Raw genomic sequence first — 109,325 nt, forward strand, 5'->3', positions numbered from 1 at the left:
GGAAGGTGCGCGCAGCGGCACGAGCCGCCTCCATGCGCGGGACGAGCTCCTCAAGCGAGAGGGATGGATCCCACGAGAGGAGCGCGGCAATTCCTTCGGCGGCATTGCGGGTCGGAATGACCACGACATTCGCTGCTGAGAGGTCGGCTGCTTGGCGTGCCGCCAACACGATGTTGCTGTTGTTCGGTAGAACGACAACGAACTCGGTGCCGGCATGGGCGATCGCCGACGCGATCTCCGCCGCAGAGGGATTCTCTGTCTGGCCGCCGTGAACGATCTGCGATGCGCCAGCCGAGCGCAAGATATCGCCGAGACCTGCTCCGGCGGCGACGGCAACGATGGAGGTTCCACGGCCGAGCGACGCGGCTGCAGGGCGTCGGTAGGCGGTAAGCGGACCATCGGCCAACTGATTGAACGCCGCATGCCCAGTCGCCCGTTCGGCGCTCTGCTGGTCGAGGTTCTCAATCGTAACGGCGCGAACATCGCCGAGGCTGATCCCATACGCCAAGACCTCATCCGGTCGAAGGTTGTGCACGTGCACCTTGCAGGTCACCTCGTCGCCTGCAACCAACACGCTCTCCCCGATCGTCTCCAGGTGCGCGCGAATCGCGGCGAGGTCCAGCGGTGTAGTTGGCGAGCTCAGGATGAAGACGGTCTCGTAGCCGAACTCTGTTGGAGCGGCATCGACTGGCGCGACTGGCGTTGCAGCGGTGGCGGGTTTAGAAGATGCGAGTGTGGAACTCCGACGCTCCGCCTCGACGGTACCCCGTGACGGAGCAACCGAGGGCACATTGGCGATCCCTTCAAGGATGAGTTGCAGCCCTGCGCCGCCAGAGTCGACGACGCCAGCTTCGCGGAGGACGGCCAGCAGGGTCGGTGTCTTCTCTACCGAGATGCGAGCGGCGGCGGCGATGTGCTCGAGGAATGGGCGCAGCTCTGATGCCCCCTCCGACTCCTTCATCGCTGCAGCGGCGACCTCACGTGCCACGGTGAGGATCGTCCCCTCTGTGGGTGTTGCCACCGCCGAGTAGGCGTGCAGCACGCCGAGTGAGAGCGACTGCGCGATCTCGGTTGCCCGGGCGCGCTGGCGGCCACGGACCGCCTGCGGGAGTCCACGGAGGATCTGCGAGAGGAGGACGCCGGAGTTGCCGCGCGCACCAAGGAGGGCGCCACGTGCCACCGCTGCACTCACCTCGTCGATCGCCGTCACCCCGGTCGCGAGCGAGGCGTCGCCTTCAGCGATGGCGGCCTTCAGGGTTGCCAGCATGTTGGTCCCCGTGTCGCCATCGGGTACAGGGAAGACGTTGAGGGCATTGACCTCCTCGACGCGGCTCTCCAGGCGGTCGAGGCCGGATCGGAGGGCGGCCATCAACTCAACGCCGTCCCAGCTCTTGCGGCTCATCTCAGGGTGACCCCTGCCGCCGCTTGGATCTGCTCAGTACGACTCATGCGGGCTCCCTCCCTTGGCCGAGCCTGGGCAAGGCTTCGGACGTACCTGCTACGATACGGCACGTACGACGGGCGTGTCCCACTGGGAGCCCGACCACGTAAGGAGATTAGACATGGCTCGCTTCTGCACCCTCTGCGGCAAGGATTCGATCGCGGGCTTCAACCCCCAGTCGGTCGGGATGAACCGCGTTCGGGCTCACCGCCGCTTCCGCGCCAACCTGCAGCCAACGGTGATTGCCGTTGGAACGACCACGAAGCGCGTCCTGGTCTGCACCCGCTGCCGTCGCACGGCCAGCAAGGGCGCCTAAGCCAAGCGCGGCCCTAGCGGGTCGCCGACTCCCGGATCGCACGAACCGCTCCACCCATACCGTTGGCGTCCTGCGCCGAGAAGAGCGCGCTGCCGACGACCAGTAGGTCTGCCCCATCTCGCACAGCGCCTCCCGCCGTTGTCGCGCTGATGCCGCCGTCCACATGAAGTGGCAGCGGGTGGCCATCGCGCTCACCGACAAGTGCCCGGATCGCAGCCATGCGTGCTGCCGCCTCGGGCCGATACGACTGACCGCCAAATCCTGACTTCACCGTCATGACAAGGGCGAAGTCCAGCTGCTCGCGAAATGAGACCAGCGACTCGATCGGCGTCTCGGGGTCGAGTGCGAGCCCGGCGCGACCGCCGCTGTCACGAATCGCATCGAGGGTCACTCGGTGTTGGTCTGGCGCCTCGACGTGGATCGCGACCGATTCGCAGCCCGCATCAACGTAGCGCGTTGCCCAGAGCCCGGGTGAGAGGATCATGAGGTGCGCATCAAACGGAAGTTTGGTTGCGGAGCGCAGCGCCTCAACCGTTGCGAGGCCAAACGTAAGGTTTGGCACGAAGTGGCCATCCATGATGTCGAGATGGATCCGGTCAACACCCGCCGCCTCTGCCGCCTGCACCGCCTCGCGGAGCGCACCAAGATCGGCATTCAAGATGCTCGCGGCAATTTCGATGCGTGCGCCGCTCATGCATCACCGCCCAGCGGTCCGGATGGGGCAATCGGCTGTGCGGTGCGCTGTCCTTGCAGGGCGGCGGCGCTCGCCGCTACGAGCAACTCGCGTCGGCGGGCTACTGCCACGGGGGTTGGTGCGCCAGCCTTCTCAGCGGCGAGCTGCCCACATGCGGCGCCCGCCTCGCGACCACGATTGCGGCGCACGGTGACGGTGAGTCCCGCGGCCCGAAGCTGATTGGCGATCTGCTCGATGCGCTCAGGCTTGGACTCTTGCCATGGGGTATGCGCAACGGCGTTCATGGGGATCAAGTTCACATGCGCGCCGCTCCCGCGCAGCAGTGAGGCGAGCGCCGCTGAATCCTCCGCTCGGTCATTGATGCCGTCAATCATCGTGACCTCGTAGGTGGTGCGGCGCCCCGTCGCACGCGAATGTCCGTCGGCAGCGGCGATGACCGCCTCCACTGGCCACTTGCGATTGAGCGGTACAAGGAGATCGCGCAGCGGGTTGCGTGCCGCATGAAGAGAGACGGCGAGGGTGATCTGCGGGCGCTGCTTCGCGAGTCGCTCAATCCCGGGCACGACGCCGCTGGTGGAGACGGTGATGCGGCGCTGCCCAATCCCACCTCGCGCCGGATCGGTGAGGCCATCAATGGACGCAAAGACGGCATCAATGTTCTGCAGCGGCTCCCCCATTCCCATGTAGACAACGTTGGTGAGCTCGCGCTCCTCGGTACGAAGGATTTGACGTGCAATGCGCACCTGATCTTGGATCTCGCCGGCGCTGAGATTACGGGTGAAGCCGAGTTCACCCGTGGCGCAGAATGGGCAGCCGACCGCGCATCCCGCCTGACTGGAGACACAGACGGTGGCACGTGGCCCTGACCCTCGGCGCGGGTCAGCGGGAGAACGCATTAACACCGCTTCAACCTTCGCTCCATCAGAGAGAGTTAGGAGCAACTTCGTGGTGGCGCCATCTTCAGCCTCTTGTCGCTCAATCTCATCGAAGGCACTGAAGCGGATCTCGCCCGCCAAACGCTCTTGGAGCGGCTTTCCGAGTGTTGTCACCTCGCTCCAGGAGGTAGCCACGGAGCGCCACGCACCATCGAGAACCTGTGTGACCCGATACGACTCAGCGCCGAGGTCGCTCACCCGCGCGGCGAGCTGGTTCACGTTGAGGTCAGAGAGGCTGAGGGGCCGCTGCGATCCTCCTGCTGCCACTGTCTCTTTCATTCTGCGATTCTCCCATGCGCAGCGAGTTCCCCTTGACGCCCTCGCGCGAACTCCCCTCCCGTCATGCTCTTGCCGCCAGCGGGGGTCACGCGGTCAAGGCGCAGCGTTCCACCCGCAAGGCCGAGGAGCAGCGTGCCGTCGTGCAGCTCGAGCCCACCAAGGGCGACTGGAGCACCTCCCTCTGCCGGGCTGACGCTCGACAGGATCAGCCGTTCGACCAGGCCAGGGATCTCAACCCAGACGCCTGGCCATGGCTGATACGCCCGCCACATCCGCAACGCCGACTCGGAGGTCGCTCCTGCGCCAATCCGGCCATCGGCTCGGGCGAGGCGCGTCGTCTGTGTCGCACCATCGACGTCCTGGGGGCGTGCCGCCTCACTCCCCTGCAGCCATGTTGCAAGGGTGTCGGCGACGCCCACGGCGGCGAGTTCGGCGAGTTCCATCTCAAGCTCGGCGGCCGTGACAGCTGGACGCGGTCGCAGATGCTGCACGGTAATGATTGGCCCTGTGTCGACCCCTTGATCCATGACAATGGTGGAGACCCCCGTCTCGCGATCGCCAGCGAGGATCGTTGCGGGAATCGGGCTTGCGCCGCGATGTCGCGGCAGAAGTGACGGATGCAGGTTGACGATGCCGCGCGGGTAGTGATCCAGGAGCGCCGCAGGAATGATCTGACCGAAATCCGCAAGCAGCGCCGCCTCTGCACCGATTGATTTGATCATTTCAATCTGCGCGGCGTCGCGAACCTTGGCGACGTGTTCAACCCGTAGTCCAGCGTCGCATGCCCAGGTGTCGACAGGGGTCGGCGAGAGTGCACCGCTTCGGCCGGCGGCGCGTGGCGGCGCCGTCACCACAGCGGCGATTTCAAAACGGGGGTCCGAAGCAACGGCGCGGAACGACGGGACGGCGAATCCGCCACTGCCAAATAGGATCAGACGACTACTTGTGACTATGCCCTCGCAGCGCCTTGCGGCGCCGTGCAACCACGGCGGCCTCAGGTGAATCGCCTGGCTCCTCGTCGTCGTCCTCATCGACGGCGATGAGCTGATCCATGGAGTCGAGGTAATCGATGTAGAGGGTGCCGGCGAGGTGGTCGAGTTCATGCTGCACTGCGCGCGACAAGAACCCCTGCTCGCTGAACTTGTACGGGCGGCCGTTGCGATCCTGCGCCTCAACCCAGACGCGCTCTCTTCGCGTGATCTCAGCGACGTATCCAGGAATCGAGAGGCAGCCCTCAAGGTCGGTCTGGTCGCCGGTGTCGCGCACGATGCGTGGGTTTACCAACTCATAGGTCTTCCCCTTCGCCTCCACAACGGCAACGCTCAGCGGCTCACCCAGTTGTGGAGCGGCGAGTCCGACCCCTGGCGCGGCGCGCATCGTGTGGGCAAGATCATCGAGAAGGGAGTGCAGCAGCTTGCCAAAACTCTCCACGGGCGCGCCAGGGAGGCGGAGCCGTGGGTCACCGAGGAGCAGGATCGGTCGAACACTCATGGCGAGATTCTAGCAAGCGCTACAGGAGCGTCTCTGGGTCCACATCGACCGTGAGGTCGCGTCCACGGATCAGCGGTAGATACGGCTCAATGCTCGCGGCACGAAGGATCAAGTTCTCCCGCCAGCGCCCAGCCCGCCGCGGTACCCATGCGGGGATCGGCCCGAGAATGCGCGCCTGATCGTCGCCTCCCGCTGCCGCAGCGGTGCGGAGGGTGGCTGCCAACCCCTCGATGCTGCGCCGTGCCGCGGCCGCGGTTGCCGCCGCCGAACTGACCTTGATCGTGCGCAAGAATGGCGCGCCTCCGGCCGCCTTCCGCAAACCGATCTCGCGGGCACGCCAGGCGTCGACACTCCCCCCGCGGGCGATCTCCACGGCCGCCGTGATCGCGGGGTCTTCGGAGCGGTAGCTTTGAATGACCGCCACACCGGCCTCTGTACCGCGTCCGAGTCGCCCTACCGCTTGAACGACCAGCGCGACTGCGCGCTCCGCCGCCCGCTCGTCGGGGAGGAGGAGGCCCGTGTCAGCCGAGACGATGCCGACCAGCGCCAGCGCCGGCAGGTCAAGCGCCTTGGCGGCGAGGGCGGTGCCGACGAGGATCTGCGTTCGACCACTACGGAACGCATCAAGAATGCGGTCGCCAGAGCCGATCGCCGATGCCGCGTCTGCATCGAGGCGATCAACAACCACGTCGGGGAGCGCCGCGCGCACCTCAGCCTCGAGGCGTTCGGTGCCACCACCCAACGCGCGAATACGTGCCCCGCTACACGAAGGGCAGCGAGTGAGTGGCTCCGCTGCAATGCCGCAGCCGTGGCAGCGCAGCAGCGATCCGGCGCTATGGAGCACCAGTGGCCGCTCGCATGAGGGGCACGATTGCGCGGCACCACAGTCGCGGCAGAGGAGCGCCGAGGCTAAGCCGCGGCGGTTAATGATCAGGAGCGCCTGTGATCCCCCACTCCAATCGAGCGCAGTGAGGCGCTCGAGCAGCGAGCGGCTCATCATGCCGCGCCACCCATCGGCGAGCTCTTGCCGCAGATCGATCACCTCAACGAGCGGGGCTGGGGTACGTCGTGTCAACGTGAAGCGGCGCCAGCCCTCGATCTCGGCGCGCGCCAGCGACTCAACTGCAGGGGTAGCGCTCAGAAGAAGGGTCGCGGCGCCAGCAAGGCGTGCCAGCTCACGCGCCGCTTCACGCGCATGGAGTCGCGGTGTGCGATCAGATTTATAGGCACCCTCATGCTCTTCGTCCACAACAACGAGACCAACCTCGTCACGCAAGGCACCGAGGGCGACGCGCGTGCCGACGACGAGATGCGGTCCCGGCTCAAGGAGTCGGTCGTGTGCATCGAGGCGCTCACCAGCACTGAGGCCTGAGTGGATCGGCTCGGGCGCGCCGCCAGCAGCGGCGAGCATGTCCGCAGCGATCGCCACCTGCGCCGCCTCTGGCACCAGCCAGAGCACCGATCGACCAGCGGCGATCATCCGCACCGCAGCATCGGCGGCCGCGCAACTCTTGCCAGAGCCAGGTGGGCCATCGACGAGCAGCGTCTCTCCCGCCGCACTGCGCGCACAGACGGCATCAGCAATCTCACGCTGCACACTAGTCAGGGTGATCTCGGACCCCGCGCCATCAACTGGCGCGCTCCGCCGATCGGCATGCCGTCGCTGGATGCGCCGAACCTCAAGTTGCACAGCGCCAGCATCGGCGAGTCGGCGCGCCGTTGGGAGGCCTCCGGGGAGTGCACTCGCCGCGATCCAAGGATCATCACTGCGTGCCGCTGCGGTGAGCTGCTCCACTGCGGCAACCTGTCGGCTACCAAGTCGCATCGCCTCCAGGATCGCAGGGGCAACATCCGTGATCAACGAGGCGAAGGTCGTGTCGAGGCTCTGCGCACCGCCACGTACCAGTGACCAGCGACGCTCCGCCTCGCCAAGTAGCTCGAGTTGGCGGAGGCTCTTCAGCGTTGCTGCGCGTGTTTTACCGCGAGCCCCTGTGAGACGTTCCACAGCCACCCACTCCTCACCAAGCCCGATGCGCGCAGAGGTTTCGCTCGCCTCTCCTACCCTGCGCGACTCCAGCACGACGGCATCCAACATTCCAGCAGGGAGGAGCGATCGCACGGTGGTGGCGATCGGCGCGGCCCAACGCGCTGCAATGGTCTCCGCAAGCGACATGAGCAGAGGGGTAACGAGCGGCGCACTGCCGAGTCGGCCCTCAATCGGTTTGAGGGTGATTCCCGCTGGTGGCAGATCTGTTGGATCGAGTGCCACCACAATGCCAATTGCCCGCCGTCCGCCAAACGGCACGATCACGCCATCGCCAACGGTGGCGTGGGTCACGCCGCCGGCAAGGTAGTCGTAGAGCCGCTCGCCAGGAGCTCCTGGCACATCGACGGCGACGCGGACGACCGTCATCGGAGGGGCCACGTGAGGCTCGGCGCCCCCGGTCACACCGAAATCCGACGCTCCGGGTGCTTCGCACGCTCGGCGAGGACAATCTTCTCGACCTGAGCCGCGGCCTCCTCGGGATAACCAGTCTCGTTCAACACCAGATAGTCATACTCCCGCGCGCGTTCCATCTCCGTAATCGCGTTCCGCGCGCGCGTCACCAGCTCATCGGCCGTCTCGGTGCCACGACCGGCAAGGCGCTCCGCGAGCGCCTCTGGGGATGGGGGTGCCACGAAGATCAGAATCGCCTCAGGGATCACCTTGCGCAGGCTCCGCGCACCCTGCACATCGATCTTGCAGAGCGCATCTTGCCCGCGCGCTAGGGCGCCGCGCACCTCGTCGCGGGGTGTTCCGTACGAGCGTTCGTGCACGGTGGCCGCCTCAAGGAGTTCGCCTGCGGCGTTCAGGGCATCAAACGATTCGCGGCTCTGGAAGTGGTAGTGGACACCGTTCATCTCGCCCGAGCGGGGTGGTCGGGTCGTGCAGGTGACGACGTAGTGGAAGGTTTGGCCCACTGGGCGGCGGCGCAGCTCGTTGATGATGGTGTCTTTGCCCACGCCGCTCGGCCCGGAGATCACGATCACCTGAGCGCCTGGTGCCCCTGCTCGTCGCTGTGGCTCCATCACCCCTCCCCTCTGCTGGAGTGCAACCGTAGCGCATCAAGGGGCGCCTGCAGGTCGGCGGGGAGCTCGGCCTCGAGGCGCATCAGACGCCCATCCCGCGGGTGAGCAAAGACGATCTTCCAGGCGTGAAGGAAGAGGCGCGTTGTTGCATCGGGACCGCGTCGACTGGTGCCGTTCCCATAGGTTGGGTCTCCAGCGATGGGGTGCCCAATCTCCGTCAGGTGCACACGAATCTGATGGGTGCGGCCGGTGATGAGGTCCACCTCGAGCAGTGTCCAGCCCGGGAATCGCTCGCGCACTCGGTACCCCGTCGTCGCCTCGCGACCACCTGCGACCACCGCCATACGCTTGCGCTCATTCGGATCTCGGCCGATCGGTGCCTCGATGCGCCCCAGCTCGGCGGCTACCGAACCTTGCACAAGGGCGAGGTAGGTCTTCTTGATGCGCCGCGCCTTCAACTGCGCCATCAGGCTCAACTGCGCCACGTCACCCTTCGCAACGATCAAGAGTCCGCTGGTGTCTTTGTCGAGCCGATGCACGAGTCCGGGACGCGCGACGCCGGCAATCCCAGGCAGCTCTGCCACATGGTGCAGCAGCGCATTGACGAGAGTGCCTGTTGCATGGCCTGGCGCGGGATGCACCACGAGACCGGCAGGCTTATTTACCACCACGATGTCCTCGTCTTCATAGACCACGGTGAGCGGAATATCTTCGGCGAGGAGCGTTGTCTCACTCACCGGCGGAATCACGAGGTGGAGCGTCTGCCCTGCAACGAGCGTGGAGCTGGCGCGCACGATGAGGCCCCCCATGGTCAGATGGCCCTCAGAGATGAGTCGCTGCACAAACGAGCGAGAGAGCCCACTCCTATCTGCGACAAACCGGTCAGCACGCTGCCGGGCCGCCTCTGGCGGGATCGGCAGATCTAGTTCACGCGCCTCACTCATCTGCGAACCGTACTACGAGAACGCCACAAGGTATCCACGAGCAAGATCACGATGCCGAAGCTGATTCCTGCATCGGCGATGTTGAAGGTCCAGAATCGCAGGCTTCCCACGCCGACATCAATGAAATCAAGCACATAGCCAAATGACAAGCGGTCAATAAGGTTGCCAATCGCGCCACCAATGAGCAGCCCGACCCCAACCGTCAGAGGGGTAACGCGAGGAAGTCGCTCACGCTCGTGGAAGATCACAAGGGCAAGGATGACGCCGATGCTGAGGGCGGCAAGGAGCGGGGCACTCCCCTGCACAATGCCGAAGAGGCCGCCACTATTCTCGCCACGGATGATTTGCAGGAGCGAACCGATCAGCTGATGCGGGACCGCAAGATCCATGCCATCTACCAGCATCTTTGATCCTCGATCCGCTGCGATGAGTGCGAGCGCAATGAGTGCGAGTGTGGCCCGCCTCATCCGGCAGACCGGCAGAACGAGAAGGCGGTGTCACCGAAGGAGAGCTCAATCTGATCCGCAACGTCACCGGCGGTGGCACCAAACTCAATCGAGCGCGCGCCAACACTCTGCGTAAGCTGCTCTGTGTATGGGGCAAGCGACCGCGCCGATTCGGGCAGATAGAGGCTGATCGGATCGCCGATCTGCAGCCCAGCACGCTTGCGCAGGTCCTGCACCGCACGGGAGAGCTCGCGGACGTCACCCTCTGCGATGAGTTCTGGTGTCAGGGCCGTCTCAAGCTCAACAACCAGTCCGCCCCCTTCAGCAACGAAGCCGCCATCACGTGGGATCGCTTGGATCTCAATCTCATCTAGCGCGAATTCAAGGCCCACAATACGTACCGCGCCGCCTGCGAGGAACTCCACATCACCAGAGCGCGCTGCGGCGAGTACCGCCTGCAGCTTGTCGCCGAGTCGCTTTCCAACCTTCGGCAAGAGCACCTTCACCTTGCGCTCGAAGAGGCCGGAGGCATCGGTGACCGACTCAACTCGCTTGACATTCAGTTCGTCCGCAAGGATCTCGAGTAGTTCGGCGTGTGGGGTTTCGCCGCCAAAGACGACGCGCGCCAGTGCGAGCGGTTGACGTGTGCGGATGGCGGCGGCGCTGCGCACGGAGCGCCCCAGTTCGGCGGCGCGAATCACTCGGCTCATTGAATCTTCAAGGGCCTGGTCACGCCAGCCCTGCACGCGTGCCTTCGGCCACGGCTGCAAGTGGATGCTCCCCGTCGCGCCGTCGGCAACCAGGTTGGTGTAGATCGCGTCGGTCAACATCGGTGCGATCGGTGCCGCCACCTGCAGCAGCGTCAGCAGCGCCTCATGAAGGGTGGCGAAGGCATCGTTCCGATCCGCCTCACTGGTGGAGAGGTCAAAACGATCGCGTGAGCGACGGAGGTACCAGGTAGAGAGCTCGTCGATCGCCGCCTCAAGACGTGTGACGGCCGACTGGGCGTCGTAGCCCCGGAGCGCCCCCTCCACGGTCGAGACGAGGTCGGCGGTGCGGCTCAGGATCCAGCGATCCATCGCGCCCCTCTCGGCAACTGGGCTCGCAGCGCCGCCAGGGCGCCAGCCAGCGCTGTTCGCGTAGCCGATGTGGAAGGCGTAGACGTTCCAGAGCACGAGAAGTTTACGGCGTGCCTCATCCGCCCCGCTCCAGCCGAAATGCACGTTCTCTTCGGGGCGCGAGCCGGCGAAGAGCCAACGCATCACATCAGCGCCCATGCGATCGGCCGCCTCATCAAATTCAATGGAGTTGCCCCAGCTCTTGTGCATCTGGCGACCATCTTCCGCAAAGACGAGTCCGTAGCCGAACACGGTCTTCGTTGGCTCGCTCCCGACCATGACCGTCGACATAGCGAGCAACGAGTAGAACCAGTTGCGGAACTGACCAGGGAAGCTCTCCGTAATCAGATCAGCGGGGAACCAGCGCTTCCAGTACTCGGGATCGCTGCGATAGCGCATCGTTGAGAGCGAGACGATCCCCGCATCGAGCCACGGATTGCCAACGTCGGGGACGCGCTGCACCTCGCCACCGCACTTTGAACAGGCGATACGAACCTCATCAATGTATGGCCGGTGGGGGCTATGCCCCGCCAGGGCGTCAAGCCCGGCAACGGCGCGCCCCTCAAGCTCGGCTCGCGACCCAAGCACCTCTACAGCGCCGCATCCTTCGCACTCGTAAATTGGCAGCGCGAGTCCCCAATAGCGCTTTTTGGAGATCATCCAGTCGCTCATGTTGCGGAGCCAGTCAAGCTCGCGATCGTGTCCGAACGATGGGAGCCACGAGATGTTGTCGACAACATCCATGATCTGATAGCGCAGGCTCCCCGCCTTCTCTGCGGCGCTGAGCTGCTCGCGTGGCTTCTCGTAGGTGGCGCCCATGCTGATAAACCACTCATCCACGAGTCGGAAGGCGAGCGGCGTTGCACAGCGCCAACAGTGCGGATACCGGTGCGTGATCTTCTCTCGACGCAAGAGGCTCCCACTCTGCTCAAGGGCAGCAAAGACGAGATCGGCAACAGCGAGCCAGTCTTTCCCGCTCAGATCATTGAACCCCTCAAGGTAGATACCGCTCTCATCAATCGGCGCAATCATCGGCAGGCCTTCGGTGATGCAGAGGGCGTGGTCCTCGCTACCGCAGGCAGGGGCGATGTGCACGATGCTCGTCCCCTCTTCGGCGCCAACGTCGCTCCACGAGATCACACGGTGTGCGGCACCATCTGGGCCGAGGGCTGCGGCTACGGCTGGTGCGGCATCAAACGTGGTGCGGTAGCGCCACCCCAACAGCTCGCTCCCCTGCTTGGTGTCAAGTACCTTCGCGCGAGGTGCACCACCGCCGAGTGCGGCGACGCGACGCGTTGCGCCGATCCACATCTTGCGACCGTCAAACTCCACCAGTTCATAGGAGAGGGTTGGGCTCACCGCAGCGGCGACGTTGGCTGGAATGGTCCACGGCGTTGTCGTCCAGGCCAGAAGCTCTTCGCCAGGGCGATCAACGAGAGGGAAACCGAAGTAGGCGGATGGGTCATCGCGATCGGCGTACCCCTCCGTCATCTCGTGCTGACTGATACCCGTGCCGCAACGTGTGCACCACGGCATGCTGTCGCTCCCCTTGTAGAGCCAGCCGCGGCGGTTGCATTCAGCCAGGAAGCTCCAGATCAGATCGTTGTTCTCATCCGAGAAGGTGAAGTACGAGCCGCCAACCTCGGGCGAACCGAGTTGTCCGATGAGCCCCTCTGGCGTTCCGCGAACCTCTCTAGTGGCGCCAGCGATCGCCATCTCACGTTCCGGCGCGTCGCTGAGTGCGTCACGCAGGCGCAGGAGATCCGCTGGGTCGTTCCAATCCATCCACATGCCCAGTCGAATCGACTGCTCGGTCTGTCGCGCGGCGTAGGTGAGCACACGCTGCTTACAGAGTTGAATGAACTCCGCCAGGCCGCGCTCCTCGATCTGTCGCTTGGAGGTGAGCCCGAGCTCTTTCTCAACGTTTACTTCGACCCAGAGGCCTTGGCAGTCAAACCCTTGCTGCCAACGTAGCTCGTGTCCGAGCGACGCACGGAAGCGCTGGAAGAGATCTTTATAGGTGCGACCCCAGGCGTGATGGACGCCCATCGGATTGTTGGCGGTGATTGGGCCATCGAGGAAAGACCAAGGCTCACCGCCGGCAGTCTGCGCGCGGAGGCGCTCAAATGTTCCCTCGGCACGCCAACGCGCCAGCATCTGGTGCTCCAGGCTGATCAGGTCAGGCTTCGAATCAACAGGGTTGAACATTGAGAGGAGCGTGCCACGCCACCCCCGACATGGCAAACGGGGGGCACCCCCCTTCTCCGCAAGGCGGTATGGTTCCCGTTATGAGCCAACCGACTGAGACTCCACGACGCTCAGCCTTCGCGGCGGCTGTCTTTTCGCTGGTGGTCCCAGGGTTCGGGCACCTCTATGAGCGACGCTGGCGAGCGGCACTCCTCTTCCTCGCACCGCCCATCCTCCTCCTGGCACTGGTAGGTGGCATCGTCGCAGCGGATGGCCTGCCAGGCCTCGTCGGACTCCTAATCACCCCCTTCGGGCTGAGTGCGGCTGGCATCCTCAACATTCTCCTTGCGGCCTGGCGTGGGGTCGCAGCCGCTGACGCGTGGCGCGGAGCCTTACAGCGGGAGAGTGGACTTCGCGGAAATGGCACCTCGTTCGCCGGCCTCGCCCTCTCGCTCGTGGCCGCCCTCTCGCTCCACCTCATCCTGGGCGGCTACGTCACGACGGCATCAGAGCTCGTCGGCGGCATCTTCTCTTCTGGCACCGAAACGCCTGGCGCGACCCCTGCACCACGCTGGGATGGGAAGGAGCGCCTAAACGTACTCCTCGTCGGGATCGACCAGCGTGGCGACAGCACCTCCTTCAACACCGACACCCTGATCGTTGCCAGCGTTGATCCGGTCAATGGAACCGTCACGATGTTCAGCATTCCACGCGACACCGTTGATTTCCCGGTGCCCGCTAACGCCCAGCGACTGTACGGGGCAACGTATGGCAACAAGATCAACTCCTACTACGCCTCAGCAAGTCGAAATGCGACCGTCTTCCCAGACGGCCCCATGCCCGCCCTGCGTGAAATGCTCGGCAACTTCTACGGCATGACGATCGATTACTCGCTGATGGTGAATTTCGCTGGCTTCCAGGAGATTGTGGATGCCCTTGATGGTGTGCGCATCACGGCGAAAAATCCGGTGACGGATGACTCGTATCCCCTTGGTGGTGGCAAATACGCACGCATCCATGTTCTGGCTGGCGTGCACGCGATGGATGGCGCAGAGGCGCTGATCTTTGCCCGATCACGACACGGCAGCTCTGACTTTGATCGCGCCGCGCGGCAGCAGCAGGTGATCACCGCAATCCGTGCCCAAAGCGATATGGCGGCGATCACGCGAAACCTCCCCTCACTCGCAGCGGCGCTTAAGGATTCTCTCAAGAGCGACTTCCCACAGCAGGATCTCCCGCTCCTCTTAGATCTCATCGCCCAAATTGACTCGGGAAGCATTCGCAGCCTCGTCTTCACGCCGCCGACCTATCAAACTGTCGGATCCGATAGCCGTGGGTACATCATCACGCCAGATGTGGTCAAGATTCGCGCCGCTGTGGTGCAAGCGTTCAGCGCGCAGCCAACCAAGGAGGAGCGTGAAGCCGACGCCATTGCGAGGGAGGCGGCGCGCATCTGGGTGCTGAACGGCACCGGTCGAAAGGGCGAAGCGAGAGTGCTAGCGACGGCGCTCAGCCGCGCCGGTCTTGATGCGTCAGCGCCAACTGCCATCACGCCCGGCGAGATCGGCCTGCTCAAGACGCGATTCATCGTCTACAACGGGGCCGAACAGCGAATGCCCGTCTCCCTCGCGTTACTTGAGCAACTCCTCGGCATGAAGGCGACGTTGATCGATGACCAGACCGTTACGGTTGATGTGGAGATTATTACTGGCGCCGACGTGCCGACCGTCACCCCGTAGGGGCGCCACCCGGTTTAGTAGATCGGCGTGAGCCAGTGCTTGTAGGCGGGCGCCTTACCGCGCACGGCATCAAAGTAGCGGCTCTGAATTCGCTTCGTTAGCTCGCCAATCTTCCCAGTACCGACGGAACGGTGATCAACCTCAATCACAGGCGATACCTGCGCACCAGTCCCTACGAGGAAGATCTCGTCGGCGATGTAGAGCTCGCTCCGGTCGATCTGACGCTCAACCACCGGGATGCCGAGCTCTGCAGCAATCTCGATGATGGCCGCTCGAGTGATCCCTTCCAGGATGTCATCGTTCACCCCAGGGGTAACGAGCTTCCCGCCACGCACCATGAAGAGGTTTTCGGCCGAGCCCTCTGAGACCTTCCCCGCCTCGGTGAGCACGATCGCCTCGTCAAAGCCGTTCAGCCCCGCCTCGCTCTTAGAGAAGGCGCTGTTCACGTAGTTCCCAGCGATCTTGGCTCGCGCTGGGATGGCTAGATCAGAGGTGCGGCGCGTAGCCACGGTTGCACAACGGATCCCCGTCGCGGTGTCAATGTAGTCACCGAACGGGACGGAGATTACGTAGAGATCATTCTCTAGGCCGTGCAGCTTCACCCCGATCGCCTTGGTGCTCTTGTAGACGCTTGGCCGAACGTACACGTCCTCTTTGAACGCATTGCGCTTGAGTAGCTCAACCACGATTCCCTTAAGCGCCTGCACATCCGGGAGTGGATTCATGAGCATGATCTTGCAGGAGGAGCGCAGCCGCTCCAAGTGCTCGGTCACCTTCAGCGCGTAGAGCTGCTGCTCGTCCGCGTTCCAGTAGGCGCGAATCCCTTCAAAGGTGGCCGTGCCGTACAGGAACGCGTGCGTCATCACGCTGACTTTGGCATCGGCCAACGGTCGGAAATCGCCCTCTAGATAGGCGATCATCCCGTCGTACTCGTGGCCTGCGCTCTCTGCCATGAAGCCCTCCCTTACCCGATCCTAGCCCTGGTGCTGCGGTGCGTACGGCAAGAGCGCCATCTGCCGAGCGCGCTTGAGCGCCGCGGTGACTTCACGCTGATGCTGCGCGCAGGTGCCCGTCTTGCGACGTGGCTCGATCTTGGCGCGGTCCGAAAGGTAGCGGCGGAGACGATTGATCTCCTTGTAGTCAATGTACCCCTGCTTGTCGCTGCAGAACGAGCAGACGCGGCGACGCCGCCCTGCGCCGAACTTGTCATCACGCTTCTTGAATCGCTTTGGTGCCTCAGGCATGGTGTGCTCCTTTCAATTCGATGTGGTTGGGATTAGAACGGAAGGTCGTCAAGATCGCTTGGCGCCGACTGGCTGCTCTCTTCTGGAGAGCCCTGGCTCGGTGCAGCAGATCGAGGCGCGCGTGGCGCGTTCGGATCAGCGTCAGGATTGCGATCGACGATAACGACTTCGCTCGCGAGGATGTCCAGCGCAACGCGCTTCTCTCCCTCTTTCGAGTCGTACATATCCACCTGAAGCCTACCCTCGGCGTACACCTTGCGCCCCTTACGGAGCCACTCAGCCAGCTTCACCGATCGCTCACCAAACATGATGACGCGATACCAGGTGGTCTTATCTTCCCAGTCGCCGCCAGCAGCCTTGCGGCGCTCATTGGTGGCAACGCGCATCTCGAGGCGCGGCTTGCCATCGGCGGTGTACTTGAGCTCTGGGTCGGCACCAAGGTTTCCGATGATGCTGATCTTCGCGAACGACATGGACTACTCTCCGCCAATTGCAGCGGCTGCTGCAGCTGCGGCGGCGATTTCGCCCTCGGTGTCATCGGCGTCGAGCTCGAGTCGCGCCGGCGTACCACCATCAAGATTGAAGTCGCGAAGTGCGGCGGCACCCTTGCGCTCGTCGCGGATCACCAGGTGACGGAGCACCTCTTCGGTGATCAGGAGCACGCGCTCAATCTCGGCGATTGCCGATGCGGCAACTTCGAACACATAGATCTGGTAGACGCCGTCCTTGGCGTGATCGATCTCGTAGGCCATGCGGCGGCGGCCCCAGGCGACGTCCCTAAGAATTGTTCCGCCCTGCTCGGTGATGGAGCGGGTGGTGCGCTCGAAGATCGCCTTCGTGCGCTCTTCCGTCACATCGGGACGGAGAATCAACATGAGCTCATAGCGGCGCATCGGCCACTCCTTCCTATGGATTCGCCCCGGTGCGCCCTACGCGACTTGCGTAGTGGGCCGGAGCCGAAAGGCAGCCGTGAGTGTAGCAGGGGGTGCGGGGAGCTTCAACGGTGGGGAGTTGGAGGCGACGGCCGGATTCGAACCGGCGAATAGGGGTTTTGCAGACCCCCCCCTTAGACCACTTGGGTACGTCGCCCTGTGTGTGCTGGCTGCCCCTCGAGGATTCGAACCTCGGTTCACGGATCCAAAGTCCGCTGTCCTACCACTAGACGAAGGGGCAACGACCCCTCGAGTTCCCAAATGAGGGAGTGGAGCGGAAGACGGGACTCGAACCCGCGACCTTCACATTGGCAATGTGATGCTCTACCAACTGAGCCACTTCCGCACCGGTCAACCTTTAGTGGTGCCGAGAGCCAGATTCGAACTGGCGACACCGCGCTCTTCAGGCGCGTGCTCTACCAACTGAGCTATCTCGGCCCGACGCCCGCAGCCACGCGAACGTACGCACCAACGGCGGCAAGGATACCCTCCCCCGCCGAGGGGCGCAACGAGGCCCTGCGGGGAGGCTAAAGGGGGTGCTGGTGGGCGGTGAGGGGCTCGAACCCCCGACCCCCTCGGTGTAAACGAGGTGCTCTACCAACTGAGCTAACCGCCCGGGTGCGGCTGCGGCCCTTGGCCGTCAGCGTAAGAGATGTGGTGCCCAGACCGGGACTTGAACCCGGATGACTTGCGTCATACGCCCCTCAAACGTACGCGTATACCAATTCCGCCACCTGGGCACAGGTGCTGGTATCGAGGAAGGGACTTGAACCCATACGTCCTTGCGGACACTGGCTCCTGAAGCCAGCGCGTCTGCCAATTCCGCCACCTCGACCCGTTCGAACCCCCTAATAGCTTAGGGAGTCGCGAGGCGGAAGAATAGCACAGCCCGCAGGTAGCTCTCTGGCTCATCCACGAGCATTGGGGCCACCTGGGTGACGCGGCTTGAGCTCAAGAGTTCGACCGAACGGAAGCGGATTGGCAAGATGTAATTCGTCTCCGCAAGCCATTTCTGCAGGGCCACCAAGGAGGCCGTACGTGCAGCCCGGTCGCCTGGCTGGCGAGCGCGATTGAGCAGCTGGTCGAGATCCTTAAGCTGGATTCCCGCGACGTTGCCGCCAGTCAGGACTGCCCCCGACCCGAGCAGTGGATAGAGATCAACATCGATGCCGACATCAACGTTCAGAACGGCAAGTTGAAACGCTCCAGATGCTAGGCGGCTGGTGAGGTCGATAGGAGAGAGCTCTGTCACCTGAGTTGGGATACCGAAGGCCGTCCACGCCGCCGCCGCCTGCGCCGCGACCGCGGCGTCAGCAGGGTGCGCCAGCGCCGGCAAGGTGAGAATCTCAAGGCTCGCGGCCACGCCACTTGGCAGCGACCACCCCGTGGCCCCCTGCTTCCACTTGACGGACTTGAACAGGCTCGTCGCATAGTCAGCGCCACTCGTTGCGTCAGGGGGTGCACTCCAGCCCCACGAGAGCGGCGACACGGGTGTCCGTGCAACGGAGCCGCCGAATACGTTGGTGATCGCAACAGGGTCGAGGAGCGCTGCTAGGCCCGCTCGCAGCCGCGGATCGCGAAGCACGCTCCCTGGTCGCAGGTTCGTGGCAATCCCCGAGAAGACCGTTGAGCCGAGCTCAATCGTTCTCCCTCGCGCAGCGGTGCCGCGACGTGCATCGGCAATATCGAGCCCCACAAGCTGATCGAGCGAACTTGTGCTCCAGCCGCGCAGTGCCGATGCGGCGTCAGGGAAGAAGTAGAGCGCGATCTTCTCTGCTGATGTGCCAGCCGCCGCAAGGGCTGCCTGGTCAGAGGCGAGCAGATCGGTTCGTCGAACCAGGCCAGCGCCCCCAGAGGAGATGCTCGTAATGCGATACGGGCCGCTCCCCTGCGGCACCTTCGCCGCATCAGAGTCTGGGATCTGTGCCGCGCTGAGCCCGGCAAACTGTGTCGCAGAGAGGAGTGGCAGCGAGCTGAGCATCGTTGGGAGGTTTGCCAGCGCCCGTGAGGCGCTCATTCGCACCGTGCCAGCATCATCGCCCTCTTCCGCAGTGATCGACTGCCAATACCCACCCGCGGTGCCGAGCTCTGACGCAATCGCGATCGTCGTGAGCACATCAGCCGCGGTCACCGTGGATCCATCCTGCCAGTGCGCAGCCGGCTCCAGGGTGATCGTCCACGAGAGTCCGTCGGCGGCGACACTCCATGCCGAGGCCACGTCCGGTCCTGGCCACCCGCTGGCATCAAGGCGCGTCAGGCTTCGATAGGTCAGTGATACAACGGCACGATCGGCGGCGGTCTCAGCGAAGAGCGGAAGTGGCGTTGAGGCGATCCCCACAACGCCAACGGTCAGCACCCCTTCGCCCGATGGCAACTCCCCGCCTGGCGCGCCAACTCCTGGGACTTGAGCGCTGGTCAGGCCGAGTTGGGCAGCCCCGGCAAAGAGTGCGGCGGCGGCGAAGATCACCGCGGCGATTTTGCGGGTGATCCCCTGTCGAGCGCCGTATTGCCTGCTCACCACGGCGGTCCGACTTAGTTCGTCTGGAGGTAGCCGAGCACCGAGAAGCCGACGAAGAGGATGATCAACGCGACCGTAAAGCGGAGCAGTTGGCGCTCAACCCCGCGGCGGGAACGATACACGCTGGAGTCCCCACCGAAGGCAGAGCTGAGGCCGATTCCTCGGGACTGCATCAGGATGGCAATGATCAAAAAGATGCTGACGACGATCTGTCCGAGTGCAAGTATTGGATTCATAGGTCCTCCTACTGGACTATCTCTTCTTGCGTTCACTCTACCACCCGACCCACGCAGGAGGCGCCTGGAGGCTAGGGTCGCAGGAGCGACTCCCCCGTCATTGCCGGGTCAGGGCGCAGGCCCAAGAGGGCGCAGGCGGTAGGGGCGATATCTCGGAGGTCCCCCTCTGCCAGCGTTGCCCCTGAGCCCTCGCCGTACGCGACAAGGAGCGGCACTCGCTGCAGGGTGTGGCTCGTGAGCGGCGAGCCGTCAACGGCACACATCTCCTCAGCATTGCCATGGTCGCCCGTAATCATCAGGGCCACGCCAGCCGCTGCAGCCGCTGCTGCGATCGCGCCAATGGCGCGGTCTGTGGCTTCACAGGCACGCACCGTGGCGGCAAAGTCGCCCGTATGTCCGACCATATCGGGGTTGGCGATGTTGGCCACAATCAGCCCCTCGTCTCCATGCTCGAGTGCGGCGACAACCGCCGCCGCGATCGCCGCTGACTGCATCTCGGGTGCCAGGTCGTAGGTGGCGACGCGGTCACTGGGTACCAGCATGCGCCGCTCACCTGAGAACGCCTCTTCGATTCCGCCATTCAGGAAGTAGGTCACATGCGCGTACTTCTCTGTCTCTGCAACGTGCAGCTGACGCATGCCGGCGGCTGCCACGAGTCCGGCGAGGGATGGCACAACAGAGGGCCCAAAGATTGGCTGCACGAGCGCGAGCCCCTCTCCCTCTCCGTAGGAGGTCATCCCCCAGCAACGCACTGGAAGAGTGGCGGGACGAGCAAGTTCAGACAACTCTGGTGCGGCTAGGGCACGAACGAGTTGTCGTGCTCGGTCGGCGCGGAAATTTGCATGGATCACCACGTCGGAGGGGGCGAATCGAATCGCTGCTGCGTCGCGCAGCGCCACCCTCGTCGGTAGGACGAACTCATCGCTCTCACCGCGCGCGTACGCCTCCTCGAGGGCGAGCTCTGCGCTGGCCGCAAGGCGATCGCCGTCAAGAACGATGGCCTCGAGTGCGGCGGTCGTACGCTCCCAACGCGCGTCACGATCCATGCCGTAGTAGCGCCCCCCAATGGTCGCAATCTGCGCTGATGGCGCCGCCTGGCTCATGCGCTGCTGGAACGAGGTGAGGGCTGCCGCGGCCGAACGGGGTGGCGTATCGCGGCCATCGAGGAGCAGGTGCACGAGAATTCGCGGGACGCCGGCCTCGTGAGCGGCGCGCAGCACCTTGATTGCATGGCGATCGTTGGCATGCACGCCGCCGCCGCCAAGGAGCGTAATCAGATGCAGGCCGCTCTCTTGCGCTGCGCTCAGTGCGCTGCGCAGGCCGGCCATCTGTGCAAATGAGCCGTCGGCAATCGTCGCATCGATGCGCGGAAGGTCTTGCGGTACGCGCTGCCCGCTCCCGATGTTCAGGTGGCCGACCTCGCTGTTCCCCATCTGGCCAGCCGGAAGTCCAACCGCCTCGCCGCTCGCGCCGAGTGTCGTATGCGGGTGCTGTGCGCAGAGCGCACGCCAGTTCGGCATGGATGCGGCAGAGATGGCGTCACATGCGCCGCCGTCGCCGACGCCAAACCCGTCAACGATGATCAGTGCAAGACGACGCGTGGTGCCCGGCATCACGCAGGTTCCGTCGCGGCCAGCGCGGCACGCACGATGGCAACGAAGCGATCGGCGTGAAGGGAGGCTCCGCCCACGAGGAGGCCATCGAGAGCGGTGCGCCGTGTCGGCGTACCGAACCATGTTGGCGCTGAAGCGGCGTCGACGGAGCCTCCATAAAGCACGGGGAGCTCCTCGCGATGCAGCGCGCTCCGTAGGCCACTGGCGATCGCCTCAGCAATCTCCACCGAGGCTGGGTTGCCAGTGCCAATCGCCCAGACGGGCTCATAGGCAGCGACTAGGCCCGCGGCGAAGAGTTGGCCTGCGCTGCACCCGGCGCGCTCCGCGGCAGCAAAGGCCGCCGCACATTGGGCCTCCACATAGGCAACGCGTGTTGCGATCTCGGCCTCAGGGAGGTCGTCACCGAGGCAGAGGACGGGTGCCAGCCCCGCAGCCACAACGCGTGCGAGCTTCCCGCCAACGACCTCGTCGCTCTCGCCGTGATCCCGACGGCGCTCCGAGTGGCCCACGATAACGGCAGGGGCGATCCCGACGAGATGAACTGTGGGGATCTCGCCCGTGAATGCCCCGGCGCTGCTGAGCGAGGAGTCCTGTGCGGCGACCTCTATTCCGGCCTGGGGGTACTCTCGTCGGAGCAACGAGGCGACAGGGACGAGTCCGAGCGCACTCGGTGCAAGAAGTACTCGCAAGCTCGAGGGGCTCCCCCCGGCCTGCAGTGCGCCTCCCACCCCCTCGGCAATCTCCTTGGCGAGCGCGACCTCTTCGCTCGGCGGAAGGTTCGCCTTCCAGTTCGCAATGATCGTGATCTGCCGGCTGCTCATGTGTGAATCATCGCAGAGGTTGCCCCGCTGAGTGGTAACCTACCTGCGCCGCACTGACACGACGCTCAATCTCGGCGAGTGCGCGCTGCACCGTGGAGCGCGCCAGCTCAAGTTCGACGGCAAGCTCGGCAAGGGTTGCGTCGGGGGCTGCCGATCGAGCGCGGGCGACCCGTGCGTGCAGACCGTCAGCCTGCAGAAGATCCTCCTCTAACGCCACGGTGCAGGCTCGCGCCTGCCGTATCCCAGCATGCACCGCACGCGTGAGGTTTGCGGTCTCAGCATTCACGCTGCGATTCAAGCTTCCACGAACTTCTCGGCCGATGCTGCGGGCCTCCATCTCGGCCACTGCGGCAGTTGCACCGAGTCGCCGCAACAGATCAATGAGCACATCGCGACCCTTCCATACGAGCAGTCCCTTGCCACGTCGCTCGCGCCGATGTCCGCCAAGCTGATCTAGCTCTGTCAGTCGAGCAAGGTGCGTCGCCTCTGCTGAGGAGACGTTGATCTCAAGGTGCACACTCCCGGAAGCGAGCGAGAGGGATCCCCTCGCAAGGAGCCGACCGCGCAGCAATGCGAGTCGACAGTGCTGCGCCGATCGCGCAGAGCCCAAGTCGGCGGCGCAGCCTTCGGCCTGGCTCCGTGGCGATCCTACCCAGGCTCTCGCCGCTCCACGCTGAGAGAGCTCCGTGCCGAGCTCGTGCACCGCTCGTGCCAGGGAGACGTCAACGCGACGGCCTGAATCGCCAAGTGCGGCGAGCTCCGCCTGAATGCAGCAGGTGCGGGCCGGTCGGATTGCCGCGAGCTCATGACGGATTGAGGCGACGAGGTCCGCCTCTCCCCGACTCATCGTGTGCGTCGAGGCTCGCGCAGTGGGAGGCGCAAGAGCGCGCGAGAGAGGAGGTTCGGCTCATGCAGGTGCGGCGTTCGTCGGGAGGCAATATCGCGAACGAAGAGTGGTGGACGCTTACGACCCTCCGCATCGGTGGTGTGGTGCAGCGTTGGCGCGATTGGCACGCCGCCGACCGCTCCAGCGCGGCGCGAGCTTGCAGAGGTGGCGAGGATGCCGTCAATGAGGCCCGACGCTCCGTGCGCCTCGAGTGCTGCAAGATGGGCATCAAGATCCATCCCCTCGGTCTCCCCCTCTTGCTCGTCAACGTTCGCGACCCACACCAGCGGCGCGCGCCGTGCCTGTAGCGCTGCAAGAATTTCTGGAACGAGCAGATGTGGGATCACGCTGGTGTAGAGAGAGCCTGGGCCGAGCACGATCAGGTCAGCCTGCTGGATCGCAGTAATCGCTGACGGAGTTGCACGCGCCCCTTCAGGTGTAATGCGCATGCGGTCAATGTGGCGTGTGCGTGCCAGTTGGGCCTGACCGCGCACGGTTGCGCCGTCCGTCGTGGTGCCGATTAGCTCCAGCGCAACAGTTGTTCCGGGGATCACCTCTCCCCGAACATTAAGAATGCGATGCACGCGCGCAACGCCACGCTCAAGGTCTCCCCCCTCTTGGTGGATCGCAGCGGCGAGCAAGAGATTGCCAATGGCGTGCCCGCGTGCTGCGCCAGGCTCGGCTGGGAGTCGAAAGCGCAGAAGATCGGCCGCTGTCGACTCCGAGTCCGAGAGGGCGACGAGGCAGTTCCGCAGGTCGCCCACGGGCGGAATCCCGAGTTGCTCCCTCAGCATCCCTGACGAACCGCCGTCATCCCCCATCGAAACGATCGCGGTGAGATGCGCGGTCTCAAGCTTCAGGCCACGAAGAGCAGTCCCTAGCCCCGTTCCGCCACCGAGCACCACCACGCGACGTCCACGCGCCAGCCGACGACGGCGCTCAAGGAGCTCAAGGAGCGAGACCCCCGGTCGATCTGTGCGGTACGGCAGGATCGCCGCCCGTGCCAGCCCACCCAGCCCAACCCCCACCAGAAGCAGCCCGAAGCCGGCAGCAACGGCGGCGCGAACCATCGGATCGAGATCGCGCAGGGCGACCGCTTCAGCGATTTGGACGAGTGGATCTGGGAGCTGCGCCCCTGTGGCGAGTGCGCGGATCCCGCTCAGGGCACCGAGGGCAATCGTCCCCGCACCGAGAAAGGCCAAGAGCAGCCAGCGCTTTACCCCGAGACCAGGCTTCAGCCAGCCGACTCGACTCACCGCTTAGGTGCACTCCACATCGCGGTGGTGAACATGGACCGTGTGCGCTCCAGCCTGCGCCCGCAGTTTCGTAGCCAACGACTCGCTGATCGCCACTGAACGGTGGCGGCCGCCCGTGCAGCCGATCGCGATGCTCAGACGACCACGACCATCGCCAAGGTAGGTCTTGAGGGTGGCAACGGCGAACGCCGCGATTGCCGCCTCAATTGAAGCCCCGACCGGATCGTTCAGCACGTACGCGGCGACCTCGCCGTCACGACCATCCTTCGGCCGCAACTCTGGGACCCAGTGCGGATTCGCCGCCGATCGCACGTCGAAGAGCAGATCTGAATCGAGAGGGATCCCGTGCTTGTAGCCGAAACTGGTGAGGTGAATAGAGATCGAGGCGTCGCCACCTAAGGCCTCTTGCACCAGCCGATCGCGCAACTCGCGGGCCGAGAGGTCGCTCGTATCAATCACGGCATCGGAAATCTCGCGTGAAGCGCTGAGCAGGTCCCTCTCTGCTCGGATGGCTCCAGCAACGTTGCTCGGCGCATCAATTGGCCCACCGAGTGGATGACGGTGCCGCGTCTCACTGAATCGACGAATGAGCACATCGTCGCGTGAATCGAGGTAGATCACACGACTCTCGAGTCCAATTGCTGCGCTCGCACTTCGGACCGCATCAATAGTGGAACGCGGATCACCATCGCGGGCATCAATCACGAGGCAGAGGCGCGCGAACCGCTCGGGCTGGAGTCGAATCTTCTCCAGAAGCGCGGGGATCAAATCGTTCGGCATGTTGTCAATCGTGCGGAATCCGACATCTTCTAGAGACTTCGTTGCGGTGCTCTTCCCCGCACCCGACAGCCCCGTAAGCAACACGATCTTGTGCGGCACGGCAGCGGTCACCACTAGCGCCCTCCTACCCGAACGAGCCAGATTGAGAGTTCGTAGAGGAGGTAGAGCACAACACCAAGCACGATCGGGCTGATCAGATCTGTTCCCGGCGTGGCAAACGCGCCGACAATTACGGCGAGGACCAGTGCGTTTCGTCGCCAACGCCGGAGCTTGGCTGACGTGACGACCCCAACGCGCGAGAGGAAGACGAGAAGGATCGGATACTCCGTCGCGAGCCCGAACACCAGCATGAGTGAGCCGACAAATCCGAAGTAGCGGTCAGCGGCAATGAGTGGAGTGAGATCGTCGGTAGCAAAGGAGAGGAGGAAGCTCACCGCAAACGGCAAAACAACCCAGGCGACGGTAACGCCAACGACAAAGAGGAGGAGCGCGAGCGGAATCCAGGGTCGCGCGGCACGACGCTCAGAATCAGTAAGGCCTGGACGAATGAACGCCCATGCCTGCCAGAGCCAGATCGGCATCGCCAGCGCCACGCCCCCGATGAGGCTGAGTTGCATGCGAATTCCGAACGCGTCGCCGACGCCCACAAAATAAAGGGGGGTGTCGTTGAGGGGCGCTCGAAGGAGCGCGATGAGCGGGTCACACCAGGCGAAGGTGATGATGCCACCAGCCACGACGGCCGCAAGGGCGATGCCGACACGTCGGCGTAGCTCCTTAAGGTGATGGACGAGCGGCGCTGGTGCGTCGCTGATCTCTCGGGCCCGAGGCATGATCGGCTCGAACCGACGTTACGCCTTTCGCTTCGAGCGCGACGCTGTGGCGCGCTTTGTCGCCTTCTTGTCACGTGGCTTGGCCGGTGCCGAAGAGGTACCTGAGGTTGCATCCTTAAACTCGCGGAACGAGTTGCCGACAGCCTTCCCAATCTCTGGAAGCTTCCCTGGCCCGAAGACCAAGAGCACGACGGCGAGGATCAGGATCAGTTCAAATGGTCCGACGTTTGGCATTGAAAACCTCCTCGTAGTGGGCTGGCGCCCTTAGGAGGCGAGTATAGCGAGGCGCCGCCCCCACTCCGCCGCTGCAGCGCCCAGCGCGACTGCCACCCGCTCGTCGGTCGCTCCAGCGTCGCTGATCCCGCGCCCCACATTCATGAGCAGCCCCCTCCCGACCACCCCGCTCCCAGGGGCGGCCGTAGCGCCGCCATCGGCGATCACTGCACTAGCCGCACCCCCCTGCGCCCCTACCCCAGGGACGAGAAAGGGGAGACCAGGGGCCGCCGCTCGGACCTGGCGGAGCGCCGCGGCATCGGTAGCACCGACGACTAGGCCGACGCGTCCAGCCAGCCCCTCTGCACGACGCCCCGCAAGTCGCGCGACTCGCTCAGCAAGCGTCTCCTCTGGCTCCTCAGCGCTGGCACCAACCCGGAGGTTCTGCAGCTCACCCGATTCGGGATTCGATGTGCGACAGAGGAGATAAGTGAACCTGTCTGTGCGATCGAGAAGGGGGGCCAGGGCACCGATGCCCAAATACGGATTCGCCGTCACCGCATCAGCACCAAGCACGTCGAAGAGAGCAACACCTTGGGCGGTTACCGTCGCCCCAATGTCACCACGCTTTGCATCGACGATAAGTGGAATCTCCGCTGGAATCTGCCGTCGCACGTGTTCGGCCAGTCGCATCCCCTCGCTGCCGAGCGCCTCAAAATAGGCAAGGTTCATCTTGAATGCGGCGGCATGCGGGGCGGTCGCAGCAATGAGCGTGTCAATCCACCGCTCGATACCGGCATGCGATTCGCGAAATGTCACGGGGAGTGCCGAGGGGACCGGATCGATGCCGACGCAGAGGAGCGAGCCCACTCGAGCCGTGGATGCGCCGAGTAGGTCGAGATATCGACTCATGGCGCTGGGCTCTCCGTTACTGGCGCCGTATTCAAGCTCCCCCACGCCGGCCGCACATTTGGATCAACTGGGTCGCGGAGGGGGCTCAGGATCACTGGTGGATTGGGAATACCAGATGGTGCAACGCTAAATGAGGCGAGGTTAAGACTCGCTAGGCTACCGTTCGCAGAAAGGTAGGCGAGCTGCGCGCCCGTCGGTGACCAGGCTGGGGCCCACGACTTACCGGTGCGCGTGATCTCAAGCACGACCTCACCAGTGGCTGCGTTCATGATCACCACATCCGTGCCGCGAGTTGAAATGCGCGTTGCGGCGATCCATCGGCCATCGGGACTGATCGCTGGCTGCACCAGCCCCTTCTCACCGATTCGCGTCGTGCTCTTCTTGGCAATGTTGTAGCGAATGATTCGCGACGACGAAGTGCCTTCCGAGAGACCGTTCTGCACGTAGTAGATGGCGCTGCCATCGGGACTCCAGACGGGGTCCTGGTGGCCGAATGATGCGATGTGCGGCAGTGGCGGCGTTGCGATGGCGGAACCGTCACTGCTCAGAATACGAACGACGACATCCGTGCCGACGCTACTGCCACGGTAATCCGTTGCAACGGCGATGCGACCATCGCTGGCAAGGGCTGGACCGTACATGAAGCCGGACCAGTTGAGCGCAGGTCGCGATCCGAGGATCAGACCATCAAAGATCACCTCTTCACCGCCGCCATATGCCGAGAGGCGGAGAAGGGTGGGAACGCTCATCTCATATTTCTGCACGCTGCCGCTTCCGAGAAGGCGGCCGCCAGTCTCTGTGCGGTGTCGGACGGCATAGAGCCAGACGCCGTCGGTGCTCCAGGCGAGGTCGGAATCGGTGGTCGCGGTGGTCAGCTGACGTAGTCCAGCTCCGCTCACGCTCCAGATCGAGCCGCCACGACCGAAGGCAATCGTTCCAGCAACGGTGACGCCCTCTGTCACCTCAGGCCCGCTATTGGGATTACCTGAGGGGGCGGGGGTACTCAGCGATAGGCCGACGAGGCTCCCCGCTGCGAGCAGCACGAGCAGGAGGGCCGCAATGATCGGGGCTGGACTGAACGATCGACGCTGGGCACCATCTCTGCTCATCAGGTCGCGATTCGTTGGAGGCTTTGCGCCATGGAATGGCTGCGGTGCAGCTCGGCCTGTGCGCGGCAGTGGTCGAAGCGATCGTTTCTCACTCATGCGCTCTCCCCCAGCACGGCGGGCCGAAAATCTACAACGTGCACCTCAATCCGTGCCGAACCACGATAGGTCCGTTGGGCTGTTCGTACGACAAGATCGATAGAGCTCCCCGCAAGCTGGTCGGCATCAGGCCGACCGAATGCCATCGCCTCGACTGCAAGGCCGTCCAGCGAGAGCGTCAGCCGTGCGTGGCGGCCATCCCCCACCAGGCGCACCGCGGTGAGTGGAATGTCACGCAGGAGGAAGGTGGGCTCCGGGTTCCCCATCCCTGTTGGCGCGAGGTGATCCGCGAGCGCGGCAAGGTCGATGGGGGTGCGACTGCCGATAGGCGCTGCGAGGTCAACGGCCAGCTCTGGCGTGCGCGCCTTCGCCTGCCCTGCGCAGGTGGCACTGAGCCGAGGGAGCAGGCTCCCCCATACGTCGGCCACAAACGAGCAGCCGCCGGCACCATCGTGCCCACCGTGACGAATCAGGGCGTCGCTCGCCTCTTGCAGTGCCGCGGCAACAGCGAAGCCCTTCGGCGCGCGCACCGAGGCACGCAGCGGTGCCCCACTCCCATCATCGTGCGCCACAAGTGCTGGCCGCCCCGTCCCTTCGCTGAGACGACCAGCGATCAAACCGATAAGCCCAACCGACCATGGGCCACGCACCGCGACGAGCCCATCTCCGAGAAAGGCACGAGCCTCATCGCGTTCCGATCCTGGTACGAGTCCGAGGAGTGCTCGCGCCTCGTCAATCGCAACCTTCGTCAACTCTTTTCGTTCGAGGTTAATCCCTTCTAGGAGCGCCGCTAGTTCAGCAGCCTCGGCGGGATCATCAGTCGTGAGTAGCGCCAGAGCTGGAGCGGCGTCGCCGATGCGCCCGGCGGCATTGATGCGTGGCGAAATCGTAAAGCCGGAAACCTCTGCGCGATAGGGTGGCTCTGCGCCGGCCGCACGAAGGAGCGCTGCGATCCCGACAGGCATCGTGCCAGCACCATTCATCACCTTCAACGCGGAGCGCACAATAACTCTGAACTCATTGGCCACCGGAACCATGTCCGCGATGCCGCCAACCATGGCGAGCACGGAGAGCTCTGCCAAGAGCTCACGGCGTTGTGGGTGATCGGCAAGTACTCCTTGGGCAATCTTGAAGGCGAGCCCACTCCCCGCCAAATGTGGGAACGGATAGATTGAATCAGGTCGATTTGGATTCACCAACCAGGCCGCCTGTGCCGGCTCAGGCGGCACAGCGTGGTGATCGATGATGCCAACGAGAATCCCTGCCTCCAACGCCTTGGCCACGCGTGCACGATCGGCGGTGCCGCAGTCAACTGCGAGGATCAGTTCAACGCCGTCTTCGAGTGCGGCGGCGATCGCCCCCTCAGGGATGCCGTGGCCATCGCCGTCACGTTGCGGGATGTAGCCCTCGGCGATTGCACCAATAGCGCGAAGTGCTCGAATTATGATCGCCGCCCCAGTGATTCCGTCAGCATCAAAGTCGCCAACTACAAGAACGGGCTCCCCCTCTGCGCCGGCGGCACGAAGGCGCGCGATGAGGCCGGTCGCATCAGGGAGGAGGCGCGGATCGTGCAGGGTGCGATCGTTGCGGTCGAGGAATTGGCGCGCGCGGTTCGGATCAGCCAAGCCGCGACTATGAAGGAGTGTCGCAAGCGAGAGGTGCAGGTTCTTGGGGATCAGCAGGTCTGCGAAGAGTTGCAGGAGCTCTGCGCTCGCCTGGAGTTCGCCGTCGGCGGCAGGATGAAGGGTCGCGACCGGCTCAAGGCGCCAGGCCCGCGCTGGCACCCTACGCCGTGCGGGTTCGAGCCGCTGCCGCCTTGCGCGCCTGAGCGCGCTCCTCCCACCAAACTAGAAGTGGGCTGGCGAAAAAGATCGAAGAGTACGTTCCCGACAGGATGCCGACGAAAAGGATGAGCACAAACGTACGAATCGAACCGCCGGCGAAGACGAGCAGGGTGAGCAGCGTAATCAACACGGTAGCCGTGGTGTTGAACGACCGACCCAGCGTCTGCACGATCGAGTGGTTGACGATATCGCCGAATGGGGCACCTGCGTGGCGCACCAGGTTCTCACGGATACGGTCAAACACCACAATCGTGTCGTGCACCGAGAAGCCGATGATCGTGAGCATGGCGGTCACAAAGAGGGCATCGATCTCAATCCCCGCAACGGTGCCGGCGATCGCGAAGAAACCCACCGTGACGATGACGTCATGGAGGAGCGCCGCGAGAGCTGCCATGCCGAACCGAAGGTTGCGGAAGCGGTAGGTCATCCAGAGCACGATGCCAATCGAGCCGAGCACAACGAGAAGGAGCGCCTGCTGTGTCAGGTCTTGGCTGATCACGGGGCCAACCGTCGAGACAGAGCCCTCCTCGGCAATCGGTCCAACAGCCGCAATGACCGCCTCGCGAATGGCCTGGAGTTCAGCGCCCGCGTTATCAATCTGATCTTGTCCAGCCTGCAGGTCGAGCGGCTTCGTGCGCACAATCAGGAAGCCGGTTCCAGCTTCGGTGACCGTCGCCTCTTCGTGGCCGGCGCTGGCGACTGCCGCCTGCACTACCAGCGGATCGGCTGGGCTCTCTGGCCGGAACTCCCAGATGGTGCCGCCCGTGTAGTCAATGGAGAACTTCAGCCCAATCGAGCCGCCCGAGAAGGGGGTCGCCAGCGTAAATAGCAGGCCAGGGATAGTGATAAGAATTGAGAAGACGAAGAACCAGCGCTTGCGCGCAATGATCTTATCCATTGATCGCCCCCCGATCGAGTGCGTCGAGGTCACCCTTCGCCACTCCGTAGAGGTACGGCGAGGAGAAGCGCTTACGCGCGATTACGGCGCGCAGGATCAGGCGCGTCACGGTTACGGCGGTAAACAGTGAGCAGAGCACGCCGATGATGAGCACCAGCGCGAAGCCCTTAATCGTTGACGAGCCGAAGTAGAAGAGGATGAACGCGGTGATCAAGCTTGAAACGTTCGAATCAAGGATGGAGTTCCAGGCTCGGCTGAATCCAGCCTCCACTGCAGGGACGATCCCCTTCCCAATACGCAACTCCTCTTTCGTGCGCTCAAAGATCAGGATGTTCGCATCCACCGCCATGCCGATGGAGAGGACAAAGCCAGCGATGCCAGCGAGAGTCAGCGTGACGGGGACGAGTCGGAAGATCGCCAAGACGATGATCACGTAGAAGATCAAGGCGACGTTAGCGACGGCACCAGCTACGCGGTAGTGCAAGAGCATGAAGAGGAAGACGAGCAAGATCCCGACGGCGCCGGCGAAGAGCGCTTGGCCGAGGAAGGACGCGCCGAGGGTCGCCTTCACGTCGGTGACACCAATCTCTGCGATCGGGAATGGAAGGGAGCCGAATTTTAGGATCGTGACAAGATTCGTCGCCTCGTCTACTGCGAAGCCGGCCGCGCCAGGACCCGAGATCTGCGCCTCGCCGCCAGTGATCGCGCTCTGAATGTATGGGGCCGACTTCACGGCACCGTCGAGAACGATCGCAAAGTAGGAGCCGATGTTCGCCTTTGTCCAGGTGGCGAAGAGCTCTGAGCCCTCCGACTTCAGCTTGAACGAGACAACGCGCCGTCCGGTCTCATCAATCTGTACGGCCGAAGACTCAATCTGGTCACCAGAGAAGAGCGCCTTCAGGGTTGTGTCGCTGAGCGTCTCACCCTCGCCGGGTACCGGCTTTACGCCGTCGGTAGGCTGGCCCGTCGCCGTGTTAAAGAAGCCGTAGACCTCGCGCGGAAGTGGCACAAGGTCGAGGCGACCGGTTGTGCCAAGCAGGGCGCGGATGGAGTCAGGATTGGTGACACCAGGCAGCTCGACCACGATGCGGTCGCTCCCCTGCGTCTGCACGAGCGGCTCTGAGACACCGGTGCTGTTGACGCGACGCTCAATGATGTCGCGGATGGTGGCGAGATCAGCAGCGGTAGCGCTGATGCCGTCAACTGGCTGCACCTGATACTCAACGCGTAGCCCACCGCGCAGGTCGAGGCCAAGCTTGGTCTCAATTGGACGCGTGCCACCGGCTGTTCCGCTGGCGGGGAGACTCAGATTTGGAAGTAGGTCAATAGCCAGCGCCAGAAGGGCTGTGGCCAGGATCAGGTACGGGGTGAACTTACGCATTGCCGAGAATCCTAGCAGGGGCGCCCGTCAGCCCCTTTCAGCCACGATCCGCGCCGAGGGCCGATAGGATCCGTGCGGCAAGGGCATCATCTACCCCTGCGACCTCGGTGAGAGCCTCAACGGGGGCGGCGGCGATCCCCGCCGCTGATCCGAACCGACGCAGGAGCGCCTTTCGCTTCGTTGGGCCGAGCCCACGGATGCCGTCGAGCCGGCTCGCCGTCGCCGCTCGACTGCGCAGCGTGCGGTGATAGCCGATCGCAAACCGATGTGCCTCATCGCGAAGCCGTTGCAGAAGGCGCAGCCCAGGATCGGTGGCGGGGAGAAGAATCGGCGCGGAGGCGTCGCGCGGCCAGAGCTCTTCGCGCTCCTTGGCAAGACCGACGAGAGGGATTGTTAAACCTGCAGCATCCAGAACGGCGGCGGCGGCAGAGACCTGCCCGCGACCACCATCGATGACAAGAAGGTCGGGCAGGCTCCAAGCGCGTAACTCAGCCTCACCACTCCGTTGGGTCCCATCCGCCACGGATCGGGCGAAGCGACGCGTGAGCGCTTCCGCGTGTGCCGCGAAGTCATCCTGCCCAGTCACCCCCTTAATACGGAAGCGGCGGTACTCCTTCGGCGCAAGCTGACCCTCTTGTGCCACGGTTAGCGACGAGACGGTGAATGCTCCCTGAATAGTGCTCACATCGACGCACTCAATGCGCGCCGGCGATGCATCGAGGTTGAGCGCGACGGCGAGCGCTGAGAGCGCCGCGTCGGCACGCTCACGATCGGCGTCCTCTTCGGCCTCGCGACGAATGAGCCACTCCTCTGCGTTGCGTTCGGCCAGCCGCAGGATCCGCGCCCGATCACCACGCTGCGGCACGCGCATCTCAACGCGACCCTCGCGACGCGCCGAGAGGAACTCAAGGATCTCCGGGTCACTCCGCTCTGCAGCAGTCGCAATTGAGGGTGGGATCTCGCCTGCACGTGCGTAGTAGCTTGCAGCAAAGCCTGCGAGGAGCTCTGAGTCACCTGAATCCCCAGCCTCCACTCGATGCACATCGCGTCCCACCAGTGCTGAGTCACGAATCTGGAAACAGGCGATGGCAATGTGGCGTCCGTGGCGAGCGATCCCCAGCACATCCTCGTCAGGTCGCCCTGAGGTCGGCACCTTCTGTTCGTCAAACGTTGTCTCTAGGGAGAGCACCGCATCGCGGATACGCGCGGCGTCTTCAAACGCTTCGCGCTCGGCGGCAGACTCCATGCGTGTGGTGAGCATGGTGATGGCGGCGCGGGAGCGACCACCGAGGAAGAGTTGCACCCCGTCAATCTCACGCTGGTAGTCGGCCACCGGGATGTTGCCGAGGCAGGGGCCCTGGCAGCGCTTCAAGTCATAGAGGAGACAGGGGCGCTCTAGTGCGCGCTCCATCGGCTTGATTGAGATCTCGCAGGTGCGAAATTGAAAGAGGCGCTTGATCGCCTCCATGGCAGCATTCACCGAACCGGGTGTGGTGTATGGGCCGAAGTAGCGTGAGCCATCGCGCACGAGTCGCCGAGTGCGCTCCACACGTGGATACGGATCTGCCGTGACGCGAATGTAGGGGTAGCTGCGATCGTCACGAAGACGGATGTTGTACTTGGGGAGATGCCGCCGCACGAGTGTGGCCTCGAGGAGGAGCGCCTCCTTCGTGGAGTCGGTGACCGTCCAGTCAAGTGTGGCAACCTCTGCAATCGCATCGCGAATGCGGTGTGCGCCTGGCTCCCCACCCGCCTGCCAGTAGCTGCGAACGCGTTTGGTGAGGTGCGTCGCCTTGCCGACGTAGATGATCTTTCCTGCACTATCCGAGAAGAGGTAGACACCGGGCGCGTCAGGGAGAACCTTGAGCGCCGCCGCGATTGCGTCGGGGACGCTTGGCGCCGGGAGCCGCTCAGGCGCCATCACGCGCCCCAGTACGACCACGGAGTGCCTCGCGGCGATTCAGGATGCGCAGGATCTCGTCGAGCGCCTCGCGGAGCTCGATCACCGCCTCACCAGAGGCGATATCGGCAAGGCCATTCCCTGGCCCAAGGGCGGCGCGGACGGCCACAACACCCTTGCGCAGCGCTGCTCCGTGGGCGTCGCGGAGCTGCGTCGTCCAGGCGCGGTACGGCAGGAATCTGGCTCGGGCGCGTTCGTCACTCAGCTCATCAAGGATTCGCTCAAGGAGTTGCGCCGCGCGCAGTCCGGCTTGGTCGAGTGCTGGATCGGCATGTCGAGGGAGGTGCGCCTCAGCCATCGCTACTCCAGCGAGTGGATCGGCTCGCCCTTCAGCGCAAGGGCGAGATAGCGACCGGTATGGCTGCGCTTCACCTTTACAACCTGCTCAGGCGTCCCCTCTGCGATGAGTTCGCCACCGCGGCTTCCGCCGTCGGGTCCAAGATCGATCACCCAGTCTGCGGTCTTGATCACATCAAGGTTGTGCTCGATCACGATGACGCTGTTGCCGCCATCAACAAGTCGATGCAGAACATGCAGCAGGCGATCGACATCGGCGAAGTGCAGCCCCGTGGTTGGCTCGTCGAGGATGTACATCGTGCGGCCGGTTGAGCGACGGGCTAACTCTGTGGCGAGCTTGACCCGCTGCGCCTCGCCGCCCGAGAGCGTCGTTGCCGACTGCCCGAGGCGGAGATAGCCGAGGCCCACCTCGCTCAGCGTCTTGAGGCGATTACGAATCGCGGGCACTGCGAAGAAGCGCTCGAGCGCATCCTCCACCTGCAGCTCCAGCACATCGGCAATCGTCATCCCCTTCCAGGTCACCTCGAGCGCCTCGCGGTTGTAGCGCTTCCCCTGGCACGTTTCGCAGGGCACGTACACGTCGGGGAGGAACTGCATCTCAATCTGCAAGATGCCGTCGCCAGAACAGGTCTCGCAGCGGCCACCCTTGACGTTGAAGGAGAAGCGGCCGGCCGCATAGCCGCGGAGGCGTGCCTCTTGCGTGGCGGCGAAGAGCTCGCGGATCGGCGTGAAGAGACCGACGTAGGTGGCAGGATTCGAGCGCGGCGTACGGCCGATTGGGCTCTGGTCAATCTCAATCACCTTGTCGATCTCGTCGAGGCCCGTGATCCTATCGTGCGCCCCTGGTCGCTCTTTCGCGCCGTGCAACCTGCGCGCGAGCGCCTTCTGCAGGATGTCGGTGACGAGGGTGCTCTTGCCGCTCCCCGAGACGCCCGTCACGGCAACGAATTCGCCGAGCGGGAAGGCGACGTCGATCTCGCGCAGGTTGTGCTCCCGCGCCCCCTTGACCGTGATCGCCTTGCCACTCCCCTTGCGGCGCGTCTTCGGCACCACCACCGAGCGGTCACCACGAAGGTAGGCGCCAGTAATGGAGTCCTTCGCTTCAAGGAGCTCCTTGAATGTGCCGTTGGAAATCAAGCGACCGCCATGTTCGCCTGCGCCGGGTCCAATATCTACGACCCAGTCGGCCGTACGAATCGTCTCTTCGTCATGCTCAACCACCAGCACCGTATTGCCGAGGTCGCGCAGCCGAATCAGCGTGGCGATCAGGCGAGCGTTATCACGCTGGTGCAGGCCGATCGATGGCTCATCAAGGATGTAGAGGACGCCGACCAACCGTGACCCGATCTGCGTTGCCAGGCGAATGCGCTGTGCCTCGCCGCCCGAGAGCGTGGTAGCAGAGCGATCAACGGTGAGATAGTCGAGGCCAACGTCAACGAGGAAGCCGGCGCGCTCACTGATCTCCTTAATCACCGCCTTGGCGATCGTGCGTTCGCGCTCACCGAGCGCTTTGGAGAGGGTGTTGATCCACGGCACCAGCTCGCCGATCGGCATGGAGGCTACTTCAGCAATATTGCGCCCGTCCACGCGTACGGCGAGGATCTCAGGCTTCAGGCGGCGACCCTTGCAGTCGGGGCAGGGCCTACTCACCATGTAGCGCTCAATCTCTACGCGCACCAACTCTGATTCCGTCTCTTTGTGTCGGCGCTCAAGGTTCGCGATGATCCCCTCAAAGGCAGCCTTATAGGTATTGCTGTAACTCGAGTTCTCGTAGGTCACCGTGTAGCGATCCTCACGCTCGGCGTGCAGCAGGTAGTCGAGTGCACCCTTCGGGAGATCGCCCAGCGGCGTCTTGGGATTCCACTTGTTCGCCTTCATCGCTGCAGTGACCACTTTCAAGTACCAGCTCCCCTCTGGTGAGCGGGACCACGGGATCAAGCCGCCGGTGAGCACCGACTTCTCTGGATCAATCACGCGCTCCTCGTCGACCTCAAGGCGGAAGCCGAGCCCGGTGCAGGTTTCGCAGGCGCCGTGCGGGGAGTTAAAGCTGAACGAACGCGGCTGCAGGTCGTCGATCACCGTACCGTCGTAGGCGCAGCCGAGCTTCTCGCTGAAGAGTCGCTCTTCAAAGGCTGGCTTCTCTTTCTCGGCTGGGGCGGGGGCAACAATGGCGAGTCCCTCTCCCAGTTTGATCGCCGTCTCTACAGAGTCGGCGAGTCGGCTGCGATCAGGGATCGGCAGAGGCTTCCCCTTCTCATCCACGGGATGCTGGACAACAAAGCGATCGACGATGACTTCAATGGAGTGGCGCTTCTTCTTGTCGAGCTTCGGCAGATCATCGGCACTGAGATCGTACTGGACGCCATCAACGCGCACGCGGCTGAATCCGGACTTTCGCGCCGCCTCATACATGCGCTCCCCCTCGCTCTTGCGATCGCGAAGGAGTGGGCCAAGCACGAGGATGCGTGTGCCGTCAGGGAGCTTGAGGATCTCTTCAACGATCTGGTCGAGCGAGACGCGACTGATCGGACGGTCGCACTTTGGGCAGTGCGGGGTTCCGGCACGCGCGTAGAGGAGTCGAAAGTGGTCCCAGATCTCGGTGATCGTGCCGACGGTCGAACGCGGATTGCGCGACGACCCCTTCTGGTCAATAGAGATGGCTGGCGAGAGGCCATCAATGGAATCGACGTCGGGCTTCTCCATCTGCCCAAGGAACTGGCGTGCGTAGGCGGAGAGGCTCTCGACGTAGCGGCGCTGACCTTCGGCGTAGATCGTGTCGAAGGCGAGGCTCGACTTACCCGAGCCAGAGATGCCGGTGACAACGACGAGCTGGTCCCGTGGAATGTCGAGGTCGATTCCCTTGAGGTTGTGCTCGCGGGCGCCGCGAACGGAGATCTTGTTCTGTCCCACCACTACCCCCTTCGCTTCGGCCGCTCGCCGCGGCGCTTGATCACATTCGGCGTCACGCTTGGATCCCAGGTGCGGCGACGTACGGGCGCCTCCGTCACTGGGGCCGAGCCCGCATCGGGGATCGTACCCGTCTCCTCCTCATGCTCGTCACGGAGCCCTGGGAGCCAGTCGGCGGCTGTATCGAGCGCCGGGGCGAGGAGTGTGCGGGCGGCGGCGCCGATCCCCTGCGCGGCTGTCTTTGCGGGACCAGTTCGGCGGCCTCCACCCTGTGCTTCGCGAGCCGCACGCTCTGCTGCGCGCTCAATCGCCGTCGCCGCATCCTCCTCGAGCACCGAGGTTCGGAGCATACGGATCTCATCGCGAATGGCCGCCGCGCGCTCAAACTCGAGTGCCTTGGAGGCGATCTGCATCTGCGCCTCGAGTTGCTTCACGAGCTTCTCGATCTCGCTGCGTCCAACCTCACTCAAGGCACCGCCGCGCTTCCCGCCGGCATAGGTGTCCGCCTTTTCGGCAACGCTCTTGAGCCGATCGTTTAGGTCACGGATCGGCTTCGAGATGGTGGTGGCGGTGATGCCGTGATCGATATTCCACTGCTCCTGGATCGCGCGTCGTCGATCCGTCTCAGAGATCGCCACCTTCATGGACTCGGTCATCTTGTCGGCGTAGAAGACGACCTCGCCCCCCGTATTGCGCGCCGCGCGTCCAACCGTTTGGATGAGTGCCCACGCTGAACGCAGGAAGCCCTCCTTGTCGGCATCGAGAATCGCCACCAGCGTCACCTCAGGAAGGTCGATCCCCTCGCGGAGCAGGTTGATCCCCACGATCACGTCGAAGACGCCGAGGCGCAGGTCGCGCAGGATCTCGATGCGCTCGAGCGTGTCGATCTCGCTATGGAGGTAGCGCACACGGATCCCCGCCTCTTCAAGGTACGACGAGAGCTCTTCGGCCATACGCTTCGTGAGTGTCGTAACGATCACGCGCTCCTTCTTCTTCACGCGACCTTGGATGCGCTCGAGGAGATCGTCAATCTGCCCCTTCGTCGGGAGCACGGTGATGTGAGGGTCGACCACCCCTGTTGGGCGGATCAGCTGTTGCACCACCTTGTCTGCTCGTTCTCGTTCATAGCTGCCAGGCGTTGCCGACACATAGATTGCCTGTCGCACGCTCGTCTCGAACTCCTCAAAGGTGAGTGGTCGATTGTCGAGCGCACTCGGCAGTCGGAAGCCGAAGTCGACGAGGATCTCTTTTCGCGAGCGGTCGTTCTTGTACATGCCCACGACCTGCGGGATGCTCATGTGGCTCTCATCAACGACGAGGAGCCAATCGGCTGGGAAGTAGTCGAGCAGCGTCCATGGTCGGGAGCCGGGCTCACGGCGCGAGAGGTGGCGCGAATAGTTCTCGATCCCTGAACAGAAGCCAACCTCGCGCATCATCTCCAAGTCGAAGGTGGTGCGCTGGCGCAGGCGTGCAGCCTCGAGGACCTTCCCGGTCGCCTCTAGCTCGCGACAACGCCCCTCCATCTCCACCTCAATGTCGCGAATTGCCTCGGAGAGCTTCGCCGCTGGCGTCACATAGTGAGTAGCCGGATAGATCGTCATCTCGTTCCGCTCTGCAAGGATCTCCCCCGTCAGCGGATCCACTTCGGCGATTCGTTCTACCTCGTCACCGAAGAACTCCACACGCAGGATTGTCTCCTCGCCAGCGGGCTGCACCTCGAGCGTGTCGCCGCGCACACGGAACTTGGCGCGGCCGAGGGTGGCATCGTTGCGCTGGTACTGCAGGTCGACGAGGTGGCGCAGGATGGCATCGCGGCGATACTTCCCCGACTTGCGCACCTTGAGCACGGTTGCGCCGTAGTCGACCGGCGCGCCAAGACCGTAGATGCAGGAGACCGACGCCACGATGATCGTGTCGCGACGCTCAAAGAGCGCCTTAGTAGCGGCGTGTCGCAGCTGGTCAATCTCATCATTGCGACTGGAGTCTTTCTCGATGTAGGTGTCTGATCGTGGGAGGTAGGCCTCCGGTTGGTAGTAGTCGAAATAGGAGACGAAGTATTCAACAGCGTTCTCGGGAAAGAACCCCTTCAGCTCGGCATAGAGCTGGGCGGCGAGCGTCTTGTTATGCGCAAGGACGAGCGTTGGCCGCTGCACCTGCTGAATCACGTTGGCAATGGTGAAGGTCTTCCCTGTTCCTGTTGCTCCGAGGAGGACCTGGTGATGGAGTCCATCGGTGAGCCCTTGGACGAGCTCGGTGATGGCGGTTGGCTGGTCACCTGTTGGGACGAAGTCGGAGCGCAAGGCGAAGGGGCGCCCCGCGGAGGGGGCCAGTTCAGCCGTGGGTTCAGTCGATGGATTCACCCTGCAAGCATAGGCGGCGAAGCACGAGGCTCGCCGCACGCACGGTCTCAGGCAGCGGGCCACTCCCGTCAATCGGAGCCGCCCCGATCCCCGCCATCTCCGCAGGGATCCCCGCCTGTGCGGCGTTGCGCACCTGGAACTCATCCACGCTGCCGCCACGGGTCACGAAGCGGTCGCGGCGGACTCCCTCGTCAGCCTGAAGGAAGAGAACGCCGTCGAGCTCCTCGGCAAGCCCAGAGCGCCCGAGCGCGATCGCCTCAACGAGCAAGAGGCGGACCCCCCGTGCCTGCGCATCTCGACTCGCCTCACTGATCGCTTGGCGTACGACCGGCCACTGCAACTCCTCAATGCGGGCCATCACGAACGGGTCGGCAAACGCCCGTGCCGCAAGGAGCTTGGTGTCGAGGCTCCCGTCAGCATGGCGCGCACCTGGCACGGCCGCGAGGATGGCGTCGCGAAGTGGCGCATCGGACGAACGTGCTGCGTGCAGGAGTGCATCCGCATCGACGTGCTCCACAGCGCCGCCAATAGCCTCCTGCAACTCATCGCTCGCGACAAGCGCTGCGGCGAGACTGCTCTTCCCTGACGCAAGAAGGCCACCGAGGCCAACGCGGACGAGTCGACCACTCACTTCGCCACCTCCCCCTCGAGAGCGAGCCACGCCTCTTCGGCCCCTTGAAGCGCCGCCGTAACATCGGCTAGCTCGCTCGCCACCTTTGCTAGTTCGGTATACGAGGCGAGGACGTTCGGGTCAAGCATCGCGAGCTCCAGGTGTCCCTTCCGCAGTCCATGTCGCTCGAGGTCAGACTCAATCGCAGCGCGACGACGGCGCGCCTGCTCCTTGCTGAGCCGCTCCGGCTTCGGCGCCTCACTCTTTTTCGGGGCGGGCGCGGCAACCTTCGGCTGAGGCTTGGTGAGAAGGGTCTGATGTGTCGTGAGGGCGCCTGGCGCACCGAGTCGTCCCGCAACAAGGGCATCGGCGCTCCTCGTGCTCCAACCCGCGGCGACCGCCTCTCGCCACGCGGTGTAGCCACCGTCGAAGGCGGCGACGACGCCATCTTCAACGACCCAGAGCGATGTGCAGATGCGCTCAAGGAGTCGACGATCGTGACTTACAACAAGGAGTGTTCGCTCGCCATCAAGAAGGAATCGCTCGAGCGATTCGCAAGCATCAATGTCGAGGTGGTTCGTCGGCTCGTCGAGCAGGAGCAGGTTTGCAGGCATGAGACCAAGAATGGCGAGCTCTAGCCGACTGCGCTCACCGCCAGAGAGCACCGCGACCTCCTTCCCCACCGCATCACCGCGGAAGAGGAACTTCGCGAGATGTGCCCGCGCTTCAGAAACTTCAACAGGTACGGCGGCACGCAGCGCTTCAAGCACCGTAGCGCCATGGAGTCCTGCGGCGCGGACCTGGGCGAGATACCCAGGCACCACGCCACCGACAATCTCCACGTTTCCGTCGAGGGCTGGGAGGAGGCCAGCGATGGTCTTTAGCAGCGTTGATTTTCCAGCGCCGTTGGGGCCCACGATTCCGACGCGCTCGCCGCGGCGGAGGGCGAGGCTGCGCGCACGGGTGATCTCAACCTGCGCCGGCTCTCGATACCCGATGGACGCCTCGCTAAGCCGCAGCGGCTCTGCAGGACCACGCCCGGCTCCTTCCGCTGCAATTGAAAGCGAGATCGCCTTGCGCTCACGAACGACCGGTTCGATTGCAGCGAGACGGCGCTCATGCTCGTGCATCTTTGCGTACTTGCGATGGCTTCGATACGTCTGAATCAGCTCACGCTCGCGCGCGATCTCCTTCTCGCGACGATCTGCGTCGCGCTCGTCACCCTCATCCGCTGCACCACGCTGCTTCGAATAGGCGCTGTAGTCCCCACGGAAGCGCGTCACATGACGGGCGCGGACCTCCCAGACTCGATTGATGACAGCATCAAGGAAGGCGCGATCGTGGCTGGCGACAATGAGCGCGCCGTTGCGTGCGCGCAGCGCCCCCTCCAGCCACTCAATCGCCTGAATGTCGAGATGGTTGGTCGGCTCGTCGAGTAGAAGAAGGTCTGGATCTGCGATCACGAGTCGCGCCAGCGCGACGCGGGTCTGCTCCCCTCCGGAGAGGCGCGCAGGGGCCTCGTCGTGCCGTGCCGTTGGGAAGCCGAGCCCTCGTAGCGCCGCACCCACCCGGTCTTCCAGGGCGTAGCCATCGGCGGCATCAAATTTTGTCCGCGCCTCGGCGTATTCGGTTGAGCCGGCACGACCATCAAGCTCCATATCGCGAAGTGCAGCGGCCAGGGAGACGATCTCGGAGGCGCCCCCGATCACGGCGTCAATGAGCGTTGGGGCGTTCAGCAGATCGGGGTCCTGCGCCGACTCTTGCGCGAGGAGGCTGATGCGTAAGCCCTTGGCATGCTGCACGCGACCCTGGTCGGGAGACTCAGACCCCGCGACCATCTTGAGGAGGGTCGTCTTCCCTGCCCCGTTCGGGCCAACCAGGCCGATGCGCTCCCCAGCGGCAACGCTCAGCGTCACCTCGTCGAGGATGACGGCGGCGCCGATCTCGCGACGGACATCGCTCAACGTGATGATGCTCATGCCGCCTCCCCCTGGCGCGCCGAGCGCCGCCGCGCCGCAGCACGTTCACTGCGCGTAGCACCAACCGTCTCTGGGGTAACCCGCTCACTCCAGCGGGGTCCGCGCACAGCACGCGACGCCACGGTGCGGCCCGCGCCGCGAGGTGCGCGCTGGCAGGTTCGGCATACATGGGTGCCGCGACCCCCCACGACCGAGCGCTGAATTGCCGCACCACATCGGTGACATGGCTCACCAGTGCGCTGGTAGACGTCGAGTCGCTCCTGCATCTCGCCATCGCCATCTGGTGCGGTGTAGTCGTTGATCGAGGAGCCGCGGGCGGCAACCGCCTCGCTCAGCACGCCGACGATCGCGAGGTGCAGCGCGTCAATCTGAACGGGACGCAACGCATTCGCAGCGGTAAGCGGATGGATCTTCGCGCGCCAGAGCGCCTCATCGGCGTAGATGTTGCCGATGCCCACGATGCAGCGCTGGTCGAGGAGGAGGCTCTTGATGCGCGTTCCACGATGCGCAATGAGTGAGCGCAGGGCCTCTGTGGTGAACGCCGCTGCGAGCGGCTCAACACCATGGTCGGCGAGGAGCGGCGGCGAGTGCGGGTCGAGGCTTGAGGCGGCCTCACCGTCACTTCTCTGCGCGACGAGCGCAACGCGCCCAAACGCACGGACATCCCGGAAGCGAAGCTCACGACCATCGTCCAGCGTGAGCGAGAGGCGAATATAGGGATCCCGTTCCACCGCAGCGGGCAGAACCAGCAGCTGCCCCGTCATTCGCAAGTGCACGAGGAGCAGGATTCCACCGGAGAGCTCAACGATGATCCACTTCGCGCGACGACGCGTGCCGAGGATGCGCCGGCCACGAACCGCATCGGTGAACGAGGGGGCATCAGGGGTCGCAAGATTGCGTTCACGAAAGACGTTGGCGCTAGTGATCGTTGCGCCAGTGACGAGTCGTGCGAGATCACGGACGACCGTCTCAACCTCAGGCAGCTCAGGCACGGGCGGACCACGGCTTCATCTCGTCCCATCGCGGACCACTCTTCACATCAACGGTGAGTGGCACATCCAGCGCGAGTGCCCCCTCCATCGTGTCAACAAGGATTGGCACGAGTCGATCGACTTCACCGTTCGGCACCTCCAGCAGCAGTTCGTCGTGTACCTGCAGCACGAGTCGTGCCGTAAGGCTCGCCTCCGCAAGTCGTGGCGCCAGCCGGATCATGGCGATCTTGATCACATCGGCCGCCGTTCCTTGAATGGGATGGTTGATGGCGGCACGCTCCCCCGCCGCGCGCAGCGCAGGGTTCCCCGCTCGGAGTTCGGGGATCGGCCGGCGGCGCCCGAGCTGCGTCGTGACGGAGCCGTTCGTTCGCGCCTCCTCCTTGATCGTGTCGATGTAGCGACGAATCCCCGGATAGCGCTCGAAGTAACCGGCGATGAATGTCTTTGCCGCCTCACGAGAGATGCCTGCGCGTGTAGCCAAGCCGAAGTCGCCCATGCCGTAGGCAATGCCGAAGTTGACCATCTTCGCCATGGCGCGCTCATCGGCGTCCACATCGGCGGCTGGCTTGCCGAGCACACGAGCGGCGGTCGCACGGTGAATATCCTCTCCGGCGGCAAAGGCGGCGATCAGGTGCTCGTCACGCGTGACGTGCGCCAAGATGCGCAGCTCAATCTGGCTGTAGTCCGCCGCCACCAGCGTGTTCCCCCTCTCCGCAATGAAGGCGTTGCGGATCTTGCGGCCGAGGGCGGTTCGAATCGGAATGTTCTGCAGGTTTGGATCGGTGGAGCTGAGTCGCCCCGTTGCCGCCACCGCCTGCTGGAAGGTGGTGTGCACGCGGCCGTCACCCTCCACGAGCTTCGGGAGCGCCTCCACGTAGGTGCTCTGCAGTTTCGAGACGGTACGCCACTCCATGGCGATCCCAACGATCGGATGCTCCCCCTGGATCTCCTCCAGCACGCTCGCATCGGTCGACCAGGCGCCCGTCTTTGTCTTCTTCCCCTTCGGTAGGCTCAGCTCCACAAAGAGGATTTCGCCGAGCTGCTTCGGCGAGCCGAGCGCAACAGGGTGACCAACGGCCTGCTCGGACTCACGCTCGAGGCGCGCGATCTCTGCAGTGAATGCCGTGCTCAGCTCACTCAGCGCGGAGCGATCAACGGCGACGCCGGCGATCTCCATACGTGCGAGCACTTCGACCAGCGGCAACTCGATCTCGCGATAGAGGCGCAGCGTTCCCGCCTCGCGCAACTCTTCGGCGAGGGGGCCGCGCGACGCTCTTGTCACGAGCGCAGCAAGAACCGCCTCCTGCAGCGGCTCGAGCCGGTCAGGGAGGTCGGCGCCGAGTCGCGCGGAGGCAACCTCCACGAGTCCCGGGTTGCGCATGGTGACATTCGCGATCCAGGTGGCCAGCGCTACGTCATCAACAAGGTGCGGCGAGGCGTCTGGTCGAATGCTCACCATGGCGCCAATCAGACCCTTCACGCCGAGGCCGGCAATCTCACGCGTAGAGCTCGCCAGCGATTCAAGAAGTGCGTGCACCACGGCGCCATCGTCGGCGGCGAGAATGGTCCCCGCGTCATCGACGATCGCGATCGCCAGCTCGGCCTCTGGGCCACGTCGGTCCGCACCCACACCACCAATGGCGAGGTGCCCCTGCGGCGAAAGGCCGCGGAACGCATCTCGCGCCTCGTCAGCGGCGCGCAGGACGCGAATCCCCGCCGCGGCGAGCTCGCCACGCTTCACCTGTTCGATCTTGGAGTGGGCATCCGATTCGTCTGTGGCGCTACTCGCCGCTTGGGTTGATCGACCCGCAGCGGTATTCCCCGCCGTCACCGCATCGAAGTTGAATCCGAGTTGTAGGTCGCTCCCAACTGTCGCCTTCGGCGCAGTCTTTGCGACAGGTGCAGCAGAGCCTCGCAGCGCGGCACCCGCCGCCGCGGCGCTGACCGCAGCGTTCGCGGCGAGGCGATCCTCACCGGCGAGTGGCGGGAGTCGCTGCGCGAGTGCGCGGAACTCAAGGTCGCGGAAGAGGGCGAGCGCCGCTTCGCGGTCATACACCCCAATTTCGCCACCCGTGGCCGGCAGGGTGAGTGGCGCATCGCGATCGATGGTCATCAGCCCTTGGCCGGCAAATGCCGCATCACGGTTCGCAGCGAGCGACTCTCGGATGCGCACAGGCTCGACCTCATCGAGACGCGCGTAGAGCTGCTCTAGCGAGCCGAAGCTTGCAATCAACTTAGAGGCGGTCTTCTCGCCCACGCCTGGAACACCTGGAATGTTGTCCGAACTGTCTCCCTTCAGCGACTTAAAGTCCACCATCTGCTCTGGGGTGAGGCCGTACCGCGCGAAGACTCGCTCTGGATCGTATTCAACGATCGCATCAGCGCCACCCTTGGCGGTGTGCATCAGGTGCACCTTTTTGGTGACCAGCTGCAACATGTCGAGGTCCCCCGAGACGATGTGCACCTCCCAACCGTCGCGCTCCGCGGCGGTGGCGATGGTGCCGATCACGTCATCCGCCTCGTACCCCGTTGCCTCAAGGAGCGGCAGCCCCAACGCCGCAACAAGGTCTCGAACGATCGGCACCTGCGAGCGCAACTCATCCGGCATCGATGGCCGCTGTGCCTTGTACGCGGGGAACCGCTCATGTCGATAGGTGGTGCCCGGGGCATCGAAGGCCACAATGGCACGCTCGGGATCAAGGTCGGCCATCGTCCTCAGCAGGATGCTGGTGAAGCCGTACGCGGCGTTGGTCAGCTGCCCACGGCTATTCGCCAGCGGTGGCAGCGCATGGAAGGCGCGATAGATCAGCCCATAGGCATCAACGAGGAGGAGTCGGCGCTTGGTTGGCATACCGCGAGGGTACCGCAGGAGTGCAGAGCCCTTCGGCTAGGCGCGTCGCCTCCGCACGCTCACGAAGACCACCGCAAGGCTCCCCGTCAGCAGAAGCAGAGCGGCTCCAGAGACGATGGTGGCGCCATCGAGCGTCCCCGATGCGAGGATCTCGTCGCTCGTGCCGTCCGCCTTCACCTCCATCGAGGCGTCGGGCGCGAGGCTCGATGCGAGGGGGTCGGCGCCAGTCTCCATTCGCGCGGCGCTCTCAGCGCTGCCCGCCAACTGACCAGCAACGCCCCCAAGAAGGAGTGCGCCGGAGAGTGCGGCGCCCGCGAGGGCACCACGCGGCGCGGCGCTCAGCCAGCCGAAGAGGGCCGATCGCCAGCCGCTTGCAGCGCGCTGGGCTCGAGCCTCGGCGATACGTGCAATCTCGCTGCGCAGGGCGGGGTTGGCGAAGGGGTCGCGGGCACGGCGGGGCTCACCAGCGCGATAGGCGCTCAGCGGATCGTGCTCAGGGGTGCCAGAGGCGTTATTCATCTCGCTCTCCCAACGATAACGGTGCCCCAGCGGTTCCCGGCCGCAGGTCGGCGAGAAGGCGACGCAGCTCCTCGCGCCCTCGGCTGATGCGGCTCTTAATGGTCCCCACCGATACCCCCGTCAGATCAGCGATCTCTGCATAGTCATAGCCATCGACGTCGTAGAGGAGGATCGCCCGGCGTCGCTCCTCTGGGATCGCTCCGAGGGCGGTAGCCAGAGCGGCGGCGAGCTCGCTCGCCTCGGCACGCTGCGCCGGATCAGAGGCCGCCCCCGCCTGCGGCTCTGCCGCAACGCGCTCACGGTGCGCACCCTCCCCCGCCTCCTCGTGCGTTTCGCTGGCGAATGGGAGCGTCGGGTGTCGGCGCTCACGTCGCATGAGGTCGCGCGCGGCGTTCTCCACGATCCGCACGAACCATCCCCGAAGGTTGGTCGGCGCGACCCGGTCAAGGGAGCGGTACGCCGAGAGGAGTCCAGCCTGCAGGGCGTCGTCGGCGCTCGCCTCGCTCCCCGTGATGCGCAGGGCCATCCGCCACGCCAGATCGAGATCGGGGGTGAAGAGGTCGCGGAAGGCATCCTGGGAGCCCGCTCGTGCGGCGGCGAGCAGCGCCGTACGCTCCGCCCCCTCGCCTCCGCCTGCTCTACCGCCTCGTGTCATGTGCCTAGTGTGCCGCGCCGCTAGGATCTATGGGTGCCGAAGTGGCGAAATGGCAGACGCAACCGACTCAAAATCGGTCGACTGAAAGGTCATGTGGGTTCGACTCCCACCTTCGGTACCAAAGCCACCGCCCCGCTACGATAGGGGGGCCGAAGTGGCGAAATGGCAGACGCATCCGACTTAAAATCGGCCGGTCGATGAGATCATGCGGGTTCGAGTCCCGCCTTCGGCACCAACCACATCGCAGGGAGGCAACATGAGCGAGAAGGCATTCACACCGCGCGCTGATCGCCCTACCCTCATGCGCGAACATGGCGCCGCTCGCGCAAAGCGCGCCGCTGCAGCCGCCGGCTCAGCTGAATGGCGTACCGCCGCTGCGGAGGTCGCAGCAATTGAGGTAGAACTTGCGAAGTTTGAGGCGCTGCGCGTTGCGCCAGCCCGAGTTGCTCGACCCGAGGCGAAGGGTAAGTAACTGCCCGTTGGCTTAGCGGCCGAGGATCGCCCCAACGACTAGCCCAACAAAGAGTGCTCCCATTGCCGGGCGCGAGGCGAGGAAGGCCGCACCAACATGCCAGAGCGGCCAGAGCGGATATCCCGCGGGTGGGGCGGCTGGACGCGGCGCAGCAACAATCTTCAGTGCCGGTAGCGCAGAGATCGCGCCGAGTCCGGCGAGTGGCGCCACGAACCACGGGAAGATTCCGACTGCAGGGATCGCAAAGATCGCGATCCCCAGATAGCCAGCAGAGATCAGCACCGTTGTGAATACACGCGCACGGCGCTCACCGATGCGAACGACGAAGGTCTTCACGCCGCGCGAACCGTCTGCCTCGATCTTGTCGAGATGCTTGCCGAAGAGCACGGCGGTGACAAAGAGTGCCCATGGCAGCGTCGCGATCAACGCGATCGCATCAACGGAGCCAGTTGCTGCGAGGTAGGTTCCCCCTCCCATGAGTGGACCCCAAACGATGAAGGCGGAGAGCTCACCGAGACCACGTCGCTTGAAGCGCAGTGGTGGATCGGTGTAGCCCCACGAGAGGATCAGGCCGGCGATCGCAAATGCGCCGATGAGTGGTTCGTTTCGGACGACCATGGTGAAGCCACCGAGGATTGCGGCCAGGGCGGTCAGCACGCCGATCGCAACAAGTAGCGTGCGGCTCGACATAGCACCTGAGGCGATCGGATGTGGCGAGTAGTCGGCGCGCGGGTAGCCGGGTCGATCGAGGCCGTCGTGGTAATCACGCCAGTCATTCGCCAGGTTGTTTGCCGCGTGGGCCAGGTTCGCGCCGAGGAATGCGGCGAAGCCGAGGAGGATGCCGCTGACGGTGCTTCCGCCGAACGAGACATCACTGATCTTGCCGCTCCACCAGGCGAAGAGGAGGCCTTGGCCCGCGCCGAGAATCGTCAGCGGAAGGACCGAGGCGCGCGTCAGCAGCAGTGCTCGCGCGACGACCGACATGGTGCGCCAATCAACGCCCTCTGGGGCCGACTGTCGCAGGAGGACGGAGGCGTAATCTTTGCTGCTCATGCCCCTATTCTCCCCTCTTCTGCATAAACCTGCAGGGCCGGATCTTCCTCAGGTTGCGGGGGAGATCAGCTCCAATTCGATCCCATCGCCGCCCACGCGGTCGCGCAGGATCGCGGGAAGGCCCGCATCCCATGCGACACCGTTGCGCTGCTCCATCGGCAAGAGTTGGGCGCCACCCCCCTGCGGGATATGCACCACCACACGGGTCGCCCCTGGTCGCGCACGGAGCTCCCCCTTCACGATCTCCATGGCGCGAATCGTCTCCTCAACGGACTGGCGCGCCTTGAACTTGATATGCAGCACCGCGCCTGCGGGAATCTCTGCCGGATCAGGATTTGACATGGCCCCTGCGAGCGGCTCTGCAGGTGGCGCCTCGACCGCGACTGACGCATCAAATTCGGCGGGTGCGCGCTCCGGCATGAGTGGTGCGCCCGCCTCCATCCCCTCAGGGACCATGCCCGCCGGAATCCCGCCGTTTGGGAGCGGCGCAACAAAGCGCTTTGCGAAGCGTCGCCCCCCGCTCGAAACGGTGAGCTTGGAGCGGACTGCATCGGCGCTGAGGCGCGTCGCCTCCTCCCACGGAACGACGGACTCAACGAGCAGCGACCACTCCTCACCGCGCTGCTCGGTGCGACCGGCGATGAGAATCCCCTCGCCCTCGATCCAGGAGCTCTTCGTCGACTCCCACACCTGCGGGAAGGCCACGACCTCCATGCTCCCCGTGAGATCTTCCACGGTGATGATCGCCATTGCGGCACCCTTCTTCGTCACCATCTGCCGAATGCTCAAGACGATGGCGCCGAGTGTCGCCGTCTCATCGCGGAACGACTCATCGCTAAAGTCGCCAACAAAGGTGCCCACATACGGCTGCATCGCTGGCGCAAGAGCATTCATTGGGTGATCACTGAGATAGACGCCCATCAGCTCGCGCTCCCAGCGCAGCCGTTCGCGCGTCGAGGCCTCTGTGACGTGTGGGAGTGCGGGGATCCCCGCCCCAGCGAGCTCAGGCATCGCATCGAAGAGACCGACCTGCCCAGCCGCACGCTCGCGCTGCGCACTGGAGCCGCCGGAGATCGCGTCGTCAAGGGCGAGCAGGATCTGCGCTGGATGGCCGAAGCGGCGGAGCGCTCCAACCTTCGCCAGTGCCTCAAGGACGCGCTTGTTCGCAAGGCGCAGGTCAATGCGTTCGCAGAACTCCTGCAGCGAGGCCGCCTGCTCCCCCACTTCGCGCGCCGCAACGATCGACTCGGCGGCAGTAGCGCCGACATTCTTGACCCCTAAGAGGCCGAAGCGGATCGCCTCTCCCTCTGGCTCAAAGTCAAGATTTGAGAAGTCAACGTCTGGGGGGAGCACTGGGATGCCAAGGCGGCGGCACTCGGCAATTGCTGCGGCGACCTTCTCCTCCTTGCTGCGGAAGGCATTCAGCACGCTGGTCATGTACTCCACGGTGTAGTTCGCCTTGAGGTACGCGGTTTGGTAGGCGATCAGGCCGTAGCAGGTCGCATGGGCCTTGTTGAATCCGTAGTTTGCGAACGGCTCAAATGCCTCGAATACCTTTTCGATTGTGGCGCGTGCGACCCCCCGCTCGGCGGCGCTCGTGATGAACTCTTGCTTCAAGCCCGCAAGGACATCCTCTTTCTTCTTGCGCACCGCGTATCCCAGCGTGTCCGCCTTCGGGCCCGAGAAGCCACCGAGCGCAGAGGCCGCGGCCATGATGTCCTCCTGGTAGACGAAGACGCCGTACGTTCGCTTGAGGAACGGCTCAAGGAGGGGGTGCAGATACGTCACCGCCTCCTGGCCGTGCTTGCGGCGGATGTAGGTCGGAATGTTCGCCATTGGCCCGGGCCGATAGAGCGCGACCATGGCGGCTAGGTCGTAGACGCTCGTCGGGCGCAACTCCTTGATATAGCGGCGCATGCCGGGCGACTCGAGCTGGAAGATTCCGGTCGTCTCGCCTGAGGCGAGGAGAGCGAACGTCTTCGCGTCATCCAACGGAATCTTGTCGAGATCAATCTCAATGCCGCGGGTCTCTCGAATACGATCCACCGCCGTGCGGAGGATCGTGAGGTTCGCTAGGCCGAGGAAGTCGAACTTCAACAGGCCGAGCGCCTCTACGCCGTGCATCTCGATCTGGGTCATGACCCCCTCGGAGTTCGTCGCGCGCTGGAGCGCCATGATCTCGGTAAGGGGCTCGCGGCTGATCACCACGCCGGCGGCGTGCGTTGAGGCGTTCCGCACCACCCCCTCTAGTTGCTCAGCGAGACCGATGAGCTGGCTGTACTCCGTGCCATCGGCGTAGGCTGCAAATTCTGGGGACTTTCGCGCCTGGGCAAGGCTGATGTTGACGAGGGCTGGCACCGATTTCGCAATACGGTCAACCTCGCTGTAGCTCTTCCCAAGCACGCGACCCACGTCGCGGATCGAGGCGCGCGCCGCCATCGTGCCGAAGGTGATGATCTGGGCGACACGGTCTTCCCCGTACTTTTGCGAGACGTAGCGAATCACCTCGTCACGGCGACCATCTTCAAAGTCGATGTCAATATCGGGCATGGTCACGCGGTCCTCGTTCAGGAATCGCTCGAACGGAAGCTCGTAGTGCAGCGGATCTACGGGCGTGATGCCGAGCGCGTAGGTCACGATCGACCCAGGCGCACTGCCTCGGCAGGTGGTGGCAATCCCCTGCTCTCGAGCGAAGCGCACGAAGTCGGCCACGATAAGGAAATAGGCGGCGTACCCCATTTTGATGATCACGTTGAGTTCGTACTCGAGCCGCGTACGTGCGGTGTCGCTCGGCGTGCCGAATCGACGGACGAGCCCACGCTCGGCCTCCTTGGTAAGCCAGGTCTCGACGCTCTCGCCCTCTGGCACCTCGATGTCTGGAACGCGCGTTGTGCCGAGTTCTAGGCTGAAGTCCACCATCTCGGCGATGAGCCGCGTGTTCTTGAGCAGCTCCGGGCGATCAGGGAAGAGGGCCGCCATCTGCTCTGAAGACTTGAGGTAGAAGTCGCCAGAACCAAACTTCATGCGACCCGGTGTCTCAAGGTTGCTCGCCGTGCCGATGCAGAGGAGCACGTCGTGCGCATCACGCTGGTCGGCGCGGACGTAGTGCAGGTCGTTCGTCAACACGAGCGGCAGACCCACTTCGGGGGCGAGACGGAAGAGCTGCTCGTTCAGGCGACGCTGCTCGGGGAGTCCGTGATCTTGCACCTCAAGGAAGAAGCGCCCCTTCCCAAAGATTTCGCCGTACTTCCCAGCGAGCGCGCGCGCGTGCTCCCAGTCATCAACCTCCAGCGCGCGTGCGATCTCGCCGTTCAAGCAGCCCGAGAGTCCGACGAGGCCCTCGGCGTGCCGCGCAAGATGGTCGTGGTCGGTACGCGGCTTGTAGTAGAGCCCATCGAGATGTGCGTCGGTCACGATCCGGCAGAGGTTGCGATAGCCCGTTGCGCTCGTCGCGAGGGCAATGAGGTGGAACGGCTGCTGATCGGCCTTCCCCTCCTTGTCGCGCATCCCACGGCGAGCGACGTACGTCTCAACGCCGATGATCGGCTTAATCCCGTGCTTCTTCGCCGCCTGGACGAACTGGACCGAGCCGTAGAGGGCGCCGTGGTCGGTGAGGGCGATGGAGTCCATCCCGAGGCGCTTCGTCTCCTCCATCAGCGCCTCCAGGTTGCTCATGCCATCGAGCAGGCTGAACTCGCTGTGGACGTGAAGGTGCGTGAAATTAGTCTTGGCGCTCACGAGTGGCAGTCTAGCGATCGGCGTACCATCCCCCTATGGATGAGCAGGAACGCGCACGACTACGGGCAGCCATAGAGGCCGCCGAAGGGGGCGCCCCCGATCCCGCCGCAGCAGACGCGCTCATGCGCCGCATGCTGACGGAGAGTCGCACCATTGCGGTCGTCGGCGCCTCCCCGCGCCCGGACCGCCCCTCGCACGGCGTCCTGCGCACACTCGCCGCAGCTGGCTGGCAGATCCTCCCGATCAACCCCATGCCCGAAGCGCTGCGCGACGGGGTGGCGGGCCTCCCCTGCTACCCAACACTCCGTGCCGCTGCCGCCTCACTTCCAGCTGGCGAGCGGATCGATCTCGTTGATGTCTTTCGGCGCTCCGAAGAGTGCGAGGAGGTTGCACGCGAGGCCGTCGCGATTGGCGCTCGCGGACTCTGGCTGCAGCTTGGGGTGATTAGCCCCGCTGCCGCATTGGTCGCCGCCGAAGCATCCATCCCTTTCGTACAGGATCGCTGTCCCGCCATTGAGATTCCGCGCCTGGGCATCTCTGGACCAAACCCCCAAGTCACAGCATGACCACCAACTGGCTAGCACGCCTCCCTGCAGAGACGGCAGACCGGTTGTCGGCGATCTGGATCCCCGTCGGGCTGCCTGGCTTCTCTGGTGCCGAGAAGGCGCGCTGGAACGCGCTCCTTAGCGAACGCTTCGGCGCCGATGGCTGGCGGATCTCCCACGTCGTGCGCGGAAAGATCGTGCCACGAGCTGTAGCAATCCTTGAATACGAAGAGGCATACCGGCGCTACCTGCGCGACCGTCCTGAGTTGGTGAGCTTCTTGGTAGAGGCCTGCGCAAACGTGTACGACGACAACCCGACCAACGTCTACGACAACGACTACGAGCAGCCGCACACGGCGATGAACCACTACCAAGACATCTCCGTACGCCGCGTCATTGCCGAGCTCGTCGACGATCCAGCCTGGCCAACGGTCACGGCAACACCAGATGAGACCGTAGAACTTCTCGATTTTGGCACCGGTGAGCGCGTCACCACACCGCGCGCGAGCGGCTTCAGGGGCGATGGGCTGCTACAGATTCGCGATCCCCTCTCCCCTGGATACCTGCTCAGCCCAGCGGTCGTGCCGGCGCATGATCCGGCGCTGATCACCACGAACCCAGGGCGACGTGAGTGGTATCACGAAGAGGGGTGTGGCCATCTCTCCATCGAAACGTTCTGGCAGTCAAGCAAAGTTGTGGAGGTGCGTCTGGATCGGTTCCTCGCGTCGGGTGATGCCCGATCCATGCCGCTTGCGGGGCTGTGAGTAGCGTCTTCTTCGGCACCGTGAGCCGCGATCGATATCTGGAGAGCGGCCGCACCCTACCTGGCGGCGGTGTCTTAAACATGGCGTACCACTGGGCCGCTGCCGGCAAAGAGTTCCTCCTCCAGACGCGGATCGGCTCGAGCGACCAGGATCTATTCGTGGAGTTCCTTCAGCGCAATCGGATTCCACATCTCCCTGCATCGCTCGTCGTGCCCGGAGAGAGCTCCTCTATCGATGTCCGTATCGGAGCAGACCGCCAACCGCAGATGGACAACTACGTCGATGGCGTGTGGAAGGTGGTGCACTGCACTGCAGAAGAGCTCGCCGCACTTGCTACCGCAACGCATTGGCATACCGTCCTCGTGGAAGGAGCGATCGCAGAGCTGGAGCGACTCTCGGCATCTGGACACCTTGAGCATGTGATGGTCAGTGCAGATTTCCTTGGGTTTCGCCATTACACGCCAGAGCGGCTCCGCGACACGCTCGCGCACATTGATCTCGCCTTCATCGGCTGGCCCGGCGCGCGAGATGATGCGTCACTCGCGGAGGTTCGTCGCTTCGTTCTCGACGCTCAGAAGGTGGCCGTCGTAACCCTTGGGGCGCAGGGGGTTCTGGTCGTTGACGGTGGGAGCCAATCGGAGACGTTCTACCCAACCGTGGCGGTCCCCGTGGCGGGGAGCACCATTGGGTGTGGGGATGCCTTTATCGCAGCGTTCTTGATGGCGCACCAGGCTGGCGCCTCCTTGAGTGATTCCGTCGCTGCCGGGCAATCGGCGGGAGCTACCGCGACGGCGTGGAGTCTCCCCCTCCCTGACGCAGCGTACGCAGACTAGGTCAGCAGGGCGAGCAAGATTCCTGCGGCCGCTGCAAGGCCAACGCCCGCCAAGCGGCGCAATCGATTGGCGATGAGCTCACCCTCGAGACGATCGACAAGGTCGGGGCCACTCCCCGGGGTGCCGCGCCACGCCTCATAGCGAGTCGCTGCACCGACGCGGCTTGCCCACTCCGTTCGCGCTCGAAGGAGCGGTGGGAGCCGGAGTGCAAGGTAGACGAACCCGGCGATGCCGAGACCGCCAACGAAGAGTCGAACCAGGTCGAGCACTTAGGCGTCGAGCAGAGTCTTGAAGACGGCGCCAAGTTGGGCAGCGTCGCCACGCCCCTTGCTCGCCTTCATCGCCTGGCCAACCAAGAAGCCGATCGCCTGCTGCTTCCCCGCCTTCCAGTCGGCGAGCGCCTGTGGGTTCGCAGCGAGCACCTCGCTAGCAAGTTTCTTCAGGGCGCCGTCGTCACTAATCTGCCCAAGCCCGCGCTCAGCGATCGCCGCGCGCACATCGAAGCTGCCGCCCAAGAGCTCGGCGAAGAGTTCTTTCCCTATGGTGCCATTGATCTCCTTGCGAAAGACCGCGCCAATCAGCGCGGCGAATTGCACCGGATCCGGCTCCGCAGCCCCCTCATTTGCCGCTCGGAGATACTCGCCTGTCACCCAGTTGGCGAGCGTCTTCGCATCAATCGTTGCATCTGCAGCGCGTGACGCCTCAAAGAGCGCCGCAGCACGAGGCTCACCGACCAAGACAGCGGCATCGTATTCGGAGAGCCCGAGCTGTTCCACATAGCGTGCTCGGCGCGCCGAAGGGACCTCGGGGATGCTCGCAACGATGCCCGCCAACCAGGCTGGATCAATGGCGAGTGGCGGCAGGTCAGGCTCTGGGAAGTAGCGGTAGTCGTGCGAGTTCTCTTTTGCGCGCATCGTGTAGGTGCTCTCGCTCGACTCATCCCAGCCGCGTGTCTCTTGCGTGATCGTTCCACCCGATTCAAGGACTTCGGTCTGCCGTGCAATCTCAAAGGCGATCGCCTTCTCCACCGAGCGGAAGGAGTTCATGTTCTTTACTTCGGTGCGCGTACCAAACGGTGCATCCTCGCTTGGACGGATCGAGACATTTGCCTCGACGCGCATCTGCCCGTTCTCCATCTCGGCGTCGGCTGCACCGATCGTGCGCAGCAGGAGTCGGAGCTCTTCGGCGTAGCGGCGGGCCGTCTCAGCGTCGCGAATGTCGGGTTCGGTCACGATCTCAAGGAGCGCGACGCCCGAACGGTTGTAGTCGATCAGGCTGGAGCGCTTCCCGTCACCCCCCTTCTCGTGGCGAAGGCGAGCCGTATCCTCCTCGAGGTGGGCGCGGCGAATGCGCACGCGACTGGTTCCGGCGCTGGTTGTTACCTCAATGGTTCCATGCTCGGCGAGTGGGAAGTCGAGCTGGCTGATCTGATACCCCTTCGGTAGGTCTGGGTAGAAGTAGTTCTTGCGATCCCAAATCGTGGTGGCCGGCGCGGCGGCACCGATCGCAGCACCAACGGCGAGGACTTTCTCAATCGCGGCTCGGTTCGGCACTGGGAGTGCGCCAGGGAGGCCGAGGCAGGTTGGGCAGGTCTTGCTGTTCGGGAGGTCACCCTCGGCCGCAATGGCGCAGGGGCAGAACATCTTTGTGACGGTGCGTAGCTGTACGTGCACCTCAATGCCGATCACCGCATGCCAGGTCATGCCGCCACCTCGCGCGCCTTGGCAACGAATCGGCCGATGCGCACCAACGCCTCGCGGAGGTTCTCTTCCGAGGTGGCGTAGCAGATACGCACATGCCCGACGCCGCTCGTACCGAACGAGGATCCCGGAATCACCGCGACACGCTCTTCGGTGAGGAGGCCCTCAGCGAACTGCTCGTCGGTGAGACCGGTTGAGCGAATGTCGGGGAAGGCGTAGAAGGCGCCCTGTGGCGCACCGGTTGGTAGTTTGAGTGCGGCGAGGCCATCCAGCACAATGGTGCGACGTCGCGCGTAGGCGGCGCGCATCTCCTCGAGCGCCGGCTCGCCGTTCGTGAGCGCTTCAAGGGCTGCATCTTGCGCGATCGTTGGGGCGCTCATGATCGTGTACTGGTGAATCTTGACCAGGCCCGCAACGATCTCCTTCGGGGCGCAGAGGAAGCCGACGCGCCACCCCGTCATGGCGTACGACTTCGAGAAGCCGCCGATCAGGATGGTGCGCTCACGCATCCCCGGATAGGCCGACATTGCGCGGTGCGCCGGTCCCTCATAGACGAGTCGGTCATAGATCTCGTCGCTAATCACCACCAGGTCCCGTGCCACGGAGATCTTGGCGAGCGCCTCGCGGGTCGGCTCGTCGAGGGTTGCCCCCGTTGGATTCGCCGGATAGCCGAGGAAGAGCGCCTTGGCGCCGGTCGCCGCGGCATCAACGGCCTCAGCATGGAGGCGCCAGTTGTCGCTGCCGCTCGTCGCCACCGGTACGGCGGTTCCACCCGCAAAGACGATCGCTGGGAGGTAGGCGACATACGACGGCTCTGGCAGCACGATGCGATCGCCCGTACCGACGATGCCGCGTACGGCGAGGTCAACCGCCTCAGAGGCACCGACCGTGATGATGATTTCGCTCTCTGGATCGTAGGTGACCCCCGAGCGCTCCTGAATCTTCGCGGCAATGGCGCGGCGAAGCTCAATGGTTCCGTAGTTTGAGGTGTAGTGGGTGCGACCAGCACGTAGGCTCGTCACCGCCGCCTCAACGATGTGTGCAGGAGTGTCGAAGTCGGGCTCCCCCACGCCGAGGCTGATCACGTCGCTCATCGTTGCGGCGATGTCGAAGAAGCGTCGGATGCCAGAGGGCGGCACCGCGTGGACGCGGTCAGCGAGTGCGCGCTTTGCGAAGTCGCTCACGCCGCACCTCCACCGAGCTTGGTCAGATCATGCGGCGCCACCGTGCGCCATGCTGCGGTTGCCGTGAGCGCCTCGTAGCCCGCGGAGATACTGAGCAGTTCGGCTTCAGACCATGGCTTGCCGATCAGCTGCAGACCCACAGGGAGGTTCTCAGAGAGGCCGCACGGAATGCTCACCCCTGGGAGGCCCGCCATGTTTGCCGGAAGCGTGCAGGCATCGGCGAGATACATGGAGACCGGATCGCTCATCTTTGCGCCGAACTTCCAGGCCACTTGTGGACTCGTAGGTGCAACGATGGCGTCGAAGCCCGCCGCCCAGATGCGATCAAAGTCGCGCGCGATCAGGGTGCGGACCTTCTGTGCCTTCACGTAATAGGCGTCGTAGTAGCCCGCGGAGAGTGCGTAGGTGCCGAGCATGATGCGTCGGCGCACCTCAGGGCCGAAGCCGCGACCGCGCGTCTCTAGGTAGCCGTTCAAGAGGTCACCGCCGCCGTGCTTTGATGCGCCGTAGCGAACTCCGTCGTAGCGAGCGAGGTTGGCCGACGCCTCTGCTGGCGCAACGATGTAGTAGGTCGCGAGCGCATGCTCAGTGGTTGGGAGGCTCACCTCTTCCACGATCCCGCCCGCAGCTTCAAGCGTCGCAACCGCATCACGAACGGCACGCTCAACTCCAGCCTCCATGCCGGCGACAAAGTACTCCTTCGGCAGGGCGAATCGCTTGCCGCGAATGGCAGATGCGGCGGCATCACCGCTCGGGAGGTTGAGCAGCACCGCATCGAGAGGACTGCGTGAACTTGTGGCGTCGTGCGCATCGGCGCCAGCAATCGTGTGCAGCAGCAGTGCTGCATCCTGCGCCGTGCGCGCAAATGGCCCAACCTGATCGAGCGATGATGCAAACGCGACGATGCCGTAGCGCGAGACGCGGCCGTAGGTCGGCTTCATGCCGACGATGCCGGTGAGGCTCGCAGGCTGACGAATGGAGCCACCCGTATCGGTGCCGATGGAGAGCGGGGCGTGGAACGCCGCAACAGCGGCGGAGGATCCGCCCGACGAACCACCAGGGACGCGGTCGACCGCCCACGGGTTCACCGTCTTCTTGTATGCGGAGAACTCTGTCGATGAGCCCATGGCGAATTCGTCCATGTTGGTCTTCCCAAGAATCACCGCACCGGCCTCTCTCAAACGCGCAGCAATGGTGGCGTCGTATGGGCTGATGTATCCCTCGAGGATTCGTGAGCCCGCAGTTGTGGGGGTTCCGGTGAGGTTGACGAGGTCCTTCAGCGCAACGGGGACGCCGAGGAGTGGCGGGAGCGCGTTGAGCGCCGCGGCACCAGCGGCACGTGCGGTCGCGTAGCGCGCATCGGCGCGGTCGGCCTCAGCACGCGCCTCCTCGTGTCGAAGGTGCAGCCATGCGCCAAGGACACCATCTTCTCGATCAATAGCGGCAAAGAGCTCATCGGTGACGGCGCATGAGGTTGCGGCGCCCGATTGGAATGCGGCGCGCAGCTCGGTCGCGGTTGCGCGGCGTAGGCTCTCCCCGCTCATCCGTCGGCCTCCTCGGAGAGGATCGCCTGCACGCGCACAAAGTCACCGCTCCGTGCCGGTGCGTTCTTCAGGGCATCGTCAACGGGGAGGGATGGCTCAGCGATGTCGTCACGCAGGGGCATCGCCTGAACGATCGTCTGTGCACTCGGCGGGACGCTCGAGGTATCGACATCGGCGAGGTGGGCCCACTGCTCCAGGATGAGGTTGAGGTCGCCCTGGAGCTTCCCCAACTCGTCGCTGGTGAGGCCGAGGCGTGCCAGCGCAGCGACGCGTTCTACCTCGGCACGGGTCAGTTCACTCATGCGGGAATCCTACCCGCCCGACGGCTCAACCCCCAGGAGCGCGATGAGGCCCGCCTCATCAACGATCTGAATGCCGAGCTTCTCGGCGGCGGCACGCTTGGAGCCAGCCTTCTCTCCCGCCACGAGCAGTGATGTCTTTGCGGTCACCACATCGGCGACCGTACCCCCCGCCGCTGCGATGCGATCCTGCGCCTCGCGTCGGCTCCAGCCCGTTGCCGCGAGCGTTCCCGTGAACACAATGACCCGCCCAGCAAGCGGGCCACCCGTCACGACCGGCGCGACCGCGGCGGGAACGATCACGAGCCCCGCGTCGAGGAGGTCTTCGAGCGATTCGCCCGCCAGCCCTGTGGCGAACGCGGCGAGGATGCTCTCCGCCACCACCGCGCCAACCCCTGAGATGGCGGTGAGCTCCTCTGCTGTGAGGGAGCGCAGCGTGGCAAGCACGGTACGGCCCCACGCTGCTCCACTGGCCGCAGAGACACGACGCTGCAGCTCTGCTGCGAGATCCTTCGCCGTCGCCTCACCGACATGGCGAATGCCGAGCGCAACGAGAACGCGCCATAGCTCGCGGCTTCGTCGCGCCTCAATCATGCCGAGCACGTTGCTGATGCGATTCGGTCCTTCGCGACGAGACCCGTCACTCAGGCTCCCCATGCGGTCCAGCCCATCGAGTTGTTCGGCGGTCAGGCGGTACAGATCGCCGAGGCGGCGAACCACGCCACGCTCCACCAACTGTGCGAGCAACTTTTTGCCGACGCCCTCGAGGTCGAGCGCCCCACGGCCAACCGCATAGCGCAGCGTCTCAAAGTTCTGCGCCGGACAGGCGCGATTCGGGCAGCGATGGCGCACCTCATCGCGTACAACTTCAGCACTGCATGACGGACAGCGCGTCGGCATGGTGAACTCAGGGAGGGGTGAGGTGCGGCGCTCGGCAAGCCCACGCACCACCTCAGGGATCACATCCCCCGCCTTCTGCAGCACGACGATATCTCCCACGCGAACATCCTTGCGACGAATCTCATCGATGTTGTGCAGCGTTGCGCGTCGCACCGTTGAGCCAGCCACCAAGACCGGCTCCATCTCTGCCACCGGAGTGAGGTAGCCGGTACGGCCAACCTCCACGCTAATGCCGAGGAGTCGGGTCGTTACCTGCTCCGGGGGAAACTTGTAGGCGATCGCCCACTTCGGCGAACGGGCGATAGAGCCGAGCTGCTCCTGATCGGCGACCGCATCCACTTTCAGTACCGCGCCGTCGGTCTCGTACTCGAGGGCGCGACGCTTCTCAACCCACTCGGCAAGGAACGATGCTGCACTCGCCCCACTCAGACCGGCACGAGCATGCTGCTCAGTTGGAAGTCCGAGTTCGTGCAGCCGACGGAGCGCCGCACTCTGCGCGGCTGGGGCTGGCTCCTCAAAGAGCTGATAAGCGAAGAACGAGAGGTTGCGCTTGGCCGTGATCGCGGCATCTTTCTGCCGCAGTGAGCCAGCCGCCGAGTTGCGTGGATTCGCATAGAGGGGGAGATCGGTGGCGGCTCGCTCAGCATTGAGCGCAGCGAACGACGACTTCGGCATGTAGATCTCGCCACGCACCTCACAGGTAGCCGGCTTCTTCAGCGTTGCAGGAATGGCCCGAATCGTGCGCACATTCGCCGTCACATCTTCACCGGTGGTGCCGTCTCCGCGGGTTGCGGCGCGCACGAGCACGCCTCGCTCGTAGATGAGGCTGATCGCAAGGCCATCAATCTTCAGCTCAGCGACGAGTTCGGGCTCGCGCCCGCCGAGCCCCTTCGCCGCACTGGCGGCGAAGTCGGCGACCTCTTCGGGCGAGAATGCGTTCGAGAGGCTCAGCATTGGACGCTCGTGACGTACCTCGGTCAGCTTGACCGCTGGCTCCACTCGATCATCCGCACTCGGTCCGACACGCTGCGTTGGCGAGTCTGGCGTAACGAGCTCGGGATGTGCCTTCTCAAGGGCGTTGAGTTCAACGCGCAGCGCGTCGTATTCGACGTCTGCAAGCGTTGGCGCATCCTCAACGTAGTAGCGACGATCCGCCTCGTTAATGGCGGCAACGAGTTCGCGATAGCGTGCCGCTGGCGCGAGAGCCTTGGCGCTCATCCCTGAACCTCCAGATTGGCGATGCTCGCCGCAAGCGTCTTTACCCCCGACCCGGCGAAGGCGATCGTGACCTCCTCATCGTGGCGGGTGAGCTTCGATGTGACCACGATCCCTTCGCCGAATGAGGGGTGTAGGACGCGGTCGCCATCACGGAAGTAGCGCTCGCCTGGGATACGCGCCCGCGCTGGTGCGACGGTGCGTGGCCGGAGTGGTGGGGGTAGCGGCGCGCCAGCCGCCTGCGGAGGAGCACCGGCCGCGCCACGTCCCGTCGCCGCCCACGGGGGAATCCGTCCGACCGGCTGCATCAGCTCTGGTGCCTCGCCAATGAACTCGTCGTCGTCTGGCGCCTCGTCGATCCCTTCGTCATCTGGCACGCGGAGCGAACCGGAGCGTGCGCCAGCGCTGTAGGCGCGCCGCCTCGCCTCTAGGTCGCGCCCAGGGCGGAAGGCGCCGCTCGGGGCTCCCGGTGTGCCACTCCCCTCACGCCACGACTCGCCACCCGCGAATCCTGCCCGCGCCGAACGGAAGCCACGACCGAAGCGCGTCTCACCATCGGCGCGTGGGTCGTCATCATTCGCAACAACGAGCAGCTCCTCTGGGATCTCCGCGAGGAAGCGTGACGGCGCACCGTCGCCATCACCCCAGCCACGACGAAGTGCGTACGAGAGGCTGAGGCGACGCTTCGCCCGCGTGATACCGACGTAGCAGAGGCGACGCTCCTCCTCCATCTGCTCCTGGTCCATGAGGGCGCGGCTGTGCGGGAAGAGCCCTTCGGTCAACCCTGAGATGAAGACGGTCGGCCACTCCAGCCCTTTTGCGGCGTGCAGGGTAATCAGCGTCACGCGCTCCGCATCGCCATCGAAGGCATCCTGATCGGCGACCAGCGCCGTGTCCTCAACAAATCGGTCGAGTGCGTCGAGTGGGGCGAGCTCCATGAATCGCCCCGAGATGCCGCGGAGCTCGAGAAGGTTCGCCCAGCGCTCCTCTCCCTCCACACCCTCCGAGGCGAGATGTGCACGCAGGCCAGACTCCGAATAGACCCCGTCCAGCAGTTCCGGAAGCGTGACCGCCGCGATACGATCGCGTAGGCGGCTGATCACGTCGGCGATGCCGGCAAGGGAGTTTCGTGCGCGTGTGTTCACCCCTGACACCTCGCCTCGTCCAGCGGCGGCGATGACGTGTCCGTATGGAGTTCCGTCGGGCGCGCTCACGCTCGGTGAGGCAGCGGCGCGTAGTAGTTCAATCGTCTTATCGCCAATGCCACGAGGGGGCACGTTGAGAATGCGCTCGTACGAGATGCGGTCGGTGTCGCTGCGCAGGACGCGGAGCCAAGCCAGGGCATCCTTCACCTCGCGGCGCTGGTAGAAGCGTGTGCCGCCGATCAGCTGATACGGAATGCTCGAGCGCAGGAGTGCCTCTTCAATTGCGCGCGACTGTGCATTGGTGCGATACAGGATGGCGATGCCGTTCAGGCTAACGGGCTCTGGTGCATCCGCGCGACGACCGGTCACCACGGCGGAAGCCTCTTCAATGCGCCGAACGATCCAGGCCGCCTCATCTTCGGGATCAAACGCGCCATAGACGGTGATCTGATCACCACCCTCAAGATCGGTCCAGAGTTTCTTCTTCTTGCGACCCTCGTTGTTCGAGACGACGCCGTGTGCTGCATCGAGGATCGTTTGCGTTGAGCGATAGTTTTGCTCAAGTGGAACAACTTCAGCCGTTGGCCAGTCACGTTCAAAGTCGAGAATGTTGCGAATGTCAGCCCCGCGCCAGCTGTAGATGGATTGATCGTCGTCTCCCACCACACAGAGGTTCCCGTGTTTAGCCGCAAGCTCGCGGACCCAGGTGTATTGGATGCGGTTGGTGTCCTGGTATTCATCAACGTGCAGGTACTCCCACTTCGCTCGATAGCGATCGGCCACGGCGGGTGCCTCCTGCAGCAGGCGCAGCCCTTTGAGGAGCAGGTCATCAAAGTCGACAGCGTCGAGGCGCTTCAGCTCGGCAGCATAGCGACGCGCAAATCGGGCGACGAGGCGCTCGTGATGGGTGATCGCACGATCCTCCATCTGGTCAGCGTTGAGGCCGTCATTCTTGGCGCGGCTGATTGCGCCAAGGATCAGGCTCGGCTTCGTCTCGCCGGTGGCGGGGAGGTCATCCTCTTTGAGGAACCCCTTGATCACCCGCGCCTGATCGTCGGCGTCGTAGATCGTGAAGCCCTTCGGCAGCCCGATCGCCTCGCCGTCGCGACGCAACATGCGGGCGCAGAGGCTGTGGAAGGTGCCCATCGCCACATCGCGCGCCGCCTCACCGATCATCTCGTGGAGGCGATCGCGCATCTCGGCGGCGGCCTTATTCGTAAAGGTCACCGCAAGGATCTTCCACGGGGCGACGCCCTCGTGCTGGATCAGCCAGGCGATGCGGTGCGTGATCACCCGCGTCTTCCCTGAGCCGGCGCCTGCGAGCACCAGCAGTGGGCCCGCAGTTGTCGTTACCGCGCGTCGCTGCGCCTCGTTCAGCGGGGCAAGGATCCGCTCCTGAACGGCGCTGAGGGCGGCCCCCGTCAGCTGGGCGCGACGCGGGAGGAAACGCTCCGCCGGCGATGGTTCACCCGTGGGATCAAGGGGGAGGTTCACCCGAGTATTCTACCGCCCGCCACCCTCCGCCCACGAAAAACGAAGAGGACCCTCGGCCCCGCCGAGAGTCCTCTTCACTAGGTGCGAGGTAGGTACTAGAAGTCCATCTCGCCGCCGTGGGCGTGGCCACCTGGCGCTCCAGACTCCTTCTTCTCTGGGATGTCGCTGACGACCGCCTCGGTCGTGAGCACCATCGCGGCAACCGACGCGGCGTTCTGGAGGGCGGAGCGTGTCACCTTCGCGGCGTCAACGATCCCCTTCTCGAACATGTCGACCATCGTGTCGGTCGATGCGTCATAGCCGGTCCCCTTCTTCGCCTTCAGGATTGCCTCGATCACGACGTCGCCACGGGCGCCGGCGTTCTCTGCGATCTGACGGGCTGGAGCTTCGAGGGCGCGGCGGACGATGTCCACCCCGACCTGCTCGTCACCCTCAAGATTGATCTTGTCGAGCGCGCCTCGCGCCTGCAGGAGTGTGGTGCCACCACCGGCGACGATCCCCTCCTCCACGGCCGCGCGGGTCGTTGAGAGAGCATCCTCGATGCGGTGCTTCTTCTCCTTGAGCTCGACCTCGGTGGCAGCGCCAACCTTGATCACTGCAACGCCGCCCGAAAGCTTGGCGAGGCGCTCCTGGAGCTTCTCCTTGTCGTAGTCCGACGTGGTCTCCTCAACCTGCGCCTTGATCTGCGCCATGCGCGCCTTGATCTCAGCAGGCTTCCCCGCGCCATCAATGATGGTCGAGTTGTCCTTGGTTGCGACGACGCGTCGCGCTGTGCCGAGGTCCTCAGCTGTCACGCTGTCGAGCTTGCGGCCAACCTCTTCCGAGATTACCGTTCCGCCGGTCAGCACCGCGATGTCGCGGAGCATCTCCTTGCGGCGGTCGCCGAAGCCTGGCGCCTTCACCGCGAGCACCTGTACGGTGCCGCGGATCTTGTTCACCACGAGCGTGGCAAGTGCCTCACCGTCAACATCCTCAGCGATGATCAGGAGTGGTCGACCAGTGCCGACCGCCTTCTCGAGCGCTGGGAGTGCATCGGCGACTGCCGAAATCTTCTTGTCGGTGATCAGGATTGCTGGGTTGTCGAGCTGTGCCTCCATGCGATCTGAGTTCGTCACGAAGTAGGCTGAGATGTATCCGCGGTCGAACTGCATCCCCTCGGTGTACTCCTTGTCGAGTCCGAGCGACTGCCCCTCTTCTACGGTGATCACGCCATCCTTGCCGACCTTCTCCATAACCTCAGCGATCAACTCGCCAACGCTTGGATCAGCGGCAGAGATTGAGGCGACTGCGGCGATCTGCTCGCGAGTCTCAACCTTGCGGGACTGCGCCTTGATCTCGGCGACAACGGCGGCGACCGCCTTGTCGAGGCCGCGCTTGATGACCATCGGGTTTGCACCTGCAGCAACGTTGCGCAGGCCCTCGGTGACGAGCGCCTGGCCGAGCACGACGGCGGTGGTGGTGCCGTCACCAGCCACATCGTCGGTCTTCGTCGCGACTTCCTTCAGGAGCTGCGCGCCCATGTTCTCGAAGTGATCTTCCAACTCAATGTCACGTGCAATCGTGACGCCGTCGTTGGTGATGGTTGGGGCGCCGAACTTCTTGTCGAGCACCACGTTGCGGCCCTTCGGGCCGATCGTCACCTTTACCGTGTCGGCGAGCTTGTCGATGCCGCGCTTGAGCGCTCGTCGTGCCGCCTCATCAAATACCACCTGCTTTGCCATTGGGTCTCTCCTTCTCTATCTACGTTGGGTTACTTGGGCCTTCGTGGAATTAGTCGATGACGGCCAAGATGTCCTTGGCGCCAACGATGAGGAACTCATCGCCATCGATCTTGAATTCGGTGCCGGCATACTTTGCGTGCAGGACGCGGTCGCCCACCTTCACGTCAATCGGCTCGCGCTTCCCGTCATCAAGGATGCGGCCTGGTCCAACGGCGACGACTTCGCCCTCCTGTGGCTTCTCCTGCACCGTGTCGGGCAGGATGATGCCGCTGGCAGTCTTCTCATCGCGGGGGACTGGCTTCACGACGACGCGGTCGCCGAGGGGTCGGAGTGCTGCCTTCTTGGCCATCGGTAGAACCTCCTTGTGGGCGGGTGTACCGCCCCTGAACACTTGTGCCTACGCGGGCGAGGCACGTGCGGAGATGTTAGCACTCGAGGGCTTAGAGTGCCAACTCCAAGCGTGGAGGAGCGCCGCTCCCGCGTGGAAAGATGCGGTCAAAGTTCTCCGCAATGGCGCGAGCGAGCGGCTCAATCGGCTCGCCGCGACGCTCCGCGATCCACGCCAGGGTCAGGGCGACATTGGCCGGCTCATTGCGGTGCGGATCTGGCGCCCCCGGCATCGTCAGCCACGGTGCGTCCGTTTCGGTCAACAGGCGATCGGGTGGAATCAACGCGACCCACTCCCCGGTCGCCGACTCCTCAGGCCGGAAGGCGAGTCCAGAGATGGAGACGGCCCCGCCGAGCGCGAGTGCCTCCTCGACGTAGGCGGCACTCCCCGAGGCACTGTGCAAGATGAAGGGGACCCGCCCACCGAACGCCTTGGCACCGCCAGGCGCGCCGATCGCCGAGCGCTTGAGCGTTGCCAGGAGCTCTCGCTGTGCCTCATCACCATAATTAAGCGAGCGGCAGTGCAGGATCAGCGGCTTGCCGAGTGCCGCTGCAACATCGATGTGCGCCTCGAGGTTTTCGATCTGAGCTGCGAGCGGCGCGAAATCGCGCTTGGTGTCGATCCCCGTCTCGCCAATGGCCACCACACGCGAGTCGACCGCGCGCGCGAGCAGCGCATCGCGCCCTGGAGCATCGGTTACGGCCGTATAGGGGTGGATGCCAATCGCGAGGTCGGCCCACGGCAGATCTGGAGCGATCCGAAAGGCCCCCTCAGAGCTCTCGATGCCGTACGACGGAATGAGGAGTCGGACCACTCCCGCGTCGCGTGCGCGCGCGGCTACCTGCTGGTAGTCATCGTTAAAGCGATCGGCCTGGAGGTGCCCGTGTGCGTCAGTCAGCAGCGGCATCGAGCGCATCAGCCTCTAGTCGTGGGAAGAGTGGCTCTGGTGCGCCGAGTGGCCCGGCTGCACCGAGTGCCCCCCATGCGCCGATCTCGTCGAGCGGCGGACCGTTGTGCCCGTTCGCGTCGTACGGCCAGTTTCGACCGAGCAGCGTCCAGATCTTCGCGGCGATGCAGGGCATCACCGGTGCGGCATAGAGGGAGATAAGGCGACACGACTCGAGAAGATCACCAAGCACGCAGCGGAGCTTCTCCTCCGCCGCAGCATCACCGAGTTTCGCTGCCTTCGCGAGCTCCCACGGCTTCTCGCTATCGACAAACTTGTTTGCCACGCCGACGAACCCCCAGAGGGCGCCAAGCCACTCATGCAGCGCGTTGCGCTCCAGCGCCGCGATCGCCTCGCGTCGCGTCTCCTCCCAAGCGGCACCGAGGGTTGATGCGGCTGCCGGGCGCGGGAGCGGCGCATCGGTGAAGGCGCGGCTCGCCAGCGTGGTTGCGCGGTTCACCAGGTTGCCGAAGTCATTGGCAAGTTCAGAGTTGTAGCGGCGAATGATGGAGTCCCAGCTCACGTCGCCGTCGCGATCAAACGGCACCTCGCGCAGCGCAACGAATCGTGCGCCATCAGCGCCGAGCGCGGCGACCGCATCATCTGGGTCAAGGAAGTTGCCACGGCTCTTGCTCATGCGCTCGCCGCTGGAGAGGAGCCACCCGTGCACCCAGATCTTCTTTGGTGCCTCAAGCCCTGCGCTCCACAGCATCGCTGGCCAGAAGACGGAGTGGAATCGATTGATGTCCTTGCCGATGATGTGCAGATCGGCGGGCCACCATGGCGCGCCAGCAGCCTCCGCCGGGAAGCCCGCGCCAGTGAGGTAGTTGATCAGGGCGTCGTACCAGACGTAGATGGTCCCGGCCTTCGGGTCACCCTCCCCCGTTGCGGTCAGCGCGCTGCTCCCATCTTCATGAATGGGGAATGGAATCCCCCACGTTGCCCCTTCGCGGCTGATCGAGAAATCTTCCAACCCCTGGCGGACAAATCCGAGCATCTCGTTCCGTCGATATTCGGGCTGCACGGGCGATGGATCCTGCGTCAACCAGGCCTCAAGACGCTTTTGGTAGGCGCTGAGTCGGAAGAACCAGTTGCGCTCAGTCAGCCACTGCAGCGGGATGCCAAGATGGTTGGGGCAGACGGTCTTGTCGCCCTCCTTGACCACGTCATCAGCGTTGCGGAACCCCTCGTTGGGGCAGTACCAGCCTTCATAGCTACCGACGTAGATGTCTCCAGCTGCAAACGAGCGCCGAACCATCTCCTGCGCGGCAAGGGTGTGGTCCGCGTCGGTGGTGCGAATGAATCGATCGGGGCTAATCAGCAGCTTCGCCTCGCTCACTTGGAAGAGGGCGACCTTGGCGTCAACGAAGGCCTTCGGTGTCACCCCCTCCTCTGCAGCGCGGGCGGCGATGTTGACCGAGTACTCGTCCGTACCGGTCAGGAAGCGCACCTCGTCGCCGCGCATACGGCGCCAACGGGCGATGGCATCGGCGCCGATCACCTCATAGAGCGTGTGCAGGCCAGGCTTGTTGTTGGCATACGCGATGGCTGTCGTTAGGTAGTACCGCATCGTGGGCGATTGTCGCAGAAGAGCGCGCCCCCAGCGCGATACGCCGGCAGTATCCGCACCGTGGGAGGGTGCCAGAGCAGGCGTACGGCTCCTGCGGGTCACGTGATCCGGGCCGCCGCCGCACAAGGAGGCGCAATGAACAAGGTCATGCTCGCTGGCAGGATTACCAAGCCCGTCGAATTGAGAACGCTCCCCTCAGGCTCCAAGGTCGCGGTGGGGAACTTCGCAACCCATGACTTCCGCGGCGGCGAGGAGCGCACGGAGTTCCATCGGCTCGTCTTCTGGGAGAAGCTCGCTGAGATTGCCGCCGCCCATCTGCAGGCGGGATCGCTCGTCAGCATCGATGGCCGCCTTAAGACCCACGAGTGGGAGAGCGAAGGGTCGCGCCGCTGGATGACCGAGGTGATCGTGAATCGCCTGGAGTTCCTCGGGCCAAAGCCGCAGTCCGGTGACCCGGTGGCACAAGGGTCAGAGCCGACTGATCTCGGTGAGGCCGAGTACGGCGAGGAGATCGCGCCAGTTCGCGCCTAGCTCTCGTCGTCGACGCTCTCTGGTGCCGTGTCGTCATGGGCGAGGTTCCAGAGGCGTCGACGTTCAAGCCCCCACAGGGTGGCGATACGTCGAATCGCCGCGCTGCGCGACTCACCCGCCGTCACAGCGCGCCCCACAAGTTCGAGTGCTGCCGCATATGGGCCCTCGGGATCATCGGTGTCAGGTAGATCTGCGGCCGCCTGCGCACCGACAACGATGACGAACTCACCGCGCGCATCAATCTCCCCCGCACTCACCGCCGCTGCGAGTTGGCCGAGGGTGCCGCGGCGAATCTCCTCGTGCAACTTCGTGAGCTCGCGACAGATTGCCCCCACGCGGTCGTCGCCGCACACGCGCGCCAGATCGACCAGTGTCGCGGCCACACGCGGCCCCGCCTCATAGATCACGGTACCGCGCTCATCAGAGGCGATGGCACCAAGCACCTTGGTTCGGTCGACGCCACTCCGCGGCAGGAAACCTTCAAATGACCAGCGTGGGCCAGTGACGCCCGCTGCGACAACCGCCGCGAGGAGTGCGGATGCGCCGGGGATAGGGATCACGCGGATCCCTGCAGCGACCGCAGCGGCGACGAGCGTTCCCCCTGGGTCACTGATCAGGGGCGTGCCAGCGTCGCTGATCAGCGCGATGGCGGTGCCAGACAGCAGCCGGGCAATGATCGGCGCAACTCGGTCGGCCTCATCAAAACCTGGAAGGGCCGTCACCTCTGTCTGCACGCCAAAGCTGGCCAAGAGCGGGCGAGAGACACGCGTGTCTTCGGCAACGATCAGTCCAACCTCGCGAAGCACAGCCGCTGCACGCGGCGTGAGATCGGCGAGATTACCGATCGGGGTAGAGACGATATGCAACGCCCCAGGCGTTGCGCCACCGCCGCGCAGGTCCTCAGTCAAGCTTCGGGCGCCGCCGAGGGTAGAGATAGTCGCTTCCACTGCTCCGCCCCCCCACCTTTGCGATTGGCGGCATCTGGCGCTTGAACTCCGATCGACGAATCATCTCACTCACCCGTGAGACAAATTCGCGATCAAAGCCCTCCGCAATCACGTCTTCAAGCGGAAGGCGACGATCAACGATGCGGTGGAGCACGCGATCAAGGGTTGGGTAATCAAATCCACCCTCACCCTCGTCGGTCTGACCCGGCCAAAGATCGGCGCTCGGCGCCTTCTCAATGATCTGCGTCGGCACGCCGAGGTGGCGCGATAGCTCGCGTACCTGCGTCTTGTATAGATCGCCGATTGGGTTGAATGCCGAGGCGGCATCGCCGAAGATCGTGGAGTAGCCGATCAGCATCTCGCTCTTGTTCCCCGTGCCGACCACTACCCCACGGTGCTGGGCTGAGCGGTCATAGAGCGTGGCCATTCGCAATCGTGCCGCCATATTCCCCCGACGCACTGGGGTTACGCTCTCGCCCGCGGGCAGGTTCGCGATGAGTGCCGCCAACGGCGCCTCAATTGAGATGAGTTCACTCTGACAGCCGAGGTCGCTCACGATCGCCTCGGCATCAGCCCTCGAATTGGGCGATGACGCTGCGGTTGGCATCAGCACAGCCACCAGACGATCTGCGCCGATGGCTGCGGCGGTCAGGTAGGCAACCAGCGCGGAGTCAATGCCGCCGGAGAGGCCGAGGAGAACTCGCTCGGCGCCGGTGCTCGCCACGTGCGAGGTGATGAAGGAGCGGCACATGGCCGCGACCATCTCGGGGTCAATCGCGAGTTCGTCGTGAGGTGCACTACCGCTCTCGCCTCTCATTAGGTTGCCTATGCCTCCTCGAGGCCGGCGCGGGTGGCGATGATGCGGTCGTATTCGCGGCGCGTCAGCTCCAGACGCTCATCACGCAGGAGTGGAAGTGCGGTGCGGGCGCGTGCCACCTCGTCAAGATCGATCTCGGCAAGGAGAAGCGCCTCTTCGAAGAGGGGCGCCTCTGCGAGCACGACACCGTCGGGTCCGATCACGCGCGAGCCGCCCCAGAAGATCAGTGACTCATCGACGCCGACCCGATTCGTGAAGGCAACATAGGAGGTCGTGAGCGCCGCGGTGGCACGAAGCAGGGTGCCCCAGGATGCTGCGGAGCCAAGCCCCTGATCGGCATCCACGCTTGCGCCGCGCGCTGGCCCCGCCGCCACGTTGATGAGGAGCTCGGCCCCATCCTGCGCAAGGATCGATGGCAGCGTTGGATGCCAGAAGTCCTCGCACACACCGATGCCGATTCCGACATCGCCCTGAACCGCTGATCCACCAAGGGCCGCTCGGGTCGCGCGAATCGCATCGCCCGCCGCGAGGAAGCGTCGCTCATCAAAGAGTCCGTACGTTGGTAGATAGCACTTGCGCGCCACATGTCGCACCTCGCCACCCTCTAGTAGGGCGGCGGCGGCAAAGAGTCGATGGTCATCGGTTGACTCAACAAATGAGACAACCGCAGAGGGGCCGCCGCTCGTGAGCTTTGCCAGCGCTTGGAGGCGTGGATCGCTGCGTCGCATCGCAACCTCTGGCGCGAGGTCTTGCAGTTGATACCCGGTGAGGCCGAGCTCGGGAAAGATCACAAGATCGGCGCCCGCGGCACGAGCCTCAGCGATCTTCGCTTGATGCAGGGCGAAGTTCTGCGCGAGGTCACCAAGTGCCGGGGCGATTTGCGCGAGGGCGAGCACTCTGCGTCGCATCAGCCCCTACTTTTGCAAATCCCACGTGTGGATCGACCACGCGTATAACGGGCTTTGCACATCTGCTGTTTTCGTCGCCCAGGTAAAGCGGTTCCGAAGTAGTGCGTAGGAGGGATCCCCCCAGAGGAGGAGATACGGCCGCTCGCTCCGCCGGAGCGATTGAATGGTGGCGTAGATACCGACGCGCGAGCTAATGCTCCCGGCTGAGACGCCTTGGGCCAGGAGCTGATCGACGCCCGAGCTCGACCAGCAGACGAAGTTCTTCCCAGCCGGTGCCTCTTCGGTTGGGCAGGCGCTGGAGGCGAAGATATCCGAGTCATCGGGATCAAGGCCCCACTGCCACGCGCCGAGATAGAGATCAAAGTCGTTTGGGTAGCGCAGCCGTGGCGCGATGTCCGTGGCAAACGGAAGCTCGGCGACGGCGAGCGAGATGCCGCACTCAGCAACCTGGTCAACGATCAGCTGGGCCGCACGGGTTCGCGCAACCTGGCCCTCCCGAACGATGATGTCAGCCTCAAGTCGCGTGCCGGCGCGAGCGAAGACGCCATCCTCACCTGCGACCCATCCGTCGGCAATGAGCGCGGCGCGTGCACCAGCGACATCGCGCGTGGCCTCTGCTGCGGCGGGGTTTTCAGCCGCCCACGAGGTTGGCGCCACGGTGCTGGAGATCTTGATCCCGGTCTCATCTGTTGCGCCAGTGATGATTGCTGGCAGGTCGACGCACGAGGCGAGGGCGCGGCGGATAACGCTGCTGGCGAAGAGGCGCCCTTCGCGTGTATTGAACGCAAGGTAGTTGTAGCCGCGAAGCGACGCGGTGTGGAGCAGCGTGGCGTCGTCGCTCACGGTCAGGCCAGCAACATCTGCGGCTCGAAGGTCAGGGGCCCAATCAATCGCACCCCCTTGAAAGGCCTTCAGCACACCGGCGGGCGATGCAAAGACCGTCAGGGTCATCGCCGACATCGGCGGCTCGCCAAGGGCGAATCCCTTGAAGGCGGCGAGCTGCACGAAGGTACCGGGCACACGCTCGACGAATTCGTACGGCCCAGCGCCGATAGGTGCGCTCTGTACGTCGAGAAGTAGGAACGCGGCGCCAAGCTGCCCTTCAGTTGGTGCGAGGAGTAGTCCCTCCAGCGCAGCCAGCCGCACGTAGAGCGCACGTGCGTACTGTTCGTCGTCGCGGCTCCCCGTCGGCTCGCCAGTGCTGCTGAGTTGCGGATAGCCGCGTGGGTCTGGCAGATCAAGGCCAGCGTCGGCAAGGGTGCGCTCCAGCTCGGTGACGCGCGATGCATAGGTGCAGTTTGTCCCCCCCGAGGCGGCGCATCCGCCGCCGTCAATATCGGCGGCAATGTTCTCGCGGGTCAGGGAGACCGCATTGCGATCTGCCGCTTGAACCTTGGCTTGGAGTCGAGCCAGTGATGCGGTGAGCGTGCCCTTGGGGAGGATTGGGATGGTGAGTCCGCGTGTCTGCCAGGGTGCCCATGGCGACTTCAAGGTGAAGGTGAGCGCACCGTCTGCCTCCGCCTCCACAGAGGCCAGGTGGTTCCCGACCACGGCGCAAATGTCGCTCACAAGCGGACAGCGCGTTGAGGCTCCAAGTTCATAGGTAAAGATCACATCGTCGGTGGTGAGTGGCGACCCATCGTGGAAGGTGAGCCCCGAGCGCAGTGTGACGCGCCATTTCGTGCCACCTGCCGCACTCGAGGCGTCGCCATCGGCGAGCACCGGGGTTGGCGCGAAGGCGGCATCGGCGCGGTAGAGACCAGCGTGGACCATGGAGCCAACGAGGGCGGAGGCATCGTCGGAATAGGCGAGCTCTAGGCCGGCGGGCTCACCGACGATCCCCACCTTCAGCGTGCGACTGGAGATGACCGTGCAGCCAGCGAGCAGGGTTGCCGTTAAGAGAGCTGCCGCAAGGAACTTTAGGCCCCGATGCATCGGCATCTCCCCTCTCGCTCTCTCGTGGATCGGCAGGTGCCGATCTCTCCACAGGATAAGGGTTTGCCGTGCACTTTTGTGGCGGAGCGACCCGCCCGCACGAATCGCCTATGCAGCGAGGGCCGCGTAGGCGCGCTCAACGAGGCCGCACTCTGTCTGGAAGTCCAGGAGGGCAATCGCCTCATCCATCGGCACCCAGCGCACCTCGTCGAACTCTTTATCCCACTGATCGAACGAACCGCCGATCGCTTCCATCAGGTAGTAGTGCACCGTTTTGTCGATGCGCTCCCCGCCGCGCGTAAACGAGTAGTGAATGGCATCAAAATACGAGAGGATCTGCACCTCAAGGCCCGTCTCTTCGCGCACCTCGCGAAGCGCCGTCTCCTCTCGGGTCTCACCCTCTTCAGGGGTCCCCTTCGGAAGTGACCAGATGAAGCCGTCGCGCTCTCGACGACGGCGTCCAATCACGATCTCTGGCCGGCCGCCGACACCTCGAATGACGAGGCCTCCAGCCGACATTGCGCTGCGGCGTGTTGCTCCCATGCGCTGCTCCCTCACCTTACCGATGGACGGGCGGCCGGGGCCGTACCCGCAATTGAGCCGATGGTAGCCCCCGCAGCGGCGGCGCGCTGCTCAGGCGCGGGGCGCTACTCTAGTGGCACGCGTGGCGACGCAGCAGCAGCCGCGCACAACAGAGGGGAGGGCCCGTGGGAGACCACTTTTCAGCACGACGCTCGCTCGGCGCGGGTCTCCCTGACCGCATTGCCCTTGAGCTCCTCCCGCAGCCTGCAACCCCCTGGGGGCAACTCCCGCTGGTGCTGAAGATCCTGATCGAAGGTGCCGCCCGGCGCTCTGGCGATGGCTTCGTACAGCCCGAGGATCTGCACGCCTACCTCGCATGGAGGCCGGGGGCCTCGGCATCGGCGACGGGCGATGAGCGCGAAGTCCCCTTCTCCCCCGCGCGCGTGGTGCTGCAGGACTTCACCGGTGTGCCCGCCATCGTTGACCTTGCCGCCCTCCGCAACGCCGCGACGGAACTCGGCATCGATCCGCATCGCATCAATCCGCAGGTTCCCGCCGACCTGGTGATCGACCACTCGGTGCAGGTTGATCGCTGGGCAACGCGCGAGGCACTCGAGCAGAACGTTGCCAAGGAGTACGAGCGGAACACCGAGCGCTACCAACTGTTGCGTTGGGCGCAGGGCGCCTTCGATAAGTTCCGCGTCGTTCCGCCCGGAGCCGGCATCGTGCACCAGGTCAACCTTGAGAACCTCGCCACCGTTGTACGCGTCGAAGAGGTTGACGGTGCGCCACTCGCCTTCCCTGACAGCTGCGTGGGCACCGACTCGCACACCACCATGATCTCGGGCCTCGGCGTGCTCGGCTTCGGCGTCGGTGGCATCGAGGCCGAGGCGGTACTGCTCGGCGAACCACTCTTCTCGCCCATCCCCACCATCGTGGGGCTGCGACTCACTGGCCGACTCCCCGCCGGCACCACCGCAACAGATCTTGTCCTCACCGTCACGGAGCGCCTCCGCGCGCATGGCGTTGTTGGCGCATACGTAGAGGCGTTCGGCGACGGGCTGGCAACAATCTCTCTCGCCGATCGGGCGACGATTGCCAACATGTCGCCAGAGTTTGGCGCAACGACAACACTCTTCCCAATTGATGAGATCACCCTCGACTATCTGCGAACGACGGGGCGCAGCGGCGAGAGCGTCGCACTCGTAGAAACTTACGCAAAAGCACAGGGCCTCTGGCGCACCGCTGGCGCCGAGCCGCTCTACGACGCGATAGTTCATATCGATCTTGGCGGGGTGGTCCCGTCGTTGGCCGGACCACGACGTCCGCAAGATCGCGTGGATCTGCCGAACCTCGGCGCGAGCTTCGCCACCGCCTATCCCGATCGTGCCGGCGCTGACGCACATCACGCCACAGCAACCTCAACGAACGGCGACTACGAGTTGCACGATGGTGCCGTTGCGATTGCCGCGATCACCTCGTGCACCAACACCTCAAACCCGTCGGTAATGATCGCCGCCGGTCTCCTCGCCCAGCGTGCCGTCGCGCGCGGCATGCAGGTGCCAGCGTGGGTGAAGACGAGCCTGGCACCAGGCTCCAAGGTGGTGACCGCCTATCTCGAACGCGCGGGGCTCCTTGCACCGCTTGAAACGCTCGGCTTCAACGTGGCCGGCTACGGCTGCACCACCTGTATCGGTAACTCCGGCCCACTCGACACGGGGGTCTCTGCCGCCATTGAGTCAGGTGACCTCACCGTTGCCGCCGTGCTCTCAGGGAATCGCAACTTTGAAGGTCGCATCCATCCGTCGGTACGCGCCGCCTACCTCGCATCCCCACCACTCGTGGTGGCACTCGCACTCGCCGGGCGCGTGACGCTCGACCTCACGCAGGAGCCGATCGGCAACGACAAGAGCGGCACCCCCGTCTTCCTACGCGACCTCTGGCCAAGCGATGACGAGATCGGCACCGCTGTTGCAGCCGCGGCCGACGCCTCGCTCTACCGCAGCAGCTACAAGGATCTCTTCGCCGGCGACGCACGCTGGCAGAACCTCGCGAGCCCAACAGGCGAAACGTACGCATGGGATGCGAGCTCAACGTATGTCTCGCGACCAGCCTTCACGGAGGGGATCAGCCCCGAGCCGCAGCCGATTGCCGACATCGCTGGCGCGCGCGCCCTCTTGATGCTGAGTGACTCCGTGACGACCGACCACATCTCCCCTGCCGGCTCGATTCGCATCGACTCCCCCGCCGGTCGCTGGCTCATTGAGCACGGTGTCGCAGCTGGCGACTTCAACTCCTACGGCGCACGACGTGGCCACGACGAGGTGATGATGCGCGGCACCTTCGCCAACATTCGCCTTCGCAACGCATTCGCTGGCGGCAAGGAGGGTCCAGTCACCCGCCACCACCCATCGGGAGAGATCCTCGCCGTCGCCGACGCTGCCACGCGCTATCAGAGCGAAGGGTGCGACTTGATCATCCTCGCTGGCAAGGAGTACGGCTCAGGCTCCTCGCGCGACTGGGCCGCCAAGGGGACGCGCATGCTCGGCGTACGCGCCGTAATCGCACAGTCCTACGAGCGCATCCACCGCTCCAACCTCATCGGCATGGGCGTTCTGCCAATCCAGTTCCTGGCGGGCGAGAGCGCCGAGACACTGGGCCTGACTGGCACTGAGCGCTTCGATATCGCCAGTATTGGCAGCTGCACCGCTCGCTCAGAGATTCGCATCAGCGCTCAGCCCGTCGACAACACCGATGCCCCAACCGGCCCTGCAAAGGAGTTCTCAGCGCTCGTACGCCTCGACGGCCCAAACGAGGTGAACACCTACCGCAATGGCGGAATCATGCCAGCGGTGCTGCGAAGGATGGCGAAGAGCAGCTAGCTGCTACTCAAATTGTCCGATCACATCCACGAGAAGGTCCGCAAAACGAGCTGAGTCCACCCCTACGGCAACATCCACTGAGGCGGCGCGTCCGCGATCACGTAGCCGCTCGGGGAACCAATCCACCACTGTCCTGCCGCGCTGAAGATCAGCGAGCTCGATGTCAACAGCGGCGTGCACTACGGCAACGAGTTCAGGGTCCACCAGGTGCGCCACTGCAACCGCGTCATGGATTGCGCAGTAATTCCATCCATAACGCTCTTGGTAAAACACCTCAAAAAAGCCAAGCAGATCAGAGAAGACGCGTCCGGCTCGGTTGCCAGTCGCCTCAAGGCGCGCCCGCTCAGCGGCCCCCATCTTGGCAAGATGCGTCGCATCAAGGCCAACCATGGTGATCGGGATCCCGCTTGCGAATACGACAGCGGCAGCATCTGGATCGACGTAGACGTTGAACTCTGCCGCGCTCGTAACGTTTCCTTCGCCGACCGCACCGCCCATCCATGAGATGTGCGAAACCTTCGAGATCAGCTCGGGGTGCGCTTGGATGAACAGCGCGATATTCGTGAGCGGCCCGAGCGGCGCCAAGACGACCGGCTCTGGCGAAGCGGCAAGGAGCGTTGCAATCAGATCGACCGCGCCAGCTTCGTGCACGTGGCCTGCGGGTTCTGGAAGGTCTGCCCCCTCGAGGCCCGACTCCCCGTGAACATACGCCGCCGTGAAGAGTGGTCGCACAAGCGGCACCGCAGCACCGGCCGCCACAGGCATATCGTGGGCGCCCAACAGCGCGAGTACCCGCCGGGTATTCAGGAAGGTGTTCGGCAGGGTTGAGTTCCCCGCAACTACCGTGACGCCAAGCAGATTCAGTTCAGGTCGCGCGATAGCGATAGCAATTGCCATTGCATCATCGTGCCCTGGGTCGCAATCAATGATGAGAGGGAGCGGCTTCGCACGAGTGCCGAGTGGAGCGCGACGTGGCGAGTTTGGATACGGCGTTGAGAGTGGCATTGGATTCGGCGTCAGTGGGCTCACGCGCGGACTATACAGCCTAGGTGGTGGGCGATACTGGACTCGAACCAGTGACCTCACGGATGTGAACCGTGCGCTCTAACCAACTGAGCTAATCGCCCTAGGGCGGAGATTCTACTAGGTTCAGCCAGCCAGACTCCTGAGGATGAAGTTCTCGAGCAGGTTCAGCACGATCATCGTGACGAGCGGCGACCAGTCCACGCCGCCGAATGTTGGCAGGATGCGCCGGGCTGGGGCGAGGATCGGCTCGCTCATGTCGTAGATGATTCGCGAGATCCGATAGTTGCCGGAGGGGTCGAACCAGGAGAGGAGTACGCGCCCCAGAATTACCCACCAAAGGGTCTGAAAAACGAGACCAACGATCGCTGACGTACTCATACCTACAGCCTACCCGCGCGGCCCAAAGAGCGCGCTCCCCACCCGCACCTCGGTGGAGCCCTCGCTGATCGCGACCTCGAAGTCGCCGCTCATCCCCGCGGAGCGCAGTGGTCCAAGGTGTAAGCCGAGCGCCTGTGCGTCGGCGTCCACTTGTGCTGCAAGTGTTTGGAACTGGGCGAAGGTTGGGCGTGCCGCCTCCCCACCCGCCGTGAGCCTCCCCACCGTAAAGAGCCCGGCCAAGGTGACTGGAGCGCCTTTAACGGTTGCGGCGATGGCGGGAAGTGCCGCGCGCAGGCCCTCGGGCGTGAAGCCCGACTTGGCCGGATCTTCGTCCACGTTCACCTGGAGTGCGATCTTGATCGGTTTGGCTCTCTCGGTGGCGAGTGCGGCGATGCGCTCGAGCAGGTCAACGCTGCCCACGGTGGCGATGCGGTCCGCAGCCTCCATCGCGCGTCGCGCCTTGTTGGACTGCAGCGGGCCGATCAGCACCCAGGTGAGGTTCGCCGTGGGTCGCAGAGCCGCAACGGCGGCGCGCTTCGCTTCGAGCTCTTGCACGCGGTTCTCACCGAAGAGGGTGCATCCAGCGTCTACGACAACCGCGATCTGTTCGGCGGCCACACCCTTCGTGACCACCATGAGTTCGGCGGGGCCAGCGGCGCGCACGCGCGCTAATAGCTCGCGATAGCGGGTGGTGAGATCAGCGGCGCTTAGCATCGCCTGAGGTTACCCCCAGCAACTAGGAGATGCGGTTGCGCGGACGCAGGAAGGCTGGGATATCGAGATCGCTTAAGTCGACCTCTTCTGGCTGCGGAGCGACTGGCAGAGGTGCCTGGTCGGCCTCGTCACGGCCAACTGGGGTCAACTCAGGTGTGGGGGTGTAGGTGAGGCTCCCCGTCGGAGCCTCCTGCACGGCGACGCCATCGTCACGCAGGCTCCATGCGCCACTATCGGTCGCTCGGTATGGGGCGCGTGGGCTGGAGGTCGAACCCTGTCGATCCGCTGAGAAGCCGGTGGCAATCACGGTGATCTGAATCTCATCGCCGAGCGACTCGTCGAGCGAGGTGCCGAAGATGATGTTCGCCTCGTCGTCTGCGCGTGCGGTTATGTGGTTGATCGCCTCGTTCACCTCATGGAGTGTGACGGTGGCCGAAGCGGCGACGTTGATCAGCACGCCTGTAGCGCCCTGGATGTCGACCTCGAGGAGTGGTGAGGCAATCGCGATCTCGGCTGCGGAGGTGGCACGGTTCTCGCCACTGGCGCGACCGATCCCCATCAGGGCGGAGCCAGCGTCGCGCATGATCGAACGCACGTCAGCGAAGTCGAGGTTGATGATGCCAGGCACCGTGATGACATCGCTGACGCCCTTGACCGCCTGGCGCAGCACGTCGTCGGCGATGCGGAACGAGTCTTCCATAGAGGTCTGGCGGCTCACGACACTCAGGAGTCGCTCGTTAGGAATAACGATGAGGGTGTCGACATGCTTGCGCAGTTCGATCACGGCAGCCTCGGCTACCGCAGCCCGTCGCTTCCCCTCAAAGACGAACGGCTTGGTGACGATGCCGATCGTGAGGGCGCCAATCTCCTTGGCGATCTTCGCAATGACAGGGGCAGCGCCCGAGCCAGTGCCGCCACCCATGCCAGCGGTCACAAAGACGAGGTCGGAGCCCTCAAGGGCGGCGCGCAGATTTTCGATATCTTCCTGGGCGGCACGCTCACCCACGGCAGAGTCACCGCCGGCGCCGAGGCCGCGAGAGATCCCGTCACCAATGCGGATGCGGGTTGGGGCATGGGACTTCACCAACGCCTGGGCATCGGTATTCACGGCGATGAACTCCACGCCGAGGAGCTCGGCGCGAATCATGCGGTTGACGGCGTTGGACCCTGCGCCGCCGACACCGACGACGCGAATGAGCGCGAAATTCTCGGTTTGCGCTGCCATCGACTCCATGCCCTCCGAACCTGTTGCCTCGACTCTGCGCCGCCCGGGGCTAGCCCCGTTTAGACGACGCCCTCCCGTCGATCCCGCGCAGTGTAGCAGCGCCCCGCCCGCTATTCGCGGCGGGTTGGGTTACCCCCGAATACGACCGAAGAGGTTGCGCACCCCCCCGAAGAGGCGCCCTACGAATCCTGCTTCTGGCTCCTCGGCGATCCCCGCCTCATCCAGGCCGCGAGCGACCCAAGAGAAGAGGCCGAGCACGGCCGCCTGGCCAGGCCCACGGAACTCGTCGAGGATCCCCAAAATTGGCCCAGTTGGCGATGCAACGCGAACCGGCGCCTTCAGGATCTCACGTCCAAGCGCCTCGACGCCTTGAAGCAGCGCCCCACCGCCGGTCAAGACAACGCCTGCGCTGGTCACCTCTGGGCCCGCCTTGGCGATCACGCCAGCGATCAGTTCAAAGATCTCGCTCATACGTGGCTCAATGATGCGAGCGAGCTCGAGTCGGCCAATGCGCCGACCAGCTGGCTCATCGGGAACGTTGTACTGCTCCGCGTCACTGGCGGTGCGCGGGTCGCAGGTGCCGTAGGTCATCTTCAGCTCTTCGGCGGCAAGGAGGCTTGTCTTGAGCCCGATCGCCACGTCACGAGTAATGAAGGCGCCGCCGATTGGCAGGACCGCCGTATAGACGACCGCATTCTGGTGGAAGATCGCGATATCGCAGGTCTCTGCCCCGACATCAACCAGGACTGTTCCGAGTTCACGCTCGGTCTCAGTGAGCGTCAGCTCGGCAGCGGCGAGCGACGCTGGAACGTAATCGTCGACCGCGATGCCAGCAGCCTGCACGCACTTCTCAAGATTCTGCACGGCGGTGCTGCCGGCGGTGATGAGGTGCGCGCGAGCCTCGAGTCGGTAGGCGATCATGCCCCGTGGCTGCTGGATCCCCTCCTGGCCATCCACGATGTACGACGAGGGAAGCACATTGAGCAACATGCGCGAGTTCGGTACCTCGATCGCACGGCAGACCTCAAGGACGCGATCCACGTCGTCATCGCGAATCTCACGATCGGGATTGGCGACGGCTACCTGGCCGCTCGTGTTCACCCCCAGCACATGGTTCCCGGAGATGGTGATCGTGGCGTGCTCAATGTGATAACCGGAGAGGCGCTCAGCGGCATCAACGGCGGCGCGGATTGCGGCGCCCGTCTTCTCGATGTCGGTGACAACACCCTTGCGCATCCCTTGGTTCGGGTAGGTCCCCTTACCAATGACGCTGATGGAGCCATTCTCGCCACCAATGTGCGCAATGGCGCATGAAACCTTCGAGGTGCCGATATCAATCGCGGCGATCGTTGTGTAGCGCTCTTCTGCCATTTAGTTGCCCCCTCCACTCTGTGCGCTCATCTTGCGCATCATACCCCTGCTCACCCGAACGCCACGCCCTTTCTGCACCATCACGGGCTCACCGTGGGGGCTGCGGGGCTTGGCGATGGATCAGAGGGAGCCGGGCTAGTGCTGGGGCTGGGACTTGGACCCACGGATGGTGGTGGCGGTCGCACACCCTTCGCCGTGTAGGTGCCAGCCTGGTCGTCGGCGAGGATGACCCAACCGATCCGCGTCTCCCGTCCGGCGAGCAGGCTGCGCAAGAGGCGGACCTGGCCCGGGATCATGCTCGTTGGGCGAATGGTGGCGGAGTAGATGCCGAAGACTGAATGCCACTCGATCGATGGCCCGGTGGCCACCACGACGAAGCCGAAATCGCTGAGGAGGCGGAGGGTCAGGGTGGTGGCGCCGGTGCCGAAGTCCTCTGGCGTCAGGGAGGCCAGGCGCGTGGCCACATCGAGCTCGGTTGCCGTGAGTTGCCGAACTGTAAGGAGTGGGCTTGGCACGCGATCGTCGTAAAGGAGGGGGGCTGCCGCAAGTGCGGCTGCCGCCGTCGGCGCCAGATCGAGCGTGTCGATGTTGCCAAGAAGTTCGCCACTCTCGGTGACGGCATAGGCCAGGTCGCCAATCTGCCAGCGCAGTAGAAGCGACTTCTCGCGCACTCGAATCTGAATCCCATCGGGAAGCCCAGCGCTGACCCGCACAGAGGCGACGAGCGGTAGCGCTGCCACCGCCTCCTCTGCGGCGCGGAGGTTCACGCCGAGGAGGCTGCTGCCGATCGGAATGTTTGCAGCCGCGATCACCGCATCGGGATCAAGGAGTAGGGCGCCGACGACTGAGATGTTGCCGACCGTCGTGAGGCTGGCGCGCGCAGCCACCGGAGGTAGGAGGAACGCCGCCACCAAGAGTGCGCCGAGGGCAATCGGGCGCAGCCGAGCCGCCGCTCCAGGGGTGAGACGTGGACCTCGCCCCGACGTCGCGCCAGGCTCTTCGTTCGGGTGCTGATTCGCGGAGCCTCTGACTGGCGTCACGCCAGCGCGCCGACGGCTTCCGCCAAGCCCAGGGCGTACGCCGAGCGGCGCCTCACCCGGGGCGAATGGTCGTGCGCCTGCACCGCGATGCTGCCCGCGATCCCCTGTCGATGATCTGCGATCGCTCATTGCGCGCTACGCGACGCAGGACGCGCCGCCGCTGCAGCGACAAGCTCAACGCACAGCTCCGTAAAGCTCGAGCCGCCCGACATCACTAGTGCGGGGAAGAGCGAGATCGGCGTGAAGCCAGGGAAGGTATTCACCTCTGAGAGGTACCAGTGGCCGGCGCGTTCGCCGCTCCGCGCCATCAAGAAGTCCATGCGTGCGAGGCCACGACTCTGGGCGGCGGTGAAGAGCGCAACGGCGGCGGCGCGCATCTCATCTGCCAGAGCCGGTGGCAGGTCGCTTGACGTCGTGGTGCGCGAGACGCCCGGCGCGTACTTGGCGTCGTAATCGTAAAACTCACGGCCGGGAAACACCTCGCCAGGGCCGAATGCCTGCACCGATCCGTTCGTGCGCTCGAGAACAGCAACCTCCAGCTCGCGGGCGCGCTCAAGATAAGGCTCAAGCATCGCGCGATCGCCAAAGCGCAACGCCTCGTCAACCGCATCTGCCCAATCGGCTGACGTGTGCGCGATCTTCATGCCGATAGACGATCCGTGCGCTGCGGGCTTGCCGATCAGTGCGCCCGTCGACGTGTGCTCGTTGGCAAATGCGGCGATGGTACGAAGGAGACCCTCGCGGTCTGACGACCACTCGCCTTGTGTGATGACGAGCTCGGGGAGCGTCGCTACTCCGCCTTTGCGCGCGAGCGCCTTGAAGCGCGGTTTGTCCATGCCGAGGGCGGCGACTGCGGGGGTGTCACCGACATAGTTCAGCCCGGCCGCCGCAGCCGCTGCGGCGATCGTGCCATCTTCATCGCCCGGTCCATGCAGCGCAGGGACGACGATCGTTGCTGGTGCCGATGCGGCAACGCTTTGGAGATAGGTATCGAGCGCCATGGGCTGTGTGCCACGGAGCGCTGGCGCGGTGAGATCCGTGTATGCGCCGCCAGGGAGATCGCCGCGGCGGTGTGCCGCTGGCAACGGTCGAAGCGAACCATCTCGTGCGATATGTGCCTGCGTTACGTGCAGCCCTGCATCGAGCAGCGCAGCGGCGATGGCGGTGCCAGAGATCGTGGAGATATCTGACTCCGCGCTCCTCCCGCCGAAGAGCACGAGGACTGGTGGGAGTGCGCTGTGCCCACTCACGCGGCGGACTCCCCGATGAAGGCGATCTCAGTGGCGAGGATGATCCCGCTCTGCGTAAGGACCGCATCGCGGCAGGTGTCGTGGAGCGCGCGGATCTCCGCTGCGGTTGCTCCCCCACGATTGAGGATCCAGTTGGCGTGCATCTCGGAGACCTCTGCGCCGCCCACGCGCACCCCCTTCATACCCGCAGCCTCAATGAGAGCGCCCGCGCTCAGCTCGCCTGGGGGATTGCGAAAGACGCTGCCAGCGCTCGGAATGCCGAGCGGCTGATGCTCGCGACGCCAGCGGCGAATCTCCTCAAGATGCGACTTGATCAGCTCTGGCTCGCCTGGTGTCAGGGTGACCCTCGCCCCCAGAATCACCTCGCTGCCCCCCTCTGGTCGCTTGAATCGCGACTCGCGGTAGCTGAACGCGGCGTCGGCGATAGAGATCTCTGACTCGGAGCCATCCGCGCGGAGGAGCGTGATGGAGGTGGTGATCGCGGCCATCTCGCCGCCGTGCGCTCCAGCATTTGCCCAGATTGCGCCACCGATATTCCCCGGAATGGCGAGGGCGAACTCAAGCCCGGTGAGCCCCGCCTCGGCGGCAATCGTCGACGCCTTCGCCATGGGGACCCCTGAATCGAAGGAGATCGTTCCCGCAACACGATCGACGTCGTACCCCGCGCTGCGATTGAGGGCAACGATGCCACGAATGCCATAGTCCCCCACCACCACATTGCTGCCGCGCCCAAGGATGCGCAGTGGCCAGCCGCGTGACGCAGCGAGGCGAACCAGCCCACGCAGGGCGAAGCGATCGCGAATGGTGACCATGAGGTCGGCCGGCCCACCGACACGCATCGTGGTGTGTTCGGCGAGTGGCTCGTTGCGCAGCACCTTCAAGCTGAGTCGGCGCTCCAGTTCGCGAGCGGCAACCTCGGCATCGGCCCACGGCTGATGCGTGTGCACCTCGCTCATTCCCGACCGCCCAGTTGCAGCAGCCTCTGCGCGATGACCATCGCGGCATCAGGGTGCGCCAACGTTGTAGCGGCACGCGCCGCTGCAGCGCGCTGTGCTGGCGTCGCATAGTCGGCAACCGCCGCGAGAAGGCGTTCGGAGGTCAGCTCCTCATCGTTAATCAGCGTCACAGCGCCAGCCGCTGCGGCGGCCTCTGCATTGGCGCGTTGATGGCCGCCGGCAAATGGGTACGGCACGATGATGGCGGGGAGCCCAGCGGCGGCCGCTTCGGCAATTGTTGATGCACCGGCGCGTCCGAGCATCAGATCGGCGGAGACGAGTGCCCCCTCCATCTCTCCCCCACCCAGGAATGCGACGGGCAGGTAGCGGTCACGCAGCTCCGCAGGGAGGCTCGCTCGTCGACGCTCTGCATCGGGGAGGCCCTCCATCACCACGTGCAGGACGCTCCACCCCGTGAGCAGCGTTGCAAGCGCACCGGCGAGTGCCGTCTCGAATCGACGAACGCGCTGCGAGCCGCCGAACACCAAGAGGAGTTGATCGCTCTCGCTGAGGCCGCGCGCAGTTCGTGCCGTTGTGCGATCAATCGTGAGCTCGCGCACAGGGGTGCCGGTCACGGTCGTCTTCGCACCGCTCCATGGCGCGCGCTCTGCCGTCTGCCGCCAGGCAACTGCGCGATGTGAGGCGAGCGGTGCAACGAGGGTGTTCGATCGTCCCGCCTGTACGTTCCCCTCCCATAGGAGGCTCGGCGTGCGCGTGAGCCACGCGGCGATCAGCGTAGGGATGGCGATGTATCCACCCGTGGAGAAGATCACGTCGGGTCGCACGCGACGGATCAGGCGAATCGCCTGCAGGATTGACCAGAGCAGCTTGGCGGCATCACGCGCCGTCGCGAGCAACCATGCGCCGCTCGGTCGCAGACTTGGGGCGGCCAAAAGCGTCAACGGGTACCCCGCCTCTGGAACAAGGCGCGACTCGACGCCACGTGCGCCGCCGAGCCAGCTGATCTCAGCGTCGGAGTGGAGCTGGCGAACCGTACGAGCTACGGCGAACGCGGGGAAGAGATGTCCCCCCGTTCCGCCACCCGCGATTAGCACGCGCATCACTACCTCCTGCCTGGCTTGGATCCATCGTCTCACGCGATACCGAGAGAAGCAGCCCGATTGCTGCCATCAGAACAATGAGTGAAGAGCCGCCCTGGGAGACCAGCGGGAGCGGCACGCCTGTCACTGGGAGTAGGGCGAGGACAACCGCAATGTTGATGAATGCTTGCCCGGAGATCCAGACCACGATGCCCGTCGCCAGCAATGCGCCGTAGGTGTCGGGGGCGCGACGTGCCGTTCGCAGACCACGGAGAGCGATCGCCAAGAAGGCCGCGATCACGATGAGCATGCCGAGCAGGCCAGCCTCCTCGCCGATCACCGCAAAGATGTAGTCGTTCCATGCATACGGAATATTGATCCCGCCCAGCTGCTGGGAGGAGCCGAGGCCTGAGCCGAGCGGCCCACCGACCGCCATCGCGATCAAGCCTTGCATTGTCTGATAGGTGGAGCCGGTTGGATCAGAGAACGGGTCGCTGAACCCACCGAGGCGGGCAACCTGATATCCGTTGACGAACATCAGCGCGATGGCAGCGGCTGCCACGCCAAACCCCGGCACCAGCACCCAGCGCAGGGGGACACCCGCGACAAAGAGGAGCGAGAACCCGATCAGGCCGAGAATCGACGCGGTGCCCAGGTCTGGCTCAACAAGTACAAGGCCAACGGAGAGCACGATCGCCAAGAGTGGCGAGAGCATCGTCTCGAACGTCTTGCCGATCTCGTGACCTCGCCGAGCGAGAAAATCAGCCAGGAAGATGATCAGCGAGAACTTCGCCGCCTCAGCGGCGTGAATGCTGATCGGCCCAACCGAGAGCGACCGTCGGAGCCCAGCCTCGGTGGGAACGCCAGGGATCATCACGGCGATCAGGAGGGCAATCGAGATGATCATGGCGAGGGGTGCGAACGAGCGCCAGCGGCGATAATCGGCGGCAGAGAGGATGTACAAGAAGGCAAAGCCGATGATTGCGTAGAAGAGCTGCTTGCCACCCGCACCGTAAGCGTCATTCGTCTTGATCAGGCTATTCATCGCAGACGCAGAGAAGACCATCAGCACCCCGATCCCAACGAGGACGACTGCGGGGAAGAGGATCGCCATATCTTCGCCAGGACGTTCGATCCGTAGCGCGCTCGCGATGCGCTGGCGCGCAGAGCCGATTCGCTGCGGTGCCCCGCCGCTGGCTGGGCGAGCTCCAGGGGTGCGCGTCACACCAGGCTGTCGCACGAGTCGGCTCACTGTGTGGCCTCAACCTGCGCGAGGACGGCGGCGCGGAACGCCTCGCCACGTGCGCCGAAGGGGTTGTTGTACATATCAAAGCTGGAACCGATCGGGCTCAACAGCAGCGTGGCGCGAATCCCATCTGTGCTCGGGGTGCCGATCTCGTGCGCCAGGCTGGTTCCCACCGCTACCGCGCTCTCCACACTCGTCGCGCGCTCAATGCGCTGGAGTCCTGCGCTGCGGAAGAGCGCCTCGAGCTCATCGGAAAGTTCACCCATCACCACGGCGGCGGAGCAGCGTTCGGCGACAATCGGCGCTAGGTCGGTAAGGTCGAGCCCCTTACTTCGTCCGCCAGCAATGAGGATCAGGGGCTTTGGGAATGAGCGAACTGCAGCGGCAACCGCATCTGGCTGCGTCGCCTGCGAGTCGTTCACGTAGCGAATGCCGTTGACCACGGCAACCGTCTCGAGTCGGTGCGGAATGCCGGTGAATGAACCTACCGCGCTCCGGATTGCGTCTGGTGCCACCCCCGCAATGAGCGCCGCGCTGACGGCGGCGAGCACATTGCTCACGCTATGCTCGCCGGGGAGTGCAATCTCACCGACCGGCATGATGCGCCCACCAGGACCGGTGGCAGCGACACCGCCACCAAAACGCGGTGCGCGCAAAACGCCAGCGGCAACGATCCAGCCACCAACAATCCCAACCCCGCCTGGGATTGGGCTACTGAGACGATATCCGACCATCTCAACGCGCCCGATTCCTCCATACGCGGCCACCACTGGATCATCAAGGTTGACGACCATGACGCCATCATCGGCGATGCGGTCTGCGAGAAGTCGCTTGACGCTACGGTAGGCAGCAACGCTGCCATGTCGATCGAGGTGATCAACGGTCACGTTCGTAAACACACCAACATCAACGGCCGAGTGGAGCGATGGGAGCTGCAGCTCCGACAGCTCGATCACCACACGTGTATCCGCTGGGAGTGTTGCCGCGCGTCCGATCAGTGGCTTCCCGTTGTTGCCACCGAGTTCTACCGGGTGCGATGGGTCTCGCGCCAGAATCGTCGCAATCAGGTTGCTGGTGGTGCTCTTCCCCTTCGTCCCCGTCACGCCAACACGCCAACGGTTGCCAAGGAGGCGAAGCGCCCACTCCGGCTCACTGATCAGTACTGGGCCACGCGCACCCCTCTCCCCGACCAGCGGGATCGCCCCAGTGGCAAAGGCGCGAAGGTCACGCTCAATGGTGGGGCGCACCGTAGGGAATCCGAGCGTTACCGCGGGGCTATGCACAACGAGATCCGCCTCGGCGAGTAGCGGCGCCAGGTTCTCGGCATCGCCGAACGAGGTACGAATTGCGCTGCCAGCGAAAGCCTCGGCAGCGCCGACCACTCGCTCCATGGTGTCTGTGTCGTGGACCGTCACGTTCGCACCCGCTCCAGCGGCAAATGCCGCAGTTGCTTGGCCGGTGCGCCCGCCACCAAGGATCAGGACGTTGCGCCCACGCAGGCTCCCCGCCGCAATGGCTGGCGCCTCAAGATCGTTCAGCGTGAGGCCGCCGCCGCTCATCCCTGTGCCCGTGTTGCCAGGAAGGTGACGATACCGAGGATGCCGCCAATCGCGCCGATGATCCAGAAGCGGAAGGTGATCTGCGTCTCCGCCCAGCCGAGCCGCTCGAAGTGGTGGTGGATCGGCGTGAACAAGAAGATGCGCTTGCCAGTGAGCTTGACGCTCGCGACCTGCAGGATCACCGAGCCGGTCTCCACCACAAAGATGATGCCGATCAGTGGCAGGAGCAGCACGTGGCCGGTCACCAGCCCAGTGACTGCGAGTGCGGCGCCGAATCCGAGTGCGCCAGCATCACCAATGATCACGCTCGCCGGATGCACGTTGAACCAGAGGAAGCCAACCAACGCGCCCGCGATCAGTGCGCAGACGATCGCAAGGTTCACCTGACCTGGAGCGTTGAGGAGCGCGATCACCATATAGCTGATCCAGGCGAAGGTCATGGTTCCGCCAGAGAGCCCGTCGAGGCCGTCGGTAAGGTTCACGCCATTGCTCGTCGCGACGATGGCAACCACGGCGACGGCAATCCATAAGATTGGTGCGATCGGTACCTCGCCAACAAAGGGCACGACGAGTGAGGAGAAGGCGAAGTGCTGCTGCAGATAGATGGCCGAGATGATTGCCACCCCGGTCTGCCAGAGCAGCTTCTGTCGTGCTGAGATGCCATCACCAGTGCGCGCATTAAGCCAGTCATCAAACGCGCCGAGGAGGGTGACCCCGAGAAGCGCAAGCAGGACGGCGTAGGTTGAGGCGTCGACTACGTCAAGGAGGAGCGCGAGGGCAATCACAATTCCCGTGAGCAGGAGACCACCCATCGTCGGTGTCCCCTCTTTGACGATGTGCCACTCAGGGCCAAACTCTCGTCGGACGCGCTTGCCGAACCCTGCGTACTTCAAGAGGCGCAGGTAGGCCGGCATCAGCACGAAGACACAGACGAATGCGAGTACGAGCGCCTGAACAATGGCAATCACTTCACCTCCTCGCTCCAGCGGGTAGCGAGCCCACCGATTAATCGCTCCAGCTCTACCGAGCGCGATGCCTTTACCAGGATAGTGTCGCCCGACGCCGCCATGTCGCCCAAGAGTCCAACGGCGGCGGCGATGCCAGCTTCGTCGCTACTCAGGCGCATGATCTTCTCGATCGGCATACCGCCAGCCCGCGCCCCCTCGGCAATGCCGTCGGCCTTGGCGCCAAACACGATCAACAGTTCAAGCCCGCTCGTTGCGGCGGCGTGCCCAACGGCGTTATGGGCGTCGGCGGCGTATGCCCCAAGCTCCCCCATGGCACCAAGCGCCGCAAAGCGGTGTGGGCGGCAGGCTGCAAGTGTTGCCAGCGCCGCTGCCATGCTGGTCGGCGCAGCGTTGTACGCATCATCAATCACTCGAATGCCCGACATCATGCGCACCGTGGCGCGGCCAGATGGAAGCTGCACGGTGGCGAGGCGGGCCGCTGCCTCACCTAGTGCGATGCCGCAAAGATCTGCAACGGCGATAGCGAGCGCCGCCGCCTTGGCGAAGTGAAGCCCAAAGAGCGGCAGATCGACGCGCACCGTTTCAGTACGGATCTGCAAGGTAACGGCGGTGTGGCCCGACGCTTCATCGAGCACTGCATCAACGATGCGAATATCGGCGGTCGCGGCGTGGCCGGCCGCAACGCTACGCGCCGGTGTTCGCGTGGTGAGACGAGCGACACGGAGGTCGTCGGCGGCGAGTACAGCCCAGCCCTCAGGCGAGAGTGCCTCAACGAGCTCACCCTTGCCGCGCTCAATGGCATCAAGGTCCCCTGCCCGCTCGGCGTGCACGGCATCAATGGCGGTCACCACACCGATGAGGGGACGCGCCAGGGTGCAGAGCGCCCGAATATCACCCTCGACGTACATCCCCATCTCAGCGACGTAGCGCACGGTTCCGTCGGGGAGATTGAGCAGCGACATGGGCAGCCCAATCTCGTTGTTGGCGTTCCCTGGGGTGGCGGCGCAGCCGGCCGACTCACCCCCAAGGGCGGCGGCGATGAACTGCTTCGTCGTGGTCTTCCCCACAGAGCCGGTGACGCCGATCACCTCAAGCGTGAAGCGGTTGCGCCACTCCGTCGCCGCACGACTGAGGGCGGTACGTCCGTTCTCAACAGTGATCAGCGAGGCACCCGCCGCTCGTACCGCCAGCTCAACCTCGGCCAAAATCTGTCGAAGCTCTGGAGTTGCCTCTCCCCCCTCAAGGACAATGGCTGTCGCACCGGCGCGCAGCGCCTCGCTGGCATGGTGGAGGCCGTGCGTTCGCTCACCCGGGAGGGCGAGGAACATCTGACCTGCAGTGGCAAGGCGCGAATCGACCGCGCAGCCGCGGATCGCCTGCGTGCCATCAGCGATCAGCGTGCCGCCGAGGATGCTGGCAAGTTCGTGGCCCGATGTGGCAAGGGGCCCGCTCACCGTTCGTGCTGCTGCTGAGGGGGCCATCAGCCGCGCCTCACGCTGCGGAAGGTTGGTAGATCCCCACCCACCGCCGGCATAACCGGAGCGGAGGGTTCCGGCGCGCCGGGGTGGGTGGGGGGAGTCAAGCCGCCAGCTGCAGCCGCAACGGCGGGGGAAATGTTGTACACGGAGATGAGATCTTGCGCCACGCGGCGGAAGAGCTCAAAGGACTCGATGCGATTCACGATCGCACCTTGGCGCTGTGTGACCGGAGTTCCTCGGCGAATGGAGATCGCGATGACGTACTCCGGCGCAGTCTTGCCGACCCAGCCAACGAAGGTGAAGTTGTAGTGCTCAAAGTCCCACGCACCCTTACCGCCGTCGGCGTCCTTCAGCCAGATCTGCGCGGTTCCAGTCTTTCCGCCGTAGGCGTACCCGTCCATGCGGGTCAGCTTGGCGTAGAAGGGGACGCTGGATGTTACCTGGCTGGTCATACGTACCATCTGCGCCGAAATCTCTGGTGAGGTCGCTGTACCACGAACGGTGATTGGAATGGTGACGCCGTCGACTGACTCAACGAGACGTGGACGCACCAGCACGCCACCGTTCACGAGCGCGGAGTAGGCAACGGCAAGTTGAATGAGCGTCGTTCCGACACCCTGTCCGAACGAGGCATTCGCGACATCAATCTCGCGCCATCGACGATCGGTTGGATCGTTCACTAAGCCCTGGCTCTCTCCAACAACGTCAATGCCGGTCTTGCCACCGAAACCGAAGCGCAGCCATGTGGCATAGAGGCGCGCGGCAGCCTCACGTGCGTTGCCGCCGAGTGAGAGGCCAACCTTGCTAAAGATGATGTTGCGGCTCCAGGCAAGCGCAGCGGTGAGCGTCATGGAACCTTTTGATTTGAGGTCAGAGTTGCGCACCTTGGTTGCGCCGTTATCAAGCGTGAGCAGTGCCTCATCTTGAATCTTGGTAGTCGGCGTATAGAGGCCCGACTCCAGTGCAGCGACTGAGGTGATCGCCTTCATCACCGATCCAGGCTCATAGACGCTGGTCGTTGCTGGATTAATGAAACGGCCCGGGTCTCGCGCCGCCGTCACGCCGAAGTTGTTGGCATCGTAGGAGGGCCATGAGGCTGAGGAGATGATTGCGCCCGTGTACGGGTCCATCACGATTGCGCTCACCGATTCGGCATCATCGGCGATCCCGGCCGTCGCAACCTCCTGCTCAACCAGGGTCTGCAGCGTGGCGTCGATGCAGAGCTGCAGGTTTGATGGGGTTCGACCTGTCGTTACCTGCGTCGTTTCTAGCTGACCATCAGTGCCACGCACCGTTGTGCTGACGCTCGCCGCACCGGCGAGCTGCTCGTTGTAATACTCCTCAAGGCCGTACTGGCCACCCCCATCCGAGTTAACGAATCCGATGATGTGGCTCGCAAGTGTCGTGCCCACACCGCCGCCTGGCTGCGGATAGAGGCGAACGCGAACCTCTTCAAGGGTCACACCACGGACGCGATCCGCGGCGATCTCCCCTCGCACGATGTCCGTCTGAGCATCATCGAGCGCTGGGAGGAGCACGGCCCACTTGCGACCAGACTCAAGCACAGCGCGAACCTTGGTGGCGTTCGACGGGCTCAACGCGAGTGCCGTGACCAGCGCGTCAGCGGTCGATGCCCGGTCTACCGCTGAGAGCGCCGCCCCTTGGGAGAGTAGGCGGTGGCGCAGCACCGTTGTGGCCAGCACGACGGCACCGGTGCGGTCCGTGATGGTGCCCCGAATAGGCTCGTTGGTGACGGTTGTCCGCAACTGGGCGGCACCGGCATCAAGCAGTTGATCGCGAGCAACAACCTGCCAGTAGCCGAGTCGTGCCACACAGATGGTAGCAATGAGGATCAGTACGAACGTGACGATGTTGGCGCGGAGGCGTGAGTCGGTGCGCACGGTCCGCGGATCCGGCGCCATTTAGCGAACCTCCACAACAAGCGGGTCCGCTAGCTGCACAACGCCGAGGCTGGTCACGCGTCGGCGTACCGCTGGCTCACGACCGAGTCGGCTCATATCTGTCTGGCCGACGCGAATCTCCTCCATCAGCCGCGTCTGCTCATCGATCAAGGTGGTCACCTTGGCGCTTGACGTTGCGATCTCAATCGAGAGGATGGTCAGAATGAAGAAGGCACCGAAGATGACGGCGGTCGGCATGAGCAACGAGCCGAGCTTGGCGCTGAGGCCACCGTGGCGCTCTACCGCGTTCCATGAAGAGACGCCGATGCGCCCACGCGGAGCGGCACCTGGGATCACCGCGGTACGCGGGACCGGAGTTCCTGGGGCGGGCCGCGTGCCGACGCGAATGGAGCCAGTTCCTACGGCGGCGCTTATCGGCCGGAAGGCGTTTCGAATTGCGATGCGTTGCCGTGCCGCAGCGGCGGCCCGGCTGTCGGAGATTCGTGGCTGATACGGTGGTGTCACCAACTGTGCGCCGCGGAGCGAGCGGCCGATCGTCGTCATGCTGCACGCTCTAGTCGCTCTGCCGCTCGAAGCTTAGCGCTGCGACTTCGTGGGTTTGCAGCAATCTCCTCTTCGCTTGCAGTGATGGGGTGCTTGTTGATAAGGCGCAGCGTTGCCTGGTTTGCGCAAGTGCAGACGGGAACACGCGGCGGACAGATGCAGACGCGCGCAGCGGCAGCAAACGCCTGCTTCACAATGCGATCCTCAAGGGAGTGATACGTGAGAACGACAACGCGCCCACCGACGCGAAGTGCGGCGATCGCTGCAGCAAGCGCCGTGCTGAGAGCGGTGAGTTCGTCGTTGACCGCAATGCGCAGCGCCTGGAAGACGCGCGTCGCTGGATGGATCCGTGATGGTGGGCCGTAGCGCTTCGGCACACTCTGTTCCACGAGTGCGGCAAGTCCCTCTGCTGTGGTGATCGGCGTACTCCCGCGCGTTGCAACAATGGCTCGCGCAATCTTCGCCGCGTGGGGCTCTTCACCGTAGTCGCGGAAGATCTGCTCAAGCTCCGCAGCGCCCGCTTGTGCAATCAGCTCAGCCGCTGATTCACCGGTGCGCGTGTCAAAGCGCAGGTCGAGAATGCCGCCAGCGCGAATCCCGAATCCGCGCTCGCGGTCAACGAGCTGATCAGAGGAGAGTCCAAGGTCGAAGTAGACGCCGTCAACCTCGCTGAAACCGGCATCGGTGATGGCACGCGCAAGGTGTGCACTACTGCCATGAAATGTGGAGAGGCGGTCGCCGAAGCGAGCGAGTCGCACGCGGCTCATCTCGATCGCGCCACCATCCGCATCAATGCCGAGAAGGAGTCCGCGTGGCCCTGCGCTCTCAAGCACCGCTTCGGCGTGTCCGCCACCACCGAGGTTGGCGTCGACGTAGCTGCCGTCGGGGCGCACCGCTAGGGCGCCGAGCAGTTCTGTCAGTAAGACGGGGCGATGGAGGGTCGCACCCGTCGCCATTAGAAGCCGAGCTCCTCGAGTTGTGCGGCGAGGGCGTCAGAGGACTCCATGCCGCCGCGATACGAATCCCAGCGCTTCGGCGTCCAAATTTCGGCGTGATCGCGTGCGCCGACAACCATCGCTTCCGCGTCGAGCTGCCCCCAGGTTCGCAGCGTTGCAGGGAGAAGCAGGCGGCCCTGTGCATCGAGCTCCACCTCAAAGGCGCTGCCGAAGAGGAAGCGGGCAAATTCACGTGCGGTGGCGTTGCCGGTTGGCAGGGCGGCGACGCGGGCGGCGAGGTCATCCCACGCGGCGCGCGGAAAGATCGCTAGGCAGTTGTCGAGCCAACGGGAGACGAAGGCACCCTCATCGAGCTGCGCTCGGAAACGCGCAGGGACGGCAACGCGTCCCTTCCCATCGATGGCATGACGATATTCGCCGGTAAACACCAGTACACCCTCCGCCGCGGCCCACTGGGAGGTGTTACCCCACCTTCCCCCACTTGAAACCACTTAGGTGCATCTTGCCCCCACCAATCGCCCCTGTCAAGGGGGTGCCTGGGCGGGGCTGGCGAAAGGGGTTCGGGGGGCGGCCGAGCACGAATCCAGCGCGGCTAGGAGTCCGGCGAGATGGCCTGTAAGCCGGGTTCTGTCCCCCTTGCGGGGGGACGGCCATCCATCTCGACCCCCGATTGCTCGGGGGCTCTAGCGGTCAACCCGGAGGTCCCGGCGGTGCGCCGGTCCAGTCGCAAGCGACTGGAATGCCTCCCTATTCGACCTTGCTCCAGGCAGAGTTTGCCGCGTTTCACCCCACCGCTGAGCCGAAGCTCTGCGGCGGACTCGTCTCTGTGGCACTAGTCCGCGCCTTACGGCGGACGGGCGTTACCCGCTGCCTTACACCTCGGAGCCCGGACTTTCCTCGACGCTCCCCGAAGGGGGCGACGCGGCCGTCCGGCCATCTCGCCGGATCGGCAGTCTAGCGCGCCGGGACCTCTACGACGAGCCCGTCAAAGGCGGGGGCAACCCCAGCAGGGAGGCGTGCCGCCAGATCCTCAAAGTCGAGGTCGTGATCAAGGTGGGTGAGGAGCGCCCGACGCGGGGCAACCGCCCGAATCAACTCCAGTGCCTCGTCCACGGTCTGGTGCGTTGGGTGCGGCAGATCGCGCAGCGCCGAGACGATCAGTAGGTCGAGGTCGCCCAGAAGGTCGCGCGATGCCGCCGGGACCGAGCTGACGTCGGTCAGATAGGCGAATCCCCCACTCCGCCAACCGTGAGCCGGGCGCTTCCCATGAACGATGTGGACCGCCTGGAATGAGCGGCCCGCGATCGTTACCTCGCGATCCGACGCAACGAGTTCCAGCGCAGGGATTCCCGAGCCAGGTGCCGTTCGTCCATCAACCGCGTACTCCCAGCGCTTCCGCAGCTCATCCGCCGTCGCCTCTCCTGCGCCGATCGGCAGTACAACATCTTGTGCATCGGTATAGGCGCGCAACTCGTCGATCCCACCGCTGTGGTCAACATGAATGTGGGTGACCAGCGCGCCATCAAGTCGAGTGACACCATGGCGCAGCGCCTGCTCGCGCAGGTCCATGCCTGGATCAATGATGACGCCGCGATCAGTGACACCGTCAAACCACTCCACGAGTACCGAGCTGCGCAGACGGCGGTTGCGCTGATCGCGCGAGAGACAGACGCCGCAGCGACAACCGACACGCGGCACGCCACGGCTCGCCCCTGAGCCGAGCACGGTGATGCGCGTCGTTGCAGTCGCGGAAGAGTCAGAGCTGGAGGTATCCGTCGCCGTGGCAGAGACTGAATCTTGCGGGCGGCGCGCGACCCAGGCGGGCCCGCCGCGCAGCGCGCGGTCAAGCGCCTCATTGGCGAGCGCATCGGCGCGACCGTTTAGGGCACGTGGCACATGGCGCGCGCTCCAATGCGCGAAGCGCGCGAGCCCCTTCAGCGCCTCATCGCAGAGCGGGGCAAGCTTGGCGTCGCGCACACGCCAACGACCTTGGAGCTGCTCAACCACGAGCTTGCTATCGAGAAGCAGGTCAATCTCACGCGCGCCAAGCTCGGCAGCGAAGTCAATCGCCGCCACCACGGCACGCCACTCTGCAACGTTGTTTGTGGTCGTGCCGATCGCTGCAGAGATTGAGGCGATGGGCGTCGCGTTAGGATCATCGGATCCAGGCAACGAGGCGTCATAGAGAGCCACACCAATAGATGCAGGCCCAGGGTTCCCCCGGCACGCACCATCGGTACGAATGATGTACGACCGAATCGACAACGTTACCGCCGTGCGCTGATTGCGGAGGAAACCTCAAGGATCGCTTTAGTGATGTTAATGCCGCGTGGGCAAGCTTCTACACAATTGAAGGTGGTGCGGCAACGCCACACGCCATTTTCGTCAGACAAGATGTCCAAGCGTGTATCGGCGTTCTCGTCACGCGAGTCAAAGATAAATCGGTGCGCGTTCACGATAGCTGCGGGGCCAACATATTCTGGTTGCGCCCAGAAGCTTGGGCACGAGGTTGTACATGCCGCACAGAGGATGCACTTGGTCGTGTCGTCATAGCGATCGCGCTGCTCTTCACTCTGAATCCGCTCACCGTCACCCTCAACTGGTGCCGCCACAAGATACGGCTGTACGGAGCGGAATTTTTCAAAGAACTCCTCCATATCAACGACAAGATCCTTGACGATCGGCAGTCCAGGGAGTGGAGCCACCGTGATCGTTCGGCCCAACGCTTCTACTCGCAACTTACAGGCGAGCCGATTACGACCATTAATTAGCAGGGCGTCAGAGCCGCAGACACCGTGCGCGCAAGAGCGACGGAAGGTGATCGAGCCATCAAAGAGTTCTTTTGCCCGCGTGAGCAGGTCAAGCACGCGATCCATAGGCTCCACCGGTACCGTGAGCGTTTGCCAGTGCGGTTCACTGTCGCGCTCCGGATCAAATCGCTGGATCTTGAGCTCAACCTGTGTGGCAGAAGCCATTTAGTAAACCCTCGCCTTCGGCTCAAACTTGGTGATCGTGACCGGTTTGTAGTCTAGCTTCGTGGCTAGTGAACCATCGCTTCCCTGCCAGACCAGAGTGTGTGCAAGGAACTTTGCGTCGTTTCGCTCTGGGAAGTCTTCACGGCTGTGGGCACCGCGCGATTCTGTTCGTGCGTAGGCGGAGACTGCTGTCGCCTCCGCGGTGTCTAGCAGGTAGCCGAGCTCGCGCGCTTCGAGGAGGTCGGTGTTGAAGACGCTCCCAGTGTCCTCCACACGCACGCTGGCGTATTCCCCTTTCAACTTGGTGATCCCCTTTACTGCGGCTCCAAGGAGGGCCTCGTCGCGATAGACACCGACGTTGTCCATCATCAGGGCGGCAAGCTCGCGGCGGATTTCGGCCGGGCGCACCCCAGATGGGCGTGTGCTCAGGGCGAGGAGCTCATCGCGAACCGCGCGCTCGGCACCCTGCACGGAGCCCGGCTGTGGGGTGCTCTTGCAGATCTGCGCCATGCGAATCCCCGCGCGCTTGCCGAAGACGAGGAGGTCAACGAGCGAATTCGTACCCAGTCGGTTGGCACCGTGCACGCTGACGCAGGCAACCTCGCCCGCCGCGAAGAGGCCTGGCACGACGTTGCCGCGCGCATCAGCGAGCACCTCTGTCTCGAGGTTCGTTGGCACACCGCCCATGGCGTAGTGCGCGGTTGGCTGCACTGGGACTGGCTCGCTAATCGGCTCGACGCCCTGATAGATGCGAGCAAGTTCGGTGATGTCAGGGAGCTTCTCTTCGATCACCTTGCGACCGAGGTGCCTCACGTCAAGATGGATATAGTCCTTCCCCCCGATCCCTCGACCCTCACGGATCTCTTCATAGATCGCGCGCGAGATCATGTCGCGCGGGGCCAGCTCCATGAGCTTCGGCGCATAGTTCTCCATGAAGCGCTTCCCCTCGTCGTTCAGCAGATAGCCACCCTCGCCACGCGCGGCTTCGCTCAACAAGATGCCAGTGCCGACAATGCCGGTTGGGTGGAATTGGTAGAACTCCATGTCCTCAAGTGGCACGCCATGCCGCCAAGCGAGTGCCATGCCATCACCCGTCAATGAGTGTGCGTTTGACGTGACGCGCCACGCGCGACCGTATCCACCTGTTGCGAGCAGCACAGCCTTCGCACGAAATACGTGGAGCGTACCGTCGGCGATCTTGTACCCAACAACGCCAGAGCAGCGCCCGCCCTTGTCCGCCTCGCCCCCTTCAAAGACTAGATCTACGACGTGATACTCGTCGTAAAACTTGACCCCCGCCTTGATGCACTGCTGATAGAGCGTCTGCAGGATCATGTGGCCGGTGCGGTCGGCGGCGTAGCAACTGCGCCGCACTGGCCCTTCGCCGTAGTTCCGCGTGTGCCCACCAAAGCGACGCTGGTCAATCTTTCCATCGGGGGTCCGATTGAATGGAAGACCCATGCGCTCCAGTTCAATCACCGCGGGGATCGCCTCACGCGCGAGCACTTCGGCCGCATCCTGATCGGCGAGATAGTCGCCACCCTTGATGGTGTCAAACATGTGCCACTCCCAGTGGTCCTCTTCAACGTTGCCGAGTGCCGCGCAGACACCACCTTGCGCAGCACCGGTATGCGAGCGGGTTGGATAGAGCTTCGTCAGTACTGCAGTGGGAATCCCTTCGCGCGCCAGCTCGAGCGCCGCCCAGAGTCCGGCGCCACCTGCGCCGACCACGATCGCGTCAACGTCGATCTGCCCAACCTCTGCTCGTAGTGCACTACTCATTTGTCCACCTAATCCATTGGTAGCGTCGCAACGACTTGGGTGCCAAGTACGAATAGCAGGAGTGCGATGGCATACAGGCCAATGAGCGACGCTTGCCTGATGCGCGGGGGGACATAGTCCTGCATGACCGTCCGCATACCAAGGAATCCATGCACCAACACAGCCATTAGCATCCCCCAGTCCAGCACGCGGAGAGGGATCGAGTTCCAACGAGTCTGGCGGACCCACTCTGCACTCTGGTCACCAACCTCGAAGACGAAGTGCGTGATGGAGAAGTGCGCTAGCGCCAATACAAAAAGTGCAATTGAAGTGATCCGAACCGCCCGCCAGACGTAGAGATCCACACGCGACCCTGTCGGGCGTGGGCGGCCGGAGAGTGAATACTTTTGGGCGCTCATGCTGCCATCTCCCAGATAGGCTTCAGGATGATGTACGCGCCAGGTAGGCCAAAGATAAAGAAGGTGACCCAAACAGCTCGCCACAGCCCACGGTGGTAGATCGTCAGCGCAGGCCAGAAGTCCATGACGACGATGCGCATGCCGTTGAGGGCGTGATAAAACAGCGCCGCTCCTAGGAGGGTTTCCATCACACGGCCAGGCGCGCTTGAATAAATTTTGCCCAGTTGGTCATAGAGCTCGGGATTAACCCCAATCAACCAAATGTCGACGACGTGCAAGACGATGAAGGCCCACACGCCAATGCCTGAGATTCGATGGAAGGCCCAGGCAACCATCCCCTCCCCGCCGCGATAGGACGGGTAGTTTCGAAGCTTCTGCGGGGAGGCGAGTGGGCTAGATCCTTGGGTCATGTGTAAACCCCTCCTTACTCCCAATCAGGGCGTTGAAACCCTGAGAATTAATCCCTTTGAATCCTAGCCGCAACGCTTGAAGTCTGCCCGCGTACACTACCCTCTGTTACAGCGAGGGAGAGCCCACCAATAACCATGCGGAGGCGAAGTGAAACTACACGAGGCTGAAGCCCGAGAACTCCTGTTTCGAGCCGGTCTCCCCGTCCCAGATGCCGACGTGGCCACTACCGACGCGGGTGCCCGCGCCATCGCCGAACGTCTCTTCGCCAGCGGGGTAGACCAGGTCGTGATTAAGGCTCAGGTCCTCGTCGGCGGACGAGGCAAGGCCGGCGGGGTCAAGCTCGCCGGGAGCGCCGCAGAGGCCGAGTCAACCGCCGCCGCAATTCTCGCCCTCACTATTAAAGATCTTCCGGTGCGACGCGTGCTCGTTGCGCCAGCCTCCACGATCATCCGCGAGATCTATCTCGCCGCACTAATCGATCGCACCACACGTGGTGTTCTCGTCATGGCCTCCGCCGCGGGCGGCATGGAGATTGAAGAGGTCGCCGCCAAGGATCCGACCGCGATCGTTCGCGAAGTCGCGCATCCACACGCTGGACTCCTCCCGTTCCAGGCGCGTCGACTTGGCTTCGGCATCGGCCTGCGCGGTGAACTCCTCAAGCAGTTCTGCGTGATTGCCGCTGGCCTCGTGAAGATCGCGCGCGAGAGCGACGCCGATCTTGTTGAGGTGAATCCGCTCGCCGTGGTTCCAGCACCAGAGCTTCCTGGCGGCGAACGGCTCATCTGCCTCGACGCCAAGGTGACGCTTGACGACTCAGCGCTAGATCGACATCCCGACCTTGCGGCCTGGCGCGATGCCGACAGCGAGGATCCGATCGACCGCGAGGCGCGCGAACAGGGGATCTCCTACATCCGACTCGATGGGAGCATCGGCTGCATGGTCAACGGCGCCGGCCTCGCCATGACCACGCTCGACCTCGTGACCCGCGCCGGCGGCACGCCGGCAAACTTCCTCGACATTGGTGGTGGTGCTCGTGCCGATAAGGTTGCCGTCGCAATGCGCATCATCCTTGCCGATACGGGAGTTAAGGCAATCCTTGTGAACATCTTCGGTGGCATCACGCGTGGCGACGAGGTCGCGAAGGGACTCATCGAGGCGCGAGCGCAACAGGAGCGCACCGTGCCGATGGTCGTGCGCATCGTTGGCACTAACGCGGCAGAGGCCGCCGTACTGCTACGTGAAGGTGGATTTGAGACGGCGGCGAGCCTCGATGAGGCGGCGGAGAAGGCTGTAGCACTCGCTGCAGCGGGAGGCGGCAAGTGAGCATTCTCGTTGATCAGCACACGCGACTCGTCGTACAAGGCCTCACCGGACGTGAGGGTGGCTTCCACGCTGGCCAGATGTCCGCCTATGGCACCAAGATCGTTGCGGGCGTCACACCAGGTCGCGGCGGCGAGCTCGGCCTTGACGGCACCGTTCCCGTCTTTGACACCGTTCGCGAAGCGGTCGAGAGGACCGGCGCAAACACCAGCTGCATCTTCGTTCCTGCAGCGGGCGCAGCAGACGCCATCGCCGAAGCGGCCACATCGGGCATCAAGACAATCTTCTGCATCACCGAAGGAATCCCCGTGCATGACATGGTCGGCGCCCTCGCCGTTGTGCAGCAGCATGGCGCGCGACTGATCGGACCGAACTGCCCAGGTGCAACCACGCCGGGCGTGAACAGCCTTGGTGCGAAGATCGGCATCATCCCCGCCTCCATTCACCTTCCCGGTGACGTTGGCGTGGTGAGCCGCTCCGGAACGCTGACCTACGAGGCGGTGCAGTCAATGACGGATGCTGGCATCGGTCAGTCCACCTGCCTCGGCATCGGCGGTGACCCGATCATCGGCACCACCTTCCGCGACGCACTGGAGCTCTTCGCCGCGGATCCAGCGACGCGCGCACTCGTGCTGATCGGCGAGATCGGCGGATCCGCCGAAGAGGAGGCCGCCGCATGGGCCGGCGAACACCTGAAGCACCTGCCACGTGTCGCCTTCATCGCTGGGCGTGCCGCACCTGAGGGGCGACGTATGGGCCACGCTGGGGCGATCGTCTCTGGCGCTTCGGGTCGAGCGATTGACAAGATCGCCGCGCTGGAGGCCGTCGGGTTCAAGGTGGCCGCCTCGCCGACGGAACTGCCACGACTCTTGATGGAGGCCGGCTACACGAAGCGCTAAGCGCTAGCGAATGCGCAGCTCCCCTGGGGCGCCGAATCCAAGCCTCGTCCACGCAGGACCGCCAGGCGCTTCGATCAACTCGATCAGCACCCCGTTGCAGCTCTTCGGATGCAAGAAGGCAACTGGCCCCTCAACGCCGGCAACCGCCTCTGCGTTGATCAGTTGCACCCCCGCCGCGGCGAGAGCGGTGAGCTCCGCAGCGATGTCAGGGACTTCTAAACAGAGATGATGGAACCCCTCCCCCTTCGACTCGAGGAAGCGTGCGACGCCGCTGGTCTCATTCGTTGGCGAGACGAGTTCGATCTTGGAGTCACCGGCGGTGAGGAAGGCGATGCGCACCTCTTGCGATGGCACCTCGGCAACCTGTTCGAGCGCCAGCCCGAGCACGCGCGTATGGAAGTCGATCGACGCGTCGATGTCGCGCACCACCGATGCAACATGGTGAATGCGACCGCGCACGGGGAGGCTCATAGAACCATCGCCTCGCGGTGCTCGCCCCAGACGCTGCGCAGGGCGGCGCTGATCTCGCCAACGGTGCAGCCGGCCTTCACCGCGGCGAGGACCGGCGGCATCATGTTGGCACTCCCCTTCGCCGTGGCGATGACCTCGGCGATGGCGGCGGTTGCGGCAGCGTTATCTCGCGCGGTACGGAAGGCCTGCAACTCGGCGACCTGCTCCCGCTCGCGTGCCGGGTCAATACGGGCGATGGCTGGCGTCTCGACCTCTTCATCCACGAATCGATTCACGCCCACGATCACGCGCTCACCACTCTCCACCTCGCGCTGGTAGGCGTACGCCGAGTCTTGAATCGCGCGCTGCGGGAAACCGACAGCAACAGCGGCGACCATGCCACCAAGCCGGTCCACCTCGGCGATGAGGGCGAGGGCGTCGCGCTCCACCTGATCGGTGAGCGCCTCCACGGCGTAGCTGCCACCGAGCGGATCAACGGTTCCTGCGACGCCAGCCTCGTGGGCCAACACCTGTTGGGTGCGCAGGGCAAGGCGAGCCGACGCTTCGGTCGGAAGGGCGAGCGCCTCATCTTTCCCGTTGACGTGCAGGCTCTGCGCGCCGCCGAGCACCGCAGCGAGGGCTTGGTACGCGGCGCGAACAACGTTGTTGTCAATTGACTGCGCCGTGAGTGTGGAGCCGGCGGTCTGCACATGGAAGCGACAGAGGAGCGACTTCTCGCTCTTTGCGCCGTAGCGATCGCGCATGATGCGCGCCCAGATGCGGCGTGCAGCGCGGAACTTTGCGACCTCTTCAAGGATGTCGGTCCACGCGGCGAAGAAGAAAGAGAGTCGCGGCGCGATGGCATCCACCTCAAGGCCGCGTGCGATCGCTGCATCGACATAGGCAATCGCGTCGGCAAAGGTGAAGGCAAGCTCTTGCGCGGCGGTCGCCCCCGCCTCGCGCATGTGATAGCCCGAGATGCTGATCGTGTTCCACTTTGGCAGCTCCGTGGCGCACCACTCGAAGACGTCGGTGATCAGTCGCAGCGATGGCTCGGGCGGGAAGATGTAGGTTCCGCGAGCGATGTACTCCTTGAGGAGATCGTTCTGCGTCGTTCCCGAGAGCTCGGCGCGTGACACCCCCTGTCGCTCGGCAACCGCTACGTAGAGCGCCAGCAGGATCGGCGCGGTGGAGTTGATCGTCATGGAGGTCGAGACCTTGTCGAGCGGGATCCCCTGGAAGAGCGTCTCCATGTCGGCGATGGAGTCGATCGCAACACCCACGCGACCGACCTCGCCCTCCGCCTCTGGCGCATCGGAGTCGTACCCCATCTGCGTCGGTAGATCGAAGGCGACCGATAGGCCGGTTTGGCCCTGCTCCAGGAGGTAGCGATATCGCTCGTTGGATTCGCGTGCCGTCGAGAAGCCGGCGTACTGGCGCATCGTCCAGAGGCGGCCGCGGTACATCGTCTCTTGCACGCCGCGCGTGTACGGGAAGGAGCCTGGTGCACCGATCTCTGCGGCGGCGTCGCGGGATGGGTTCGGACCGTAGGTGGCATCAAGGGGTGCGCCTGAGGTGGTGGTGTCGCGCGCGGCGTCGCGCCCCTGCTCCTTACCCACGCTCGCCTCCCTACTGCCCCATTACGGGCGCTTCGCTTCGCACGATTCTCCCACACCCCTTGCGCGGTACGATGCGGCGAAACGGTGGGCCAGGAGGCACACGGAGCGCGGCGAGGAGGCAGCATGCCGAAGGGGAAGCAGCCAACGGGCGATTCGGGGCTGAGCGGGCAGGAGCTCGACGACGCCATTCTCTCGCTCCTCCCACCCGATGGCGCCCACGGTGACCGCTCGGTGCGACAGATCGCCGTCGATCGCGTGACGGTCAACGCTAAGCAGCCCCGCCTCGCACTCCCTCCACTGGCGATCGATGAGCTCACCGCCAGCATTCGTGAGCATGGGGTGCTGCAGCCAATCATCGTGCGACCAACTAAGCCAGGCTCCTACGAGATTGTCGCCGGCGAACGACGCTGGCGTGCCGTGCTCTCGCTCGGTCTCCCAATGATTCCTGCAATCGTTGAAGCGATGAGCGATGAGATCGCCCTTGAGGTTGCAATCATCGAGAACCTCCAGCGTGAAGACCTCTCCCCACTCGATGAGGCAGCGATCTTTGCGCGCATGACGAGCGAACTCGGCTACAGCATCCGCAAGCTGGCCGAGCGCATCGGCAAGGACAAGGGCTACGTCGAGAATCGGCTGCGCCTGATGCATGCGCCAGCCGACATCCGCGCCCTCGTCGCGGAGCGCTCCGACACGATCAGCCACGCCTATGAGTTGATGAAGATCACCGATCGGGCACGACGAAGTGAACTGGCGGCACAAGTGCTGCGCGGCGAACTCTCGCTCGCCCGCCTCAAGAGCGTGGTGCGCGACGAGCGCCCAGAGCCGACCGCCGCACCTGAGGTCGCTGCGCCGTCGATCTTCCCCTACGCCTCTCCAAGCGAGCGCCCGATCATTGCGGCCTCAAAGCCAGTAGCAGCGAGTGCGTCAGCGCCAATCTCCGCACAAGCGGCGGCCATCGCCTCAGCGTCAGACGCGGCGCTGACTAACGCCCGCGACAGCCTGGCGAGCTCGATTGACGCCCTTGCCTCGGTACTGCATGAAATTGACCAGCCAGAGCTGGGGACACCCCTCAGTGAAACGGATCGCGCCAACATGGCGAAGTGGCTGCTGATCGCGCGCAACAAGCTCGATAACCTCGCCGCGATCTTGCGCCAGAAGTCGGAGTAGCCGACCGAAGTTAGATGTAGACGACCTCTTCGAAGGTCGCGACGAGGAAGGCGACGAGTCGCTCACGACTCCCCTTCGGATCTACCGTGCGCAGGCCGGGGACGAGGCACCAGAGGCCCACCGCAGGGAGAAGGAGTTGCCCCTCAGCGTCACGCCCCATCGTTGCGGCCGGGCCGCCACCGAGCGTGTATGCGCCAGCAAGACCATCTTCGTCGAGATGTGCCGAGTGGGAGAACTCGCGGATGACGGCGACGATCCCCTTGCGTTTCGCCATGTCACGCAGCGAGCCGGTGGCCCAGGCATCGATCTGGCTGTCACTCTGCTCGAGCAGCTTCGCGCGGTAGGCCTGAGGGCTCTCGCTGAGTCCGGTTGCAACCATGTCTCTTAGTTTCCTGCGTCCATGCGGTTGCCTGGGTAGGCCGCCGCAGCAAGGATGGAGGCTGTGAACGCAGCCATAATCAGTAGCAGTGCGATGCGACTAGTCATTTCTTTCTCGCAACCTTTCTCTCTCAATGGTGCCGACTCCAACGGTAGGTTTTGAACCTACCACACACGTCTCGATCAGGTGGTCAGCGGGCTCTCCTTCGCGTCGCCCTGGCGGCGGTGAATCGGTGGAGTAGGAGTAGCATCGCGAAGAGCGCCACACCAGACAGGATTAGCCCACGCAACTCTTCAAACGTTGCATTTGGTGAGAGGATCCCCTGCAACTCCCCACCATTCATGAAAATAGCGATAACCATCGTGATCCCTACGGCGAGGAGCAGAACCCACCGAGCGATCGAGTGGCGGCGAAGCGCACTGGAGCCATCGTCGGCGGGGTTGAGAAGTGTCCAGATCAGACCTTGGCTCCCTGCAACGACTAGGGTACCCAGCACCGTGTCAGAGAGGATGCGTAACGGCGTCTCTGGGTCAGTGATGAGCAGCGCGATCCACTCCAGACCAAACCACGAGATAATGGAAGCGGCAATCAACATCAGAGAAAGATGCCACGCACTCCGTGCAGATCCGATCTCGTCAAGGCTCTTCCGAAAGGAGCGTATCGCGAAAATTCCGACGATGAGTCCGGGGGCGAGGCCGAACGACTGCGCAATCGCAACTGCACTCAGGGCGAGCACGAGGCTCAACCACTGCGCTCGCATCTCGCCACTGTCGTTGTTCTTAATCCGCTGTAGGCGAATCTCTGGCCACTTCGTGACCGCGTGGATGATCAGAGCGGCAATCGCACCATACACGCAGCCAAGGATCAGCTGGCGGATCGGCGCAATGGCGTCAAGCGGCGCATTGAACGCGGCGATAAGCTGGCCAACGAGCAAGAATGGAAAAACGTCGACGCGGATGCCGAAGATCTTCCAGAGCCGAGATCCACGGTCCTTTGGCTGAATGTAGGCAACGACGCGCGAATAAATGTCGTTGATGCGTCGTCTGATCCAATCAAATGGTGCCTCTAAGAGGATGGCTCCAAACGCCAGCAGTATGGCGGCAAGCAGGCCGCTGAACCAGATGCCTGGGATGCTGAGCGCCTGCTGGATTGACGGAATCGATGCTGCCAAGAAGCTCGACGAGGATCGTTCATCGGTATAAATACGCGTCCCGTCGGCAGTATCCGTCACAAGTACCATCGGCTGATCGGTCGGCGCTACCGATGGCGTGGCTGATGGCTGCGGCGATGTCCCTGGCGACGTACCCGGACTCGGACTCGTATCTGGTGACGCGGTTTGACCTGGTGATGGCGTGACAACGGCGCTTGGTCTCGGCTTCGGTGATACCAGCGCAACTCCGCTTCGGAATGCACCTGCAAGGTCACTCGTTACTTCTCGGTCGATAAGGTTCGGGGCGGCAAAGGCCTCGCTTGCAGGAGCAACCGCAAGGGAGGCGGCGATGAGGAGGGAGCACGCAGCTGCCTGAAGGGGCCGAAGGGTGCGAAAGAGGGGGGCGTGCTTCCGCAGATAGGCCGTCGCTTCAAATGGGCTCAGCACTCCATTGCCTCTCTCGCCTAGTCGCAATAACCTAGCCAGGTTGTTGAGATCCTACACAAAGAGGGCTCACAATCACAGGTCTAGGCGGAAGCTGCGCCATTGCGGTGGGGCACGCCGAAGCGGGAAGATTAAGTTCAGTCAGGTTGGCTCCGGCGGTAGGATTCGAACCTACGACATGGCGGTTAACAGCCGCCCGCTCTACCACTGAGCTACGCCGGAATGAGCGCGGCCGCTGCCGCGAGCGGAATATTAGCAGGGAGGGCCGCCGCTCCTCCCCGCCGCACGATCCGCCTAGTCGAGGTAGTCGCGCAGCTTGCGTGCTCGCGATGGGTGGCGCAGCTTGCGCAGCGCCTTGGCCTCGATCTGGCGGATGCGTTCGCGGGTCACGTTGAACTCCGCTCCGACCTCCTCCAGGGTGCGCTGCCGCCCATCCTCTAGGCCGAAGCGCAACTTCAGCACCCGCTGCTCGCGGAGGCTGAGTGACTCCAGCGTGGCCACGATCTGCTCGGAGAGGAGCTGGCTGTTCGCCGCCTCGTCCGGCTTCTTCGCCGACTTGTCCTCGATGAAGTCGCCGAGATGGCTGTCCTCCTCTTCGCCGATTGGCGTCTCGAGGGAGACCGGCTCCTGGCTCACCTTGCGCATCTCGCGCACGCGCTCCGCGGTGACCTCTGATTCAGTGACCTTGGTGAGCTCCTTGGCGATCTCATCATCCGTTGCCTCGCGGCCAAGCTCCTGGAAGAGCTGGCGCTGCACGCGGGTGAGTCGGTTGAGCTGCTCGTACATATGCACCGGAATGCGGATCGTTCGGGCCTGATCCGCGATCGCTCGCGTGATCGCCTGGCGAATCCACCACGTTGCATACGTGGAGAACTTGAAGCCCTTGATGTACTCGAACTTCTCCACGGCGCGAATGAGGCCGATGTTCCCCTCTTGGATCAGGTCCAAGAAGCTCATGCCGCGGCCGATGTACTTCTTGGCGATCGAGACGACGAGGCGCAGGTTCGCCTTGGTCAGCTCCTCACGTCCGCGCCAGCCGAGCTGCACGACATAGCCCTCGCGTCCGCGGAGCTTGCCGAGCGCCGGGTTCTCGGGATCCCAACCCGCCTCGCGGATCCAGTCCTTCCCATCCTTGGCGATGTGCTTCCCCTGGACAATCCACGTCTCCAGTGCTGGCCAGGCGATCTCGTCGCGGGCCCAGAGGAAGAG

Annotated in this window: 93 protein-coding genes, 11 tRNA genes, 1 other RNA gene and 1 pseudogene (1 of these 106 cut by a window edge); 13 read left to right on the forward strand and 93 right to left on the reverse strand. The window is 64.2% G+C overall.

Annotation, left to right across the window (positions count from 1 at the left end):
• Positions 1–1,402, reverse strand: partial view of a DAK2 domain-containing protein gene (locus tag AC3LB0_RS01110; RefSeq protein ID WP_488649334.1) — the 5' portion only. It extends 299 nt beyond the left edge of the window; the window shows 1,402 of its 1,701 coding nt (coding positions 1–1,402); the start codon lies at positions 1,400–1,402; the stop codon falls past the left edge of the window.
• A gap of 160 nt (positions 1,403–1,562) precedes the next feature.
• Here AC3LB0_RS01110 and AC3LB0_RS01115 point away from each other — a divergent pair, with 160 nt between their 5' ends.
• Positions 1,563–1,757: a L28 family ribosomal protein gene (locus AC3LB0_RS01115; RefSeq protein WP_445844463.1), complete on the forward strand. Its 195-nt coding sequence runs from the start codon at positions 1,563–1,565 to the stop codon at positions 1,755–1,757.
• A gap of 13 nt (positions 1,758–1,770) precedes the next feature.
• Here AC3LB0_RS01115 and AC3LB0_RS01120 read toward each other — a convergent pair whose 3' ends face one another.
• Genes AC3LB0_RS01120 through AC3LB0_RS01160 form a run of 9 tightly spaced genes read right to left on the reverse strand, consistent with a single transcriptional unit; the run spans position 1,771 to position 12,941 of the window.
• Entirely contained in the window at positions 1,771–2,451 is a 681-nt protein-coding gene (locus AC3LB0_RS01120) for a ribulose-phosphate 3-epimerase (protein ID WP_488649335.1), read from the reverse strand.
• Positions 2,448–3,665: a dual-specificity RNA methyltransferase RlmN gene (rlmN, locus tag AC3LB0_RS01125; protein ID WP_488649336.1), complete on the reverse strand. Its 1,218-nt coding sequence runs from the start codon at positions 3,663–3,665 to the stop codon at positions 2,448–2,450. Before rlmN ends, AC3LB0_RS01120 begins: the two co-directional genes overlap by 4 nt.
• On the reverse strand, positions 3,662–4,696 hold the full coding sequence (locus AC3LB0_RS01130; RefSeq protein ID WP_488649337.1) for a methionyl-tRNA formyltransferase: 1,035 nt from the start codon (positions 4,694–4,696) through the stop codon (positions 3,662–3,664). Before AC3LB0_RS01130 ends, rlmN begins: the two co-directional genes overlap by 4 nt.
• Positions 4,605–5,156: a peptide deformylase gene (gene def / locus AC3LB0_RS01135; RefSeq protein WP_488649338.1), complete on the reverse strand. Its 552-nt coding sequence runs from the start codon at positions 5,154–5,156 to the stop codon at positions 4,605–4,607. The genes AC3LB0_RS01130 and def overlap by 92 nt, the downstream gene beginning before the upstream one ends.
• A gap of 19 nt (positions 5,157–5,175) precedes the next feature.
• Positions 5,176–7,569, reverse strand: a complete 2,394-nt coding sequence (priA, locus tag AC3LB0_RS01140; RefSeq protein ID WP_488649339.1) for a replication restart helicase PriA — start codon at positions 7,567–7,569, stop codon at positions 5,176–5,178.
• A 32-nt stretch (positions 7,570–7,601) separates the two neighbouring features.
• Positions 7,602–8,225 carry a guanylate kinase gene (gmk, locus tag AC3LB0_RS01145; RefSeq protein WP_488649340.1) on the reverse strand — a complete coding sequence of 208 codons (624 nt, stop codon included), beginning with the start codon at positions 8,223–8,225 and terminating at the stop codon, positions 7,602–7,604.
• Positions 8,225–9,169 carry an RluA family pseudouridine synthase gene (locus tag AC3LB0_RS01150; RefSeq protein WP_488649341.1) on the reverse strand — a complete coding sequence of 315 codons (945 nt, stop codon included), beginning with the start codon at positions 9,167–9,169 and terminating at the stop codon, positions 8,225–8,227. Before AC3LB0_RS01150 ends, gmk begins: the two co-directional genes overlap by 1 nt.
• On the reverse strand, positions 9,166–9,636 hold the full coding sequence (lspA, locus tag AC3LB0_RS01155; RefSeq protein ID WP_488649342.1) for a signal peptidase II: 471 nt from the start codon (positions 9,634–9,636) through the stop codon (positions 9,166–9,168). The genes AC3LB0_RS01150 and lspA overlap by 4 nt, the downstream gene beginning before the upstream one ends.
• The gene (locus AC3LB0_RS01160) at positions 9,633–12,941 is read right to left on the reverse strand and encodes an isoleucine--tRNA ligase (protein WP_488649343.1); all 3,309 of its coding nucleotides are present in this window, start codon (positions 12,939–12,941) and stop codon (positions 9,633–9,635) included. Before AC3LB0_RS01160 ends, lspA begins: the two co-directional genes overlap by 4 nt.
• Positions 12,942–13,021: 80 nt before the next feature.
• Here AC3LB0_RS01160 and AC3LB0_RS01165 point away from each other — a divergent pair, with 80 nt between their 5' ends.
• Complete coding sequence (locus AC3LB0_RS01165) at positions 13,022–14,659, forward strand: LCP family protein (protein WP_488649344.1); 1,638 nt, start codon at positions 13,022–13,024, stop codon at positions 14,657–14,659.
• Positions 14,660–14,673: 14 nt separating this feature from the next.
• Here AC3LB0_RS01165 and AC3LB0_RS01170 read toward each other — a convergent pair whose 3' ends face one another.
• From AC3LB0_RS01170 to AC3LB0_RS01340, 35 genes and pseudogenes are all read right to left on the reverse strand, one after another.
• The gene (locus AC3LB0_RS01170; protein WP_488649345.1) at positions 14,674–15,612 is read right to left on the reverse strand and encodes a branched-chain amino acid transaminase; all 939 of its coding nucleotides are present in this window, start codon (positions 15,610–15,612) and stop codon (positions 14,674–14,676) included.
• A 21-nt stretch (positions 15,613–15,633) separates the two neighbouring features.
• A complete protein-coding gene (rpsR, locus tag AC3LB0_RS01175) occupies positions 15,634–15,903 on the reverse strand; it encodes a 30S ribosomal protein S18 (RefSeq protein ID WP_488649346.1) in 270 nt (89 codons plus the stop codon).
• Between the two features lie 32 nt (positions 15,904–15,935).
• Positions 15,936–16,376 (reverse strand): single-stranded DNA-binding protein, encoded by a 441-nt coding sequence (locus AC3LB0_RS01180; protein ID WP_488649347.1) that lies wholly within the window; start codon positions 16,374–16,376, stop codon positions 15,936–15,938.
• Between the two features lie 3 nt (positions 16,377–16,379).
• On the reverse strand, positions 16,380–16,796 hold the full coding sequence (gene rpsF / locus AC3LB0_RS01185; RefSeq protein ID WP_488649348.1) for a 30S ribosomal protein S6: 417 nt from the start codon (positions 16,794–16,796) through the stop codon (positions 16,380–16,382).
• Positions 16,797–16,915: 119 nt separating this feature from the next.
• Positions 16,916–16,992, reverse strand: a tRNA-Cys gene (locus AC3LB0_RS01190).
• A 10-nt stretch (positions 16,993–17,002) separates the two neighbouring features.
• Positions 17,003–17,076, reverse strand: a tRNA-Gln gene (locus AC3LB0_RS01195).
• Positions 17,077–17,105: 29 nt separating this feature from the next.
• Positions 17,106–17,181: transfer RNA gene (locus AC3LB0_RS01200), tRNA-Gly, on the reverse strand.
• A 16-nt stretch (positions 17,182–17,197) separates the two neighbouring features.
• A tRNA-Phe gene (locus tag AC3LB0_RS01205) sits at positions 17,198–17,273 on the reverse strand.
• A gap of 102 nt (positions 17,274–17,375) precedes the next feature.
• Positions 17,376–17,451 (reverse strand) — tRNA-Val (locus AC3LB0_RS01210).
• A gap of 39 nt (positions 17,452–17,490) precedes the next feature.
• Positions 17,491–17,575: transfer RNA gene (locus tag AC3LB0_RS01215), tRNA-Leu, on the reverse strand.
• 8 nt (positions 17,576–17,583) lie between these two features.
• Positions 17,584–17,670 (reverse strand) — tRNA-Leu (locus tag AC3LB0_RS01220).
• Positions 17,671–17,691: 21 nt separating this feature from the next.
• Positions 17,692–19,353, reverse strand: a complete 1,662-nt coding sequence (locus tag AC3LB0_RS01225; protein WP_488649349.1) for an ABC transporter substrate-binding protein — start codon at positions 19,351–19,353, stop codon at positions 17,692–17,694.
• Positions 19,354–19,367: 14 nt separating this feature from the next.
• A complete protein-coding gene (secG, locus tag AC3LB0_RS01230; RefSeq protein ID WP_488649350.1) occupies positions 19,368–19,589 on the reverse strand; it encodes a preprotein translocase subunit SecG in 222 nt (73 codons plus the stop codon).
• A gap of 71 nt (positions 19,590–19,660) precedes the next feature.
• Positions 19,661–21,202: a 2,3-bisphosphoglycerate-independent phosphoglycerate mutase gene (gene gpmI / locus AC3LB0_RS01235; RefSeq protein ID WP_488649351.1), complete on the reverse strand. Its 1,542-nt coding sequence runs from the start codon at positions 21,200–21,202 to the stop codon at positions 19,661–19,663.
• Positions 21,202–22,023: a triose-phosphate isomerase family protein gene (locus AC3LB0_RS01240; RefSeq protein ID WP_488649352.1), complete on the reverse strand. Its 822-nt coding sequence runs from the start codon at positions 22,021–22,023 to the stop codon at positions 21,202–21,204. The genes gpmI and AC3LB0_RS01240 overlap by 1 nt, the downstream gene beginning before the upstream one ends.
• A 7-nt stretch (positions 22,024–22,030) precedes the next feature.
• On the reverse strand, positions 22,031–22,870 hold the full coding sequence (whiA, locus tag AC3LB0_RS01245; protein ID WP_488649353.1) for a DNA-binding protein WhiA: 840 nt from the start codon (positions 22,868–22,870) through the stop codon (positions 22,031–22,033).
• A complete protein-coding gene (locus tag AC3LB0_RS01250; protein ID WP_488649354.1) occupies positions 22,867–24,165 on the reverse strand; it encodes a gluconeogenesis factor YvcK family protein in 1,299 nt (432 codons plus the stop codon). The genes whiA and AC3LB0_RS01250 overlap by 4 nt, the downstream gene beginning before the upstream one ends.
• 3 nt (positions 24,166–24,168) lie before the next feature.
• Positions 24,169–25,059 carry an RNase adapter RapZ gene (gene rapZ, locus AC3LB0_RS01255; protein WP_488649355.1) on the reverse strand — a complete coding sequence of 297 codons (891 nt, stop codon included), beginning with the start codon at positions 25,057–25,059 and terminating at the stop codon, positions 24,169–24,171.
• Complete coding sequence (gene tatC / locus AC3LB0_RS01260; RefSeq protein ID WP_488649356.1) at positions 25,059–25,775, reverse strand: twin-arginine translocase subunit TatC; 717 nt, start codon at positions 25,773–25,775, stop codon at positions 25,059–25,061. Before tatC ends, rapZ begins: the two co-directional genes overlap by 1 nt.
• 18 nt (positions 25,776–25,793) lie before the next feature.
• Complete coding sequence (gene tatA / locus AC3LB0_RS01265; RefSeq protein ID WP_488649357.1) at positions 25,794–26,009, reverse strand: twin-arginine translocase TatA/TatE family subunit; 216 nt, start codon at positions 26,007–26,009, stop codon at positions 25,794–25,796.
• A 30-nt stretch (positions 26,010–26,039) separates the two neighbouring features.
• Positions 26,040–26,900 carry an orotidine-5'-phosphate decarboxylase gene (gene pyrF / locus AC3LB0_RS01270; protein WP_488649358.1) on the reverse strand — a complete coding sequence of 287 codons (861 nt, stop codon included), beginning with the start codon at positions 26,898–26,900 and terminating at the stop codon, positions 26,040–26,042.
• The gene (locus AC3LB0_RS01275; protein ID WP_488649359.1) at positions 26,897–28,105 is read right to left on the reverse strand and encodes a TolB family protein; all 1,209 of its coding nucleotides are present in this window, start codon (positions 28,103–28,105) and stop codon (positions 26,897–26,899) included. The genes pyrF and AC3LB0_RS01275 overlap by 4 nt, the downstream gene beginning before the upstream one ends.
• The gene (locus tag AC3LB0_RS01280) at positions 28,102–29,889 is read right to left on the reverse strand and encodes a single-stranded-DNA-specific exonuclease RecJ (protein ID WP_488649360.1); all 1,788 of its coding nucleotides are present in this window, start codon (positions 29,887–29,889) and stop codon (positions 28,102–28,104) included. Before AC3LB0_RS01280 ends, AC3LB0_RS01275 begins: the two co-directional genes overlap by 4 nt.
• A gap of 1 nt (position 29,890) precedes the next feature.
• A complete protein-coding gene (gene secF, locus AC3LB0_RS01285) occupies positions 29,891–30,847 on the reverse strand; it encodes a protein translocase subunit SecF (RefSeq protein ID WP_488649361.1) in 957 nt (318 codons plus the stop codon).
• Positions 30,840–32,228, reverse strand: coding sequence for a protein translocase subunit SecD (secD, locus tag AC3LB0_RS01290; RefSeq protein WP_488649362.1), 1,389 nt, complete (start codon positions 32,226–32,228; stop codon positions 30,840–30,842). Before secD ends, secF begins: the two co-directional genes overlap by 8 nt.
• A 37-nt stretch (positions 32,229–32,265) precedes the next feature.
• Positions 32,266–34,149 carry an excinuclease ABC subunit UvrC gene (gene uvrC, locus AC3LB0_RS01295; RefSeq protein ID WP_488649363.1) on the reverse strand — a complete coding sequence of 628 codons (1,884 nt, stop codon included), beginning with the start codon at positions 34,147–34,149 and terminating at the stop codon, positions 32,266–32,268.
• A complete protein-coding gene (locus tag AC3LB0_RS01300; RefSeq protein ID WP_488649364.1) occupies positions 34,139–34,486 on the reverse strand; it encodes a hypothetical protein in 348 nt (115 codons plus the stop codon). The genes uvrC and AC3LB0_RS01300 overlap by 11 nt, the downstream gene beginning before the upstream one ends.
• A 2-nt stretch (positions 34,487–34,488) precedes the next feature.
• Positions 34,489–37,395, reverse strand: coding sequence for an excinuclease ABC subunit UvrA (uvrA, locus tag AC3LB0_RS01305; protein WP_488649365.1), 2,907 nt, complete (start codon positions 37,393–37,395; stop codon positions 34,489–34,491).
• Between the two features lie 329 nt (positions 37,396–37,724).
• A pseudogene (uvrB, locus tag AC3LB0_RS01310) lies at positions 37,725–39,722 on the reverse strand (excinuclease ABC subunit UvrB); the annotation flags it as partial.
• A 13-nt stretch (positions 39,723–39,735) separates the two neighbouring features.
• Positions 39,736–40,383 carry a dephospho-CoA kinase gene (locus AC3LB0_RS01315; RefSeq protein ID WP_488649366.1) on the reverse strand — a complete coding sequence of 216 codons (648 nt, stop codon included), beginning with the start codon at positions 40,381–40,383 and terminating at the stop codon, positions 39,736–39,738.
• On the reverse strand, positions 40,380–42,341 hold the full coding sequence (locus AC3LB0_RS01320) for an ABC-F family ATP-binding cassette domain-containing protein (RefSeq protein ID WP_488649367.1): 1,962 nt from the start codon (positions 42,339–42,341) through the stop codon (positions 40,380–40,382). The genes AC3LB0_RS01315 and AC3LB0_RS01320 overlap by 4 nt, the downstream gene beginning before the upstream one ends.
• Positions 42,338–43,333, reverse strand: coding sequence for a bifunctional DNA-formamidopyrimidine glycosylase/DNA-(apurinic or apyrimidinic site) lyase (gene mutM / locus AC3LB0_RS01325; RefSeq protein ID WP_488649368.1), 996 nt, complete (start codon positions 43,331–43,333; stop codon positions 42,338–42,340). Before mutM ends, AC3LB0_RS01320 begins: the two co-directional genes overlap by 4 nt.
• Positions 43,326–46,184, reverse strand: coding sequence for a DNA polymerase I (gene polA, locus AC3LB0_RS01330; RefSeq protein ID WP_488649369.1), 2,859 nt, complete (start codon positions 46,182–46,184; stop codon positions 43,326–43,328). Before polA ends, mutM begins: the two co-directional genes overlap by 8 nt.
• A gap of 36 nt (positions 46,185–46,220) precedes the next feature.
• Positions 46,221–46,703 carry a hypothetical protein gene (locus tag AC3LB0_RS01335; RefSeq protein WP_488649370.1) on the reverse strand — a complete coding sequence of 161 codons (483 nt, stop codon included), beginning with the start codon at positions 46,701–46,703 and terminating at the stop codon, positions 46,221–46,223.
• Positions 46,696–47,358 carry an RNA polymerase sigma factor gene (locus AC3LB0_RS01340; RefSeq protein WP_488649371.1) on the reverse strand — a complete coding sequence of 221 codons (663 nt, stop codon included), beginning with the start codon at positions 47,356–47,358 and terminating at the stop codon, positions 46,696–46,698. Before AC3LB0_RS01340 ends, AC3LB0_RS01335 begins: the two co-directional genes overlap by 8 nt.
• Positions 47,359–47,393: 35 nt before the next feature.
• Between AC3LB0_RS01340 and AC3LB0_RS01345 the strand changes: the two genes are divergently transcribed.
• The 3 genes from AC3LB0_RS01345 to AC3LB0_RS01355 all read left to right on the forward strand — a co-directional run bounded on the left by AC3LB0_RS01345 (position 47,394) and on the right by AC3LB0_RS01355 (position 47,830).
• A tRNA-Leu gene (locus tag AC3LB0_RS01345) sits at positions 47,394–47,479 on the forward strand.
• A 27-nt stretch (positions 47,480–47,506) separates the two neighbouring features.
• A tRNA-Leu gene (locus tag AC3LB0_RS01350) sits at positions 47,507–47,593 on the forward strand.
• 21 nt (positions 47,594–47,614) lie between these two features.
• Positions 47,615–47,830, forward strand: coding sequence for a hypothetical protein (locus AC3LB0_RS01355; RefSeq protein WP_488649372.1), 216 nt, complete (start codon positions 47,615–47,617; stop codon positions 47,828–47,830).
• A gap of 12 nt (positions 47,831–47,842) precedes the next feature.
• On the opposite strand, the gene AC3LB0_RS01360 is transcribed toward AC3LB0_RS01355, so the two are convergent.
• Together AC3LB0_RS01360 and AC3LB0_RS01365 are read right to left on the reverse strand one after the other, a co-directional pair.
• On the reverse strand, positions 47,843–48,883 hold the full coding sequence (locus AC3LB0_RS01360) for a prenyltransferase (RefSeq protein ID WP_488649373.1): 1,041 nt from the start codon (positions 48,881–48,883) through the stop codon (positions 47,843–47,845).
• A 48-nt stretch (positions 48,884–48,931) separates the two neighbouring features.
• Entirely contained in the window at positions 48,932–52,621 is a 3,690-nt protein-coding gene (locus AC3LB0_RS01365) for a DNA polymerase III subunit alpha (protein ID WP_488649374.1), read from the reverse strand.
• Between the two features lie 35 nt (positions 52,622–52,656).
• Here AC3LB0_RS01365 and AC3LB0_RS01370 point away from each other — a divergent pair, with 35 nt between their 5' ends.
• From AC3LB0_RS01370 to AC3LB0_RS01380, 3 genes are read left to right on the forward strand one after another with little or no spacing between them, the layout of a single operon-like run.
• A complete protein-coding gene (locus AC3LB0_RS01370) occupies positions 52,657–53,187 on the forward strand; it encodes a CoA-binding protein (protein WP_488649375.1) in 531 nt (176 codons plus the stop codon).
• A complete protein-coding gene (locus tag AC3LB0_RS01375; RefSeq protein WP_488649376.1) occupies positions 53,184–53,930 on the forward strand; it encodes a hypothetical protein in 747 nt (248 codons plus the stop codon). The genes AC3LB0_RS01370 and AC3LB0_RS01375 overlap by 4 nt, the downstream gene beginning before the upstream one ends.
• On the forward strand, positions 53,927–54,763 hold the full coding sequence (locus AC3LB0_RS01380; RefSeq protein ID WP_488649377.1) for a PfkB family carbohydrate kinase: 837 nt from the start codon (positions 53,927–53,929) through the stop codon (positions 54,761–54,763). The genes AC3LB0_RS01375 and AC3LB0_RS01380 overlap by 4 nt, the downstream gene beginning before the upstream one ends.
• Here the strand turns inward: AC3LB0_RS01380 and AC3LB0_RS01385 are convergent.
• The 11 genes from AC3LB0_RS01385 to metG form a co-directional block, all read right to left on the reverse strand.
• The gene (locus AC3LB0_RS01385; RefSeq protein WP_488649378.1) at positions 54,760–55,032 is read right to left on the reverse strand and encodes a hypothetical protein; all 273 of its coding nucleotides are present in this window, start codon (positions 55,030–55,032) and stop codon (positions 54,760–54,762) included. The genes AC3LB0_RS01380 and AC3LB0_RS01385 overlap by 4 nt on opposite strands.
• Positions 55,033–56,466 (reverse strand): Asp-tRNA(Asn)/Glu-tRNA(Gln) amidotransferase subunit GatB, encoded by a 1,434-nt coding sequence (gene gatB, locus AC3LB0_RS01390; protein ID WP_488649379.1) that lies wholly within the window; start codon positions 56,464–56,466, stop codon positions 55,033–55,035. It lies immediately after the preceding gene.
• Positions 56,463–57,647, reverse strand: a complete 1,185-nt coding sequence (locus tag AC3LB0_RS01395; RefSeq protein ID WP_488649380.1) for a pyridoxal phosphate-dependent aminotransferase — start codon at positions 57,645–57,647, stop codon at positions 56,463–56,465. The genes gatB and AC3LB0_RS01395 overlap by 4 nt, the downstream gene beginning before the upstream one ends.
• Positions 57,644–59,191 carry an Asp-tRNA(Asn)/Glu-tRNA(Gln) amidotransferase subunit GatA gene (gatA, locus tag AC3LB0_RS01400; protein WP_488649381.1) on the reverse strand — a complete coding sequence of 516 codons (1,548 nt, stop codon included), beginning with the start codon at positions 59,189–59,191 and terminating at the stop codon, positions 57,644–57,646. The genes AC3LB0_RS01395 and gatA overlap by 4 nt, the downstream gene beginning before the upstream one ends.
• Positions 59,188–59,493, reverse strand: a complete 306-nt coding sequence (gene gatC / locus AC3LB0_RS01405; protein WP_488649382.1) for an Asp-tRNA(Asn)/Glu-tRNA(Gln) amidotransferase subunit GatC — start codon at positions 59,491–59,493, stop codon at positions 59,188–59,190. Before gatC ends, gatA begins: the two co-directional genes overlap by 4 nt.
• A gap of 9 nt (positions 59,494–59,502) precedes the next feature.
• Positions 59,503–61,608 (reverse strand): NAD-dependent DNA ligase LigA, encoded by a 2,106-nt coding sequence (gene ligA, locus AC3LB0_RS01410; RefSeq protein WP_488649383.1) that lies wholly within the window; start codon positions 61,606–61,608, stop codon positions 59,503–59,505.
• The gene (locus AC3LB0_RS01415) at positions 61,605–64,244 is read right to left on the reverse strand and encodes an ATP-dependent helicase (RefSeq protein ID WP_488649384.1); all 2,640 of its coding nucleotides are present in this window, start codon (positions 64,242–64,244) and stop codon (positions 61,605–61,607) included. Before AC3LB0_RS01415 ends, ligA begins: the two co-directional genes overlap by 4 nt.
• 95 nt (positions 64,245–64,339) lie before the next feature.
• Positions 64,340–65,965, reverse strand: a complete 1,626-nt coding sequence (gene groL / locus AC3LB0_RS01420) for a chaperonin GroEL (protein ID WP_488649385.1) — start codon at positions 65,963–65,965, stop codon at positions 64,340–64,342.
• 49 nt (positions 65,966–66,014) lie between these two features.
• On the reverse strand, positions 66,015–66,314 hold the full coding sequence (gene groES, locus AC3LB0_RS01425; protein ID WP_488649386.1) for a co-chaperone GroES: 300 nt from the start codon (positions 66,312–66,314) through the stop codon (positions 66,015–66,017).
• 91 nt (positions 66,315–66,405) lie between these two features.
• A complete protein-coding gene (locus AC3LB0_RS01430) occupies positions 66,406–67,260 on the reverse strand; it encodes a TatD family hydrolase (RefSeq protein ID WP_488649387.1) in 855 nt (284 codons plus the stop codon).
• Positions 67,244–68,869 carry a methionine--tRNA ligase gene (metG, locus tag AC3LB0_RS01435; protein ID WP_488649388.1) on the reverse strand — a complete coding sequence of 542 codons (1,626 nt, stop codon included), beginning with the start codon at positions 68,867–68,869 and terminating at the stop codon, positions 67,244–67,246. Before metG ends, AC3LB0_RS01430 begins: the two co-directional genes overlap by 17 nt.
• 135 nt (positions 68,870–69,004) lie before the next feature.
• Between metG and AC3LB0_RS01440 the strand changes: the two genes are divergently transcribed.
• Complete coding sequence (locus AC3LB0_RS01440; protein ID WP_488649389.1) at positions 69,005–69,400, forward strand: single-stranded DNA-binding protein; 396 nt, start codon at positions 69,005–69,007, stop codon at positions 69,398–69,400.
• On the opposite strand, the gene rsmI is transcribed toward AC3LB0_RS01440, so the two are convergent.
• The 5 genes from rsmI to AC3LB0_RS01465 all read right to left on the reverse strand — a co-directional run bounded on the left by rsmI (position 69,397) and on the right by AC3LB0_RS01465 (position 74,550).
• Entirely contained in the window at positions 69,397–70,308 is a 912-nt protein-coding gene (gene rsmI, locus AC3LB0_RS01445; protein WP_488649390.1) for a 16S rRNA (cytidine(1402)-2'-O)-methyltransferase, read from the reverse strand. The genes AC3LB0_RS01440 and rsmI overlap by 4 nt on opposite strands.
• A complete protein-coding gene (locus AC3LB0_RS01450; RefSeq protein ID WP_488649391.1) occupies positions 70,301–71,164 on the reverse strand; it encodes an NAD+ synthase in 864 nt (287 codons plus the stop codon). The genes rsmI and AC3LB0_RS01450 overlap by 8 nt, the downstream gene beginning before the upstream one ends.
• An 8-nt stretch (positions 71,165–71,172) precedes the next feature.
• Positions 71,173–72,072 (reverse strand): nitrilase-related carbon-nitrogen hydrolase, encoded by a 900-nt coding sequence (locus AC3LB0_RS01455; RefSeq protein WP_488649392.1) that lies wholly within the window; start codon positions 72,070–72,072, stop codon positions 71,173–71,175.
• Between the two features lie 6 nt (positions 72,073–72,078).
• Positions 72,079–74,013 (reverse strand): ABC transporter substrate-binding protein, encoded by a 1,935-nt coding sequence (locus tag AC3LB0_RS01460; protein ID WP_488649393.1) that lies wholly within the window; start codon positions 74,011–74,013, stop codon positions 72,079–72,081.
• 102 nt (positions 74,014–74,115) lie between these two features.
• Positions 74,116–74,550 carry an NUDIX hydrolase gene (locus tag AC3LB0_RS01465; RefSeq protein WP_488649394.1) on the reverse strand — a complete coding sequence of 145 codons (435 nt, stop codon included), beginning with the start codon at positions 74,548–74,550 and terminating at the stop codon, positions 74,116–74,118.
• 164 nt (positions 74,551–74,714) lie between these two features.
• Here AC3LB0_RS01465 and acnA point away from each other — a divergent pair, with 164 nt between their 5' ends.
• Positions 74,715–77,411 (forward strand): aconitate hydratase AcnA, encoded by a 2,697-nt coding sequence (gene acnA, locus AC3LB0_RS01470; protein ID WP_488649395.1) that lies wholly within the window; start codon positions 74,715–74,717, stop codon positions 77,409–77,411.
• A gap of 3 nt (positions 77,412–77,414) precedes the next feature.
• Here the strand turns inward: acnA and AC3LB0_RS01475 are convergent, their stop codons facing one another.
• From AC3LB0_RS01475 to sdhC, 24 genes are all read right to left on the reverse strand, one after another.
• Positions 77,415–78,440, reverse strand: coding sequence for a nucleoside hydrolase (locus AC3LB0_RS01475; protein WP_488649396.1), 1,026 nt, complete (start codon positions 78,438–78,440; stop codon positions 77,415–77,417).
• A gap of 21 nt (positions 78,441–78,461) precedes the next feature.
• A tRNA-Val gene (locus AC3LB0_RS01480) sits at positions 78,462–78,538 on the reverse strand.
• Positions 78,539–78,560: 22 nt separating this feature from the next.
• Positions 78,561–78,815, reverse strand: a complete 255-nt coding sequence (locus AC3LB0_RS01485; RefSeq protein WP_488649397.1) for a YggT family protein — start codon at positions 78,813–78,815, stop codon at positions 78,561–78,563.
• 9 nt (positions 78,816–78,824) lie between these two features.
• On the reverse strand, positions 78,825–79,529 hold the full coding sequence (locus tag AC3LB0_RS01490; protein ID WP_488649398.1) for a YggS family pyridoxal phosphate-dependent enzyme: 705 nt from the start codon (positions 79,527–79,529) through the stop codon (positions 78,825–78,827).
• Positions 79,530–79,551: 22 nt separating this feature from the next.
• Positions 79,552–80,754 carry a cell division protein FtsZ gene (ftsZ, locus tag AC3LB0_RS01495; protein WP_488649399.1) on the reverse strand — a complete coding sequence of 401 codons (1,203 nt, stop codon included), beginning with the start codon at positions 80,752–80,754 and terminating at the stop codon, positions 79,552–79,554.
• A gap of 129 nt (positions 80,755–80,883) precedes the next feature.
• Positions 80,884–82,125 carry a cell division protein FtsA gene (gene ftsA / locus AC3LB0_RS01500; RefSeq protein WP_488649400.1) on the reverse strand — a complete coding sequence of 414 codons (1,242 nt, stop codon included), beginning with the start codon at positions 82,123–82,125 and terminating at the stop codon, positions 80,884–80,886.
• Positions 82,126–82,205: 80 nt separating this feature from the next.
• Positions 82,206–83,294 (reverse strand): cell division protein FtsQ/DivIB, encoded by a 1,089-nt coding sequence (locus tag AC3LB0_RS01505; RefSeq protein WP_488649401.1) that lies wholly within the window; start codon positions 83,292–83,294, stop codon positions 82,206–82,208.
• Positions 83,291–84,415 (reverse strand): D-alanine--D-alanine ligase family protein, encoded by a 1,125-nt coding sequence (locus AC3LB0_RS01510; RefSeq protein ID WP_488649402.1) that lies wholly within the window; start codon positions 84,413–84,415, stop codon positions 83,291–83,293. The genes AC3LB0_RS01505 and AC3LB0_RS01510 overlap by 4 nt, the downstream gene beginning before the upstream one ends.
• A complete protein-coding gene (gene murB / locus AC3LB0_RS01515) occupies positions 84,412–85,371 on the reverse strand; it encodes a UDP-N-acetylmuramate dehydrogenase (protein WP_488649403.1) in 960 nt (319 codons plus the stop codon). Before murB ends, AC3LB0_RS01510 begins: the two co-directional genes overlap by 4 nt.
• Positions 85,368–86,471, reverse strand: coding sequence for a UDP-N-acetylglucosamine--N-acetylmuramyl-(pentapeptide) pyrophosphoryl-undecaprenol N-acetylglucosamine transferase (locus tag AC3LB0_RS01520; protein ID WP_488649404.1), 1,104 nt, complete (start codon positions 86,469–86,471; stop codon positions 85,368–85,370). Before AC3LB0_RS01520 ends, murB begins: the two co-directional genes overlap by 4 nt.
• Positions 86,377–87,702, reverse strand: a complete 1,326-nt coding sequence (locus AC3LB0_RS01525; protein WP_488649405.1) for an FtsW/RodA/SpoVE family cell cycle protein — start codon at positions 87,700–87,702, stop codon at positions 86,377–86,379. The genes AC3LB0_RS01520 and AC3LB0_RS01525 overlap by 95 nt, the downstream gene beginning before the upstream one ends.
• On the reverse strand, positions 87,699–89,255 hold the full coding sequence (murD, locus tag AC3LB0_RS01530) for a UDP-N-acetylmuramoyl-L-alanine--D-glutamate ligase (RefSeq protein WP_488649406.1): 1,557 nt from the start codon (positions 89,253–89,255) through the stop codon (positions 87,699–87,701). The genes AC3LB0_RS01525 and murD overlap by 4 nt, the downstream gene beginning before the upstream one ends.
• Positions 89,252–90,223 (reverse strand): phospho-N-acetylmuramoyl-pentapeptide-transferase, encoded by a 972-nt coding sequence (mraY, locus tag AC3LB0_RS01535; protein WP_488649407.1) that lies wholly within the window; start codon positions 90,221–90,223, stop codon positions 89,252–89,254. Before mraY ends, murD begins: the two co-directional genes overlap by 4 nt.
• Entirely contained in the window at positions 90,220–91,704 is a 1,485-nt protein-coding gene (locus AC3LB0_RS01540; protein WP_488649408.1) for a UDP-N-acetylmuramoyl-tripeptide--D-alanyl-D-alanine ligase, read from the reverse strand. The genes mraY and AC3LB0_RS01540 overlap by 4 nt, the downstream gene beginning before the upstream one ends.
• Positions 91,704–93,623: a peptidoglycan D,D-transpeptidase FtsI family protein gene (locus AC3LB0_RS01545; RefSeq protein WP_488649409.1), complete on the reverse strand. Its 1,920-nt coding sequence runs from the start codon at positions 93,621–93,623 to the stop codon at positions 91,704–91,706. The genes AC3LB0_RS01540 and AC3LB0_RS01545 overlap by 1 nt, the downstream gene beginning before the upstream one ends.
• Positions 93,624–94,166, reverse strand: coding sequence for a hypothetical protein (locus AC3LB0_RS01550; protein ID WP_488649410.1), 543 nt, complete (start codon positions 94,164–94,166; stop codon positions 93,624–93,626). It abuts the gene before it with no gap.
• On the reverse strand, positions 94,163–95,122 hold the full coding sequence (gene rsmH, locus AC3LB0_RS01555; RefSeq protein ID WP_488649411.1) for a 16S rRNA (cytosine(1402)-N(4))-methyltransferase RsmH: 960 nt from the start codon (positions 95,120–95,122) through the stop codon (positions 94,163–94,165). Before rsmH ends, AC3LB0_RS01550 begins: the two co-directional genes overlap by 4 nt.
• Positions 95,122–95,550: a division/cell wall cluster transcriptional repressor MraZ gene (gene mraZ / locus AC3LB0_RS01560; protein ID WP_488648224.1), complete on the reverse strand. Its 429-nt coding sequence runs from the start codon at positions 95,548–95,550 to the stop codon at positions 95,122–95,124. Before mraZ ends, rsmH begins: the two co-directional genes overlap by 1 nt.
• A 172-nt stretch (positions 95,551–95,722) precedes the next feature.
• Positions 95,723–96,063, reverse strand: an RNA gene (gene rnpB / locus AC3LB0_RS01565) — RNase P RNA component class A.
• A 13-nt stretch (positions 96,064–96,076) separates the two neighbouring features.
• Positions 96,077–97,387: an MBL fold metallo-hydrolase gene (locus tag AC3LB0_RS01570; RefSeq protein ID WP_488649412.1), complete on the reverse strand. Its 1,311-nt coding sequence runs from the start codon at positions 97,385–97,387 to the stop codon at positions 96,077–96,079.
• Positions 97,388–97,389: 2 nt separating this feature from the next.
• A complete protein-coding gene (locus tag AC3LB0_RS01575; protein WP_488649413.1) occupies positions 97,390–98,097 on the reverse strand; it encodes a succinate dehydrogenase iron-sulfur subunit in 708 nt (235 codons plus the stop codon).
• Positions 98,098–99,879, reverse strand: coding sequence for a succinate dehydrogenase flavoprotein subunit (gene sdhA / locus AC3LB0_RS01580; protein WP_488649414.1), 1,782 nt, complete (start codon positions 99,877–99,879; stop codon positions 98,098–98,100).
• An 8-nt stretch (positions 99,880–99,887) separates the two neighbouring features.
• On the reverse strand, positions 99,888–100,277 hold the full coding sequence (locus AC3LB0_RS01585; RefSeq protein ID WP_488649415.1) for a succinate dehydrogenase/fumarate reductase transmembrane subunit: 390 nt from the start codon (positions 100,275–100,277) through the stop codon (positions 99,888–99,890).
• Complete coding sequence (gene sdhC / locus AC3LB0_RS01590; RefSeq protein WP_488649416.1) at positions 100,274–100,687, reverse strand: succinate dehydrogenase, cytochrome b556 subunit; 414 nt, start codon at positions 100,685–100,687, stop codon at positions 100,274–100,276. Before sdhC ends, AC3LB0_RS01585 begins: the two co-directional genes overlap by 4 nt.
• 148 nt (positions 100,688–100,835) lie before the next feature.
• Between sdhC and sucC the strand changes: the two genes are divergently transcribed.
• Together sucC and sucD are read left to right on the forward strand one after the other, a co-directional pair.
• Positions 100,836–102,011 (forward strand): ADP-forming succinate--CoA ligase subunit beta, encoded by a 1,176-nt coding sequence (gene sucC, locus AC3LB0_RS01595; RefSeq protein WP_488649417.1) that lies wholly within the window; start codon positions 100,836–100,838, stop codon positions 102,009–102,011.
• Positions 102,008–102,907 carry a succinate--CoA ligase subunit alpha gene (gene sucD / locus AC3LB0_RS01600; RefSeq protein WP_488649418.1) on the forward strand — a complete coding sequence of 300 codons (900 nt, stop codon included), beginning with the start codon at positions 102,008–102,010 and terminating at the stop codon, positions 102,905–102,907. The genes sucC and sucD overlap by 4 nt, the downstream gene beginning before the upstream one ends.
• A 3-nt stretch (positions 102,908–102,910) precedes the next feature.
• Here the strand turns inward: sucD and mce are convergent, their stop codons facing one another.
• Together mce and AC3LB0_RS01610 are read right to left on the reverse strand one after the other, a co-directional pair.
• Positions 102,911–103,378: a methylmalonyl-CoA epimerase gene (gene mce, locus AC3LB0_RS01605; RefSeq protein ID WP_488649419.1), complete on the reverse strand. Its 468-nt coding sequence runs from the start codon at positions 103,376–103,378 to the stop codon at positions 102,911–102,913.
• The gene (locus AC3LB0_RS01610) at positions 103,375–104,976 is read right to left on the reverse strand and encodes an acyl-CoA mutase large subunit family protein (RefSeq protein ID WP_488649420.1); all 1,602 of its coding nucleotides are present in this window, start codon (positions 104,974–104,976) and stop codon (positions 103,375–103,377) included. The genes mce and AC3LB0_RS01610 overlap by 4 nt, the downstream gene beginning before the upstream one ends.
• 123 nt (positions 104,977–105,099) lie before the next feature.
• On the opposite strand from AC3LB0_RS01610, the gene AC3LB0_RS01615 reads away from it, so the two are divergent.
• Positions 105,100–106,143, forward strand: a complete 1,044-nt coding sequence (locus tag AC3LB0_RS01615; protein WP_488649421.1) for a ParB/RepB/Spo0J family partition protein — start codon at positions 105,100–105,102, stop codon at positions 106,141–106,143.
• Between the two features lie 10 nt (positions 106,144–106,153).
• On the opposite strand, the gene AC3LB0_RS01620 is transcribed toward AC3LB0_RS01615, so the two are convergent.
• From AC3LB0_RS01620 to rpoD, 4 genes are all read right to left on the reverse strand, one after another.
• Positions 106,154–106,522 (reverse strand): hypothetical protein, encoded by a 369-nt coding sequence (locus AC3LB0_RS01620; RefSeq protein ID WP_488649422.1) that lies wholly within the window; start codon positions 106,520–106,522, stop codon positions 106,154–106,156.
• Between the two features lie 190 nt (positions 106,523–106,712).
• Positions 106,713–107,762, reverse strand: coding sequence for a hypothetical protein (locus AC3LB0_RS01625; RefSeq protein WP_488649423.1), 1,050 nt, complete (start codon positions 107,760–107,762; stop codon positions 106,713–106,715).
• 501 nt (positions 107,763–108,263) lie between these two features.
• Positions 108,264–108,338: transfer RNA gene (locus AC3LB0_RS01630), tRNA-Asn, on the reverse strand.
• Positions 108,339–108,410: 72 nt separating this feature from the next.
• Positions 108,411–109,325, reverse strand: a 915-nt coding sequence (rpoD, locus tag AC3LB0_RS01635; protein WP_488649424.1) for an RNA polymerase sigma factor RpoD, incomplete at its 5' end; no start/stop codon positions are given.

This window comes from Candidatus Limnocylindrus sp. (assembly GCF_040397235.1).
Classification (GTDB): domain Bacteria; phylum Chloroflexota; class Limnocylindria; order Limnocylindrales; family Limnocylindraceae; genus Limnocylindrus.

What these genes read in the sequence shown, in the direction of transcription:
- AC3LB0_RS01450 (WP_488649391.1), bottom strand. Translation starts at nt 71,164, where the DNA reads ATGAGAGGCGAGAGCGGTAGTGCACCTCACGACGAACTCGCGATTGAC.
- secF (WP_488649361.1), bottom strand. Translation starts at nt 30,847, where the DNA reads ATGGATAAGATCATTGCGCGCAAGCGCTGGTTCTTCGTCTTCTCAATT.
- AC3LB0_RS01620 (WP_488649422.1), bottom strand. Translation starts at nt 106,522, where the DNA reads ATGGTTGCAACCGGACTCAGCGAGAGCCCTCAGGCCTACCGCGCGAAG.
- AC3LB0_RS01275 (WP_488649359.1), bottom strand. Translation starts at nt 28,105, where the DNA reads ATGAGTGAGAAACGATCGCTTCGACCACTGCCGCGCACAGGCCGAGCT.
- murD (WP_488649406.1), bottom strand. Translation starts at nt 89,255, where the DNA reads ATGAGCGGCGGCGGCCTCACGCTGAACGATCTTGAGGCGCCAGCCATT.
- AC3LB0_RS01465 (WP_488649394.1), bottom strand. Translation starts at nt 74,550, where the DNA reads ATGGGAGCAACACGCCGCAGCGCAATGTCGGCTGGAGGCCTCGTCATT.
- AC3LB0_RS01545 (WP_488649409.1), bottom strand. Translation starts at nt 93,623, where the DNA reads ATGGCGCCGGATCCGCGGACCGTGCGCACCGACTCACGCCTCCGCGCC.
- AC3LB0_RS01615 (WP_488649421.1), top strand. Translation starts at nt 105,100, where the DNA reads ATGCCGAAGGGGAAGCAGCCAACGGGCGATTCGGGGCTGAGCGGGCAG.
- AC3LB0_RS01485 (WP_488649397.1), bottom strand. Translation starts at nt 78,815, where the DNA reads ATGAGTACGTCAGCGATCGTTGGTCTCGTTTTTCAGACCCTTTGGTGG.
- pyrF (WP_488649358.1), bottom strand. Translation starts at nt 26,900, where the DNA reads ATGAGTCGATATCTCGACCTACTCGGCGCATCCACGGCTCGAGTGGGC.
- AC3LB0_RS01575 (WP_488649413.1), bottom strand. Translation starts at nt 98,097, where the DNA reads ATGGCTTCTGCCACACAGGTTGAGCTCAAGATCCAGCGATTTGATCCG.
- tatC (WP_488649356.1), bottom strand. Translation starts at nt 25,775, where the DNA reads ATGCCTCGGGCCCGAGAGATCAGCGACGCACCAGCGCCGCTCGTCCAT.
- rsmH (WP_488649411.1), bottom strand. Translation starts at nt 95,122, where the DNA reads ATGGCGACGGGTGCGACCCTCCATCGCCCCGTCTTACTGACAGAACTG.
- AC3LB0_RS01335 (WP_488649370.1), bottom strand. Translation starts at nt 46,703, where the DNA reads ATGAATAACGCCTCTGGCACCCCTGAGCACGATCCGCTGAGCGCCTAT.
- secD (WP_488649362.1), bottom strand. Translation starts at nt 32,228, where the DNA reads ATGCGTAAGTTCACCCCGTACCTGATCCTGGCCACAGCCCTTCTGGCG.
- AC3LB0_RS01300 (WP_488649364.1), bottom strand. Translation starts at nt 34,486, where the DNA reads ATGGCTGAGGCGCACCTCCCTCGACATGCCGATCCAGCACTCGACCAA.
- rpsF (WP_488649348.1), bottom strand. Translation starts at nt 16,796, where the DNA reads ATGCGCCGCTATGAGCTCATGTTGATTCTCCGTCCCGATGTGACGGAA.
- AC3LB0_RS01240 (WP_488649352.1), bottom strand. Translation starts at nt 22,023, where the DNA reads ATGAGCAGCCGGCAGATCACGATCATTGCGAACTGGAAGGCGAACCTT.
- AC3LB0_RS01150 (WP_488649341.1), bottom strand. Translation starts at nt 9,169, where the DNA reads ATGAGTGAGGCGCGTGAACTAGATCTGCCGATCCCGCCAGAGGCGGCC.
- AC3LB0_RS01520 (WP_488649404.1), bottom strand. Translation starts at nt 86,471, where the DNA reads ATGCGCGTGCTAATCGCGGGTGGCGGAACGGGGGGACATCTCTTCCCC.
- rlmN (WP_488649336.1), bottom strand. Translation starts at nt 3,665, where the DNA reads ATGAAAGAGACAGTGGCAGCAGGAGGATCGCAGCGGCCCCTCAGCCTC.
- groES (WP_488649386.1), bottom strand. Translation starts at nt 66,314, where the DNA reads ATGGCCAAGAAGGCAGCACTCCGACCCCTCGGCGACCGCGTCGTCGTG.
- AC3LB0_RS01340 (WP_488649371.1), bottom strand. Translation starts at nt 47,358, where the DNA reads ATGACACGAGGCGGTAGAGCAGGCGGAGGCGAGGGGGCGGAGCGTACG.
- metG (WP_488649388.1), bottom strand. Translation starts at nt 68,869, where the DNA reads ATGCGGTACTACCTAACGACAGCCATCGCGTATGCCAACAACAAGCCT.
- uvrC (WP_488649363.1), bottom strand. Translation starts at nt 34,149, where the DNA reads ATGGCGCCTGAGCGGCTCCCGGCGCCAAGCGTCCCCGACGCAATCGCG.
- AC3LB0_RS01490 (WP_488649398.1), bottom strand. Translation starts at nt 79,529, where the DNA reads ATGCTAAGCGCCGCTGATCTCACCACCCGCTATCGCGAGCTATTAGCG.
- AC3LB0_RS01585 (WP_488649415.1), bottom strand. Translation starts at nt 100,277, where the DNA reads ATGAGCGCCCAAAAGTATTCACTCTCCGGCCGCCCACGCCCGACAGGG.
- ligA (WP_488649383.1), bottom strand. Translation starts at nt 61,608, where the DNA reads ATGAGCGCCAAGGCTCTCGCGCCAGCGGCACGCTATCGCGAACTCGTT.
- gpmI (WP_488649351.1), bottom strand. Translation starts at nt 21,202, where the DNA reads ATGCCGGGCACCACGCGTCGTCTTGCACTGATCATCGTTGACGGGTTT.
- gmk (WP_488649340.1), bottom strand. Translation starts at nt 8,225, where the DNA reads ATGGAGCCACAGCGACGAGCAGGGGCACCAGGCGCTCAGGTGATCGTG.
- AC3LB0_RS01370 (WP_488649375.1), top strand. Translation starts at nt 52,657, where the DNA reads ATGGATGAGCAGGAACGCGCACGACTACGGGCAGCCATAGAGGCCGCC.
- mce (WP_488649419.1), bottom strand. Translation starts at nt 103,378, where the DNA reads ATGAGCCTCCCCGTGCGCGGTCGCATTCACCATGTTGCATCGGTGGTG.
- AC3LB0_RS01440 (WP_488649389.1), top strand. Translation starts at nt 69,005, where the DNA reads ATGAACAAGGTCATGCTCGCTGGCAGGATTACCAAGCCCGTCGAATTG.
- AC3LB0_RS01430 (WP_488649387.1), bottom strand. Translation starts at nt 67,260, where the DNA reads ATGCCGCTGCTGACTGACGCACACGGGCACCTCCAGGCCGATCGCTTT.
- sdhA (WP_488649414.1), bottom strand. Translation starts at nt 99,879, where the DNA reads ATGAGTAGTGCACTACGAGCAGAGGTTGGGCAGATCGACGTTGACGCG.
- AC3LB0_RS01180 (WP_488649347.1), bottom strand. Translation starts at nt 16,376, where the DNA reads ATGTCGTTCGCGAAGATCAGCATCATCGGAAACCTTGGTGCCGACCCA.
- secG (WP_488649350.1), bottom strand. Translation starts at nt 19,589, where the DNA reads ATGAATCCAATACTTGCACTCGGACAGATCGTCGTCAGCATCTTTTTG.
- AC3LB0_RS01455 (WP_488649392.1), bottom strand. Translation starts at nt 72,072, where the DNA reads ATGCGACGCAGAGTGCTCGCCCTCGCGCAAATCGCCCCGGCACTTGGT.
- AC3LB0_RS01460 (WP_488649393.1), bottom strand. Translation starts at nt 74,013, where the DNA reads ATGCCGATGCATCGGGGCCTAAAGTTCCTTGCGGCAGCTCTCTTAACG.
- ftsA (WP_488649400.1), bottom strand. Translation starts at nt 82,125, where the DNA reads ATGGCAGAAGAGCGCTACACAACGATCGCCGCGATTGATATCGGCACC.
- AC3LB0_RS01120 (WP_488649335.1), bottom strand. Translation starts at nt 2,451, where the DNA reads ATGAGCGGCGCACGCATCGAAATTGCCGCGAGCATCTTGAATGCCGAT.
- AC3LB0_RS01505 (WP_488649401.1), bottom strand. Translation starts at nt 83,294, where the DNA reads ATGAGCGATCGCAGATCATCGACAGGGGATCGCGGGCAGCATCGCGGT.
- rpsR (WP_488649346.1), bottom strand. Translation starts at nt 15,903, where the DNA reads ATGCCTGAGGCACCAAAGCGATTCAAGAAGCGTGATGACAAGTTCGGC.
- gatB (WP_488649379.1), bottom strand. Translation starts at nt 56,466, where the DNA reads ATGACCTGGCATGCGGTGATCGGCATTGAGGTGCACGTACAGCTACGC.
- AC3LB0_RS01115 (WP_445844463.1), top strand. Translation starts at nt 1,563, where the DNA reads ATGGCTCGCTTCTGCACCCTCTGCGGCAAGGATTCGATCGCGGGCTTC.
- gatC (WP_488649382.1), bottom strand. Translation starts at nt 59,493, where the DNA reads ATGAGTGAACTGACCCGTGCCGAGGTAGAACGCGTCGCTGCGCTGGCA.
- murB (WP_488649403.1), bottom strand. Translation starts at nt 85,371, where the DNA reads ATGAGCGAGGTGCACACGCATCAGCCGTGGGCCGATGCCGAGGTTGCC.
- AC3LB0_RS01170 (WP_488649345.1), bottom strand. Translation starts at nt 15,612, where the DNA reads ATGGCAGAGAGCGCAGGCCACGAGTACGACGGGATGATCGCCTATCTA.
- AC3LB0_RS01320 (WP_488649367.1), bottom strand. Translation starts at nt 42,341, where the DNA reads ATGAGCATCATCACGTTGAGCGATGTCCGTCGCGAGATCGGCGCCGCC.
- groL (WP_488649385.1), bottom strand. Translation starts at nt 65,965, where the DNA reads ATGGCAAAGCAGGTGGTATTTGATGAGGCGGCACGACGAGCGCTCAAG.
- AC3LB0_RS01130 (WP_488649337.1), bottom strand. Translation starts at nt 4,696, where the DNA reads ATGAGGACGACGACGAGGAGCCAGGCGATTCACCTGAGGCCGCCGTGG.
- AC3LB0_RS01360 (WP_488649373.1), bottom strand. Translation starts at nt 48,883, where the DNA reads ATGAGCAGCAAAGATTACGCCTCCGTCCTCCTGCGACAGTCGGCCCCA.
- polA (WP_488649369.1), bottom strand. Translation starts at nt 46,184, where the DNA reads ATGCCAACCAAGCGCCGACTCCTCCTCGTTGATGCCTATGGGCTGATC.
- gatA (WP_488649381.1), bottom strand. Translation starts at nt 59,191, where the DNA reads ATGAGCGGGGAGAGCCTACGCCGCGCAACCGCGACCGAGCTGCGCGCC.
- priA (WP_488649339.1), bottom strand. Translation starts at nt 7,569, where the DNA reads ATGACGGTCGTCCGCGTCGCCGTCGATGTGCCAGGAGCTCCTGGCGAG.
- sdhC (WP_488649416.1), bottom strand. Translation starts at nt 100,687, where the DNA reads ATGACCCAAGGATCTAGCCCACTCGCCTCCCCGCAGAAGCTTCGAAAC.
- lspA (WP_488649342.1), bottom strand. Translation starts at nt 9,636, where the DNA reads ATGAGGCGGGCCACACTCGCACTCATTGCGCTCGCACTCATCGCAGCG.
- tatA (WP_488649357.1), bottom strand. Translation starts at nt 26,009, where the DNA reads ATGCCAAACGTCGGACCATTTGAACTGATCCTGATCCTCGCCGTCGTG.
- AC3LB0_RS01540 (WP_488649408.1), bottom strand. Translation starts at nt 91,704, where the DNA reads ATGGCCCCCTCAGCAGCAGCACGAACGGTGAGCGGGCCCCTTGCCACA.
- AC3LB0_RS01160 (WP_488649343.1), bottom strand. Translation starts at nt 12,941, where the DNA reads ATGTTCAACCCTGTTGATTCGAAGCCTGACCTGATCAGCCTGGAGCAC.
- AC3LB0_RS01375 (WP_488649376.1), top strand. Translation starts at nt 53,184, where the DNA reads ATGACCACCAACTGGCTAGCACGCCTCCCTGCAGAGACGGCAGACCGG.
- def (WP_488649338.1), bottom strand. Translation starts at nt 5,156, where the DNA reads ATGAGTGTTCGACCGATCCTGCTCCTCGGTGACCCACGGCTCCGCCTC.
- ftsZ (WP_488649399.1), bottom strand. Translation starts at nt 80,754, where the DNA reads ATGGCAGCGCAAACCGAGAATTTCGCGCTCATTCGCGTCGTCGGTGTC.
- AC3LB0_RS01355 (WP_488649372.1), top strand. Translation starts at nt 47,615, where the DNA reads ATGAGCGAGAAGGCATTCACACCGCGCGCTGATCGCCCTACCCTCATG.
- AC3LB0_RS01550 (WP_488649410.1), bottom strand. Translation starts at nt 94,166, where the DNA reads ATGACGACGATCGGCCGCTCGCTCCGCGGCGCACAGTTGGTGACACCA.
- AC3LB0_RS01165 (WP_488649344.1), top strand. Translation starts at nt 13,022, where the DNA reads ATGAGCCAACCGACTGAGACTCCACGACGCTCAGCCTTCGCGGCGGCT.
- whiA (WP_488649353.1), bottom strand. Translation starts at nt 22,870, where the DNA reads ATGAGTCGGGGAGAGGCGGACCTCGTCGCCTCAATCCGTCATGAGCTC.
- AC3LB0_RS01625 (WP_488649423.1), bottom strand. Translation starts at nt 107,762, where the DNA reads ATGGTACTTGTGACGGATACTGCCGACGGGACGCGTATTTATACCGAT.